Consider the following 113,087-nt stretch of genomic DNA (forward strand, 5'->3'; position numbering starts at 1 on the left):
AACCCAACGAGACGGTGGTCTACGAAGACGTGCGCCGCTACATGGCCAATCAGCGCCAGGGCACGGCCAAGACCAAGGAACGCAGCGAAGTTCGAGGCGGCGGCCGCAAGGCCCACCGCCAGAAGGGGACGGGCATGGCCCGACGCGGATCTATCCGCTCTCCGCTGCTGAAGGGAGGAGGGACGGTCTTCGGGCCAAGTCCCCGCAGCTACACCGTCAAGATGACCCGCAAGATGCGCCAGCTGGCACGCAAGTCGGCCCTGACCGTAAAGGCGGAGGCCGGCGAGATCCGCATCATCGAGGACTTCCAGCTGGACGAACCCAGAACCCGGAAGGTGGCCGACCTGCTGAAGGCCCTTGAGCTGGAAGGCAAAAAGGTGCTCCTTCTGAGCGGGTCCACCGACCAGATTCTTTACAAGTCGGCCCGCAACATCCCGAAGGTCAAGGTGCTGGAAGGCAACAAGCCCAGCACCTACCAGATCCTTCATGCCGACGTCATCCTGATGCAGCAGAGCGCTCTTGACGCCCTGCAGGAATCCGTTGAACCCACCGAGGAGGCTGCCTGATGAAAGCAACCAAGATTCTACAGAAACCGCTTATCACCGAAAAGCTCACACGGCTGCAGGAAGAAGGCAAGTACGCCTTTAAAGTGAAGCGTGACGCCACCAAACCCGAAATAAAGCGGGCCGTGGAAGAGCGCTATCCTCATGTCAAAGTGCGCAAGGTTAACACCATGGTGATGCCTTCCAAGCCCAAGGGACGCTATACCAGCAGCGGGTACGTCGTGGGCCGCGAGAAAGTCTGGAAGAAAGCAATTGTAACCCTGAAGGATGGCGAAATAGACTTCTTCAGCGAAATCTAGGAAAACCGGTATTCCATTATGCCAACAAAGAAAATAAAACCGACCACGCCCGGATCGCGCCACCGCGTAGCGCCGGTCTTTGACGATGTCACGGTTGAGAAGCCGACGGTCAAGCGCCTGGTAAAAGGCAAGGGCAACACCGGCGGACGCAACAAACAGGGGAGGATGACCTCCCGGCACCGGGGCGGGGGACACAAGCGCCGCTACCGGGAAATCGATTTCAAGCGTGACAAAAACGACGTTCCGGCCAAGGTACAGACCATCGAATATGACCCGAACCGCTCTGCGCGTATCGCCCTGCTGGCCTACGCCGACGGAGAGAAGCGCTACATTATCGCCCCCAACAAGCTGAAGGTGGGCGATACGGTCATCAGCGGAGAACGGATAGAGCCGGACAACGGCAATGCCATGCCCCTGCAAAACATGCCGCCGGGTACGATTATCCATAACATCGAGCTGCATCCCCGCCAGGGCGCGCAGCTCTGCCGCAGCGCGGGCACCACGGCGCAGCTGGTCGCCAAGACCGACCGCTACGTTACCGTGAAGCTTCCCAGCGGGGAGATTCGCATGATCCTGGGTACCTGCTACGCTACGGTGGGCAGTACCAGCAATCCGGACCATTTTAACACTACGCTGGGCAAGGCCGGACGCAGCCGTTGGAAAGGCAAGCGTCCTTTCTCCCGCGGCGTGGCCAAGAACCCCGTCGACCACCCCATGGGCGGCGGCGAAGGCAAGGCCTCCGGCGGGCACCCGCGTTCTCCCTGGGGACAGTCGGCCAAAGGCAAGAAGACCCGTAAACGCAAGAAGCTGTCGGACCGCTACATCGTCCGCAGCCGAAAAAAGTCTAAATAACTTCTGTTATGCCAAGATCGCTAAGAAAAGGACCTTACGTCTACTACAAGCTGCGGCGTAAGATCGAAAGGATGAACCAGAGCGGAAAGAAGAACGTGATCAAAACCTGGTCGCGCAGCTCCATGGTCACCCCTGAATTCGTGGGACTGACCCTGGCCGTGCACAACGGCAAGCAGTTTATTCCGGTCTACATTACCGAGAATATGGTGGGTCATAAACTGGGCGAATTTGCCCCGACCCGAACCTTCCGGGGACACCCGGTCAAGAAGGCCGCCGATAAGTCACCGACCAAACGACTCTAAACCGCAGTACCCTGAATTATGGCAGATCAACCGTTGGAAGCTAGAGCAATACAGAAGCACCTGCGCAAGGCGCCCCGCAAGGTTCGCCTGGTGGTGGATGCGGTGCGCGGTGACAACGTAGCCAAGGCCCTCCGCAAGCTGGAGTTCACCAACAAGTCCTCCGCGCGGGACGTGGCCAAGGTGGTCAAGTCCGCCGCCGCCAACATCCGCGACAAGTTCCAGGAGGAGCGCCTCGACAACGGCGTGCTCTACATAAAGGAGATCTACGTGGACGAGGGCGCCACGCTGAAGCGCATTCAGCCGGCGGCCATGGGACGCGCCCACCAGATACGCAAGCGTACCTGCCACATTACCGTAGTGGTAGCCCGCAAGGAAGAGGAATTAGTTAACGAATAAAACGACAGTACTTTGGGACAAAAATCACATCCGATAGGCTTACGACTCGGCATCATTCGCGGCTGGGATTCCAACTGGTATTCCGAAGAGAATGAGCCTGAAATCCTCTACGAAGACACCAAGCTGCGGGAATATCTGCACACCCGTCTCCACAACGGCGGACTGTCGCGGGTGATTATCGAACGCACCCCCAAGCGCATTCTGCTCACCCTGAAAACCAGCCGTCCCGGCGTGATTATCGGGAAGGGGGGCGAACAGATCGAACTGCTGCGTGAGGAGCTCAAGAAAATCACCAGCAAGGAGGTGCAGATCAACGTCAGCGAAATCAAGCGTCCGGAGACCGACGCCAGCCTGGTGGCGCAGAACATCGCCCAGCAGCTGGAAGCGCGGATATCCTTCCGGCGCGCCATGAAAACGGCCATCTCCTCCGCCATGCGGATGGGTGCCGAAGGCATCAAGATCCGCTGCGCCGGTCGACTGGGCGGTGCCGAAATGTCCCGCACCGAGCAGTACCGCGAGGGCCGCGTGCCCCTGCACACGCTTCGCGCGGACATCGACTATTTTAATACCACCTCCAACACCATCTACGGCTCTATTGGCGTGACCGTCTGGATTTTCAAGGGCGAGGTGCTCGGCGATGTGGAACTCTCCCCCGGACCCGCCCACAGCAACAAGCAGGACGAAGGACGGGGCCGACGCGGAGGAGGCGGACGCCGTTCAAGCCGTCGTCGCCGACGCAATAATTAGAATCAACGACACGAAAGCAGAAGACCATGCTAGAACCCAAACGCCTACGCCGTCGACGGCAGCACCGGCGCAGCCTCAAGGGCAACGCGCACCGGGGACACACCCTCGCCCACGGCGACTTCGGACTCAAGGCTCTTGAGCCCAAGTACATTACCGCAAGGCAGATCGAATCGTGCCGTGTGGCCATCGCCCGCCATCTGCAGCGTGACGGGCAGACCTGGATTCGGATCTTTCCGGATCTGCCCAAGACCGCCCAGCCGGCCGAAACCCGGATGGGTAAAGGCAAGGGCGCCATCGAAAAGTACGTGGCCGTAGTCAAACCCGGCCGCATCCTCTTCGAAATCTCCGGGGTCTCCGAGGGGCTGGCCCGTGAAGCCATGAAGCGCGCCGATCACAAGCTGCCGATCAAAACCAAATTTATTGTCCGTCGCGACTACGACGGACCCTGAACTACACACCGCGAGTGATATGAAAGCAGAAGACATGCGAAATCTCACCATTGAGGAGCTGCAGGCCCGCGTGAAGGACGAGCAGAAGGCCATGCAGGACATGAAATTCAACAGCGCGGTGGCGGGTCAGATTGAGAATCCCGCCCGCGTGAAGATGACCCGACGCGAAATCGCACGCCTGAAGACGGTCATCACAGAAAAACAACAAGAAGAAAGTGCGCAGTAACCGAACTATGGCACAACCCGAACGAGCTCAACGACGACAGAGAACCGGCCGCGTAGTCAGCGACCGAATGGACAAGACGATCACCGTTGCCGTGGATCGTCAGGTGAAACATCCCATTTACGGCAAGTTCATCACCAAGACCACCAAGTACATGGCGCATGACGAGAACAACGACGCCCATATCGGCGACACCGTTCAGATCATGTCCACCCGTCCGCTTTCCAAGCGGAAGACCTGGAGGCTGGTGGAAGTCCTCGAACGGGCCAAGTAGAGTGGCTGCCAAACTTTGACAACCTGACCAGTTTGACCCCGAACTTTCGGGTGAAGCGTAAAAACGATTAGGAAAACCGATGGTACAGATTCAAACGAAACTAAATGTTGCTGACAACAGCGGTGCACGTGAGCTCATGTGCATCAAGGTGCTGGGGGACTCCCGGCGGCGTTACGCCCGCATAGGCGACTTGATCTCCTGTTCGGTCAAAAACGCCATCCCGGGCGGCACCGTCAAGAAAGGCGAGGTCGTCAAGGCCGTGGTTGTCCGCACCAAAAAGGAGATCCGGCGCCGCGACGGCAGCTACATCCGATTTGACGAAAACGCCGCCGTCGTCATCAACAAGGAGAACGAGCCTGTCGGCACCCGAATTTTCGGTCCGGTGGCCCGCGAGTTGCGCGAACGCAACTTCATGCGCATCGTCTCCCTGGCGCCCGAAGTACTTTAACCTACAGATCTACCCGCATCATGCCACGCAAGAAAAACCAAAGAAAGAAACTGCACGTTAAGAAAGGCGACCAGGTCAAGCTCATTGCCGGCAACGACAAAGGCCGCGAAGGCCGCGTGCTGGCGGTGTTCCCCAAGCGGGACCGCGTCCTGGTGGAGGGTATTAACATGCGTGTGCACCACGACAAGCCCACCCAGGAGAATCCCCAGGGAGGGCGCATCGAGCGTGAAATGGCGGTGCACATTTCCAACGTGATGGTAATCGACCCCACCACCGGCGAGCCCTCCCGCATCGGCCGCAAGAAAATCGACGAGGGCGGCAAATCCCGATGGGTACGCTATGCCAAGAAGAGCGGCGAGATTATAGACCAATAATTGAATCACCCAATGGCTGAAGCAAGACTACATACACTTTACAAGGACGAAATCATCGCGAAGCTTACCGAGGACTTCGACTACGAGAATCAAATGGCCGTGCCCCGGCTGGAGAAGATCGTGATCAACACCGGGGTGGGCGAGGCTGTGGAGAGCGAAAAGGTGCTCGACACCGTCACCGACAACCTGGCCCGCATCACCGGCCAGCGTCCCATGATGACACGCTCCAAAAAGTCCATCTCCAATTTCAAACTCCGTGAGGGCATGCCCATCGGGGCCAAGGTGACGCTGCGCCAGCGCATCATGTTTGAATTCCTGGACCGCCTGATCAACCTGGCCCTGCCGCGGACCCGCGATTTCCAGGGCGTCCCCGACAGGAGCTTTGATGGAAGGGGCAACTACACGCTCGGCATCAAGGAACACACCATTTTTCCCGAAATCGACACGGACAACGTGGACAAGATCCACGGTCTGGACGTAACCTTCGTGACAAGCGCCGAAACCGATGAGGAGGCCTACGCCCTGCTCAAGTATTTCGGAATGCCTTTTGTCAAACGGAACTAACACACAAGCAACGCACTGTTATGGCTAAGAAAGCTTGGATCGCACGCAACGAGAAGCGCAAGAAAACGGTCAAGAAATACGCCGAGAAGCGCCGCAAGCTCAAGGAGGAAGGCAAGTGGGAAGAGCTGCAGAAGCTCCCTCGTGACGCCAGCCCCACGCGGGTGAACAACCGCTGCAGCCTCACAGGCCGTTCCCGCGGTTACATCCGCAAGTACGGCGTCTCGCGCATCAAGTTCCGCGAGCTCGCCCTGGACGGCAAGATTCCCGGCGTACGAAAAGCCAGCTGGTAACTACCCAATAAACGCATCATGTTTGATCCCATATCCGATTACCTGACCCGTATCCGCAACGCCCAGCAGGCCGGCCACCGACGTGTGGACATACCCGCTTCCAAACTGAAGCGGGCCATGACCAAGATCCTGCTGGACAAGGGGTACATCAACAAATACATCAACATAGACGACGGCAAGCAGGGTGTTCTCCGGCTCTTCCTGAAGTACGATTCCTACGGGAAGCCGGTGATCAAGGACCTGAAGCGCCGCTCCAAGCCGGGCCTGCGCGAGTACCGCAGTTCCAACGAGATACCCCGTGCCCTCAACGGGCTCGGTATCGTCATCATGTCGACCTCCAGGGGCGTCATGACCGACAAGGAGGCCCGCAAGCTGAGTGTGGGCGGCGAAGTACTGTGCACTGTCTACTAACCAAGCCTTTAGAATTATGTCTCGTATCGGAAAACAGCCGATTGAATTGAAGGATAACGTGAAGTTCAGCATTGATGGCGACAATGTGGTCACCATCAAGGGTGATAAGGGGACCGACACCATCAAGGTGCATCCCAGCATCACCGTCAAGCAGAACGACCACGAGATCCTGGTAACTCGGAACTCCGAGGAGAAGCTGGACCGCTCCCTTCACGGGCTGACACGCTCGCTCATCGACAACATGGTGACCGGCGTGACGGAAGGCTACAAGAAGGAACTGGAAATCATTGGCGTGGGCTACCGCGCTTCCCTCAGCGGCGACGTACTGGAGCTGACCCTGGGATATTCCCATCCCATCTACTTCGTACCGCCCGAGGACGTCGACATTGAGGTGGATACCAAAACGAAGAAGAACCCGATGCTCATCGTCTCCGGTATCAACAAGGAGCTGGTGGGACAGGTTGCGGCCAAGATCCGATCGTTGCGTCCCCCGGAGCCCTATAAAGGTAAGGGCATCCGCTACGTGGACGAATGGGTACGCCGCAAAGCCGGTAAATCCGCCGCCAAAGCCTAACAGATACGCATTATGAATAAGAACCAAGTTAAGAATCAACGCAGAGCCAGAATCAAGCGGCGCATCCGGTCGACCATCAAAGGTACGGCCGACCGCCCCCGGCTCACCGTGTACAAAAGCAGCAAGCACCTGTACGCCCAGCTGGTCAACGACCGCCTGGGACATACCCTGGCCTCCTCCTCCACGGTCTCCAACGACCTCTCGGGGGAGCTGACGGGTAAGACCAAATCCGAGGCCGCCAAACTGGTGGGCGACGATCTCGCCGCCAAGGCGAAGGAGAAAGGCATCGACAAGGTGGTTTTCGACCGCAGCGGCTACCGCTACCACGGGGTGGTCAAGGCGCTGGCCGAAGGCGCCCGTGAAGCTGGACTAGACTTTTAAAACAGACGCTATTATGCCTAAAGTAAGAAGACGACATAACATCAAACCCGGCAACCTCAACCTCGAGGAGAAGCTGGTGCACATCAACCGCGTCTCCAAGGTGGTAAAGGGAGGGCGCCGCTTCAGCTTTAATGCCATCGTGGTGGTCGGCAACAAGGACGGGGTCGTGGGACACGGCCTCGGCAAGGCCAACGAGGTCTCCGACGCCATCCAGAAGGGCTTTGACAATGCCAAGAAGAACCTGATCAAGGTGCCCATGACCCGTACCGGGAGCATCTATCACAGCATCACCGGCAAGGAGGGCGCCGGCGAGGTGCTGCTTCGCCCCGCCTCCGACGGTACCGGCGTGATCGCCGGCGGACCGGTGAAGGCGCTGCTGGATATCGCGGGCATTACCAACATTCTCACCAAGTCCACCGGCTCGTCCAACCCGCACAACATGGTGAAGGCCACCTACAACGCCCTCAAAAACCTGACCGACCCCGTGGAAGTGGCCGAACGACGCGGCATCCCGGTGGAGAAGGTTTTCGAAGGCTAGGAAATATTCAAGGAACAGACTAAAGCACGAAACCATGGCTATCGATTTAAGCAACCTCGACGCCCCCAAGCCCAACCAGAAGAACAAGAAACGCATCGGGCGCGGACAGGGCACCGGCAAGGGCGGCCACACGGTCGGCCGCGGCCACAACGGCCAGCGGGCCCGCAGCGGGTTCAAGGTGCGGTTCTGGTTCGAAGGGGGACAGATGCCCCTGCAGCGCCGCATTCCCAAATTCGGTTTCATCAACCGCTTTCGCACCGAGTATGTCCCCCTGAACGTGGACCGGCTCGCGGCACTTCTCGAGGAGGGACGCCTGGGCGAGACGGTCACCATCGAAAACCTTAGGGAATCCGGCTTCCTCGCCAAGGATGAGCTGGTCAAGCTCCTGGGAGACGGTGAGATCGACGCCAAAGTGGACATCGAGGTCCACGCCTGCAGCGATTCAGCCCGAAAAAAAGTAGAAGAAGCCGGCGGTAGCGTAACCGTTACGGAAGACTGAACGCCACGCAAAACCAACCACTGACCAGACGCTCAGATGAGTCTCGTACAGAATTTCAGGAACATATTTAAGATTGAGGAGCTCAAGAACCGCATCCTCTATGTGGTCGGCATCCTGATGATCTACCGCATCGGCAGCTACGTGACCCTGCCGGGCATCGACGCCTCCCAGCTGGTCCAGCAGACCGGCAACGCATCCAGTCTCCTGGGACTGTTTGACATGTTTGTGGGGGGCGCCTTCTCGCGGGCCGGCGTCTTCGCCCTGGGCATCATGCCCTACATTACCGCCGCCATTATCATCCAGCTCATGGGCGCGGTGGTACCCTATTTCCAGAAGCTTCAGCGCGAAGGGGAGGAGGGCAAGCGCAAGATCAACCGTCTGACCCGCTACGGAACCGTAGGTATTACGGCCGTGCAGGCAGTAGGCTTCGCCATCAACCTGATGGCCACCTCCCCCAACGCCGTGGTAGTAAGCACTTTTACCTTCGTGATGACCTCTGTGATTATTCTCACGGCGGGCACCACCTTCGTGATGTGGCTGGGCGAGCGCATCACCGAGCGGGGCATAGGCAACGGGATTTCCATCCTGATCATGATCGGGATCATCGCCGCACTGCCGGTCAACTTCTACAACGAGATCACCACCAAGGGCAACATGGTGATCGTGCTGATTGAGGTGGCCGCCCTGGTCATCGTGATCGCCGGTTGCGTGCTGTTGACGCAGGGCGTGCGCAAGATTCCCGTGCAGTACGCCAAGCGGGTGGTCGGCCGAAAGGTATACGGCGGCACCACCCAGTACCTGCCGCTGAAAGTGAACTCGGCCGGCGTGATGCCCATCATCTTCGCGCAATCCATCATGTTTATTCCCAGCACCGTCGCGACCTTTTTCCCCGACAATGAGACGGTGCAGTGGCTGACGGCCTGGTCGAGCGACTTCACGGGCATCACCTACTCGATTATCTTCTTTTTCATCTGCATGTTCTTCACCTATTTCTACACGGCCATCGCCATCAACCCGAAAGAGATGGCCGACACCATGAAACGCCAGGGCGGATTTATCCCCGGCGTACGGCCCGGCAAGCAGACCGTCGAGTTTATTGACAACATCCTGACCAAGGTCACCCTGCCCGGCGCCATCTTTCTGAGCTTCGTGGCCATCCTGCCCGCCTTCGCGGCGCGGCTGGGCGTCACACCCGGGTTTTCCATGTTCTACGGCGGGACCAGCCTGCTCATTATTGTGGGCGTCGCGCTGGACACGCTCCAGCAGATTGAAAGCCACCTCATGATGCGTCACTACGACGGCTTCATGAAGACGGGCAAAATGAAAGGACGGCGCCGTTCCTGATGATCTACCTCAAGAGCGAATCGGAAATAGAGAAGATGCGCGAGAGCGCGCTGATCGTCTCCCGCACCCTGGGCCTCGTGGCCAGGTATATTGAGCCGGGAGTGAGTACCGCGCGCCTGAACGGCATCGCCGAGGAGTTCATCGAAGGGGAGGGCGGAGAGCCCGTGTTCAAGGGCTACGGTCCGAAAGGCAATCCCTTCCCGGCCGCGCTCTGCATCTCCATTAACGAGGAGGTGGTGCACGGCATCCCCAGCGAGGACCGCGTGCTGGACGAAGGAGATATCGTTTCGGTTGACTGCGGCGTCGTCAAGAACGGCTACGTGGGCGATCACGCCTACACTTTCCCGGTAGGGGAGGTGGACGAGGAGAGTCGGCGGCTGCTTCAGGTTACCCGGGAGTCGCTGGAGAAAGCCATTGATCAGGCTGTTCACGGCAACCGGGTGGGAGACATCTCCCATGCGGTGCAGAGCCACTGCGAAGACGCCGGTTTCGGGGTGGTGCGCGACCTGGTGGGACACGGGCTGGGACGCTCGCTGCACGAGGATCCCTCCGTGCCCAACTTTGGGCGAAAGGGCCGCGGCGAACGCCTGCGAAGCGGCATGACCCTCGCCATTGAGCCCATGATTACTGCGGGCTCCTGGAAGGTGCGTACCCTGGAGGACGGATGGACGGTGGTGACTGCCGACGGAAGCCGTGCGGCGCACTTTGAGCACGACGTGGTCATACGCGATGGGGAGGCTGATATTTTGAGTACTTTTGATTATATTGACGGGATAGCCAAAAGACGAATTAACACCGAGATAGCCAATGGCTAAAGAAGAGCCAATTAAACAGGACGGCGAAATTGTAGAGGCTCTGCCCAACGCACAGTTTCGGGTGGAGCTGGACAACGGCCACAAGATCCTGGCCCATGTGTCCGGCAAAATGAGAATGCACTATATCAAAATACTCCCAGGCGACCGTGTCGCCGTGGAGATGTCTCCCTACGACCTGAGCAAAGGTCGCATTACATACCGCTATAAATAAATACCAAGTTAAAACAACTGCATGTTATGAAGACCAAGTCTTCCGTAAAGAAAAGAAGTCCCGACGACAAGATCGTACGTCGCCACGGACGCGTATATGTTATCAATAAGAAGAATCCTCGCCATAAGCAGCGGCAAGGATAAGAAAGCAAACAAAGCTCTATGGCAAGAATAGCTGGAATTGACTTACCTAAGGAGAAGCGCGGCGAAATCGGCCTGACCTATATTTTCGGCATAGGCCGCTCCACCGCCCAGGACATCCTTGACGACCTGGATATTGACCGGGGCACCAAGGTAAAGGACTGGACGGATGATCAGGTGTCCGCCCTGCGCAGTATAATTGACGCCGAATACAAAGTGGAAGGCTCCCTGCGCACGGAGGTCAACCAGAACATTCGCCGTCTTATTGAGATCGGTTCCTATCGCGGGAACCGTCACCGCAAGGGCCTGCCGGTGCGCGGACAGCGCACGCGGACCAACGCCCGGACACGGAAAGGCAAGCGCCGCACCGTTGCGGGCAAGAAGACAGCTCCTAAAAAATAACAGACCCGAGATTATAAATGGCTAAAAGAGAACGTAAAAGTGCAGATTCCTCCAAGAAGAAACGGAGGAAACAGCTCTCCGATCCCAACGGGATGGTCTTTATCAAGGCCACCTTCAACAATGTGCTGGTGACCATCACCGATGCGAACGGCAACGCCCTGTCATGGTCGTCCGCCGGCAAGGAGGGCTTCAAGGGATCGCGCAAGAACACCCCATACGCCGCACAAATGAGTGCGGGGACGGCGGCCACCGCCGCTTACGAAATGGGGCTTCGCCGCGTGGAGGTATTCGTCAAGGGACCCGGATCGGGCCGCGAGGCAGCCATCCGCGCCCTGGCATCCAGCGGTCTGGAGGTTACCACCATCAAGGACCGAACGCCGATACCCCACAACGGCTGCCGCCCGCCGAAACGCAGAAGAGTATAACCGAGTCAGCAGACACCAGACATGGCACGATACAGAGGACCCAAACAGAAGAAAGCCCGACGCTTCCGGGAGCCGATTTTCGGCCCCAGCAAGGCACTCGAGCGTAAACCCTACGGCCCCGGACAGCACGGCCGTTCGCGCTACTCCCGCAAGTCGGAGTACGCCATCCAACTCGAAGAGAAGCAGAAGGCCAAGTACACCTACGGGCTGCTGGAGAAGCAGTTTTCGAATCTTTTTGACAAAGCCAGCGCCAAGGACGGCGTGACCGGCGAAATTCTCCTGCAATACCTGGAAGGACGCCTGGACAATACGGTCTTTCGCCTGGGACTGGCCAGCACGCGCCGCCAGGCCCGCCAGCTTGTCAGCCACAAGCACATGGTGGTCAACGGTGAGGTTGTCAACATACCCAGTTACGCGCTGAAGCCGGGCGACGTCGTTTCGGTACGTCCCAAATCGCGCAATCTGGAAGTGATAGAGGACTCCCTTCAGCATGCGCCTACCAGCAAGTACAAGTGGCTGGAGATCGACAAGAAATCCAAGACGGGTAAGTTTCTCAATTACCCTTCCCTGGAGGAGATCCCCGAGAACATCAACGTACAGCTCATCGTCGAGCTTTACTCCAAGTAATTGTAACCAGCAAGCTACTACGCTTCTATTATGAGCAACTACAGCATACAAATGCCTGAAGCGCTTCAGGTGGAAGAATCCAGCGATAATTTCGGTACCTTCGTACTGCAGCCGCTGGAGCGTGGATTCGGCGTGACCATCGGCAACTCCTTCCGCCGCATCCTTCTCTCCTCTCTCCCCGGCATTGCCATCAACGCCATTAAGATTAACGGCGTGGAGCACGAGTATTCCAGCATCAAGGGGGTCAAGGAGGACGTCTACGAAATCATCCTGAACCTTAAGGAGATCCGCTTCAAACAGCTCGAGCAGAGCAGCGGCGTCGTCCACCTGACCAAGAAAGGGGAGGGCGTGCTGACCGCCGGTGACATTGCCGAAACGACGGCCGATTACGAGGTCCTGAACCCGGACCAGCTCATCGCGACCATGTCCGAGGACGCCGAGATCGAAATGGAACTTCGCGTGGGACGCGGGCGCGGCTACGTGCCCTCCGAGGAGCAGGACATCGATACCGAGGACGATGTGACCCTTATCCCCATCGACGCCATTTATACGCCGATCAAGCAGGTTAAATACGACGTGGACAATGTGCGCGTGGGACAGCGGACCGATTACGAGAAACTGACCGTGCATGTGACCACCGACGGTTCGGTGAACGCCAAGGAGGCGCTCACCATCGCGGGCAAAATCCTGAAGGAACACATCGAGAAATTCATTACCGAAAAGATCGACGAGCCCTTCACCCAGGAAGAGGAGGAGGTCGATGCGGAGAAACAGCGCATCGCCAACCTGCTGAAAACCAGCATAGAAGACCTCAATCTGAGCGTGCGGGCCTACAACTGCCTGAAATCCGCCAACATCAACACCATCGGGGAGCTGGTCTCCCGCGACGAGCAGGACCTGCTGAAGTTTCGCAACTTCGGCAAAAAGTCTCTGGCGGAGCTGGTGGAAGTCATCGAGGACAAGAACCTCCACTTCGGCATGGACGTCTCGAAATACCTGGATACGTAATATTCTAAAGATTTAGCCAAGCCATGCGTCATCTGATTAAAGGAAGAAAACTGGGCCGCACGCCCTCCCACAGGAAAGCTACACTGAGCGCCCTGTCGGTGGCCCTGATCAAGCAGCACCGTATCAAGACCACGGTGCCCAAGGCCAAGGAGCTTCGCACCTTTGTGGAGCCCCTCATCACCAAGGCCAAGGAGGACACCACCCACAACCGCCGCCAGGTCTTTTCCAAACTGAAAGACAAGCAGGCGGTCACCCATCTTTTCGATGAAGTGGCCCAGAAGGCCATGGACCGTCCCGGCGGATACACCCGGGTGATCAAGCTGGGCTACCGCTCCGGCGACAATGCGCATATGGCCGTCATCGAGCTGGTCGACTACAACGACATCAAGCCCGAGGACAGCAAGAAAACAAGTCGCACGCGTCGGGCAGGCAAGTCGAAAAAGACCACCTCAGCATCGCCTGACAGCGGCGGAGAGGAAGCTTCCGAGGGGTAGTTCAGGGTACCTTTTTCCCCGCCGCGCAGGAGCTTTTTCCCAGCGGCCGAATCCCTGCCATTTCTTAACGATTATTTTACGCTTTCTTTTGGATAAGGTAACATTATGCCTTATCATTGTGCCGCTCCTGAAGCAGGGAGCAACACCGTTCTTTGACATGCTGGAATACAGAGACGATCGCACGTCGAGCCCTTGTCATCCCGACAATAGTTGGGAGCGACATAGGAAAACGTTACGGGCTGGGTTCAACACTCTATATTAAGGTGTACTCTTACAATGGAGAGTTTGATCCTGGCTCAGGACGAACGCTGGCGGCGGGCTTAACACATGCAAGTCGCGGGAGAAGCGTCCCTTCGGGGACGTGGAGACCGGCGGATGGGTGAGTAACGCGTAGGCAATTTGCCTGAAGGACGGGGATAACATGCCGAAAGGCATGCTAATACCCGATGATGCAGCGGGGTCGCATGACCACAGTTGTTAAAGGCTTCGGCCACCTTCAGAGGAGCCTGCGTGCCATTAGCTAGTTGGTAGGGTAACGGCCTACCAAGGCGATGATGGCTAGGGGGTCTGAGAGGATGATCCCCCACACTGGGACTGAGACACGGCCCAGACTCCTACGGGAGGCAGCAGTGAGGAATCTTGCGCAATGGGGGCAACCCTGACGCAGCCACGCCGCGTGCCGGAAGACGGCCCTACGGGTTGTAAACGGCTTTTACTGGGGAAGAACCCGGGTCTTTCGAGACCCGCTGACGGTACCCAGAGAATAAGCACCGGCTAACTCCGTGCCAGCAGCCGCGGTAATACGGAGGGTGCAAGCGTTGTCCGGAATCATTGGGTGTAAAGGGTGCGCAGGCGGAAGCCTAAGTCGGAGGTGAAATCTTGCCGCTTAACGGTAAAATGGCCTTCGATACTGGGTTTCTTGAGTCCAGAAGAGGTCGGTGGAATTCGTGGTGTAGCGGTGAAATGCATAGAGATCACGAAGAACACCAGTGGCGAAGGCGGCCGACTGGTCTGGAACTGACGCTGAGGCACGAGAGCGTGGGGAGCGAACAGGATTAGATACCCTGGTAGTCCACGCCGTAAACGATGTATGCTAGTTGTTGGCCCTTCGGGGTCAGTGACGCAGTTAACGCAGTAAGCATACCACCTGGGGAGTACGTCCGCAAGGATGAAACTCAAAGGAATTGACGGGGGCCCGCACAAGCGGTGGAGCATGTGGCTTAATTCGATGCAACGCGAAGAACCTTACCCAGGCTAAATCTCGGGCGACCGGTCCTGAAAGGGACCTTCCCTTCGGGGCGGCCGAGAAGGTGCTGCATGGCTGTCGTCAGCTCGTGCCGTGAGGTGTTGGGTTAAGTCCCGCAACGAGCGCAACCCCTGTGGTTAGTTACCAGCACGTAATGGTGGGGACTCTAGCCAGACTGCCTACGCAAGTAGTGAGGAAGGTGGGGACGACGTCAAGTCATCATGGCCCTTACGTCTGGGGCTGCACACGTGCTACAATGGATGGTCCAGTGGGAAGCGACCGCGCGAGCGGCAGCAGATCCCCAAAACCATTCCCAGTTCGGATTGGAGTCTGCAACTCGACTCCATGAAGCCGGAATCGCTAGTAATCGCGTATCAGCAACGGCGCGGTGAATACGTTCCCGGGCCTTGTACACACCGCCCGTCAAGCGATGGAAGTCAGGAGTACCTGATGCGGCCGGGCCAATTCCCTTCGGGGAAAGGCAGGTCGTTAGGGTAAGCCTGGTGACTGGCGCTAAGTCGTAACAAGGTAGCCGTACCGGAAGGTGCGGCTGGATCACCTCCTTTTTGAGGGAGAACCGGCCCGTAGCGGCTCGTCGTGTGATCGTCTGTGTATTCCAGCCAGGCCGGCCTGCCGGCCCCAAACCGGTGGTTCCCCCACGTATTTGGGCTTGTAGCTCAGGCTGGTTAGAGCGCACGCCTGATAAGCGTGAGGTCGGAGGTTCAACTCCTCCCAAGCCCACTCGGCCGGCCGCCCCCCCGGGGGCGTCCGGCCAGCCGGGGCGCCCCTGGGGCTATAGCTCAGTTGGCTAGAGCACCTGCTTTGCAAGCAGGGGGTCGTCGGTTCGAATCCGACTAGCTCCACAGGTAGGCCGCCCGGGGGTGTTTGTTGGTTGTTGATGTGTTGCGCGCCGATGTTTAGGGCGGGATCTCCCTTGGGAGCTCCCGCCCGGAGCATCCGTGCTCCGGTGTTCTTTGACGTAGTGGAATAGCTGATAGGTTATAAGGTTAAGATCGAGCGTCGATCGAGCAAGGCGCTGGCGACTGCCGGCCCCGCCGAGGGGATGGCAAGTCATACAGCGTAAGCAACTCAAGGGCGCATGGTGGATGCCTTGGCATAACCAGGCGATGAAGGACGTGTAAAGCTGCGAAAAGCTGCGGGGAGCTGCATAAGAGCTGTGATCCGCAGGTGTCCGAATGGGGCAACCCCGCCGGTTTCGACCGGTGACTCCCTACGGGGAGGGCCAACGGGGGGAACTGAAACATCTCAGTACCCCTAGGAGAAGAGAACAAGTCAGTGATTCCCCAAGTAGCGGCGAGCGAACGGGGAGCAGCCCAAACCGGGTGCCTACGGGCATCCGGGGTTGTAGGGCCCGCATAGCGGGGCCCCTGAGCGAAGACGAAGCGGACTGGAAAGCCGCCCCACAGAAGGTGATAGGCCTGTAGACGTAAGCGAGGGAGCCCCCGCGGGATACCCTGAGTAAGGCGGGACCGGAGAAATCCTGTCTGAAGCTGCCGGCACCATCCGGCAAGGCTAAATACTGGTTATGACCGATAGTGAACAAGTACCGTGAGGGAAAGGTGAAAAGAACGCCGAGAAGGCGAGTGAAACAGTACCTGAAACCATGCGCTTACAAGCGGTCGGAGGTTTTGGCTTTCGAGCTGGAACTGACGGCGTGCCTTTTGCATAATGAGCCTACGAGTTGCGCCTGGTCTGCGAGGTTAATCCCCTACGGGGAGCAGCCGGAGCGAAAGCGAGTCCGAAACGGGCGTCAGTAGACCGGGGCAGACGCGAAACCGAGTGAGCTATCCATGGCCAGGATGAAGGTGCGGTAACACGCACTGGAGGTCCGAACCGTCTGGCGTTGAAAAGCCACCGGATGAGCTGTGGATAGGGGTGAAAGGCCAATCAAACTCGGAAATAGCTCGTTCTCCCCGAAATATATTTAGGTATAGCATCTGTCCAAGCCGCTCGGAGGTAGAGCACTGATTAGGCTAGGGGGCTTCACCGCCTACCAACCCTAGACAAACTCCGAATGCCGGGCGTGCGATGGCAGGTAGTCAGCAGGCGAGCGATAACGTCCGTCTGCGAGAGGGAAACAACCCAGACCACCGGCTAAGGCCCCTAAATCCAAACTAAGTTGCGAAAAGAAAGTTGGGTAGCCCAGACAACTAGGAGGTTGGCTTAGAAGCAGCCATTCCTTGAAAGAGTGCGTAATAGCTCACTAGTCGAGCGACCCGGCGTCGATAATTTGCGGGCATAAGTTTGGTGCCGAAGCCGTGGACTGTGTGCCTTCGGGCATGCAGTGGTAGGGGAGCATTCCAGCGGCGCTGAAGCCGGGCCGGGAGGCCCCGTGGAGCGGCTGGAAGCGAAACTGTAGGCATGAGTAACGATAAGACGGGTGCGAACCCCGTCCACCGAAAATCTAAGGGTTCCTGATCAACGTTAATCGGATCAGGGTTAGTCGAGACCTAAGGCGTAGCCGAGAGGCGAAGCCGATGGCGAACCGGTTAAATATTCCGGTACCACCGACTGGCGATACCCAGAGGCGTCACGCAGAAGTGACACCCGCGCGTCGCGACGGAATGCGGCGTTGAAGGCAGTAGGCCGGGGCGGCAGGCAAATCCGCCGCCCCTCAAGGCTGAGCGCCGACAGTACTGTGAGCCTACGGGCAAGCAGATAGCCGGGGTAATCATGCTGCCAAGAAAAGCGTCGCTGGGTGCCAGGCCGGTGCTCGTACCCAAACCGACACAGGTAGATGAGGAGAGGATCCTCAGGTGCTCGAGCGAATCGTGGCTAAGGAACTCGGCAAATTAGATCCGTAACTTCGGGAGAAGGATCCCCGCGGCTGCCCTTCGGGGTGGCCGGCGGGCGCAGTGACCAGGTCCAATCGACTGTTTAACAAAAACACATGCCTCTGCTAAGTCGCAAGACGATGTATAGGGGCTGACACCTGCCCGGTGCTGGAAGGTTAAGGAAGCTTGTTAATGTCCTTCGGGGCATGAAGCGGGCGACTGAAGCCCCAGTAAACGGCGGCCGTAACTATAACGGTCCTAAGGTAGCGAAATTCCTTGTCGGGTAAGTTCCGACCTGCACGAATGGTGCAACGAATTGGACGCTGTCTCGGCCACGAGCTCGGTGAAATTGTGGTATCGGTGATGACGCCGATTACCCGCAGCGGGACGGAAAGACCCCGTGAACCTTTACTACAACTTTACATTGGCTTTAGCTGCCCGATGTGCAGGATAGGTGGGAGGCTTTGAACCGCGCAGCGCCAGCGTGTGGGGAGCCGCCGGTGAAATACCACCCTCCGGGCCGCTGAATTCTAATGCCCCACCGCGGGCAGACAGTGTATGGTGGGTAGTTTGACTGGGGCGGTCGCCTCCTAAAGTGTAACGGAGGCTCCCAAAGGTACCCTCAGCACGGTCGGCAATCGTGCGTAGAGTGTAAAAGCATAAGGGTGCTTGACTGCGAGACACACAGGTCGAGCAGGGACGAAAGTCGGGTTTAGTGATCCGGCGGTTTCCGAATGGAAGGGCCGTCGCTCAAAGGATAAAAGGTACTCCGGGGATAACAGGCTTATCTCCCCCAAGAGTTCACATCGACGGGGAGGTTTGGCACCTCGATGTCGGCTCATCGCATCCTGGGGCTGGAGAAGGTCCCAAGGGTTGGGCTGTTCGCCCATTAAAGCGGTACGCGAGCTGGGTTCAGAACGTCGTGAGACAGTTCGGTCCCTATCTGCTGTGGGCGCAAGGAATCTTGCGGAGAGCTGCTCCTAGTACGAGAGGACCGGAGTGGACGCACCGCTAGTGGACCAGTTGTCCCGCCCGGGGCACCGCTGGGTAGCTATGTGCGGAAGTGATAAGCCGCTGAAAGCATCTAAGCGCGAAGCACGCTCCAAGATAAGGATTCCCTACAGAGCCTGGTGGAAGACGACCACCTCGATAGGCGGCAGGTGCACGGGAGGCAACTCCTTCAGCCGAGCCGTACTAATCAGGCCACCGGCTTGCCTGTATGACTTGCCAGGCCCTCGCCCGGCCGGCGACCGGTCTTAACCGGCAACCCCCTTCAGCTATTCCCCTGGGTCAAAGCACGCCTTGCGCGCGGCCCCGTTCCCTTCTTTGTACATACATACTGACAGTCCCTCCTTCCAAGGCTTTGGAGGAGGCGAGCCAAGCGCGGAGGTTCCACCCGTTCCCATCCCGAACACGGCCGTTAAGCTCCGCAGCGCCGATGGTACTGCCTACTGGCGGTAGAGTAGGTCCTCGCCTCCTCCAAAGCCTTCCTTTTGTTATGGTACGCAGCGGCTGCATCCGATTCGATTAATGACGTCTCTCTTTCTGATTAGAGCCGCTGGAAGTTCAGGGCCCTCCAGCCCAATAAGCGCGGAAGGTCTGCGTTTTAGGGTAGTACAGAAAATGATTATATTACTCAGGTTATATACAAACCCGTTTGCGAACCTGGAGCATGCCAAACGCCGGGCATCTTCCGGCCGGTAGATTCAATACAAGCAGGACATATGGAATTCTCCGATTTTATTAAGCGCTTTAAAGACAAGCTGCACAACCTCTTCAATGTAGAGGACGACCTCGACGAGCTCAGCCTTGAGCGCGGACTTCCCGACGATATTTTCAGCGAGGTAATGGACTGCCATCCCCTGAGCGTTTTTATCCCCGAAGAGTACGGGGGGCGCGGCGTAAAGACCCACGAGGCGCTTTCGATGCTGGAGACCAGCTCGTATGAATCTCTGGCGCTGGGGCTGATGATGGGCATTAACGGAGCGCTGTTCCTGCAGCCCGTGGCCAACTACGGACGCCCGGAAATCAAGGACGAGATCTTCCGCCGGTTTATGGAGGAGCAGAGCATGGGCGGGCTGATGATCACCGAGCCCGACTTCGGCTCCGACGCCCTGCGTATGGAGACTTCCTACCGCTACAACAAGGAGAAAAACCACTACAACGTGGAGGGCACCAAGCATTGGGCCGGGCTGACCGGCAGCGCAGACTACTGGCTGATCACTGCGCGCCAGCAAGGCAAGAACGGCAACCTGGGGCGTGACATCGGATTTTTTGTTCACGACAGCCGCCGCGGGGGCATCGAGGTGGAGGAGTACTACAAGAACCTGGGCCTCTACATGCTGCCCTACGGCCGAAACAAGATCAACATCAACGTCCCCGGCGAGTTCCGTCTCAAACCCAAATCCACCGGCATCAAAATGATGCTGGATGTGCTGCACCGCAGCCGCCTGCAGTTCCCCGGCATGGGCATCGGATTCCTGAAGCGCATGCTCGACGAAGCCATGGAGCACTGCCGGGAACGCATCGTGGGAGGTCAGAACCTGGTCAGTTACGACCAGGTGAAAGAACGCCTCAGCCGTCTCCAGGCCTATTTTACCATCTCTTCGGCCATGTGCGCGTATACCTCCGAGAAGATCAACATGGAGAAGGACGTTGCAACCATGGACCTGCCGGCCAACAGCATCAAGTCCCTCACCACCGACATGATGCAGAGCGCCGCCCAGTCGCTTATGCAGCTGATGGGCGCCAAGGGATACCGTCTCGATCACATCGCCGGGCGCTCGCTCATCGACAGCCGTCCCTTCCAGATATTTGAGGGATCCAACGACATCCTCTACCAGCAGATTTCGGAATCGGTGATCAAGATGATGCGCAGGCTGAAGACACGCAATCTCTACGAATTCCTGAACAACTACCGGCTCAGTGAGAACGCCGCGGGCTACCTGAAGGATCTGCTCAATTTCCGGCTGGACAGCAACCTGGCCCAGCACCGGCAGGTTGAACTGGGCAAAGTGCTCAGCCGCGTCGTATCCATGGAATTCACGCTCAGGCTGGCCGAAAAAGGCTTTAACCGCGAGCTCGTCTCGGGCGCCATGGACGTGCTTCGTTCGGACATTGAGCGGATCATGACCTCCTTCCATAACACCAGCAAACCCACCGTGGTGGAATACTACGAGGAGTCGAGCTCCTGGCTTAACACGGTGGCGCCCCAACCGGTGCACTCCTGATCCGAAGCTGACGAATTCCCCTTCCCACCTTATGAAGAAGGTCATCGTTCTCACCGGCGCCGGCATGAGCGCCGACAGCGGACTTGGCACCTTTCGCGATGCCGGCGGACTCTGGGAGGAACACGACATCTACGATGTGGCCACTCCGGAGGGCTTCCGGCGCGATCCCGAAATGGTGCTGCGCTTCTACAACGAGCGCCGCAAGCAGACCCACGAGGCCGAACCCCACGCCGGACACAAAGCGCTGGCACGCCTGGAAGAGCACTTCGACGTGACCATCGTCACCCAGAATATCGACAACCTGCACGAGCGGGCCGGCTCTTCCGATGTGCTTCATCTGCACGGGGAGATCACCAAGGTGCGCAGTGTGGAGGATCCCTCACTGGTTTACGACATCGGGGGCGATCCCATCGAGGTGGGCGATACCGCCGAGGACGGCGCCCAGCTGCGTCCCCACGTGGTCTGGTTCGGGGAAATGGTGCCCCACATGGAACAGGCTGCCGAGATCGTGCCGGAGGCCGACCTGCTGCTGGTCATCGGCACTTCGCTGGTGGTCTATCCCGCGGCGGGTCTCGTGGACCTGGTGCCGGGAACCATCCCGCGATTTGTGGTGGATCCCGCCCGCCCCGAAATAAACCTGGACGGATGGGAGCATATAGAAAAGCGAGCCGAGGAGGGCGCGCCCGAGCTGGTCGACCGCCTCATTGCCGAAAAGAGCTGAACATACCCTCATTTTATTTTAACCAAGCAAAACCGATTCATGTCCGACCGCGAAGCCAACGACGCAACGAATTCTCATCCCGATGAGCAGCCCGAAATCTCCGGTACCGGCCTGGCTGGGGCCTCCGAAGGGGAGAAGGAGGTGTTGGAAAAATATCTCCTGCAATTTCTGAACCTGGAAAAACGATTTCCGCTTCTACCCGGCATCGACAATACGGGCGCCATGGCCGGCCTTTTCGGACTGGAGGAGAGCGAGCTGGCCAAGCTGCGCGACCGCTACCGCCAGAACGCACGGGATGCCGCCGTGGAACTGCTGGAGGAGGGAGAAGTCAACGAGTGGCTGGACGATCTGCCCTTCGGCGCCTCCGATACCATCGTGGCGCTGGGCGACTCCATGACGGACGATCTGCAGGGCTGGTTCGAGATTTTCAAGAACGTACTCGAGATTACCGTGCCTGGAGCCGACTTTACGTTCGTGAACGGGGGGGTCTCCTACAACACCTCCACGGAGGCGGTGCAGCGGCTCAACCGCGACGTGCTGGACCAAGACCCGGACTGGGTATTGGTAGCCCTGGGCACCTTCGACATGCAGCGTCTGCACGTGGCGCCCAACCGCACGCTGGTGCCCCTGGCCGATTACTGGGAAAACCTGAACACCATCGAAACGGTGGTAGAGGAGGTCACCGACAACCCCATCATCTGGATCAGTCCCCCGCCGGTCATCACCGAAATGCTCCAGCAGATCCGGCTCTTCGATTTCGATCTCTTTGAGGAGGACCTGCAGCAGGCCCGCGAGGTGCTGAACGGCAAGAAGGGCTATATCGTGGATCCGGCCGGCCGGCGCATGGGCGAGGACACCGAGCCCGACGCCTGGAACTACCTGAGTGACGGACTGCATCCCTCTCTTTCGGGACACGTGGAGACCGTGCGTGAAGTGCTGAGACATCTCACCCAGGCCAAGGATCCCGAGGAGGGTTCCAGCCTGGAACCGCCCGAGGACTACGAAGGCTAGAGGTTCACGTTCAGGTTGAGCAGGCCCAGGGCCGGCTGCAGCTCGGTGCGCGGGCCCACGGCGTCCGGCGAAACCGTGCGTACCAGGCCGGGGCTGAGCAGTCCAAGACTCCAGCTTCCGTCGCCACGGTACTGCAGGAGTCCCGAGGCCGTGCGTTCTCCTCCGCCGGCGCTTGCCGTAAAATCACCTGGCCCCTCGGCCAGCACAAAGGTGTCCACCAGTCCGAATCCGAAGCCCGTCCACGCGCCGATGCCCGCCCCGTATCGAAGCGACTCCAGTAAATCCTTTTGGGCCAGCAGGGCTACCGAGGAGGCGAGCACGCAGCCTGCGGCGGTCCCGTAGACGGTGTCCAATAAAACCAGGATGGTGCTGTTGGTCCCGTCGTTGAAAATTCCCGACTTGTAGAAATAGTCGTCCCGGCCCATCCGAGTGATGTCATATATGCCCACCCCCAATCCGAACAGAATACCGCCGCCCAGTCCCACTCGCAGCGCCTCGTAGGAGGTGGTGTTCTGCATCGCCATGGTGGCGCCCCCCAGGGCCAGGCCGTTGACGGCCCCGTTAAGCACGTCGCCCCCCAATACCTCGAGGGTCTGGGCGCCTGCGGGTGCGCAGAGAGAAGAGACGAGCAGCACGACGGCGCAGAAGCGTTTCAGGGACGTGGCGGCAGGTTTCAGGAAATAGTTTTGCATAGGGACCATAACGCTGTTCGGCAGGTTTTGTTGGTTGTATACCGGCTGGGACCCCCGGCAGTTCCATGCGGTTCCAGGGCACCTCTCCAGCCTACCCCGGATCGCCCAGGGTGACCGGCAGGATCTGCCCGTTGTAGAAATTCGCCCCCTCCAGTCCGAATTCGGCCACGTACCTGCCCATCTGCCCGGCATCCACCGGGGCCTCGAAACCGGGAAAGGCTTCCTGCAGCATTTCTGTCTGTACGGCGCCCAGGCAGAGGGCGTTGCAGCGAATGCCGCGGCCGGAGAGTTCCGATGCCAGGCATTCCGAAAGGACGGCCAGGGCCCCCTTGGCTACGCTGTAGGCGGAGAGTCCGGGGAACTTGGCGCTGCCCTGGTAGCCTCCCATGCTGCTGATGTTCACGATATGGGACCCTTCCCCGAGATGGTCCAGCAGCTCGCGGGTCAGCCGCACCGCGGCAAAGAGGTTCACGTCCATGGCGTGGCGCCACTCCTTCATGGAGAGTTCGTCGAAGGGCTTGTTGGCGAGGGTGCCTGCGTTGTTGACGAGCAGGTCAAGGGTTCCCCTTTCGGCCACCTCCTCGCCCAGGACCTTCACGGCCTCGGGTACGGTGAGGTCGGCCGGGAAAGGGGTGATGTAATCGGGGAAATGCGAAGCCAGCTCCTTCAGGTCGGCTACCGTCCGAGCGACCGCAATGACCTCCACCTCCCGGCGGGCGAGTTCCAGACTGGTTTCGTATCCAATTCCCCTGCTGGCTCCGGTGACAACGGCGGTTTTGGGCATGGCGTCGGTGTTCTGAAATGATGGGTCTGCAGCTTTCTGAGTATAACCATCCTGCCCTCCATATAAAAAGTTTAATACCTATCTGCTTTGGTTTAAAGCACGAATTTGCCCATATTTGTGGCACCCTTACAACCGGAATACGGAAGCCGCGGGGCCTGACCGCTTCGCCCGAGGAACAGTACGAAAACCCCTGCAGATGTCCCATTCGAACAGCCGCCCGCTGGTCCCCGAAAACATCCGAAACCTGAGTCCCTACGTTGCCGGCAAGACCATCGCGGAGGTCCGGGAAGCCTACCAGCCCGCCCGCATTTCAAAGCTCGCCTCCAACGAAAACCGGCTGGGATGCAGCGACCGCGTGGAGCCCGCCGTGCGCGAGGCGATGGAGGAGATACAGGACTACCCCGATCCCGCCTCCCTAGAGCTGCGGGCCATGCTGGCCGAACGCAACGACGTGGACACCGACAACGTGGTGGTGGCGGCCGGCTCCGAGAGCATTATATCCATCCTCTGCCGCACTTTTTTCCTGGACCGCGAGGAGATTCTGACCGCCGAGGCCACCTTTGTAGGCATCTTCGTGCATGCGGGCATTCACGGCGTGAAGGTGCGCACGGTGCCCATGACCGACGACTACCGCTTCGACCTGCCTGCCCTTGCCGGGGCTGTGGGTTCCCCATACCAAGATGATCTACATCGCCAATCCCAACAACCCCACCGGCACCTATGTAAGCCGCGCGGAATTCCAGGCTTTCATGGAGCGGGTGCCCGAAGACGTGCTGGTGGTCATGGACGAGGCTTATTTCGAGTTCGCCCGCGAGGTGGAGGACTACCCCCACGCCCTTGACGCCGCCCATCCCAACGTACTGGTGCTGCGCACCTTCTCGAAGGCCTACGGGCTGGCGGGATTTCGCGTGGGCTACGCTATGGGACCCGATCGCATCGTCAGCCAGATGATGAAGACCAAGCTCACCTTCGAGCCCACGGCGCCGGCCCAGGCCGCCGCACGCGCGGCGCTGGGGGACGAGGAGTTCCTGGCGCGCAGCGTGGAGATGGCCCGGGAGAGCCGCGAGCGCCTCTACGCCTTTTTTGAGGAGGAGGGCGTACGCTACCTGCCCTCCATCTCCAACTCCGTGCAGATCCTGCTCGACGACGCCCGGCAGGCTGAGGCCCTGACGCAGGCCATGCTGGAGGAGGGTGTGATTTTACGCCGTACCGGCGCCTTCGGCCTGCCGGAGGGCATCCGCATCACTGTGGGCACCCCGGAAGAGATGGATCACCTGGAAAAGAGTTTCCGCAAGGTGTCGCAGTCCCTGGAGATACGCCCGTAACCCAACCCAACGCATCTACCGCCTGCCATGAGTGCAAACAACAGCCAGACCGAGACCGACATCCCCGCCGACATCGACTGGGAGCACCTAGTGCGCCTGTTCCTGATCTCCCGCGCCATGGACGACAAGGAGGAGAACGAGCTGGTGCCCGACAAGAAGGTGCTGTATCAGTTTTCGGCACGGGGACACGAGCTGGGTCAGATGCTGCTGGGCTCGAGGCTGAAACATCCCCATGACGGGGCCAGCGCCTACTACCGCTCGCGTCCCCTCATGCTCTCCCTGGGACTGTCGGTGGAAGACGCCCTGGCGGGTCCCATGGCCAGGTCGGGTGGCTACAGCGACGGCCGCGACATCGGCGTGGTTTGCAACATGCCCGGCGACGGGGGACCCACCGTGCTGCCCATGGCGGGGGACGTAGGCTCGCAGTACACGCCGGCCATCGGCTGGGCGCAGGGCATCCGTTACCGACGCGACGTGTTGGGCGAGGAGGAGTGCGAGGGCGCCATCTCGGTGGTACTGGGCGGGGAGGGCTCGGTGGCCACCAATGGATTCTGGTCGGCCCTCACCATGGCCACCACCCTCGACCTGCCGGTGCTTTTCTACATCGAGGACAACGGCTACGGCATTTCGGTGCCGGGCGAGTTTCAGACGCCGGGCGGCAACATCGCCAATAACCTCTACTCCTTTAAAAACCTGCGCATCTTCGACGGCGACGGTACCGATCCCGGGGAGGCGGCCTCGCTGCTGGACGAGTCGGTCAGCTACGTCCGCGGGGGACGCGGACCCGCCCTGGTTCACCTCACCATGCCGAGGCTCAACGGCCACTCCTACCAGGACAACCAGGCCTACAAGGAGGAGGAACTGATCGAACGGGAACAGGAAAACGATCCCCTGGACAAGCTGAAAGCCTTTGTGGCGGACCGCGGCATCTCCCCGCAGAAGTGGGGCAGCCTCAGGAAAAAGGCCGGCGAGGAGGTGGAACGCGCGGCGGAGGCGGCCTGGAACCGCCCCGATCCCGACGCCACCCAAACCCGGCGGTACGTTTTTACCGAATACAATGACAACGGTAAGCCCGAGGTGCAGCAGGTGGGAGGGCTGCTGGCTGGGGGACACGATTTCCCGGAGAGCGGCACGGATCCCCGCCCCGAGAAACAGCGCATCAATATTGTGGAGGCCATCCGCCGCACCCTGGCCTACGAACTGGAAACCAATCCCAGGGTGATGGTCTTCGGGGAGGACGTGGGCGCCAAGGGCGGCGTGCATGCGGCCACCATGGGACTGCAGACCGCCTACGGGCAGGAGCGCGTATTCGACACCAGCCTCTCGGAGGAGGGCATCATCGGCCGGGCGGTGGGACTGGCCTACCAGGGCCTGATGCCGGTGGCCGAAATACAGTTCCGCAAATACGCCGATCCGGCCACCGAGCAGCTCAACAACTGCGGCACCATCCGCTGGCGCACCGCCAACAAGTTCGCCGCTCCCATCGTGGTGCGTATGCCCGGGGGCTTCGCCAAATGCGGCGATCCCTGGCACAGCGTGACCAACGAGGCCTTCTTTACCCATGCGGTCGGATGGCAGGTGGCCTTTCCCTCCAATGCCCAGGACGCTGTGGGACTGCTCCGCAGCGCCATGCGAAGCAACGACCCCACGGTCTTTTTCGAGCACCGGAACCTGCTGGACGCCAAGTACGCGCGCCGACCCTATCCGGGCGATCACTTTGTGGTGCCCTTCGGCAAGGCGAATCGCCTGCGGGAGGGCGGGGACATGACCGTCGTAACCTGGGGCGCCATGTGCGAGCGCTGTGAGGAGGCCGTCGAGCAGACCGGCATAGATGCCGACGTGCTGGACCTGCGCACCCTCATGCCGTGGGACAAGGAGGCGGTGATGGCGTCGGTGGCACGTACCAACCGCTGCCTGATCGTACACGAAGACACCCGCACAGCCGGTTTCGGGGCCGAAATAGGGGCGGTCATCGCCCAGGAGGGCTTCAGGCTGCTGGACGCTCCCGTCGACCGCCTCACCATGCCCGACATCCCCGTTCCCCACAACGTGGATCTCATGAACTCGGTGCTCCCGGGCGTGGACGCCATCGCAGCGCGCATGCAGAGCCTGATGGCCTTTTGAGACGCTGGTTCTACTCGCAGACCGCCGCCATCGTTTCTATAGACTTGGCCATATCTTGGAGGATTGCCGATCACCGCGCGCCATCCATCCCCCTGAATTTCATGAAACTGAGCACCAAGCTTTTACTCAGCTTTGGCTTCGTTACCCTTCTGCTGCTCAGCCTGGGTCTGGCATCCAAATACCTGAACGACCGCGCCCGCCAGCAACTCGTGGTGGAGAGCCGCTCGGCCGTGCAGGAGCTGGAACTGGCCAGCGAGATCGGCATTGAGCTCTACCGCAGCATGGCCAACATTCAGTACTTCCTGGAGGAGCGCTACCGGCGCTCGCTCAGCGGGCAGGCCGGCGAAGATACGGTAACACTCGACCGCTCGCGCCTCAATATCCGGGAATCCCTGGAAAGCATCCGCTCCAAGCTGGCGAACTACCGCTCCGCCGCAGGCTCTCCGGGGGAGAGGGCCGATTCCGCCGCCGCGGCTTCCCTGCAGACCCTGCGGACCATCTCCGATAAGATGACCATCTACACCTCGCTGGTGGAGCAGCTTATGGAGCTTACCTCCGATTCCTACGAGGACGGCAAGGAGTTCTTCACCGTCACCATCGAGCCCTACTTCCGCAGCAACCTGCTGCCGCTCATCGTGGAGCTGCGCGCACAGACCAAAAACAGCATGGACCGGCGCATCAGCGGACTCAATGCGCGGCTCGACGCCTCCAGCCAGTGGCTGCTCTACGGCACCGTGGCGGCCCTGCTGGCGGCAATGGGACTGGCCTGGATGCTCTACCGGTCGATCGCCTCCCCCGTAGCCCGCCTGGCCGAAGCCGCGCGGGAAGTAGGCAGGGGCAACCTGGACCGCCGCATCGAGGTGGGGAGCAGCGACGAAATCGGGCAGCTGGGACACACTTTCAACCGCATGGCGGAGAACCTGAGCCGCACGACGGTCTCCCGCAACTACATGGACGACATCATCGAGTCGATGGGCGACGCCCTCGTGGTCGCCGACCGGAGCGGGACCATCCAGCGTGTGAACGGGGCTGCCCTCAAAATGCTGGGGTACCAAAGTGAGGGGGAACTCTCCGGCAGGGACATTGGCATCCTGCTACCCGAGGGCGACGACGGAGGGGAGCTCTTCAAGCCGGAGGAGGGCTGCACCTTTGAAGCCTACGAAACCCGCTTCCGGCGTACCGACGGGGGCACCCTTCCCGTTTCCGTTTCCAAGGGCTTCATGCACGACGCCGACGGGAAGATACAGGGCATGGTCTGCGTGGCGGGCGACATTACCGAACGCAAAAAGGCCAAGGACCAGATCGCGCGCTCGCTTCGGGAGAAGGAGGTGCTGCTGGCTGAAATCCACCACCGGGTCAAAAACAACCTGGCCGTCATCTCGGGCCTGCTGCAGATGCAGATGTGGGAAACCGAAAGCCATTCCGCCCGGCAGGTTCTGATCGACAGCCAGTTGCGGGTGCAGTCCATCGCGCTGGTCCACGAAAAGCTCTACCAGTCCGACAGCCTCTCGCATGTGGCCTTCGACACCTACGCCCGGGAACTCGTGGAGGCTATTGGACAGACTTACATGAACGGGGAACGCGAAATAGAACTTCGTACCGATCTGGAACCGTTGGAGATGTCTATCAACCAGGCCATTCCCTGCGCACTGCTGCTGAACGAGCTGACCGTCAACTCTTACAAACACGCCTTCGGCGACCGTCCGAAGGGGAAGATCGAGGTTAAGGTGTACAGGGAGGAGGACGATATAGTGGTAGTGGTCCGTGACGATGGAAGGGGTCTGCCCGAGGATTTCAGCCTGGACCAGGCACAGTCGCTGGGCATGTCCCTGATGGACACCCTGGTGCAGCAGCTGCGAGGCGAGCTGGACGTATTCAACGACGGCGGGGCGGTATTCCGGGTTCACTTTCCCGCCGATGAGGTGCCGGAAGAGGAATAGACGAGTCCGATTCCGGTGGATCTACCAGCCGCCGGGCTGGGTGCAGCTGCACTGCAGCGCCCCGTGGGGACGCGTCAGGGCATGCCAGTCGAATCCGGCCGCCGTACCGTACCGCTCCCACCAGAAAGGCAGGCGCTGGCGGGTGCGTGTGCCCGTCTCGTTCATGGTGGCGGCGTCGTAGAGCCGCCCGTTGACCATGGTGTGGGTGACCCGCTCTGTGCTGCGGATGTTTTCCAGGGGATTGCCGTCCAGCACCACCAGATCGGCCAGCTTGCCCGCTTCGAGCGATCCCAGGTCGGCTTCCATGCCCAGGTAGCGTGCCCCGTTGAGGGTGGCCACCTGCAGCGCCTCCATCTCCGTCATGCCGCCCTGGTGCATCATCCAGAGCTCCCAGTGGGCGCCCAGTCCCTGGAGCTGACCATGTGCGCCCAGGTTCACGTTTACGCCGCGGCGCAGCAGATCTTTGGCTGCCGAGGCGCTGGCCATATGCCCGGCCTCGTACTCCTCCTGCGGAATCATGGTGCGGTGGCGCGAGCGGGGATCCACCACCGAGCGCGGGGTGAAGGTGAGCAGGCGCTCCTTCTCCCATACGTTCGTATTCTGATACCAGTAGTACTCCCCGCTGACGCTGCCGTAGTTGACCACCAGCGTGGGCGTATAGCCGGTGCTGCTCTCTTCCCAGAGCGAGAGCACGTCCTCGTACAGCGGATAGACCGGCACGTTGTGTTCGATGCCGGTGTGCCCGTCCAGGATCATGCTCATGTTGTGGGTATAGGTGGAGCCGCCCTCGGGCATGACCATCATTTCCAGCTCGCGGGCCGCCTGGATCACCTGCTGGCGCTGGTTGCGTCGGGGCTGGTTGTAGCTCTTCACAGAAAAGGCACCGAAAGCTTTGGTGCGGCGAATGGCCGAGCGGGCGTCCTCCAGGCTGTTGATGACCGCTTTGAAGTCGCCGTCCGCCCCGTAGAGGATGGTTCCCGTGGAGAAGATGCGCGGGCCGGTCATCACCCCGGCGCGCACCATTTCGGAATGGGCGAAAACCATCTCGGTGTTGGCCGAGGGATCGTGCGCGGTGGTCACCCCGTAGGCCAGGTTGGCGAAGTACTCCCACTGCTGCTGCGGGCTCAGGCCCTCGCGGAAGCTGCCGATGTGGGCGTGCACGTCGATGATGCCCGGCATGACGGTGCGTCCGCCCACGTCTACGGTTTTCGTACCTGTGGGGATCTCCACCTGCCCGGCCGGTCCCACCGCCTCAATGCGGTTGCCGTTGACCAGCACGGTGCCGTTTTCGATGACCGAGCGCGCGGCGTCCATCGTAATGATGCGCGCGCCCGTCAGGGCGAGGCGTCCCGTAGGCTGGTCCGACGCCAGTTCAAGTCCGATGGCCGTGCCTTCGTTGGTGGCCAGCGGAAGGTCATCGGCTTGACGCTCGCCGTTCAGGAAATCGAAGGCCTCCTGCAGTCCCGCCGAGTAGTAGCGGTCGCCCAGCGTCCATCGGAGCTCCTGTCCGTCGGACGTCCAGTGCAGGTTGATGCCGGCGTCTCCGGCCACCTGGGCCACCGGAATGGCCTGTGTGCCGGCATTCAGGTTAATCTGTGTGCCCGCCTGCGGCATGGGCGCGATATAAACCTTGAAAAGCTCGTTGAAGGCGATCCACCGGTTGTCCGGGCTGGGAACAAAATGGTTGGCGTAGGTGGAGGTGAAGTGGGTGCGCTCGTCGTTTCCGCCAAGGTCCACCGACCGGTAGGCGTGGCTGAGACCGCCCCCCGCCTGGTAATAGATCCTGTCGCCTTCCGCGTTGAAGCGCGGATGGGAGCCGTTTTCGGTGACCAGGGTTTTCTCCCCGCCGCCGGCCGGCATGGTAAAGATTCCGGTCTCCACGGTGTGGGCGAAGCCCTGGTGGGTGTTGCCTCCCTCCAGGCGGAAGAGGATGGTCTGTCCGTCGGGCGCGTAGGAGGGATTGCGGTAGATGCCTTTGTCGGCGGTACGTTTTACGGGCGATGAGCCGGGACGGTCCAGGTCCATCTCCCAGATGGCGCCCATATCGGAGTCGCTCCAGCTTACAAAGAGCAGACGGCTGCCGTCGGGTGAAAAGGAGGGCTCAAACTCCAGCAGGTCGCTTTCGGTCAGAGGTTCCGGGGTGCCGTCCGGGAGCTGCTTGATCCAGAGGCGCCCGGCCGCATGAAACACCAGGGTATTTCCGTCGGGGGAGGTCACCGCGTGGCGGATGGCTTTGGCGGTGAACGATTCCGGTGCGGGATTCTGCGTGAAACGGACGGCTTCGGCCACCCGGTGGCTGGCGGAGGCTTCGAACGGAATCACTTCGGCGTTGCCGGTCTCCACGTCGAGGCGGTTGATTTTGCCCTGCGCCCAGAAGACCAGCGACTCCCCGCCGGGGGTCCAGGCAAGATTGGTATAGGGACCGAAAATGGCCCAGGCCTCCTGCTGGTCCTTGCTGAGCCGGTCGTATACAGGCGTCTCGATGCCGGTCTCCATGTCACGCAGGTAGAGCACTGACTTCGTTCGCACGCGGCGCACGAAGGCCAGCGTGCTGCCGTCCGGCGACAGCGTGGGACTGATGGCGCCGCCGGGTCCCCCGGTCACCCGCTCGGTCTCCCCGCGCTCACGGTCGTAGCGATTCACAGCGTAGATCTGGCTGTTGGGGTCCTTGTTGTACTGGAAGGTGCTGCCCGGCCAGACCGACTGGCTGTAGAAGACGTAGCGACCGTCTGCCGACACGAAAGGCTGTCCCAGGTCCTGCTGATCGTTGGGACGCTCGACCAGCTGTATGCCCGAACCGCCCGCCTCGGCATGATACATCCAGAGCTCGCCGGCCCCCAGCGAGCGGGTGGAGGTGAAGTGCTTGCGCGCGATCAGGTATTCCCCGTCGGGCGTCCACACGGCGTTGTTCAGCAGACGAAAGCTCTCGTCGGTGACCTGCCGGGCCCCGCTGCCGTCGGCGTTCATCACCCAGATATTGTCGCCTCCTCCCGCGTCGCTGGTGAAGGAGATGCGGCGCCCGTCGGGCGAGAAGCGCGGCTGGATTTCGTAGGCGTGTCCCCCGCGCAGCAGGGTGGCCTCCCCGCCCTCCATGGGCATCACGTAGATGTCGCCCAGCAGGTCGAAGACGATGCGGCTGCCGTCCGGACTTACGTCCAGGTTCATCCAGGTGCCCTCCTCCACCGTATAGGAGACCTCTTGGTAAGGTCCGGGCGGTTCGGTGACGTCCCAGTCCGGCGCATCGTCCTGGGCGGTGGCGAGGGGAGAGGTGAGCAGCAGGATGAGCAGTGTCAGGGGCAGAGCGGCGAATCGTGTCATGGAACAGGGATTGGTTGGCAGTTCCGTCCAATGTACAAAACTTTCCGATTGGATGGTCTCCTTGCGCTCTTGCCACTGATCGATCTTTTTGTAGCGAGGCTAAAGTAAGGATTTGAGGGCGCCGGGTTTCCCAATTGACAGGGTGCGTGCCTATGGAGCCGGTAATTCTCCCAAGAAGTAAATAAAATTGAATCAAATGTTCTGTCATTGTATATTAATGACAGAAAAAACGATTCAGCATGGAAGAGATCACGAAGTACATATCAGAAAATGGGGGATATGCCCGGCTGACGGAGCTGCGTGAAGAGGGCTTTCAAACCCGTGACATATCAAAGCTTAACGAAGATGGCGTTCTGTACAAAGTAAAACCCGGACTCTATAAACTGAAGGACAGCCAGATCACTTCCGGTTATGTGGATGTAAGTAAAGCCATGCCTATGGGAGTCATCGCCCTGGTTTCGGCTCTCTCATATTACGATCTGACCACCTTTAACCCATCCGGCATTCATGTCGCCATTCCTAATCATGAGAAGCCAAAGAAACTAAATTATCCGCCGGTTGAAGTCTATTATTTTCGTAAGAATCAGTATGAGTCTGGTATTGAAGAGATCTCCGTACAGGGGCATACCGTCCGCATGTATAGCATGGAAAAGACGGTATGCGATATGTTTCGATATCGTAATAAGCTGGGTGAGGACCTGGCGCTGGAGGGGCTTAGGGAGTACCTGGAGCTGCCGGGAGCCAATCTGAAAATTCTTATGGAATATATGAATTCGTGCAGGGTCAGGACCATCATGGAGCCTTATGTAAAAGCGATGGTATCCGGATGAAAAAAAATCTTGCCCGATCGGTAAAGGATCGACTTCAGATCGATATTGGCAATTGCATGATCAAATCGATACACTGGACCCGTGGAGCTGGAATATCCGACCATTCTGGATTTCTCCAGTCCCCAAATATTAGCCTATTCTTCCCGTCTTGCGTTCTATTTCTTCCTGAACTCCTCGATAAAGTCCCGCGTGTAGTCCGACAGTACCAGGCGCCCGCTGATCTCAGCGCGCTGCTCCAGCAGGGAGTCCCAGTGGTCGGTGCCCTTCCAGAACACCGTCTTCAGCTCCTTCATGGCCTCGGGACTGTATTCGGCCAGTCGCCCGGCCAGGTCCGCGGTCTCACGGTCCAGCTCCTCGTGGCTGTTGCACACCTTGTTGAAGAGGCCTTTTTCACGGGCCCATTCGGCCGTGTACCAGCTGCCGGCGTCCACCGACAAGGCGCTGAAGGCGGAGGGGCCCACCCTGCGCTGCACGGCCGGTCCCACCACGAAGGGACCGATGCCCAGGGCGAGCTCGCTCAGCTTGACCGAGGCGGACTCATGCGCCAGGGTGTAGTCGCCTGCCGAGGCCACGCCCACGCCGCCGCCTACCGTCTTGCCCTGTACACGGACGACAATGAGCTTGGGACACTTGCGCATGGCGTTGAGCACCAGGGCGAAGCCCATGAAAAAATGCTTGCCCTCCTCGTAGTCGGAGATGGCCATGAGCTCGTCGAAGGAAGCTCCCGCGCAGAAGGCCCCGTCACCCCTGCTGCGCAGCACGACTACGCGAACCTCGTTGTTGAGGCCGGCTTCGGTGATGTTGTCGGACAGTTCCCGCAGCATCTTCCCGGGCAGGGAGTTGCCTTTGGGATGGTGAAAAGTGATGGTGGCGATGTTGTCGGCGATCTCGGTGGCGATGCTTCCGTTTTCAGGCATTGCTGAAGGCGTTTGATTCGAGTGTTGCGGTTTGGGAGGAGGGAGGCGGCGCGGCCGGTGGCGAGCCTACTCCTCTTCGTCGGTGAAAATATCAATATCGAGGGTCTCCCTGCGTTTGACCAGCGTCAGGATGGTGTAATCGGCCACCATTTCCTCCTCCTGGTTGGTGACCTCCACGTCCCAGTAGACCACCCCGAAGGGGTACTTGTCCTGCTCGCGCTTCTGGCGCACCTTCTTGTGCTTGAGGATCAGCTTGGCCTGGATGGTGTCGCCGGGCTTGACCGGCGCCAGGAAACGCAGGTTCTCCAGCCCGTAGTTCAGCAGCACGGGTCCGGGCCTGGGATCCACGAACATGCCGGCCGCCGCCGAGAGCACAAAGTAGCCGTGGGCCACCCGCTCTTCGAAGAGGGAGTCTTTGGCGGCGATCTCGTCGAAATGCGCGTAGAAATGGTCTCCGCTCACCGCGCCGAAGTTCACAATATCGGCCTCGGTGACGGTGCGCCGGTGGGTGGTGAGCGACTCGCCGGTCTCCAGCTCCTCGAAGTATTTCCGGAAGGGGTGTTTGTCAGACTCCCGGGTTTCGGCCCCCTTGATGTACTGTCCGGTGACGTTCATCAGGGTGGTGGGCGAGCCCTGCAGGGCCACCCGCTGCATGTAGTGCAGCACGGCGCGCGAGCCCCCCAGCTCCTCCCCGCCGCCCGCGCGGCCGGGTCCCCCGTGCACCAGCGAGGCGATGGGCGAGCCGTGTCCGGTGGATTCCTCCGCGCTGTCGCGGTTGATCACCATGAAGCGGCCGTGGTAGGGGGCGCATCCCATGGTAACCTCACGGGCCACCTCGTCGTCGGCCGTAAAGAGCGAGCCCACCAGGGAGCCGTCTGCCTTGTTGGCCAGCGCGATGGCCTCCTCCGTGCTTTCGTAGGGCATCACGGTGGTCATGGGACCGAAGGCCTCCAGGGTGTGGATCTGGTCAACCTGCATGGGCTGGTGGCAGAGCAGTACGCGGGAACCGGCGAAGGCGCCTTCATGAGCACCGTTGCCGTAGACCGTATCGGTCACCTCGGTCAGCTTCTGCATCTGCTCCTCGAAGCGCTCGGCCTGGAGAGTGCTGGCCAGGGGACCCATTTTCGTCTCTTTATCGGTCGGGTCGCCTACGGTGGCCTGCTCGAGGCGCTCTTTCAGCGCTTCGACGACTTCCTCCACGCGCCCGGCCGGCACGATGGTGCGGCGGATGGCGGTGCACTTCTGTCCCGTCTTGACGGTCATCTCCTGGGCAACCTCGCGGATAAAGTAATCGAATTCGGGCATATCCGGCGTCACGTCCGGACCCAGGATGGAACAGTTCAGCGAATCGGCCTCCAGGTTGAAGCGCACGCTGTTGGCCACGATGTTGGGATGGGCTTTCAGCTTTTTCCCGGTTTCGGCAGAGCCGGTGAAGGCCACCACGTCCTGCGAGTTGAGGTGGTCGAGCAGGTCGCCCGGCTTGTCCGCCGCGATAAACTGCACGGCGCCCTCCGGCAGGTAGCCCGAGGCCAGGATGTCGCGGAAGACCTCGCAGGCCAGGTAGGATCCGACGGGGGAGGGTTTCACGATCACCGGCATTCCCGCGATAATGGCCGGCGCCATCTTCTCCAGCATGCCCCAGACGGGGAAGTTAAAGGCGTTGATGTGCACGGCCACCCCGCGGCGCGGCACGCAGACGTGCTGCCCGACGAAGGTTCCTTCACGCGAGAGGCGCTCCTGGGAGCCCTCCACGTGCCAGGGCTTGTCCGACAGTTCCCTGCGCGACTTGCTGGAGATGCCGAAGGCCGTCAGGATGCCCCCCTCGATGTCGATCCAGGAGTCGCGGCGCGTGGCCCCGGTGTGGGAGGAGACCTCGTAGTACTTCTCCTTGCGCTCCAGCAGGTACTTGGCCATGAACTTGATGCGGAAGGCGCGGTCGTGGATGGAGAGATTGCGCAGATTGGGTCCCCCGACCCCGCGGGCGTACTCGCACATCCCCTTGTAGTCCAGGTCCGCCTCCACGAGCGTGGCCACCGGATCGCCGGAGACGGCGCTGGCGAGATCCCGCTCGGTTCCCTTGTCTATCCACTGGCCTTGGGCGTAGCTTTGTACCTTCATAACGGATCTGCTAGAATGTGGTTTATTTCTTTCGATTTCCCCAGGTCTCGTAGTCGGCGGACCGATCGGGGCGTTCGTCCGGTTCCTCGCGCAGGGGCTTGCATTCGCGGAGGCTGCCGTGGAGCTGGCCGGGCAGTTTTCGGTAGAGGGCGGTACCATCCGACTTCCAGCGGATCATCTCGTCGCTCACCTCCCTGACAATCTCCGCCGGGTTGCCGACCAGCAGGCTGCGGGATGGAATATCCATGCCTTCCCTCACAAAAGAAAGGGCGCCCACGATCGATTCTGCGCCCAGCGTTACGCGGTCCATGACTACGGCGTTCATGCCCACCAGGCAGTTGCGTCCTATATGCGCCCCGTGTATGACCGCACCGTGTCCTATATGCGCATGCTCTTCCAACACGACGGTCACACCGGGGAACATGTGGATGGTGCAGTTCTCCTGCACGTTGCAGCCGTCGGCAATTTCTATCCTTCCCCAGTCGCCCCGGATGGCGGCGCCGGGGGCGATGTAAACGTCCCGGCCGATGACCACGTCGCCGGTGACGGCAGCCTGCGGATGCACGAAGGCGCTCTCGTGGACCACCGGGCGGTATCCCTCAAATTCATAAATGGCCATGAATGCTCACTTTTGGTTTGGCTTACCGCGCACGGCTTTCGGCTAGCAGGCCTCCAGGACGACGGCCATGCCCTGTCCCACGCCCACGCAGAGTGTGCAGAGCGCGTATTGGCTACCGGTTTCTTTCAGTTCCAGGGAGGCGGTCTGAAGCAGGCGAGCGCCCGACATGCCCAGGGGGTGTCCCAGGGCGATGGCGCCGCCGTTGGGATTCACCCGCTCGTCGTCATCGTTGATGTCCAGCTCCCTTAACACCGCCAAGCTCTGGGCGGCGAAAGCCTCGTTGAGCTCGATCACGTCCATGTCGTCCATCTCCAGCCCGGCGCGGTCGAGAGCTTTTCGGGATGCGCCCACGGGTCCCATACCCATGATGCGCGGCTCCACGCCCACCACAGCGGTGGCCACGATGCGGGTCATGGGCTCCAGCCCGAAGTCCTCCAGGGCCCGCTCGCCGGCCACCAGCATGGCGCAGGAACCGTCGTTCAGTCCGCTGGCGTTGCCTGCGGTCACCGTGCCGCCCTCACGGAAGGCCGGGCTGAGCTTGGACAGGATCTCGGCTGTGGTATTGGGACGCACGAACTCGTCGGTGTCGAAGGTCACGGGATCGCCCTTGCGCTGCGGGATCTCCACCGGCATGATCTCTTTGGCCATGCGGCCGCTCTCAATGGCGGCGCCGGCCTTCTGCTGGGACCACGCCGCGAAGCGGTCGGCGTCTTTGCGGCTGATGCCGAACTGCTCGACGATGTTCTCGGCCGTCTCGCCCATGGCTTCGCTGCCGTACTGCTCGTCCATTGTAGGATTGACAAATCGCCACCCAAATGACGTGTCGTGCATCTCGTTGGTGCCGGACCACGGCGCGGCGCCCTTGCCCAGCACCATGGGTCCGCGGGTCATATGCTCCATGCCGCCGGTGACAAAGAGGCGTCCCTCGCCCGCCTTGATGGCGCGGTAGGCGTGCACGGCGCTGCTCATGCCCGAGGCGCAGAGACGGTTCACCGTCTCCCCGGGCACCGAGGTGGGCAGGCCCGCCAGCAGGGCGGCCATGCGGGCCACGTTGCGGTTGTCCTCTCCGGCCTGGTTGGCGCAGCCGAAGATCACGTCCTCTACCGCCTTGGGATCAACAGATTGGTTGCGCTCCATTAGTTTGCGAATGGTCATGGCGGCCAGGTCATCCGCCCGGATGGGGGAGAGAGCGCCGCGAAATTTGGCGATGGGAGTTCGGATGGCGTCAACGATGTATGCTTCCATAAGTCTACTGACGTTTTAGAGTTCTATGACTACGTTAGACGTCTAGGACGTCTTGTAGTCTCGCGGATTCAATCATCTTGGGAAATGGTGGTCCTGCGTCCGGAAGACGGTGCCCCGGAAGAGGGCCACCTTGCGGTCCTCCTGGTTGGTCACCGTGATTTCGTAGACGGCTATGCGCCGGCCCAGGCTCAGCTCGGTGGCCTCGGCCGTCAGGCGGTCGCCTTCGTTAACCCGGCGCACGTAGGAGATGTTATTCTCCAGGGCCACGGCCACCCGTCCGTAGCTGTTGGAGGCGAAGGCGAGGGCACTGTCGGCCAGCGAAAAGGTGACGCCCCCGTGGGTGACCCCGAAGCCGTTGGTCATGGTTTCGGTAACCGTCATTTCCAGCACCGAGCGCCCGGGGGCTATTTCCGCCACCTCGATCTCCAGCCAGCGGCTGAAGGCGTCGTCGTCCATCATCTTGCGGACGACCTTTTCGGCGAGTTCCTGTGGATCCATAAGGGTGGTGTTTGGCGTCTCCGGCCTGCGGCGGGTCAGCCGTAAAAATTCTCTTCGTTGCGCACCTTGCGTTTGAGCAGGGGATTGGGGCGGTAGCGGTCCTCGCGGTACTCCACCTGCAGGGCGGTGAGGCGGTCGAGCACCTCCTTCAGGCCGATCTCGTCGGCCCACTTCAGCAGGCCCTTGGGATAGTTCACCCCCTTGGTCATGGCCAGGTCCACGTCTGCCACCGTGGCCACGTTCATGAACACCGCGTCGGCCGCCTCGTTGATGAGCATGGCCAGAATGCGGTCGACGATGGCCTGGCCCAGCTTCTCGTTCTTTTCCGGTTCCGGATTGTCGGCGTCCTCTCCGTACTCATAAAAACCCTTGCCTGACTTCTTGCCCAGGTAGCCGGCCTCCACCATGCGTTTCTGCGTGAAGGAGGGCTTGAAGCGGGGATCGTAGAAAAAGGCTTCGAAGACGGTCTCGGTTACCTTGTAGTTCACATCGTGGCCTATGAAGTCCATCAGCTCGAAGGGTCCCATGCGGAAGCCGCCGATCTCCTTCATGGCCCAGTCAATGGTGGGGGCGTCGGCCACGCCCTCCTCCAGCAGGCGCAGCGCCTCCCCGTAAAAGGGGCGGGCTACCCGGTTCACGATAAAGCCGGGAGTGTCTTTGGCGCGGACGGTGGTCTTTTCCCATCCGTCGATGAGCGCGCGGGCCTCCGTGACCGTTTCCTCATCGGTGGAGATGCCCGGTACGATCTCCACCAGCGGCATGAGCGGTGCGGGGTTGAAAAAGTGGATGCCCAGGAATCGATGCGGCTTCTTGAGGGCCGAGGAGATGGCGGCTATCGACAGGGAGGAGGTGTTGGTGGCCAGGATGGCGTCACGGGGGACGATCCCCTCCAGGCGGCGGAAGACATCCTTTTTGACTTCCAGGTCCTCCACCACCGCCTCAATGGCCAACCCGCAGTCGCCAAAGCCGGTCAGGTCTTCCGTAAAGGTGATGCGGTCCATGATGCCGTCCACTTCTTCCTGGCTCATGCGCTCCTTCTCTACCTGCCGCTGCAGGATGCTGCGCAGGGACTCCTCGGAGGACTCCAGCTGCTCGGTGTAGGCGTCGTAGAGCAGCACCCTGTGCCCGAAGGTGGAGGCCACCTGGGCGATGCCCGTTCCCATGGTTCCCGCTCCGACGACGCCGACCGTTCGTTTGCTCATGCCTGTAGGTATTGCGTTGGAAATTCAGCATCTGAAAATAACGATTTCAGATCTAAAGCCAATTAAAGGGCATGTGAACCTGTAACTTTGGCTTTGCCTGTGAGGGATTTTATGGCTATCATTATGATATCACAGAAACCAATTCCTTTGACCATGGCAAAAGACGTGCTGATTCGGAATATTGATGAAGAAATTCTCGAAAAGCTTAAGAAAATCGCAGATACCAACAACCGGTCCCTGCAACAGGAGTTGAAACTCTTGCTTGAACGGCATGCGGGTCCGGATATTGAAGAGGTGCGGCGAATGGCGCGCGAGTCTATTGAAAAGTATAAAGCAGAGGGGCGGAAATTTCCAGACAGCACGAAGGATATTCGTGAGGACCGGGAGCGATGAATGATGTCGTGATCGATGCCTCCGTGGCCTTGAAATGGTTTCTGAAGGAGGAGGGAACGGAGGAAGCGCTTCGCATTCTTGATGAGCTGACCTCATTCATAGCGCCTGACTTGATATTCCGGGAAATGCATGCGGTTCTCACCAAAAGGGTAAGAATGAATTACCTGGATCTCGATGAGGCGATTGCCATAAACGAAACGGATGCGGGCAGACTGCCGTGCAAGCATCCCTTACGTATACGGATTGATGCATTTGCATTCGAACTGGCAAGTACCATACCTATTACGTTGTATGATGCCTGCTATCTGGCGCTTGCCATCGAGTTCGGCACCCTCTTATATACCAGTGATCGTAAATTGGTAAATGGCTTGAAGAATACCCCTTTCGAATCGGTCTCCCGTCTTATACGGTGAGTTCTTACCGCCCCGTGTACTCCGGCTTCCGCTTCTCCAGGAAAGCCTGCACGCCCTCCTTGTAGTCGTGTGTCTCGCCCGCCTCGCTCTGCAGCTCGGCCTCCAGCTCCAGGTGCTCGTCCAGCGTCTGACCGAAGGAGCGGTTGACGGCGCGTTTGTAGAGCCCGAATCCGCGGGTGGGCAGGGAGGCTAGCTTGGCAGAGGTGGCCTTCGCCTCCTCCATCAGCTTGTCCGGCTCTACGGCCCGGTAGGCCAGTCCCATCTCCACGGCCCGGCCGGCGGAGATCTTTTCGTCCAGCATGTAGAGCATGTTGGCGCGCTGCAGGCCCACCAGCCGCGGCAGCAGGAAGGTCCCCCCGCTGTCGGGGATGAGCCCGATCTTGCTGAAGGACTGCACGAAGGAGGCTTCGGAGGAGGCGAATACGATGTCGCAGGCGAAGGCCATGTTGGCGCCCGCCCCGGCCGCCGTGCCGTTCACCGCGCAGACCACGGGCTTTTCCAGGTGGCGGATGCCCCGGATGACCGGGTTGTAGCTCTCCCGGACGGTCTGGGCCAGCTCGTAGTTAGGCTCCTCCTTTTCACGCTCTACCACCTCGGGCAGGTCCTGTCCGGCGCAGAAGGCGCGCCCGCTGCCCGTCAGAAGCATGCAGCGTATGTCATCCTCCTCGGCGGCGCGCTTCAGGGCCTCCTGCAGCTCGGCCGACATAGGTGCGATAAAGGCGTTTAACTTGTCGGGGCGGTCCAGCGTGACGGTGAGCACGCCGCCGCTGAGGTCGGTCCGGATGTATTGGGCCATGGCGGGGAAGTTTTGGTTAAATGCGAAGTTGGTTCAGCCTTCAGACTGACTGGAAAATAGTTGCTGGGCGGGAGGGGTACAAAGGGAAGGAGGCCGCTGTCAGATGCACTTGAAGTGCTCAAAGGGTTCATCGCAGTCGCGGCAGTAATACTGCGCCTTGCAGGCCGTGGAGCCGAATTCGCTCTGCAGCTCCGTCTCCAGGGAGTCGCAGTAGGGGCAGGGTACCACCTTGGAGTTTTTGAGGCTCTCCAGGAAATCGTCGTCAGGGGATGTCTTGCCCGGCGGGGCGATGCCGTACTCCTTGAGCTTGCGCTGAGCCTCCTCGGTCATCCAGTCGGTGGTCCAGGTCTCCTTGAAATCCTTGACCACCTCGAAATCATCCAGGCCTTCTCCGGCAAGTTTCTTCTGCACTTCCTGCTCGATGGCCACCATGGCGGGGCAGCCGGAGTAGGTGGGGGTGATGCGGATCGTGACGTGGCCGTCCTTGATCTCAACGCCCCGGGCGATGCCCATCTCCACAATGTTGAGCACGGGGATCTCGGGATCGTGAACCTCCCGCAGGAAGTCCCATATCTGCTCTCTGGAGTATGTGGCGGTCGTAGCGCTCATGGGTTTGTTTAAACGGATCTTGGGCTGAGATCGTGCCTGTCGGCATGCCGGCCCCGGCCGTTTCGTGCCGCAAAGTCCTTCAGTCCAGCCCGGCAGCCCGTTCAAAATAACAAATACCGGGGAGACCCCTACATGGAAGGTTTCCCGCAGTCTGTTATATTGTTGACGGAGTATAACAGGGGACGCAAACAAAATATGTGAGGGATACCATGATATCTTCCGGCAATTTCTGGCGTACGGTTATTTCAGGTCTCATCGCCACCTTTGTCATGACCATGATCGCCTTTCTGCAGGGCGGGGTGGGGCTGCCTGTAATTGACGTGGGACACTTTCTGACCCAGACCTTCAACCACGTGCACGAGGGCAATCCCTACTCGCTGCTAATGGGTAATACGGCCTACTATGGTTTCGGGATCATTCTGGCGCTGATATGGGTGGCCTTCCTGCAGCAGCGCACGCCCGGCGGTTGGGCCTTGCAGGGCGTGATATACGGGGTGCTCATCTCCCTGCTCTCCGCCCTGGTGGTATCGCCCCTGGTCTCCCTGGCGGGCGGCGACTCCTTCGGCATTCTCTACCTGGACACCTGGGTGCCCGGGCTGGTGCTCCTGGCGGGACTGCTCATGCACCTGGGTTACGGCCTTTCCCTGATGATCTGCCTGAAGGTGGCCGGGGTGGAGGGGGTGGATTCTGAAAGCCGCTCATAACAGAATATCGCAATGTTCCTTCAGTTGCAGTTTGATTCTCTTTTCACCCATGGTGTATAAATAGACGAGTATTCCTTCCCTGCGAGCGAATTTCATGGGTGATATGAAATCGCTGTCACCGGTCACCAGAACTATCTGATCTATTGTTCTATTGCTGGACATCCAAGCAATATCCAATCCAATTTTCATATCCACCGATTTCTGTTTGAAATCAGGTGCAGGAGGTTTGTCGGTTCCGAAGGGGGATAATTTCCAACCGTCAAAAGATAGGTCACCCAGTCTTAAAGCTAACCTGGGAAAGACTCTGAGATCATTGTGAAATTGAGTGACGGCTTTAAATAGGGGCGTATTCGAATAGTTTATCTTCTTTCCGGAAGGATCGGTTACCGTATGTCCATATGGCCTGCAGTCATAATAGAATGTTCGAAATAGAGTGCTTGAGGTGTGGCTGTTGGCTTCATGGATTCTCCGCATCAAATCCTCCAGGAATGGATGCATATCTTTGATGCCAGGAGGAGCTCCTTTGTTCAATACTTTAAAGCGGTGAACGAAAAAACCACCATCTATTAGGACGGCAATCTTACTCTTCATTTTCTCTCTTGATAAAAAAACCGCCGCAACCTGCATGGACAGATCACGGCGGCAATTTTTAATGCCGGCCTACCGGCTATGCGGATTAAATGTTACTAAATCTAGTCAATCCATTCCTATTATCAAAGGTCATGAGGTTTTTTTACTAACAAAATTAATCATATCAAGGTATTAGGGTGCTATAAAGATCGTGAGGCTCGAACCAACCTTCTTCGGAGACTACAGGTCAGGTCCTGCTATATCTCCCTACTCCCAGTCGGCGTCGGGATAGGAGCGGCGCAGGTGCTGCATTTCGGCCAGCAGGGGTCCCAGGTGTTCGGTGTGACGTCCCCGGCGTCCCCCTTCGGCCATGTACTGATCGGGGTCGGGATGTTCCAGGGTGGCCTCCTCCAGCACGCCTGAAACGATTTCCTCCCAGCGCTCCTTCAGCGCCGCGGGTTCTACTGCCAGGTTCTCCCCGGCCAGCAGCTCCTCTACCTCGTCCCCGGCAAAAAGCTCGCCCGTGTAGGTCCACAGCTCGTCGAAGGCCTCCTGCACGCGGCGGTGGCTCTCTTCGGTGCCGTCACCCAGCCGCAGCACCCATTCGCGGCTGTGCCGCAGGTGGTATTTAATCTCCTTGAAATGTTTGTCGGCCATCCCGGCGAACTGCTCGTCCTCCGCCTCCCGCAGCCCGTCATAGAGCAGGTAGCTCCAGGCGCTGAACAGAAACTGCCGCGCCATGGTGAATCCGAAATCTCCCCGAGGCAGCTCCACCATCTTGAGGTTAACGTAGTCCACGTCGTTGCGGAAATAGACGATGTCGTCTTTGCCACGCCCCTCGCCCTCCAGCTCCGCGGCGTACTCGTACAGGTGGGAGGCGTGTCCGATGCAGTCCAGGGCAATATTGGCCAGGGCGATGTCCTCCTCCAGGATGGGACCGTGCCCGCACCACTCCGATAACCGGTGGCCCAGGATCAGCCGGTCGTCCGCCAGCCGCAGCAGGTAGGTGAAGAGGGCTTCTTCCCGCGTCAGGGTTTCGGCAGTGCTCATGATCGTTTCTTTACGGCTCGGGGTACGTTGTAGAACTGCGGGTGGCGGTAGGGCTTGTCGTTGGCCGGGTCGAAGAAGGGGCCCTCGTCCTCCGGGCTTGAGGCGGTAATCTGCTCGGAGGGTACCACCCAGATGTTGACGCCCTCGTTGCGCCGCGCGTAGACGTCCCGCGCATTCTGCAGGGCCATTTCGGCGTCAGGGGCGTGCAGGCTCCCGGCATGCTCGTGCGGCTTGCCGTTGCCGGGCTGGGTAAATACTTCCCAGAGGGGCCATTGGGTGTCTTCGGGGGAGGTTCCGTTGTCTTCGCTCATGATGCTTTCTCCTTGCGCAGGCGCTGTTTTCGGGCGTATTCATCGGCGGCCTCGCGCACCCAGCGGCCGTTTTCGTTGGCCTGGCGGCGCGACTTCATTCGCTCGCGGTTCATGGGGCCGTTGCCGCGGACCACATTCCAGAACTCCTCCCAGTCAATCTCGCCGAACTCCCAGTGGCCGGTCTCCTCGTTGTATTCCAGGTCGGGATCGGGTATTTCAATTTCCACGGCGCGGGCCTCCGCGACGCTCCGGTCCACAAAACTCTGGCGCAGTTCGTCGTTGGTTTTGGACTTCACGCCCCATTTGATCAGTTCCGCGCTGTTGGGGGAGTCGTCGTCGTGGGGACCGAACATCATCAGCGTGGGCCACCACCAGCGGTTCACCGCATCCTGGATCATCTCCTGCTGTTCGGGCGTGCCGCCGGCCATGGTAGCCACCATCTCGTAGCCCTGCTTCTTGTGAAAACTTTCCTCCTTGCAGATGCGGATCATGGCGCGCGAGTAGGGTCCGTAGGAGCTGCGGGCCAGCATGGTCTGGTTGATGATGGCGGCGCCGTCCACCAGCCAGCCGATCACGGCGATGTCAGCCCAGGAGAGGGTGGGGTAGTTGAAAATGCTGGAATACTTGGCCTTGCCGGTGAGCAGCTGGTCCACCATCTCATCACGGCTGATGCCCAGCGTTTCGGTGGCGCTGTAAAGGTAGAGTCCGTGGCCCGCCTCGTCCTGCACCTTGGAGAGCAGCACCAGCTTGCGCTTGAGGGAGGGGGCGCGGGTAATCCAGTTGCCCTCGGGCAGCATGCCTACAATTTCCGAGTGCGCGTGCTGCGACATCATCCGGATCAGCTGCTGCCGGTAGCGGTCCGGCATGGCATCCTTGGGTTCGATTTTTTCGCCGTTGTCGATGCGCTCCTGGAACGCCTCGTTGAGCTTGTCTTGGTCCATGGCTGGGCGGTTGGTTTCAATTCCAGTCTCTTAACATAGAGAGGGCGGGCAAAATTCACAAGTCCGGACCTCGGCACGAGTAAACCCGGGCCTCAACTGCCTTCAGGCCAAATTGGAATTTGAAGCGTTAGGGGCAGGGCGCTATATTGCCAAAAAGAAGGTTTGAATTTACAAATTCGCGAGGGTTTCCCTATGAAAAAAGACGCCAACGAGACCGCCACCCTTGACCGCCCGGTGGAAGAGGAATTTGACGACCACCTGGGGCTGCAGGACGTAGATTACGTGGAGATGTGGGTAGGCAACGCCAAGCAGTCCGCCCATTTCTTCCAGTCGGTCTTCGGTTTCCAGCTCAGCGGGTACAGCGGACTGGAAACGGGGGTGCGGGACCGCGTCTCTTACTACCTCGAGCAGGGCAACATCCGCCTGGTGCTCACAGGGGCGCTCCGCTCCGATTCTCCCATCGCCTCCCACGTGGCGCGCCACGGCGACGGGGTACGCGACATCGCCATGCACGTGGAGGACGTGGACCGCGCCTACCGCGAGTCGGTGAAACGCGGGGCCGAAAGCGTGCAGGAGCCCCACGACATGGAGGACGAACACGGCACCCTCCGACGGGCCGCCATCGGCACCTACGGCGACACCATTCACTCCCTCATCAGCCGGCGGGATTACGACGGCGTCTTCATGCCCGGCTTCAAGGCCAAAGAGCCCCTGTATGACGTAGATCCCTGCGGGGTGCAGTTCGTCGACCACTGCGTGGGCAACGTGCAGCTGGGCAAGATGAACGAATGGGTGGACTTCTACCGCGACGTGATGGGCTTCACCCAGTATATACACTTCGACGACAAGGACATCTCCACGGAGTACTCCGCTCTCATGTCGAAGGTGATGGCAGGAGGACGGGGCATGATCAAGTTTCCCATCAATGAACCCGCCGAGGGCAAGAAAAAATCGCAGATCGAGGAGTACCTCGATTTCTACGAGGGACCCGGCGTGCAGCATATCGCCCTGCTGACCGGCGACATTATCGAGACGGTCTCCGTTCTGAAGGAGCGGGGTCTTGAGTTTCTCTCCATTCCCACCACCTACTACGAGGCTTTGGAGGAACGCGTCGGCAGCATCGAGGAGCCGGTGGACAAACTGGCCGAGCTGGGCATTCTGGTAGACCGCGACGACGAGGGCTACCTGCTGCAGATCTTCACCAAGCCCATCGTCGACCGCCCCACCCTCTTTTTCGAGATTATCCAGCGCAAGGGTGCCCGCGGCTTCGGCAAGGGCAACTTCAAGGCGCTCTTCGAGGCCATCGAGCGTGAGCAGGAATCGCGCGGAAACCTATAAACCACGAGGACACCCATGATTTACCATCAGCTCGGCGACATCCCGCACAAGCGCCACACGCAATTCCGACGCCCCGACGGCGAACTCTACCAGGAGCACCTCTTCGGCGCGGAGGGCTTCCACGGCTCCTCCTCGCTGATGTACCACCACAACCCGCCCACCCGCGTGAGCAAGGTGGAGAAGGGCAGGGAGGTCGGGATCAATAAGTGGGAGGAGGAGATGTTTCGCCACCACCACCTGCGCACCGCCGACGTGGAAGAGGGGGGCGACCCCGTCATGGGACGCAAGGTGCTGCTCTTCAACAACGACATCCAGATCGGCGTGGTGCGTCCCACCGAGCCCATGGACTACTTCTACAAGAACGGAGAGCACGACGAGCTGCTCTTCATCCACGAGGGCGAGGGCCACGTGCAGACCATGTTCGGCCGGCTGGAGTTCGGCTGGGGCGACTATATCTTTATTCCGCGGGGCACCATCTACCAGGTGCACTTCGAGACCGAGACAAACCGCATGCTGACGGTGGACTCCACCGGTCCCATCGAGATTCCCGACCGCTACCTGTCGGACCTGGGTCAGTTCATGGAGAACAGTCCCTTCTGCGAGCGTGATATCCGCCGGCCCGAGGGACCCGTGTTCATTAACGAGGAGGGGGACTTCGAGGTGCGCATCAAAAAGCAGGGGCGCTATACCTCCTACTGGTACGAGCACCACCCCTTCGACGTGGTGGGCTGGGACGGCTACCTCTACCCGTGGATCTTCAATATCCGGGACTTTGAGCCCATTACGGGACGCGTCCACCAGCCCCCGCCCGTGCACCAGACTTTCAAGGGCACCAACTATGTGGTCTGCTCCTTCTGCCCGCGCAAGTTCGACTACCATCCCAAAAGTATTCCGGCTCCCTACGCCCACTCGAATGTGGACTCCGACGAGGTGCTCTACTACGTGGAGGGCGATTTCATGAGCCGCAAGGGCGTGGAGGAGGCCAGCATCACCCACCACCCGGGCGGCATTCCCCACGGGCCGCACCCGGGCAAGTACGAGGGCAGCATCGGCAAGGAGGCCACCGACGAGTACGCTGTGATGATCGACACCTTCAAGCCGCTCTATCTTACCGACGAGGCCAAAAAGCTGGACGACGACAGCTATCCCTACAGCTGGCAGGAGGAGTAGGAGCCATTATCCGTTGCCGTCGCCGCGCACCTTTCCGGTCATGGGCACGAAGCGTACGGGGATGACGCTTTTCTCGTGTATTTCACCCTCTTCGGACTTGGACACCTTGATCAGCATCTGTATGCCGCCCTCCCTGCCCATAGGCATCACCAGGATGCCGCCCGGGCTCAATTGCTCCAGCAGGGGTTGCGGGATCTCGGGCGCCGCGGCGGTGATGATGATCTTGTCGAAGGGCGCGTGCTCCTCCCAGCCGGCGTAGCCGTCGCCGATGCGCGTCTCGATGGTGGTATAGCCCAGCCGGTCGAAGCGCTCGCGCGCCTGCCTCCCCAGCTCTTCCACAATTTCAATGCTGTAGACAAAGGGCGTAATCTCCGAGAGCACCGCGGCCTGGTAGCCGCTTCCGGTGCCGATTTCCAGCACCTTGTCGGATGCCTGCAGCTCCAGAAGCTGGGTCATATACGCCACAATGTAGGGCTGGGAGATGGTCTGGCCTTCTTCGATGGGCAGGGCGGTGTTGCGGTAGGCCAGGGGACGCTGTCCCTCGGCCATGAAAAGATGCCGCGGCACCTGGCGCATGGCCTCCAGCACCGTGGGATCGCTAATGCCCTCTCCTTCGATGCCGGTGCGCACCAGCTGCAGGCGCTCGTCGCTGCGCGCTGAAAAGCGCGGTTTGGTCCACCTCACCGTGTCCTGTCCGGCCACCGCTGTATCGATAACGGTGGAGTCGGCCGCGGCTTGCTGTGCACATACGGGCGCGGCCTGCCCGGCCATGAGCAGCAGGAGGGCGGCCAGTATGGGGGCAAGGATGTTCTTCATGGCTGTCTGTCAAAACACGCCTGCCTGCCCTGCCATTCGCCCCGTTTGCCTTTTCAACAGTGAAAAAGTAACATGGTTTTCAGCACCGAACCTTTCAAATCAAGACATTTTATGGAGCTGCATGAGCTGAAGGAGAAAATCGCCCACGCCCGCAGCCTGGACGAGGAGCTGTCCCCGCTGCCTTTCGACGACATCCCCGGTCTGCTGCAGGCCCGGCGCGACTCCGGCGATCCCTACCTGGTCTATATCGACGAGGAGGACAACCGCACCGAACTCAGCTACGCCGATTTCTGCGGGCTGGTCTTTGACACCGCCCGCTTCCTGCAGGGGAGGGGACTGGAAAAGGGCGACCGCATCGCCACGGTCTCCCACAATCACTGGCATACTGTGGTACATTATTTCGCCGCATGGCTTTTGGGCCTGGTGGTGGTGCCGGTGAATCTGGGTGAAGACAACGATCGCATCGCCTACATCCTGCGCAACGGCAAGGTGGAGCTGGCCTTCATCCGCATCGACTACCGCGACCGGCTCGCGGCCATTCTGCAAAACTACGATGGACTCAAGCACATCGAGACGGTAATCTGCGAGGACACCGTGGAGAACTTCACGCGGTCCGAAGGGGAGGGTGCGGAGCTGCGGCCGGCCGGCGAGCTCGGCGAGTCGGAGGCCCTCATCGTCTTTACCTCCGGCACCACGGGAGCGCCCAAGGGCGTGGTGCTCAGCCAGCGCAACCTGCTGGAGGACGCCCGCTCCATCGCCGGCTGGCACGGCATCGACGAAGGGGCGCGTATGATGTGCGTGCTGCCCATCCATCATGTGAACGGCACGGTGGTGACCATGATCACCCCTTTCTACGCGGGCGGCTCCACCGTGCTCAACCAGCGCTTCCGTGTGAGCCGGTTTTTCCCCATCGCAGAAGAGGAGGGGGTGCACGTTGCCAGCATGGTGCCTACCCTGCTGCAGTATCTCAACAGCTGGTATGAGGAACACGAACGCCCCGAATGTCCCGATTTCCGCCACGTCATCTGCGGAGCGGGTCCCCTCACCGTCAAGGTGGCCCGCACCTTCGAGGAGAGGCTGGACCTGCCCATCATCCACGGCTACGGCCTCTCGGAGACCACCTGCTATTCCTGTTTCGTGCCGGCCGGGCTGCCGGAGGAGGAGCACGCGCGCTGGATGCGCGACTACGGCTACCCCAGCATCGGGGTGCCCGTACCGGCCAACGAAATGGCCATCCACGACGAGGAGGGCAACGCCCTGGGCGAGGAGGAGCGCGGGGAGATTGTGATCCGCGGGGTGAATGTCATGATGGGCTACTACAACAACCGCGAAGCCAACGAGGAGACCTTCCGGCACGGCTGGTTCCGCAGCGGGGACGAGGGCTTCTATGTCCGCGACGATCAGGGCCGCCCCTATTTTTTCATCACGGGCCGCCTGAAGGAGCTTATCATCCGGGGCGGGGTGAACCTGGCGCCCCTGGAGATCGACGAGGTGATCAACCGCGTGCCCGGGGTGGATTCGGGTATTGCCGTGGGCTTCGAGAACGAGTGGTACGGGGAGGAGGTGGGCGCCTACGTGAAGAGGGAGGAGGATTCCGATATCACCGAAGAGGAGGTCATCGCCTTCTGCCGGGAGCGGCTGCCTTTTGCCAAGACCCCCAAGGCGGTGGTATTCGGCGAGCAGATCCCGGTCACCTCCACCGGAAAGTACCAGCGGCGCAAGGTCACCCACCATTTTGAGGCGTGGAAAGAGGTGCAGTTCCGGGAAGAATAGGCATTGCGCCGCCGTTGAACCGGACCTGGACCCGCCGGGCGGCGCCATCCCCGGTAAGGTCATTCTTCGCATACGCTCTTGCGCCCTTGTACGTTTTTAACTAAGCTACAGGAAAGAAAGCCCCACGAGCACATACGGAGGAGAGGCATGAACGGCACCCCTGCACTCAGCCTGGACCTCTTCACGCAGGTCCGGTCCGATTTCGAAAAGCGGCAGTATCGCGTACTGGCCGCCCTCAAGGAGATCGCCGAAGACTACCGGCGCAATCGTATCTATCCGCATCTGGCCCACCTGGCGGAGCTTCATGGCACGCTCGAGGACATCCGCACGCGCCTGGCCGACCTGCGCAGCAAGTTCCCCAAGCGCATCAAGAAGATCGACTTCGTGAACCGCGAGATCGAACATGAGATTGTTTTCGTGGACGGCTCGGACATCGCCAAGGTGGAGGAGCTGATCGCGTGGGCACTGCCCCTGATCAAGGCACGCATCGAAGAGGGCAAGACCATTTACGAGTACGTGGACGAGGAGATCCGCATCAGCGAGGTGGGGATCGTGCCCAGCTATCGCGACGAGGGCTATTTTTTCGTGCCCGATAACGAGGAGGCCAGGCTGGTGCTCTTCCAGTACGAAATCTCCATTTTCCACAGCGCGATGGATCGCTACCGCTCCCTAAAAACCCGTTTCCTGAAGGAGGTGGAGCAGGACCGCGTGCTGCATTCGCCCAATTCCATCAAGCTGGAACTGATCCGCGAGCGGCGCGAGCTGCCCAACCCGGCCACCTACGAATTCCAGACCGACCTGCAGTTTCCATTTCGGGAGACCATCTTTCCGGTGGTCAAGCGCAAGCTGCTCCGCCAGCTCAGCGCCTAGCCGTATGCGTATCCTCAACGCCCGGCATTTGCTGCAGGCCTTGCGGTTATTCCTCGCGCCGTTTTACCACCGCCAGGGTGCAGCGCGCGACGCAGACCAGCCGGTCCTCCCCGTCACGGATCTTGATTTCCCAGACCTGGGTCTGGCGTCCAATATGCAGGGGACGGGCCGTGCCCTCCACCTGCTGCCCACTGCGGGCCGGACGAAGGTGGTTGGCGTTGATCTCCACGCCCACGGCCGACTGGGTCTCCGGGTCAACCTGCAGCCAGGCGCCTACGGAGGCGAGAGTTTCCGCCAGTGCTACGGAGGCACCGCCGTGCAGCAGGCCGAAGGGTTGAACGGTGCGCCCGTCCACGGGCATGACGGCGCGGACTTCGTCTTTGGCGAAGGAGGTGAACCGGATGCCGATGGCCTCCCCCATGGTGTCGCCGGTACGCGCCAGCAGCAGCTTCACCTGCTCGCGAACTTCTTCATCGATATAAATATCCATTACGTCTACAAAGTCTCTTCAAGTCTATAAAGTCTAATAAGTCTATAAAGTCACAAAGTCTGATAAGTTTCAAAGTCAGCAAGTCACGCCATATATGCAACGACCTCCAACTTCAAGACTTTATGACTTATTAGACTTTACGACTTATAAGACTTTGATAAGTTTAACATTCGTTTAAATTAGTAGCAGAGGCGCCATTACCTGCAAATAACCTTCATTGCCATGGGATATGAACCGACGACTCTTACTGATCTGATTGCCGGAGGCATCGAAAACAATGTGGCCGGCGTGCTGGTAGCCACCAAGCGAAACGGGGAGTGGGTGGAGACCTCCCCGGAGGAATTTCGGCGCAAGGTGCGCCACCTGGCCCTGGGGCTCCACGAGCTGGGCGTGGGGCAGGGTGACCGTGTCAGCCTGCATGCGGAGAACTCGGCCGAATGGCTCATATGTGACCAGGCCATCCTCGCCCTGGGAGCTGCCAACGTACCTATCTACACCACACAGCCGGGCGACCAGATCAAGTACATCCTGGAAAATGCCGAGGCCAAGGTGCATATCGTCTCCAACGACGAGCTCTTTGCGGATACCAAGCCCCTCATGAAGAGTATAGGGACGGTGGAGGCGGTCATCTCCATCCAGGAATCCTCCCACCAGAAACTGCTCACCTTCGAGTCGGTGCTCGAGCGAGGGAAGCGGCGCGACCGCGAAGAGCCGGAACTCTATGACGAGATGATTGCCCGCATCAAGCCCGACGACCTGGCCACCCTCATCTACACCTCGGGCACGACGGGCGACCCCAAAGGCGTGATGCTCTCCCACAACAACATCGCCTCCAACCTGCAGGCTTCCATGGAGCGCATCCCCTTCGAGGCCAACCCCAAACCCCATGAGCGCATGCTCTCCTACCTGCCGCTCTCCCACGTCTTCGAGCGGCTTATCTCCTATATGTACCTCTACATGGGCTACCCGGTTTATTACATTGAGGATGTGAACGAGATTCGCGACGACCTGGCCCACGTACAGCCCAAGTTTGTGGCCACCGTGCCGCGGCTGCTGGAGAAGATCCACACCGGCGTCAAGGTGAAGGGACAGGAGTTCAGCGGGATCAAGAAGCAGCTCTACTACTGGGCGCTGAACCGCGCGGAGAACTACGATCCCGAAAATCCGCCCAGCGGACTGGACGGACTCAAGCATAAGCTGGCCGACAAGCTGGTCTACTCTCAGATCCGCGAGATGTTCGGCGAGAACATGCTGGGCTTCATCAGCGGGGGCGCCGCCCTCTCGCCCAGTATCTTCAGCTTTATCAATGCGCTGGGACTTTATTGCGGGCAGGGCTATGGACTGACGGAGTCGTCGCCGGTGATTTCGGTGACCGACGTGGACCACATGCGCATCGGAAGCTCCGGCACGCCCCTCTCCAACGTGGAGGTGAAGATCGCCGACGACGGGGAGATCCTGGCGCGCGGACCCAATATCATGCAGGGTTATTTCCGCAATCCTGAACGCACCGAGGAGACGGTCACCGACGACGGCTGGCTGATGACCGGCGACGTGGGCAAGCTGGAGGACGGATACCTCTATATCACCGACCGCAAGAAGTCGGTTTTCAAGCTCTCCACCGGCAAGTTCATCGCCCCGCAGACCGTGGAGAACAAGCTGGTGAACAGCGGCTTTATCGATCAGTCGGTGGTCATCGGCTATCAGCGTAAGTTCTGCTCGGCCCTTATCGTACCGAATTACGAGAACGTGGCGCGGCGCCTCGGGCAAAGGGGACACGAGCTGCAGCAGCCGCGCTCGAAGGACCCCAAGGTGCGCGAACTCATTCAGCAGGAGGTGGACAAGGTGAACCGCGAGCTCAGTCCCTGGGAAACCGTCAAGAAATTCGTACTGCTGGAGGAGCCGCTCACCATCGAGGACGGGGAGCTTACGCCCACCCTCAAGGTGAAGCGGCCCGTCATCAACGAACGTTATGCCACCGAGATCGATTCCATATACAAAGACGAGCAAGAGGAGGAATAAAAAAAACACGCGCTGCATGCCAGACAAGAGCAATTCCATTCAGAAGGTCGTAGTACTCGGATCGGGAACCATGGGCAGCCAGATTGCCGCCCACTGCGTCAACGCAGGCCTGCAGGTCACCTTATTGGACCTGAAGGAGGAGGGCGACCGGCCCAGCCGCCGCGCCGAGGAGAACATCGAAAAACTCACCGAAAGCAGCCCGGCTCCGCTGGCGCTGCCGGAGCTTGCAAGCCGCATTACCCCGGGCAATTTCGAGGATCATCTTGACGGGGCCCTGGCGGAGGCCGACTGGATCTGCGAGGCCATCATCGAGAAGATGGATGTGAAGCGGCAGATGATGGCGCGCATCCAGAAGCACCGGCGTCCCGGCAGCATCGTCAGTTCCAACACCTCCGGGCTGCCCATTGCGGAGATCGGCTCCGAATGCTCCGACGAGCTGCAGGCGCACTTTCTGGGCACCCATTTTTTCAATCCGCCGCGTTACATGAAGCTCCTGGAGCTCATCCCCACCGGGCAGACCGACCCGGAGGTGACGGCGCGCATGAAGCGCTTCTGCGAACGCACCCTGGGGAAAGGCGTGGTGGTGTGCCGCGATACGCCCAATTTTATCGCCAACCGCATCGGCATCTTCTCCATGGCCAGCGTGATGCCCCGGTTCTTTGACGGGGACTTCCGCGCCGAGGAGATCGACTATCTTCTGGGCACCCTCACCGGCTATTCCAAGGCGGCTATTTTCCGCACGGCCGACATGTCTGGACTGGACGTGATAAGCCACGTCTGCGAGAACCTCTACCCGGCCGTACCGGACGACGAACGACGGGAGGTCTTCAAGCTTCCCGAAGCCTTCGGGCGCATGGTTGAAGAGGGCCATATGGGCAACAAGGCCGGCAAGGGCTTCTACAAAAAAGTACGCACCGACGGCGGCAAGGAGTACCGGGTCGTCGATCCGGACACGCTGGACTACGAATCTCAGACCGATCCGCAATTTAAGGAAGCCGACCAGGCCCGCAAGAAGGCCTCCTCGGCGGCCGAGCGCCTGCGCCTGCTGGTAAGCGAAGAGGGCAGGGTGGGGGATTTCCTCTGGGAGACCCAGGCGGACCAGATGCTCTACGCCGCGCGGCGCATGCCGGAGATCGCCGATTCGCCCGCCGACATCGACCGCGCCATGAAGTGGGGCTTCAACTGGGAGCTGGGTCCCTTCGAAAGGTGGGACGCCATCGGGGTTCGCGAGGCCGCCGAACGCATGGAAAAGGATGGACGCGAGGTGCCCGATAGCATCACCCGCATGCTCGACATCGGACGCGAGACCTTCTACGACCGCAAGGAGGGCACCGTCTGGAACCTGGCCATCGGGGAGGCAGAACCGTTGCAGCCGCCTGCCGAAGGCTCCCTGCGCGTGGCCGACCTTCGACGGGAAGGCCGCGCGGTGTGGGAGGACGAGCACGCCGCACTCTATGACATGGGTGAGGGCATCGCCCTCTTCGAGTTCCGCACGCGCAAGCAGACGCTTGGATTTGGATTGATTCAGGCCCTGCAGAAGGCCTGCGATACGGTGCGGGAAGCTTTTGACGGGCTGGTCATTGGACACGACGGTGACAACTTCACCTACGGGGCCAACCTGATGGAGGCTGCACAGGCCTGGAAGTCGGGCGAGAAGGAGCGCGTCCGCGAGGCGGCCCGGCGCTTCCAGGAGACCGCTGTGGGACTGCGTTACCAACCCTTTCCGGTGGTGGCGGCGCCCTTCGGTCGCACCCTGGGCGGGGGTGTGGAGTTTATCCTTCATGCCGACCGCATCGTGGCCCACCACGAGCTCTACGCGGGCATGGTGGAGGCGGGCGTGGGACTGCTTCCCGCCGGGGGCGGCACCAAGGAGATGCTGCGCCGCACCATGGAGCGGGTTCTTGAGGACGAGCAGACCGACCCGCTGCCCTACATCCGCGAAATTTTCAAAACCCTGGGCATGGCCAAGGTCTCCGACAGCGCCGCCAAAGCGCGCGAGATGGGCTTCCTGCATGATGCCGATACGATGGTTATGAACCGCGACCTTCTGCTGATCCAGGCCCGCGCCGAAGCCCGTCGCCTGGCCGACCGCGGTTACCGTCCCCCGGCCCCGCCGAAGATCCCCGTGCAGGGGCGCAAGGGACTGGCAAGTCTCAAACTGATGCTCTACATGATGCATGAAGGGGGTTGGATCACCGACTATGACCGGGTGGTGGGTGAGAAGATTGCAGAGGTGCTGAGCGGGGGAGACCTGAGCGAACCGCAGGAGGTACCCGAGCAGTACCTGCTCCGCCTGGAGCGGGAGGCCTTCATGGAACTGCTGGAGGATGAACGTACCATGGCCCGCATTGAGCACATGCTGGAAACGGGCAAGCCCCTTCGAAACTAAGACTTTAAGATCTTCTGACTTTCTAGACTTTTAGACTTATTCCCATGAAAGAAGCTGTTATTGTTGCCGCCGCGCGAACGCCCACGGGAAAAGCCAACAAGGGATCGCTGCGTTTTGTGCACCCCGACAGGCTCGGGGCATTGGTAATAAAGTCCCTGCTGCAGCGGGTGCCTTCCCTCCAGCCCGAGGATGTGGACGATGTGCTCCTGGGTTGCGCCTTCCCGGAAGCCTCCCAGGGACTCAACATGGCCCGGCAGTGTGCCTTGTTTGGGGGACTTCCGCCCTCTGTGCCGGCTGCTACCGTAAACCGCTTCTGCTCATCAGGGCTGCAAACCATCGCCCAGGCCGCCGAGCGCATTCAGGCCGGCGCCGCCCATGTAATCATCGCCGGCGGGGTGGAATCCATGTCGAAGGTGCCCATGGGGGGACATGTGGTGGAGCCTGATCCCGATCTGGTGGAAAACTACCCGGAGATCTACATCAGCATGGGTCTTACGGCCGAAAATGTGGCTGAGAAGTACGGGGTGGGCAGGGAGGACCAGGACGCTTTCGCCTACCGCAGTCACCGTCGTGCCATCGAAGCGTGGGACGAGGGCCGTTTTGAGGAACAGATCGTACCGGTGAAGGTAAGCGAAAAAGGCGTCACCGCGGGCGGCGAGACAGAGGAGCACAGCTATACCTTTGATACCGACGAGGGGCCGCGCCGCGATACCTCTCCCGAGATCCTGGCCAAACTGAGCCCGGCCTTCAAGCAGGGTGGGACCGTAACCGCGGGCAACACCTCCCAGATGAACGACGCCGCTGCGGCCGTGGTGGTGATGAGCCGTGAAAAGGCCGAGGAGCTGGAACTGCAGCCCATGGCCCGCTACCGGGGATTTGCCGTGGCGGGCGTGCCCCCCGAGATCATGGGTATCGGTCCGGTGGAGGCTGTTCCGAAGGTATTGAAACAGGCCGGCATGGAGCTGGGCGACATCGACCTGGTCGAACTCAACGAGGCCTTCGCCTCGCAGTCGCTGGCCGTGATTCGCGAGCTGGGCATGGACGAGGATATCGTCAACGTCAACGGCGGTGCCATTGCGATGGGACACCCTCTCGGATGCACAGGCGCCAAGCTTACCACGCAGATTCTCTACGAGATGAAACGCCGCGGATCGGAGCTGGGCATGGTGACCATGTGCGTGGGAGGAGGCATGGGCGCCGCCGGCATCTTCGAAAACCTTGAAGGATTTTAATCTATATCCTACATGTATTCTGAACGTTTTTAATTAATCTCTCTTCCTGCTTAACATTTTGGACCAAAAAGCTATTTTAATTTGCGGTCAAGGCCATAATTCGCACTGTAGGTGCGCGGAGACCGTTAGAGCAGTCGGCAAAATAAATTTTATTTTGGTCATCAATATGTAGGGGAACTAGTCGAATACGATTATTATCATTATAAAATAGTATATCCAAATCATCGAGAGATAATGTCGATAGCAAATCTCCATTAGTTGAAAAAATGTCCAGATAGGTTTCAAATGCCCTGTTATTTACTCTTCTATAGAAATGAAGTAAGTATGTTTCGTTGCCAATAAGTCCTACACTACTGTATACATTTTATACATACTTACCCGCGAACCATTAATAGCTACCAAACCTGGAACGGCATTATCACTAGCTGAGATATTTTGATTTGGATTCAGGAATCGAATCGGCTCATGAAGCCATCTTCCAATGGTAAAAGTAGAGTCATTTGTTGAAGAAATATTTACAGATGCAATTTTTCCTGTGAAACTTCGTGTACAACAGCGATAATTATTGTTCCCATACTTTGTTGACCAGTAAGAAGGTGATGAAGCTAGTGTTAAGTTGGCCGACATGGTAACATCGGGGTGCATGATTGTCTTGATAGGATTGATATATCCACCAAGAATATTACTGAAAGTCGTATCAACTATACTGAGGAGCTTAATTTGATTATTGTCGTAATACTTGTCACTAGTATTGCAAAAAGGCCATTGGTTGACGCATGAATTGATAGTGGTAATGTAGATTCTCCTGTTCTAAACTTTGATTTCGCAGGAAGACTGTATGTCCTGATCTCATCCAGGTTTTGATTATATCTGGTTACTCTGTAACTAAGCCGATCTAGGACAAAAATGTTGTCATTATGATCTATGGTTAAGTGTGTTACATCAAGAACCCTGGACCTCGGCCCCTACGCCCGATTGATGTGATATAATCACCGTTTTGAGAGAAGACTTTAATCGAATTTTGGCTCCCGTCAGAAATATATATACGTAATCTACTATCTGTAGCAATAGCTTTAGGTCCCCCCAACAAATATTCAACTGAATCACTTTGATTTTCCGAATTGTTCCATAATCGAACAATTGAAAGTCTTGAGCACTTGAGACTGTCGGTAAACTAATGACCGTAATAAGAAATAATGTAGATATTTTAATAGTGCATTCATAGCAATTGTTATTGGCATCTCCCTCTTATTTCAATAAGAGGGAGATGCCATTTAAAAATTGTCAAGCAGATATCACTTCCAATTGGTGCATCCGAACCACATGGTGTTCCCCATCCTACACACCCTTGGGGTGTACCATAATATTCTGGATACAGTGTACATTCGGTCATGCCATATGGCTGTCCACCATCATTACATGCTTCTATAGACCCGCAATGCTTGCAATTCAGGGTCAAAAAACAGTCGCACTTACTTCGCTTACCGCGAAGAAGGCCCCACTACCTACAAAAAAACATAAGGCAGCTAATAATCTTATTTCTCAGAATGTGTTGATTTTATTACTTGTTCGTTATGGTTTAATGCGAAGGTAAAGCACCCGCTTTTTTTCTTCCACTCTGCGTTATTTCCCCAGAGGGGAGGAAGATTCTAAAAATCAAATCTCCATTTTTATTAAATAAAATGAGCTCATTTAAAGCTAGCTCAGAATTGAATGTCAAAAATTCATCAATAAACTCATTGTCAGGTGATATGCCAACTACTTTATCAAAAGGAAGGTCTGTAATCTTGGCAAGGTGGTCGGCAACGTATTTCTCTTCGTTGTGTAGTATCCCAATACTGGATATTTCAATTCCTCTAAAACTTTCTCCGTCATCCATCAATTCCAAATAGTCATTAACTTCAGCATAGCAATTGCCACAATTTTTTGTATAAATGAAAAAAACAGCTCGAAAGGATAGTTCAGTGTATTGATAATTCAGGTATTTGTTTTTAAGTGTTTCAAATGTATTAACTTGATAATCTGTGCTGTAATGAATTGTGTTGTCCTGAGCTGAGATTGCATAGTTCTTTATCCCTAAGATGATTACACTGTTCCCATAGGACCAGGAAAAGAATGGATAGATTTTTCATAGTACTTGGTAGTGTTAATAGAGAAATATGTATTTAGTAAAAAAATTGTATTCCACGAGCTTTTCAAGAAACCTACATAATTATACTACTTGGGCAATGTTCACAGACAACACACTGAAAGGGAAAGTCATCTTTATCACAGGAGGCGGCAGCGGACTGGGCCTGCAGATGGCCCACACCTTCGCCTCGCTGGGCGCCCACATCGCCATCTGCGGGCGCACCGAATCCAAGCTGGAAAAAGCCGCCGAGCAGATTGACGATGCCGGACCCGGGCAGGTGCGTTACTACACGGCCGACGTGCGCGATTACGAGCGCATAGGAGAGGTGACCCGGGGCATCGTGGAGGAATTCGGGCAGATGGATGGGCTGGTCAACAATGCGGCGGGCAATTTCCTGAGCGCCTCGGAAGACCTCACACCGGGCGGATTCAAGGCGGTGGTGGACATCGTGCTGCACGGTTCCTTCAACTGTACTCACCATTTTGGCAATTATTTGATCGAGGAGGAGCGGCCCGGCAATATTCTCAATATCGTGACCACCTATGCCGAGGGCACCGGTTCGGCTTTTGTGCTGCCCTCCGCCTGCGGCAAGGCGGGCGTGATGGCCATGACCCGGTCGCTGGCCTACGAATGGGCCACCTACGGCATACGGCTGAATGCCATCGCCCCGGGGCCTTTTCCCACCGAAGGGGCCTGGACAAGGCTGGTGCCGGATCCCGATTTTGAAAGCAAATTTCTGAGTCGCATCCCGGCCGGGCGGTATGGCGACCCGGAGGAGCTGGCCAACCTGGCCGCCTTCCTGATGTCGGACATGGCGGAGTATATCACGGGCGAGTGCGTGGTTATCGACGGGGGCGAACGCCTCGGGGCGGGCCAGTTCAATTTTATTGACGGGATGGCGCCCCGCGAGAAACTGAAGGAGTTCTTCCGTTCGATGAAGCCTGACCAGGAATAGAATGCGGGCGTACGGAGGGGGATGGGACTAGCCTATCAGCATGGCCAGACTCAGGATCACGAAGATGAGCGTCAGGTAGAATGCCTGCACCTGCGAAGAGGGACGCTTCAGGTGCATGAGCTGTTTGAAGACGAAGTGATTCAGTCCCAGCTTGTAGTACGGATCAAATAGATTGTCTTTCATGTCGATACCTCACTGCGGTTTTGCTTCCGGCAGTATGGGGGCCTGTTATTCTAATTTTGCGAGTTATTGACCGGGGGGCGCCCCTTCCTGGTCTTCTACTAATGCATGTTACGGCGTTAATATTGTATTTGTTAACAATTTCTTAACATCTAAGATCTCAGGTTCAAGAAATTCAGTTATTTAGGATATGCCTGACAAGACCTTTGCGGGACCCGTTATTCACATCCCATGTTAAGAAATTGTTAAGAAATTGTGCGCGCAGAGGGGTCAGCGCAGGCGCTTGCGTATGCGGTCGACCAGTTTGGCGAGCTTCATCAGGTCGTAGCCGTTGTAGATGGTGGGGCGGCGAAGCTGGATGGCTTTAAGGAAGTGAGATACGGAGAGTTCGGCCGCACGGGTGGCGTCGAAGGAGCGCTTGTCGAAGAAGAGGTGGCCTCCCTCGTTCTCCTTGCCCAGGCGCACCGACTGGTTGTCCACATCGCATTCTGCCAGGCAGGTAAAGTCGGAAGCAAAACGGGTGTGGCGCGGAAGGGAGGAGCAGGTGGTGATGAAGATGTTGGAGGTGGCCCCGCTGTCGAAACGAAGCGACAACTGTACGGCGTGCTGGGCCTCCCCGCCCAGGTTAACCTCGTTGATGTCTAGGTGGTGTACCGTTCCCCGAATCCATTTGAGGCAGAAGGCCAGCTCGTCAATCCATAAAAACTCCGGATCGGTCTCCGTTTCCATGAACTGCGTGTGGCCCATTTCCCTGATCACCTGGATGAACTTGGGACTTTCGATGGATTGCATCATCCACTGCGAAGCGGGCGCTATGCTGGGCCAGTGGGAGAACTGGAGCAGTACGTTGGCCTCCTCGGCTGCGTGGTAAACCTTTTCAACGGCTGCCGTGTCGGTGGGCAGCCTGGAGATGAGAAAGGTGTGGTAGCCTATCTTGATGGCTTCCAGGAGGCGCTCCATCTGCGACTCGCTCTCGTCCAGCAGCAGGCAGGCGTCCACCTCGCCTGCATTTTTTAGGAGGGGGGTGATTACCACTTCGCCGACCGACTTGTGGTGTCGAAGATGCTCTTCCCAGGCGGCGGCTCGCTCGGCGGGGCCGATAATTCCTACTTTCATGGACCGGGTCCCATAGGTTCAGTCTTGAAGTGGAATATATCAGATTCCCGATAGAATACAGAATGGGGGAGGGGGTCTTAGTCGGGCATGACCAGGGCGAGGATGAAATAGAGCAATACCGGGCTTCCCCAGCCCAGGAAGGTGAAGATCACAAAGATGATCCGTACGATGGTAGGATCCCATCCCAGGTACTCGGCGATGCCGCCGCAGACCCCGGCGATCATTCGGTCAGTTGTTGATTTTTTCAGTCTTGCTCCCATGGGAATGGTCCGTAAGGGTTCGGATGATACAGTTTGATGGTAATGGTACGCAGCTTGCAGGCCATTGTTTCACTCCCCTCTCGCGTTCAGATACAGGGAGAGGCCGAAGTAGTAAAAGGGAAACAGAAACGAGCTGTAAACCAGCCATACGGGCGCGCTGTCGAGCAGGATCACCAGGGCCAGAAGCTGGGCAAAGTAGATACCCCCCAGGGCCAGTGTGAGGGTCTGCAGATGGGGCGTGCGGGTGGGATAGACGAAACGCACCGGAAGGAGGGTGACTACAGCGAATATCAGCAGTACCCCCGCGCAGATCTCTGGGGGCAGTTCAAGCAGGTAGAGATAGAGTACCACGATGTTCCAATAGGAGGGAAATCCAGTGAAGAAATGGTCCTCCGATTTGGCATCGGCATGGGAGAACTGCAGGGCGCTGGTCAGCGTGCAGCCCAGTACCACCCAGGCGGGAACCTGCACCACGGCATAGGCCCAGAAAAGTGGCGCTAGGGTCCATGTCACGAAATCGACAATGTTCTCCAGCAGATCGCCGCGGATAAGGGGGGCGTGACGGGATACGTTTATCCGCCGGGCCATCGTGCCATCCACGGAGTCGATGAACACCGCCGCGGCGAGAACCCAGAGCGCCTCCTGGAAATAGCCGTCCAGGGTCAGGATGACGGCCCATAGTCCCAGTGCTGCGCCCGATGCGGTGAGCACGTGCACTCCATATGCTGCAAAACGTGATCCGATAGCTGGTCCGTTGATTAAATCGAGCGAAACACGAAGTCAATAAAATAAAAAAAGCGGAACCTGTGAAGGCCCGCTTCAGGTAAAAGATTGAAAAAGCCCGAGTCAGCGCTCAATTCGAATATCCCGCCGCAAAGTCCGGTAGCCTACCAGGTCGACACGAAGGGTATAGCTGCCGGGCTCCAGGTTGGAGATGTCAAACGTGCCGTCCTCCCCCGTAGCTGTGGCGCGGTCCAGATCGAGGATCATCACATTGGCCATGGGCACACGATTGCCCGTCCGCGCGTCTATCAGCATGCCGCTCACGCGTCCGCTATCCGTATCGAGTTCCTGAAGTTCCAGCTTGGGGGCGCCGGAATCGGCCATATTCTGTCGCTCTAGCCACCGTATGGAGGAGCGGCTGTCCCCGGCGCGGTCCAGGTTCAGGTCGGTTACGTCCGATAGGTCAATGACCCTTGAGTTCTGTTCCATGCCCTCCCCGTCGGGGCGTACGGGCGGAGGCGGTGGCTGTCGTCCGCTGCCGTCCTCCACCGGACCGGTTTGAAGCCGGAAGATAATGGGCAGGGAGAACTGCACGCGCACAGCTTCGCCGCGCTGCCGGCCTGGTCGGAAGCGCGCGTGCTCTTGTATGCCCTCTACGGCTGCTTCGTCAAGCAAGGGGTGGACGCTTCGAACGACCCGAGGTTCCTCCACGCGCCCCTGTCTGTTAACGATAAATTGAATGACCACCTGTCCTTCGATGCTAGCGCGGCGCGCCGTTTCGGGGTAGTCTACACTCGACTGAAGCTCCGCCAGGCCACCTATGAGCTGGGGCTCCTCTTCCACGGCCACAAAATATTCATTTTGCTGTGACGGGGCGCCCGGCGGGGGAGGGGAGACGGAAGATCCCCCCAGCCGGTTTAGGTTGGCCTCGCGGTAACGGCGGAAGGCTTCCCAGTTGGGATAGAAGCCCGAGTGCATGACGGGACGGCCGTTCGACTCGCCCGCTTTGAATTCGAGGTCGTGACGTACGTAGAGGGAGACTTCATCGCGGTCGGCGATAGGCCGCTGCGAGCGCACCACCACCTCCAGTCCGCTGCGGCTGATGGAGAGGGTATTGCCGCTGATGCGTCCCGCCTCCTCCGACTGCGGGAATTCGCGGCCGGAAAAGATGAAGGTGCCGTAGCGTCCCAACGTCAGCGCCCCCACGCCGTCGACCGGACCCGATATGCGGGGGGTGTCGGCGCTGTCGCCGGATGCAGAAATCACCGTAGCCCCGTTTACATCGATGGAGGGATTATCGAGGACGATTTCACCCTCCATCGGCTGTTCATTTGTAGAATTGGAACGCTGCAGGTCGGTGCAGGCCATGATGCCGGTCACGAAGAGGGCGGTGACCATAGTGAGCAGGAGGCTGGATCGCAGGGGCGCGTTGGAGCGATTGTAGGCTTGCATCACTTCGATGCGCCTCTTGAGGGTGTTGGGTTCCACCGACATGCTCACATTGGGCAGGTGCTGGAAAACCGGGCGGGGCGCCAGCTCCAGCAGCAGTTCTGCGTACTTGCGGCGAGAGATGGATGAGTAGGAGAGCACCTCACGGTCGCAGGAGATCTCGCGGTACTCGCGTACTTCCCGGTGCAGCCTGTGTACCATGGGATGAAACCAGAAGAGGGCTTCGGCCAGCAGCAATAGCACATTCAGCGCGTAATCACTGTGCTTGATGTGCGTGAGCTCATGCCGGATGGACATATTTCTCTTTTCCCGCTGGTGTCGCAGGTAGGAGGGAAGCACGATGACCGGTCGCAGGGATCCGAAGGTGAAGGGCACCTCGGTTTCCTCCGAATAGGCCAGGCGCACGCGCCGTACATCCCGGAGCTCGTCGATCTTGGGTGTAAACTGCGTGGAGAGGGGCCGGGAGTCCAGGGAACGGGCGAACTGCCGCAGCCCGAACAGGTTGAGTCCAAGCAGCACTACCTGCCGGATGGAGACGATCAGGATGCCGGCCATCACGAGGCCGATCCAGACCATGGGTTCGCCCCATTCTACCCCCAGGGATGGGGCGGAGGCAGCCGGTTCTACGGCTGGCAGGGAAATGGGGCTCTGAATGACAATGAACTTCGCACTCAGTTCGCTCTGTGCGGCCTGCATCACCTCCTGCATCCAGGAAGTGCCGAAGGATGCCGCCAGTCCGATGGGAAGGGCCAGCAGCAGGGCGGCCCTCCCGTGGTACTGGTAGGCGATGTTAGACTGGTTACGAAGCCTCAGGAGGGCATAGACGAGGAGGGCGAGGCCGCTCCACAACGCCACGGGAAGCCAGTAGGCACTCAGGCTGGTGGCCCCGAGGTCACTCAGAAAACCTGCAATTTCCCACATGGTCAGTCATCCATACTGTCGATCATTTTTTTGATCTCCTCGCGGTCTTTGTCTGTGAGGCTTTCGCCTTTCACCAGTGTCTGGACCAGTTCCTTGGGAGAACCCTTGAATACCTTGGTCATGATGTCATTGACCAGGCTGAAGCGGACCGACTCGGGCTCCACGGCGGGGCTGTACACGTAAGTGACCCCGTCCTTGCGGTATTTGAGATAGCCCTTGTCCGCCAGGTTCTTCATTACGGTCATGATGGTGGTGTAGGCGACTTCTCGGTCTTCCAGGACACGTTTCTGTACCTGTTTGACGGTCGCTTCCCCGAAATTCCACACATGATGTAAAACTTCCATTTCTGTTTCGCCGAAAGGTGTAAGTGATTTTTTCATAACTACTCCGTGATTTTTAGGTGTGCACCTTAATACTAAAATATTCGTACAGTATTAAAATGCAAGTATTATTTTTGATTGGGGTTATTCAGGTAATATCCCCGTCCAGCTCTTCGGCCAGGCGCAGATCGACTCCCGCGGTCCCGTCTCCGGGACCATGACACCGACATTGTATTTAGCTGCATGGAATGTCCTACCTTGGAACTTCAGCAGTACCAAAGCTATTTCACAAGTGACTCCCGGTTAAGCCGGAAGGGTGTTTGGGGACCTGTGCGTGATCAATTCATTACCTTGACAATAATATTAAGCTAACCGTTCCGATAAATGCCTGGGAGCGAAACTTTTATGCAGAAAAGACTCTTTACGCGCAACCAGAGGCCGGTGGATCGCGACGGAGATTTCGTGCTCTACTGGATGACCATCCAGCGGCGCATGCACTTCAATTATGCCCTGCAGCGGGCGGTGGAGGAGGCCAACCGGCTCGGCAAGCCCCTGCTGATCCTGGAGAGCCTGGTATGCGACTACCCCTGGGCCTGCGACCGCTTTCACGCCTTCCTGCTGGAGGGGATGGCCGAACACGAACGGTTCTGTGCCGAACGGGGCGTATCCTATTACCCGTGGACCGCACGGGAGCCGGGCGCCCAGGAGGGCATGGTGCAGGAGTTGGCCCGCAGTGCCTGCTGCGTAGTGGCCGATGAATTCCCGGTGTATATCATCCGCGATTTCAACGAATCCATCCCGCAGGAGCTGCCGGTGCGCTACGAGTCGGTGGACAGCAACGGTATCCTGCCTCTTTCGCTTACCGACAAGGCGCCCTACAACGCCTACCACTTCCGCAAGATCGTGCAGCGGGAGTTCCTTGATCACTATACGTCGCCTCCACTCCGCAACCCGCTCGATGCGTTGCGGGATCGGTCGGCCATTACGCTGCGGAGATCCTTCCGGGAGCGATGGCCCCGGGCGGGGGATAGCCTGCGCGACCGTGATGCCTTCATGGCTTCACTGCCCATCGACCACGATATTCCGCCCCTTGACATCAAGGGTACCCGTCAGGCGGCCCTGGGCAAGCTGGGGCAGTTCGTCTCCCACGGCCTGCTGCAGTACGACGAGAAGCACAACCAGCCTGATGCTCGCGCCAACAGCGGACTGAGTCCCTGGCTGCACTTTGGCAAGATATCCTCCCACGAAATCGTGGAGACAGTGCTGGAGTACCAGCCGGAGGGATGGGACCTCGACCGCCTCACCTACAACAAGGGATCCACGGGAGACTTCTGGAACGGGGACCCCAACATCGACGGTTTTCTGGACGAGCTGATCACCTGGCGGGAGGTGGGTTTCCACTACGCACACCACGAGCCGGATTACGACCAATACGAGACGCTGCCCGACTGGGCACTGAAAACCCTCGAAAAACACCGCAGCGACCCGCGCGAGTGGATCTACGGGCTGGAGGAGCTGGCGGCGGCGCAGACGCATGACGAGATATGGAACGCCGCGCAAACACAACTCCGCCGCGAGGGCGTCATCCACAACTACCTGCGCATGCTCTGGGGCAAAAAGGTGATCCAGTGGACGCCTGATCCCGAGGTGGCGCTGGCCTACCTCATCGATCTCAACAACCGCTACGCCATCGACGGGCGGGATCCCAACAGCTACTCAGGCATCTTCTGGTGCTTCGGGCGCTTCGACCGCGCCTGGCAGGAGCGGCCCATCTTCGGCAAGGTGCGTTACATGACCTCCGAGAGCACCCGGCGCAAACTGAAGCTGGACCGCTATCTGGAGCGGTATGGTCCCGGGCAGTCGCTGCTTTAAGGAAGGTTCTGGCCCGGAGGTAAAGGCTATCGGGCGTTCTGCTTAGAGATCCCGGATCAGCTGCGTCACCAACCGCGCGAAATCCTCGCGGCGCGCGCCTGCAGCTTCTTTCACCTCCTCGTGGTTCAGACGGGCGCCGCTGACTACCCCGCTGGCCATGTTGCTGATTAGGGAGACTGCCACGGCGGGCAGCCCCAGGCGGGCGGCCTCGGCCAGTTCGGGGGCGGTGGACATGCCCACGGCGTCGCCACCCATCTCCCGGAAGGCACGGATTTCGGCCTTGGTCTCGTAGTTGGGACCGGTCACGTAGAGGTAGGTGCCGAGGTGGACCGGCAGCTCCAGGTCCCGGGCCATCCCGTAGGCCTTTTCGGCGAATGGGTAGAGGTTGTAGCGGAAGGGGCGCGCGGAGGTGGGGTGCACGAGGTGATTGGGACGCAGGATATCCCCCACCACCATCAGGTCGCCCACCCGGTAGGAGGTGTTGATGGCCCCGGCGGCATTGGAGATGATCAGCTTCTGGCAGCCGAGGGCGGCGGCCAGGGCGACCGGCAGGACGGTGCGCGCGAAGGAGTGTCCCTCGTAACGGTGAAAGCGTCCCCCGAAGGCCAGCACGCGTTGCCCCTCCACCGTGCCGGAAAACAGCTCCCCGGCGTGGCCTGCCACCGAAGTGCGCGGGAAGCCGGGAAGCTCGCCGTAGGAGATGGCGGTGGCATTTTCCAGTCGACCGGCAAAGTCGCCCAGCCCAGAGCCCAGGATCACCGCCGCGCGGTAGGGTCCCCCAACGTCCCGGCGCTCCAGCGCCTTCACCGTCTCATTCAGGGATGGGGGCGGGGTGCGGTCGGCGCCGTTCCCGTCAGCGGCGCGAAGAATGTCAGTCGAGGGGCTCAATGGTGTATCCCTTTTGTTCGTCGTAGTCGGTCAGCCGGAAGAGGGGGTGGAAGCTGTCGTGATATCCCATAACGATGTATTCCTCTTCCCAGGCCCTGCGCACCAGCTCGGCGCGAACGGTGCTGCTGAGGTCGGGGTCGAAGTCGTACTTGGCGGCGTACTTTCGATTCACCGCTCCGCGGGTGGCCAGTACGTCACCGGCCATCATATACTTCTGGTCACCGGATTCCGGCTCGAAATAGAGCACCTGGGAAAATTCGGTGTGTCCCCCGCAATGCCTTGCGCGCACGCCCGGCAGGGGCTCCTCTTCCGTCTCCAGGAAATGCAGGTCTGCTTTGGCGTCCAGGAAATGCACGAACTCGGTCTTTTCGGGGTCGTAGTACTCCTCCAGTCCCATCACCTTTTCCCAGCCGCGGCGGCTCACCCAGATGCGCGCCTCGGGGAAGGTGAGCTGCCAGTATCCCTCCCCGCGCCCGGCCAGTCCCCCGATGTGGTCGTAGTGCAGGTGGGAGGCAAAGACGTCGGTGATGTCCAATTCGGTGAGGCCCGTTTTCTCCAGGTTGGCCTTGATGATGTCGGTGGAGGTCCCCTCCCCGAAGCCGCCGATGCCGGTGTCGAAAAGCAGGATGCGGTTCTCGTCGGGATGCGGCAGCAGGAAAGGGTTGAGAGAGATTTTCAGGGCGCCCTTTGCCGGATCCTCGTCGCGGGCAATGCGGTGGAACTTCTTGTCCAGTCCCACGGAAAAGGTGCCTTCGTAAAGGGGAGAGACGGTAGGTGCGTTGTACAAAAGTGGACGATCCTGGGGATTGCGGTTGGTGCGTGCGCGGCCGCACGGCCGGGAATGCTAAACGGCTGCGGCGGGGCGGCCGTTTCGGACCTACCGTTTTTTATCCTCGTCAAACTTCTCGTAGGCCGAGATGATCTGGCGCACCAGCTTGTGGCGCACCACGTCGTTCTGGTCGAGGTAGACAAAGGAGATGCCCTCGATCTCCTGCAGGATGTGCTGGATGGAGATCAGGCCAGACTGCTTCTTGCGCGGCAGGTCGGTCTGGGTGACGTCCCCGGTGATGATGGCCCGGCTGTTGAAGCCGATGCGCGTCAGGAACATCTTCATCTGCATGTTGGTGGCGTTCTGCGCCTCGTCGAGAATCACAAAGGCGTTGTTCAGGGTGCGTCCCCGCATGTAGGCCAGGGGAGCGATCTCGATGGTGCCCTTGGCCAGGTGCAGTTCCAGGCGGTCGTACTCGATGAAATCTTCCAGCGCATCGTAGAGGGGACGCAGGTAGGGGTCGATCTTCTCGCGCAGGTCGCCCGGCAGGAAGCCCAGGGTCTCGCCGGCCTCCACCGCGGGCCTGGCCAGCACAATTTTCTTCACCTTGCGCTCTTTCAGGGCGCGCACGGCCAGGGCGACGGAGGTGTAGGTCTTGCCGGTGCCCGCCGGACCGATGGCGAAAACGATGTCGTTGGATACTGTGGCGTCTACGATGCGTTTCTGGCCGGGCGTCTTGGCCTTGATCTCCTCCCCGTCGTAGGTATGGAGAATAAAATCGCCGTCCACATGCGCATCGCGCAGGGGATTAGGCTGGGGGCGGGTGGAGGGGGCGTCGCGCTCATCTTTATGGATGGCAAGTACGGTCTCCACGTCCTCTGCGGTCAGGTCGCCGTTGCGCCCGGCCATGCGGATAAGCTCCTCCACGATGGCGCGCAGCTCGCGGCGGTCCTTCATGGGACCGCTGAGCTTGATGCTGCTTCCGCGCGCGGTGATCCGGGTGTCGGGGTAGGCAGCGTCAAGGGCGGCGAGGTGCTCGTCCTGGAAACCCAGGATCAGCACCGGCTCGACATCTTCGATCTGTATGGTTTCTTCTCCGATGGTTTGCTGCTGTGCGATGGGCGTTCCTCCGCTTGTTTGGTGGCAATGAAGGGAAAGATAAGGAATTCAGGGCTTTTCCTACAGCCTACGGGTCTCCTCTTTGCGCTCCCGCGGAAGGTGCTCAGGCCCAGTTGGCCGTACCAGCGCGGGCCTTCTTGGTCAGTTCGGAGATGCGGGCAGGGATATTGTCGGCCTTGAAAACGCTGCTGCCGGCCACCAGCACATCGGCCCCGGCGCCGACTACCCGCTCGATGTTATCCAGTCCCACACCGCCGTCCACCTCGATCAGGAAGGAGTGGTTGCCCTCCCGGCGCAGCCTGTGCACCTGCTGTAGGCGACGGTAGGTGGCCTCGATGAAATTCTGTCCACCGAAACCAGGATTCACGCTCATTACCAGAACCAGGTCTACCTCCTCCAGCACCGGCTCGATCACGGAAACAGGCGTGGCGGGATTAAGGGCCACCCCCGCATGTACGCCGTACTGTTTGATCTTCTGCAGTGAGCGATGCAGATGGGGGCAGGTTTCCTGGTGCACGGTTATCTGGTCGGCCCCGGCCTCTACGAAAGCCTCGGTGTAGTCGTCGGGATTCTCGATCATGAGGTGCACGTCAAGGAAGGACGCATCTGCCGCATGTGCGTCGGCGGCCCGTCCAGCGGCCTCCACGATGTCGGGTCCGTAACTGATATTCGGCACGAAGTGCCCGTCCATGATGTCGCAGTGGATCCAGTGCACACCGGCCTCCATGCAGGTGCCGATCTCCTCACCCAGCCGGGTGTAGTCGGCAGCCAGGATGGAGGGGGCGAGAATGGGAAGGTCGAATTCCATGGATTGCGGTTTGTGGTTGGGGATCAGCTTTAGAGTCGCCTGCTGTCGCCGGTGCGCACGTCGCCGGTGCGGATACGGTCCGTGCCCGTGCTGTCGGGCGGGGGCACGTAGGTGGTGTCGATCACGCCGCCCTCCTGTTCCTCGATCATGTCAGGCTGCTCGGAGACGATGAGCACAAGCGTTTCACCTTCAACGATCTGTTCCTGACGAGGCGTGTAGTCGAGAATGGTATTGGGAGGCTGGGCGTCGGAGGGCTGGAAGCGAAGCTCGGCACGGAGGCCAACCTCCCGCAGCTTCTGCTGCGCCTCGGTGATCTTGAGTCCCACGATATCGGGGACGGTCACCATCTTCTGGCCCAGTCCGTCGCTGACGGTCAGGTCCACCACCATGCCCTTGGGCACGGTGTCACCGGGCGCCACCGACTGCCGTAGTACACTGCTCTTGAAGCGTGAGGACTCGAAACTGACCGCGCCCACCTGCAGTCCGTAGTTCTGGAGCTGGATGCGGGCGTTGCGCAGGGAGAGGTTGACCACCTCGGGGACCACCACGGTGGGCGTGGTGACGGTGTTCACGGTCAGGTAGATCTTGCGGCGGGGCTTGACGATTTCGGCGGCTGCGGGGGTCTGGTCGATAACGTAGTTGGCGGGAAAGGCGGTATTGGAGCGACGGTCCGACACCTCGTTGCGCAGCCCGTAGGAGGTAAGCAGCGCCTGCGCCTCCTCCAGGGCAAGATGGCTCACGTCGGGCACGGTGACCCCCTCGTCGTAGTTGGTCAGGGCCGGCATGATCCAGAAGTCGAGGACCACCAGAAGCACAGCGAGTCCCCCGAGGGCCGAGGCGGCCGTGATCCAAAGTTTTCGGCTTTTCAGCAGTGCGGTCAGACGCTCTTTCATGGAACAGATTATAAGGTTCTGCGGGATGAAAGTTCCCGGTAGTCACATTTTGCGAAAGAGATCCTTTCGCAAAGAGGATTGCATGATAGAGAATGGCGAAAGTCTGCCCATCGTCTGGACTACATGTTCAGCAGCAGGCTGAAGCGCATGGTGTTGGCCAGCGGGTGCTCTTCCTCGAGGGTGTGGATGTAGCTGAAGTCCACCCCGAAAAACTTGTAGCGCAGGCCTGCGCCCATGGTGAAGAACTGCCGGTCGCCGTTGTTGGGATCCTCGTAGTAGTAGCCGCCGCGCACGGCAAAGAGCTCGTTGTACCAGTACTCCAGTCCTGCCGCATACATGAATTGCTGGAAAGTGTTCAGCGTGGCTGTGCCCTGGCCGGTTTCGCGGGTGTAGGTACCCCAGGAGCTGACCAGCGCCTCGAACATGCCGTGGGCCTCGCCGTTGTCGTCCACGCGGGCCAGCACCTTGGAGATGTCGTTGGAAAAGGTAAGGGTGTTGATGCCCTCCTGGTCAAGCTCGGTGGTCAGCGCCCATCCTATACGGAAAGTGGTGGGCAGCGGGTCCTTCTCGGCATTTTCGGTGTAATTGAGGCCCGAGCCTAAATTGGAGATGTTCAGCCCGAGGTTTACGTTGGCCTGGTTCCCGAAGAAGGCGAAGGCCGGCGACCGGTACATGGTCGCAAGATCCACGCCGATGCTGGACCCGGGGTCCACCTGCTGGGAGTTGACGGTGGTGCCGCTGGCCAGGCTGCTGTAGATAAAACGCACGCCCGTGCCTACGGCCCAATTGGCGTTTAGCTGGGTGCCTATCGAGAGTCCGCCTGCAAATTCGTAGCTGTTGAAGCGGCCGAGATTGTTGCCCCCGGCGTCGGTGTTGATCTGCTCGCCCAGGTTAAGGTAGGTAATGTGCGCGCCCAGGGTGGTGGAGCCGCCCAGGTAGGTCTTGCCCACCAAGTAATCGTAAAAGAGGTCGGCATTGAACTTGGGCAGCCATTCTGAGTGGGTGATGCTCACCTGGCTTCCGCGCTGGAAGCCCAGTCCGGCGGGGTTCCAGAAGACCGCCGAGGCGTTGTCGGCGATGGCCACGCCGGTGTTGCCCATGCCTGCGGCCCGGGAATCAGGCTCGATCTGCAGAAAGGGGACGGAGGTAATTCCCACCTGGGCCGAGAGGCTGAGGGGGAGGGCAATAAGTACCAGTGAGAGCGTGAAAAGGAATTTCCGTATCATAATGAGCTAGTTATTCTCCTGTGTCACCTGCGCGCTGCTGCTGTCAAAAACGTGCTGTCCAGCATTTGGTAAAATGTCAACAATTAGTGCATGTAATGCAACTAATTTTAACATTCCTAATGCTGGGAATCAGCTGCAGAGCCCTCCCCTTGGGAGGAATAACGCAAGGAAAGGCTCTTACGTATATGATTCTAGAGCATTTCCACGACCATGGCCGAGGCGCCGCCCCCTCCGTTGCAGATGCCGGCGCAGCCCAGTCCGCGGCCGGTCCGTCGCAGCGCGTGCAGCAGGGTCACCACGATGCGCGCGCCCGAACATCCGATGGGGTGCCCGATGCTGACGGCGCCGCCGTGGATGTTCACCATTTCGGGGTCCAGCTCCAGGATGTCGTTGTTGGCCAGGGAGACCACCGAAAAGGCTTCGTTGACCTCGAAAAGACCTATGTCCTCCTTGGATACGCCGGCGCGCTTCAATGCGATGGGAATGGCGTCGGCCGGGGCAGTTGTGAACCACTCGGGGGCCTTGGCGGCGCTGGCGTGGCTGCGGATCCGGGCCAGGGGCTTTATGCCGAGTTCTTTGGCCCTTTCAGCGCTCATAAGCAGCACGGCCGCGGCCCCGTCGTTGATACTTGAGGCGTTGGCGGCGGTGACGGTGCCCTCCTTGTCGAAGACCGGGCGGAGCTGGGGAATCTTGTCGAAGTTGACCTTCTTGAGCTCCTCGTCCATGGTCACCTTGGTGACGTTGCCCTTGCGGTCGGTTACTTTCACCTCCACAATCTCGTCGTCAAACCAGCCCTCCTCGTGAGCCTTGATGGCCCGTTTGTAGGAGGTGACTGCAAACTCGTCCTGCCGCTCGCGGCTGATGCCGCATTCCCTGGCGCAGATTTCGGCGGCGTTGCCCATGTGGAAATCATTGTAGACGTCCCACAGCCCATCCTTGATGATGCCGTCCTGCACCGAACTGTGACCCAGTTTGGAGCCGAAGCGGTGCTTGGGCAGGTAATAGGGCACGTTGCTCATGCTCTCCATGCCGCCGGCCGCAATGATATCGGCCTGTCCCAGCTGAATCTGGTCGGCGGCTACCATAATGGCCTTCATGCCCGATGCGCACACCTTGTTGACGGTAGTGGCGGGGGTCTTTTCGGTGAGGCCGGCCTTCATGGCCACCTGGCGGGCCGGGGCCTGGCCTATACCCGCGGTAAGCACGTTGCCGAAGACCAGCTCCTGCACCTCCTTGGGGTCCAGGCCCGATTTCTTGAGGGTCTCCAGCACGGTCATGGAGCCCAGCTCGGGAGCGCTGAAAGAGGCCAGCGAGCCGTTAAAGGATCCGATAGGCGTACGCTTCGCTTCTACAATAACTACATTTTTCATAACAACCGACTTCTAGACTTTCTGACTTTCCGACTTATTAGACTCGAAAACTTTGATCCAAATCTTCAATTAGGTCATAAATGTCTTCAATACCCACCGAGAGGCGGATGAGCGAATCTTTCAGTCCGATCTTCTCGCGTACCTCCCTGGGGATGGAGGCGTGGGTCATGGAGGCCGGGTGGCAGACCAGCGACTCCACGCCGCCGAGCGATTCAGCCAGGGTGAAGATGCGGGTACGGCTCATGAAATCCTTGGCGGCCTGCGCCGAGTCGTCCTTCAGCGTGAAGGAGACCATGGCGCCGAAGTCGCTCATCTGTTTTTTGGCGATTTCGTGCTGGCCGTGGGATTCCAGCCCGGGATAGATCACGCCTCCCACCTTATCGTGCCCGTCCAGGAATTCGGCGATGGCCCGGGCGTTGGCCACCGAACGTTCAACACGAAGGGCCAGCGTTTTAATTCCCCGCAGGGTGAGGTAGCAGTCCATGGGTCCCGGCACCGCGCCGGTGGTCTTCACCTGGAAACGCAGCTTTTCGATGAGCTCCTCGTCGGAGGTGGCCACGGCGCCCCCGATGGCGTCGGAGTGTCCGCCGAGGTACTTGGTGGTGGAGTGCAGCACCATGTCGGCGCCCAGGTCCAGTGGCTGCTGCAGCACAGGGGAGGCGAAGGTGTTGTCGACCAGCGACACGATATCGTGCTCGCGGGCGAAGTCGGTCAGCGCCTCGATGTCCACCACCCTGAGCAGTGGATTGGTGGGCGTTTCGATCCAGATCATTTTGGTCTCAGGCCGGCGCGCCTTCCGCACCGCCTCCATGTCGGTCATGTTCACGAAGCTGAAATCCACGTCAAAGGGCTCGAATACCTGCGTGAACAGGCGGTAGCTTCCCCCGTAGAGATCGTCGGAGGCGATGACGTGGTCGCCGCTTCGAAGCATCTTGATCACGGCGTCCATGGAAGCGCACCCGCTGGCAAAGCAGGCGCAGTATTCGGCGTTCTCCAGTCCGGCGATGAGGCGTTCCAGGGCGCTCCGTGTGGGATTGCTCACCCGCGCGTACTCGTGGCCCTTGTGCACGCCCGGCGCCTCCTGGGCGTAGGTGGAGGTCTGAAAGATGGGAGGCATGACGGCGCCGCTGGTCTCCTCGGGATGTTGACCGGCGTGAATGGTCTTGGTGTTGAACTTCATAAAAAGATAGCCTTAGCGGTTGGAATTGTCGTCCCCGCGAAGCTCGCGGGCCTGCTCCTCCATGCCCAGCCAGGTATAGACGGAGATAAGCCTGCGCGTATATTCGTCCTCTCCCTCTTCCTCCCGTTCTGCCAGGAAGACCAGGTGGGGGAGGGAAGCCTTCAGGTACCGGGTGATCCATCCCTGAAGCATCTCGCGCGGTGCACCGGGGAGGCCGGCGTGGTCGCGGTAGAGCAGGGAGACGTTCTGGCAGAGGTGGGCGAACTGCCGGTGCAGGTTATCGTCCTCCGGCCGTTCCTCCAGAAGATTGTTATAGAGGCCCTCCGCGCGTCGGAAAAGCGAGTCAGCCGCTCGGTAATCGGCTTCCTCAAGGGGCGGCTCCCCGACCCCTTCAATGCGGGCGCGACCTGCAAACCATAATTCAGTGCCAAGGGAGAGGGCGTAGGAGAGGTTGCCGGGCCGGCTGTCGGCCAGCTCCTGCAGCAGGGGGATGGCCTCGTCGTGCCTGCCGGCCTGGATGTAGGCGTTGGCCAGACCGTGGATCATGTTGCGGCTGCCCGAGTCAGCGGCCCCGGCATCACGGTAGACCGCGATGGCCTCGTTGTAGTTTTCCTGCTCAAAATGCAGGAAGGCAAGCTGTTCCATGAGGTCTGCCGGCAACGGCGTGATGCGCCCGCGTGCCTCCTCCAGGGTAGCGATAGCCTCCGATGGCTGGTCGTTGCGGTAGTGAGTCTGTGCCTTCAGCCGGTAGGAGGAGAGGCTGTCGGGAATGATGGTGATGGCGTTTCGGAAATGGGCCACGGCCCGTTCGGGGTCGGCGGTCCCGCGGCTGGAGTCGGCCCCACTGTATTGAAGTCCGCTGTTGTGCTCGTTGCTCCAGGCAACCTTCAGCAATTCGTCCGAATGCTCAGCGGTCTGTCCGTCCTCCCCGTCGTCCGGCCGACGCCGGGCCTCCAACAGGGCTTGCCGCATCTGGCGATAGAGGGGCTGACGGGGCGCGGGCTCGCTGAGGTTGCGGGCCCGTTCCTGCAGGAGTTCTCCCTTGCGGTAGAAGGTGAGGGCGTCCGCCTCCCCGTTTTCAATCATTCGGTTGAGGTCGGCCAGCTCCCGGGCGGGGTCGTCCCTACGGGGTTCAGCGGTGGAGCTTTCCGAACCGCCGGTGAGATCCTGGAGGGTACTGCAGCCAATAAGAAGCCCGAATGCCAGCACGAGGCATGACATCCGGGCAAAGGGATAATTCATAGGGGATGAACGTGCGTGCTTCCGCTTGCGCGGGTGGTTCGTTTAGTTTCCGCCTCCGCCGTTACCGCCCAGTCCGGCCTTTTCGGCGGCCTGCTGGGCTTCCTCGTCCATACCCAGGTTGATATAGATGTTGTAGAGGGCTTTCCAGGCATCGATATTGTCGGGCTCGATCTGCACCACCTGTTCGTAGTTTTCCATGGCCTGGGTAAGCAGTTCATCAGCCCGCTTGTCCAACCGGGCGGCCTCCTCATTGTCTTCGGTCAGGTTGCGCTGGTCGAAGACCGTAAGTCCCCAGTTCTGGTAGATGATGCCAAGGTAGTCGTAGGCCTGGGCGTTCTGGGGCTGGTTGTTGGTGACCGTCTCCAGCTGCTCGATGGCCTGTTCGCTGCGGGTTACCAGTTCTTCACGCAGCTGGTCGTTCTCCTCCTTGATTTCGGCAATCTGCTGGTTGGCCTCCTCCTGGGGTATCTCGCCGGTGCGCGCCTGTTGCTCTATGTTGTAGATCTCCTCGACATTGGCGTCCAGGGAGTCGCTATAGGCAAGCGCGGCCTGGTAGATCTGTGCGCCCAGGGCTATGCGGTACTGCATGTTGTCAGGGTCATCCTCCACCAGGTCGCGGACCATGTTGATGGCCTGCTGCGACTGCCCGCTCTGCATATAGAGATCGGCCAGCACCTGGCGTATCTGTGTGGATTCGGGGAACTGCTGTTGGCCTCTTTCCAGGGCGGCGATGGCCCGTTCAGTCTCGTTGGCCTGATACAGGTACTGACCAAGCTGTGCATAATCGGTGGTGTCGGCCTCCCAGTACGAACTGTTAATTACTTTTTCCTGGATTTCCGCAGCTCGTGTGAAATTGCTCTGAGTAGCGTAAATCTGCGACATCACATCCCAGGAGAGCATGCTGTCCGGCCAGACCGTCGTGGCATTCTGCAGGTGGGAAATGGCCATTTCATAGGGATTCTCGGTCACATTCATCAGGCTGTCTTCGGTGACATATGCGATGGCCTGATTATGCTCGGTGCGCCATACGGCGTTTTTAACGAAATCGACACGACTCATCTCGTCAGGTACATCGTCGGGATTTTCGAGCTGGGAAGCCACTTCGCGTGCTTTCTCAAAGCTCTCGTTCATGCGTTCGTAGTAACTCTGACGTTCATCGGCCGGATATTCATCGGCCAGATTGCCGAGAGCCACGGCTTTGTAATAATACCCGAGTGGGTCCTGGGGATATTCTTCGATCGCTTGTTTCGCAGATTCCAGGGCGGCTTGGTAGTTTTGGCCTTCGATCGCAGACTGCGCGTCGTCTGCGAGAGGGTTGGAGCCGCCGCAACCGGCCACAAAACCGATAACAAAGGCGATCAGTAGAAGTGATACACTGTTCTTGAACATAGGTGCTATTCCTGTAGAATTCACGGTTACGTATCCATTTGGGAGACCTGAAAGTAACCATAAGATGGACTTTCCGCAATAGCGGGCGACTCCTTCGCCGAAGCTGCGCGGTCAGCCGGGCAGGGGAGGCGCGCACCCTTCCCGCGGGGCGGGGGAGGAGACAAAGGCTTCTGCATTCCGGCGGCGGGTTGCTTATATTGCATCACCGTATTACCGACGTGCAAACAGGGCATTATGTTCAGCAACACCCGCTTTCCCGTCCATGAGGACGACGGTTACACCTACCTGGATTTATTCCCCTCCGACGGGGAGCCCAGGCAGACTCTGCTGTTCCTCCACGGCATGTTCGGGGGACTCAGTAACTTTGACGCCCTGGCGGCCCATATGAGGGAATCGGACTGCCGCATCGTGGTGCCCCGCATTCCCCTTTACAGTCGCTCGCGCGCCGACCTGACCATTCCACAGCTGGCCGGCTGGGTGCTGGGATTCATGGACCACCTATCGCTGACAGCGCCCATGGTGCTGGGCAACTCTATGGGAGGCCACATCGCCCTGGAGCTGGCGCGCCGCTGCCCCGGCCGCGCGGAAGCCTTGGTGCTGACCGGCAGTTCCGGTCTGATGGAGGAGGAGTTCGGCACCACTTTTCCCAAGCGCAGTAACCGCGAATACATTCGGCGGCAGGCCTCCCTCACCTTTTACGAAGACCTGGTTGACGAGCGCATGATTGACGAAATCCAGGAAGTGGTGCTCGATGCCCGCAAGATGGTGCGCCTGCTTTCGCTGGCGCGGGAGACCCGCAACTACCATATGGAGAAGATGCTGCCCGACATTCCACACCGTACCCTGCTGGTCTGGGGGAGGCAGGACCGTATCACACCCCCCGAGGTGGGGGAGAGCTTCGCGCGTCTGATGCCTGCAGCCGAACTCCGCTGGATCAACCGCTGCGGGCACGCACCCATGATGGAGCGACCCGCAGAGTTCGCCCGTCACCTGGAAGACTTTCTAATCCAAACCGTACAAACCGAATCCACCCATGAAGAAGATTATTCACACATCTGAGGCACCGCAGGCTATTGGACCCTACAGCCAGGCGGTGGCGTATGACGGCATCCTTTATTGCTCCGGACAGATCGGCCTGGTGCCCGGCACCGGCGAGTTCGCCGGCGAAGACGTGGAAAGCCAGGCGCGGCAGGTCATGAAGAACCTGAAGGCCGTGCTGGAGGAGGCCGGTTCCGGTTTCGACCAGGTGATCAAGTGCAGTATCTTTCTGGCCGACATGGACGATTTTGCGACGGTCAACGAGATTTACGGCGGCTATTTCGGCGAGAATCCCCCCGCCCGCGAGACGGTGGCCGTGAAGACCCTCCCCAAAAACTGCCGGGTGGAAATCGGCTGCATCGCACATCTCTGATACCCTGCATGCCGGACGAAGCATGTCGGGTGACCGGTTTGCGGCCGACAGGGCCGTTTTGCGACCGACGGGGCCGTGTCATTCTGCCTTAGCGCGCCTCACCGCCAAGGCGAAACGTCTGTGTGGCGCTGTTGCCCACACGGTCCCACGCCTCTACGCGGACGGTCATCTCGGCGGAGGGCGTGAAGCGGGGCAGGTAGTAGACCAGCCGGTCGTCTTCGGGCTCATATTCGGCGATACCGCGCACCCCGTTGACCTCCATGACGGTGCGGCGGTGGTCGATGCCTGAAAGGGAGTCCTCCGCCTGTACGGTAACGATCCACTGCCCGTCCGGTCTGCGCGCCAGGTGCGGCGAATGGAGACGGGGTTCGGTGCGGTCCTCCAGCAGCAGAAAGGTGCCCGTCTGCTCCGCCTCCGAAACCAGGTAGCCCTTCTGCATCTCTCCCGGCAGGTAGTCCAGGCGGTCGCGCCCCTCTTCAAGACGGTAGAGCGCGTAACGGTCGCCCGGAACGCGCGAGGCCGGCAAATGCAGGGTGTAGCTCCCGTTCACGGGCATGCCCGCCGGCAGCACGTCCAGGCGCAGGGTGTCGCCCTCGCTGGATCCAGCGCGCAGGTAAAGCCCGGCCGAGAGGGTATCGTGGAAGGCGCCGGCGGGAAAGCGCGCAAAGATCTGTCGTTGCTCCCTGTTGCGCACTTCAGACTGCGCTACGGACTGCATATCGCCGCGGCTTCCGGTCTCGCCTGGACCCATCCTCTCCGCCGTTCGGGCGTCGATGCCCGGGGAGAGGGTCTCCACCTGCCAGCGCGCCGTGCGCAGGGGAGGGTGGCCTGCGCTCAGCAGGGCCGGCCGGGAGGGTACCACCCGCCGGAGCGTCCATCCCTCCTCCATATGTTCCCTCATATAGACGGACGCACCACTGCCGCGAAGGTCCAGCAGCACCTCGCCCGTGCCGGAAGGCAGAGTGCCCGGCGAGGCCAGGCCCACGGTCAGCCCCCTCCACTCCTCCCGGGGAATGGCCACCCAGTCGGCCTCCCAGCGCCACGCCGCCGGATCGGCTTTGGCCGCACTGGCCCCCTCTGCCTCCGCAATCCCGATCTCCTCCACTATGTCCAGGCTCAGCTGTGCCGTGCTGCGATTCCCATAGAAGTCCTCCGCCTCGATGCGTACCTCGTGGCGCCCGGGCTCCAGGCGGAGGCGTCCCCCGGCCGATCCCCGGCTGGTATAAAAGGGGAGGGTGTTGCCGTCGGCGATCCAGAGGCGCTGATAGCCCCGGCCGGTGGACTGCAGCAGGGGATAGACCCGGTCGATGAACATCTGTCCGGTCTGGTCGTAGGCGAAACTGTCCACTTTCGCATGAAAACGCAGTTCCCCGTCCACCCACATGCGCAGCTGGTGCACGGCGTAGGCGTTGTAGACGTCGTTGGATTGGTCGTAGACGTCCACCGCCAGGCCGATTTCCCCGGAGGCCCGCACCGTGCCCATGCGGAAGGTCCCGCTGTCCCGCCAGGCGCGCCGGGTGACGGTGCGGTGCGCGCCCTCCACGGTGGAGGCCATGGTGAGCGGCTCCACCGCAAGTCCCGAAAAGGCGGGCGCGATGGTATCCTCCACACGGAGGTTGGTCAGCAGCGGGTTGAAGGGGCGATCGGAGGGAGTGCGCAGCTCGAAGTGCAGGTGGGGAGGACCGATGCCCGATGCGCCGCTGAGTCCAACTGTCTCTCCCTGCTCGATGCGGATCTGCAGGGAGTCGAGGGTGCGATCCAGTTCAAAGGCGTAGTCGTCGGCGATGCGCAGCGAGTCGGCCAGCCGCTGGATGGGTTCGGCAAAGGCCATCAGGTGGGCGTAGAGGGAGAGGGAGCCGTCGTCGTGACGCAGGTAGACCACCTTGCCGTATCCCCTGGGACCGATGGCGATGCGGTGGAGGGTGCCCGACCGGGTGGCGTAGACTTCGAAGCCGCGCTGCCCCCAGGTCTTGATGTCCAGCGCCGCGTGAAAGTGGGCGGAGCGGGTCTCACCAAAGGTGGAGCTCAGCTTGCGGCTGGCCTCGGTGGGCCAGAGGTACTCCGCCCGCAGCCAGGAAGGGGCGAGGGAGTCGCTCTCGGTCGTGGCATGGGCGGGTTCATGTCCTGCAGCGCTTGCGGCGACGGAGTCCGCACGTTCGCCGCCGCTTGCGATGACGTCCTGGGCGCGGGCCTCCCCGGCGGGGAGCAGGAACTGTGCCGGCAGCAGGAGGCAGAAGGCCAGGACGGTGCCCGGTATCACCCGTGCCAGAAATCGAAAGGATCTTGACGTCCGGCCCGGGAGGCGCGTGAAACGGTATGGGCGATGCCGGCTCACGGGCTTTCCCGGCGGGCGGTCACGGCCACGCGGCTTCGTCCCCCTTCCAGTTCGGCCACGATACGGTCGCCCTCCTCCAGGGGTGAGACCCCCTTGGGCGTCCCCGTAAAGACCAGGTCGCCGGGCATCAGGGTGAAAATGGAGGAGAGGTAGGCGATCAGCCGGGCCACGGGGAAGAGCATGAGGGAGGTGGAGTCCTCCTGCCGGGTTTGCCCGTTCACGGTCAGGCTAAGCTGCAGTTTTTGGGGATCGGGGACCTCCTCCGAAGGCACGAAGCTGCCCAGGGGGGCAAAGGTGTCGTAGCCCTTGGCCACCGTCCACGGGTGACCCTTCTCCTTGGCCTGCTGCTGCAGGTCGCGCGCCGTGACATCGATGCCCACGGCATAGCCTGCCACCGCGCGCAGGGCCTCGTGCTCCGGCACGTTTTTCCAACCGGACGCGCCGGTATTCGCGCCGGCCTTCGGACTGGCAGCCCAACCGGCAGCCCCGCTCCCCTCCGCCTTAGCTATGGCCGCCACCAGCTCCACTTCGTGGTGGACCTCGCGGCTGGCTGCCGGCAACACGACTTCGCCCCCGTCGCCGATCAGGCTGCTGCGCGGCTTGAGAAAGACCAGGGGACGGTCGGGGACTTCATTCTGCAGTTCACGGGCGTGTTCGGCGTAGTTGCGGCCGATGCAGTAGATGGAGCCCGGGGCGAGGCCGTCGAGATTGGGGAGTTGCAGCATGCTCATGCGAAGCAATATAAAAAATAAAAAGCTGTCCGCCGGTGAGCGAACAGCTTTCTGATACTAATGCCGGAGTGTATTTCCTGCGGCCCGTCGCCGGGCTGCGGCGCGGTCAGCCCTGGGGCTCCACGCTTACGTACTTGCGTCCCCCGGAGCGTACACGGAACATGACCTGCCCGTCCGCCTTGGCGAAGAGCGTATCGTCCTTGCCGCGGCCTACATTTTCGCCGGGGTGAAACTTGGTGCCGCGCTGGCGCACGATGATGTTGCCGGCGCGAACTACTTCGCCGCCATACTTCTTGACGCCGAGGCGTTTTGAGATGGAGTCGCGTCCGTTCTTTGTAGAACCTTGACCTTTCTTATGTGCCATGGTGTAGAGGGGTTTAGAAAATTACTCTTCCTGCTTGCTTTCCCACGCCCGCTGCACGGTGACGCGGTCTTCGTCCCCGGGTACGAAACCTTCCAGTTCCTCCAGGGGAGTGTTTCGAATGTGGTCGATGGCCTCCTTGGCGTTCATATCGGTGGAAACCTTTGTGGGGGCCTCGCCGCCGGACTTGGCGTCAGCCTTCGGTTTCGACTTGGATTCAGACTTGGCTTCGGACTTCGCCTTGGCCTTCGATTCCGCGGCCTCCTTGCCGGAAGCGCTGTCCGTTTTGGCCTTCTCGTCCTTTTTCGTGGACTTGGCGCTCTTTTTGGCGCCGCCGGAGGAGGAGATGTCGGTGATTTCGAGGCGGGACATGGTCTGGCGGTGGCCCGTCCTCTTCTGGTAGCCCTTGCGGCGTTTTTTCTTGAAGACGATCAGCTTGTCGGCCTTTACGTTGTCCACCAGGTCCGCCGTCACGCTGGCGCCCTCGATCACAGGCTTGCCCACGATCACGCCGCCGTTGTCATCCTTGATCAGCATGACCCGGTCAAAGTTAAGGGTGATGCCGGCTTCGTCGCTCTGTTTGTCTACAAAAATGACATCGCCTTCGGAAACCCGGTACTGATGTCCTCCAATTTCAACTACTGCGTACATCTGAACTCTTTTTGCTTTTACGGGTGAAAATGCCTTGTTCGGTGTCGTTTCCTGCCTCCGTTCCCTATCGGCCGCCGGTATTCGGCCGGCCTGCGAAACGGCATTATTACAGACTCCGAATATAAGCGTTATCCGGCCTAAATGAAAGAGGAATTGCACCCCGCATGAAGTGAAGGGTATGGGAAATAGTAAAGTTGTATCGTGTTTGCACAGGAAGCTTTTGGCTACAATTTCAGGTTGATGTATATTTGATACATGGATTACTCCAAATACATAACTATTGAAGCCGACAAACGAGGTGGCAAACCCTGCATCAGGGGTATGCGAATCACTGTTTATGATATTTTGGATTATCTGGCTTCAGGTATGTCCGAGGAAGAAATTCTGGATGATTTTCCGGAATTAACGACAAACGATATTAAGGCCACATTGGCATTTGCTGCTGACCGGGAACGAAAGTTGACCGAGTATACTGATTGAAACTCTTGTTCGATCAAAATCTGTCTTACCGTTTGGTGAATTTGCTGGAAGATCTATTTCCAGATTCGTTACATGTTTATCAAGTTGATCTGCAGGAGGCTAGCGATTCTGCAATTTGGGAATATGCCAGGGAAAAAGGCTACACCATAATATCGAAAGATATCGATTTTCATCAACGGAGCTTTCTATATGGATCACCTCCTAAAGTGATTTGGGTAACCTCCGGAAATTCCAGTACCAGCGAAATACACCACCTTATTCGTTCCAATAGCGATAAGATACAGAAGTTCTCACGTGACAGCAGCGGCACGTTTCTGATCATCGGTAAATAGGCAACCGCTGAAGTTCTCCTCAACTAGAAACTGCCCGCTAAAGGCTCTATATTCCTGATTCCCCGTCAGGGGAGCCGGGTCGCAGCACTTCGGCCCTGCGAGCAATCTAACCCACATTCCACACCGCCCATGTCCCAGGAGAAGAAACTGCCCGACCTGCACACCCAGGCCTTCATGTTCAAGAACACCAAGCGTTTCCAGCACGACGGGGGACGCGCCTGGATCAAGGATTCCCAGCTTTATGAGGCGCGCAGGGATGCCAACGGCCGTCTCAACACCATCTCCTCGGAGAAGGATTCCGAGCGGGTGGAACAGGCCGAAGACCATAACCCCGGATTCTAGTCCATGAGAAATCTCAAAGTCCTTGCGACGCTGATGGTCATTGTGGTGGCCCTGCTGCTCGCCATCGAATTTTACACCACTACCCAGCCCGGCGTCAGCGCCTATCCCATTACCGACGAGCAGATCACCTCGGCCTATCCCGAACTCTACCGGGGAGTCTTCAACCGCGATGCATCGGCCCTGCAGGCCTTCCTGGCCCACGAAGACTCCACCGTACGCGCCCAGGCCTGGCGCGCCCTGGCCAATACGCCGGTGGATTCCACCGGATGGCTTGCCGATCGGGTGCTCCGCGAAGACAAACCGAACGCCTGGTTCGCGCTCAGCATGCACGAGCTTCCGGGACCCCGTCTGCGCGCTCTTGAGCAGGCCTGGGACCAGCGGCCCGGCAGCCGCGAGGGCATCAGCCTGGTGCTGGGCCGGCAGGGCGATGAGGCCTCTCTCGATTTCATGCTTGACCGCCTGGCCGAGTCCGACTCTTCGGCGTGGGAGGCGGGCTATGCGCTGGGACTCAGCCGACTCCTGACGCGCCATCCCGCCGGCGAGGCGCAGCAGATCAACGTGCTTCGACAGGCCCTGGACCGCAGCAACCCTGACGTGGTGCGGCGCTACCTCTACGGCTATTACCGGGGTGCCGCCGAACCGCTCACCGAGGTCGCCCGCGACAGCCTGCGGCAGTTCTGGGGCAGCTACGGTCTGGGCATGGAGCCGGTGGACCAGTACGCGGTGAAGCTGCTGGGCGAGGCCGCCTTTCACCAGGTGACGGTCTATTACAACGGCGAGAACGATCTGGAATACCAGGTGCAGCTGGCCTATGAGCTGGCCACGGCCCTGGCCGGCGTTCCACTCAACGAGCGACACATGCTGGACGCCAGCTTCCTGGTGCGCCACGCCAATCCCTCGGTGCGCGCCCGCGCCCTTCAGAGCCTGCAGGGACGCCTGGAGACCGGCGACAATCCCTACGGCTACATCTCAGGCGAGCTGCTCGCCACCGAAACCGAGCCCGGCGTCTGGCTGGAGGCCCTGGAACTGGTGCTCGGCGTGGAGCCCGACCGCCTCTCGGAGTTTCGTGACCGCTTTGACCGAATCCTGGAACGCGAGGCCTACTACCTCCCCAGCGCCCTAAACCTCTTCAGGGCGCACCACAACCGGGAGGCCTACCTTAACCGGATCGAGGGACTCATCCAGGGCGGGCCGCGCCTTCGCACCATGTACGCCGTGCAGTCGCTCACCTCCTTCCTGCAGGATCGCGAGGAACTGGAGCCCGAGCTGCGCGAGCGCCTGCGCAGCCTCACCTTCCGCGCCCTGGAGACGGGCGACCGGGGCACCGCCTACGCCCTGCCTGGGCTATTCGGGGACCAGCGTCTCTTCGGGACCGATGACTGGTCCCGTATAGGCGATGGACTTTCCGCTTTTCGCCTGCCGGAAGACATCGAGGTCTACCAGTCCTTTGCCGGACTGCTGCACGAGCGCTACCGCGAGCAGGCCCGGCCGCTGGTCGACTCCCTCGCCGCACGCGACTACGCCCCGCTGAACCGCTCCCTGGCGCAGGCGGGCTGGGACGTAAGCGTGCCTGCCGGCTCGGATGCCTCCTTTCGCACACCCGGCTGGGACCGGCTCTGGGAGATGGGACGCCATCCCGTTTGGACCCTGGAGACCGACAAGGGCACCATCGCCGTGCAGATGGACCTGCTCTCCGCCCCCGCCACCGTCTCGGCCATCGACAGCCTCACCATGTCGGGCGCCTACGACGGAGTGCCTTTCCACCGCGTGATCCCCAATTTTGTGATCCAGGGAGGTGACATCGAGCGGGCCGACGGTTTCGGGGGACCCGATTTTATCATTCCCACTGAGGGTAGCGAACAGGAGTTCAGCCGCGGGTCCGCCGGCATCGCCAGCGCGGGCACCGATACCGAGGGAAGCCAGTACTTCTTCATGCACCAGTGGAAGCCGCACCTGGACGGCGCCTATACCCGCTTCGGACGTGTAGTGGAGGGGATCAACGTGGTCGACCGCATCACGATGGGCGACACCGTGCGCACGGCGGGCTGGAGGTAGAGGAGGAGGGGGAGGGCGTCGCGCCTGCCTGGAAACTGTTCGTCTGCCTAGAATCGCAGGTGGAGCACCTTGGCTTTGTTATCCTCGGCCTCCGCGTCCAGCGTTACGATCAACAGATTCCCGTAGTCGGATTCCTCGTACTCCTCGAAGCGCTCCTCACCCAGCAGCCCGTTGGCCAGCATCGGAATGGTGTTGGAGTGGCCCACTACCAATACGGTGCCTCCCTCGGTACGGTCGATCAGCCACTCGGCCAGATTTTCCCTCCTTGGATCGTAGCTCCGTACTTCCAAGCCCAGCTCTTCCGCCAGGGGCCGGGCGGTCTCCTGGGTGCGGGTGAAGTCGGTGGACCAGATGGCGGTTACGCCGCTATGCGCCAGCATTTCAGCCAGGCGCTGGGAGCGCTGCACGCCGGCGGGCGCAAGGGCCGGGTCGTTGGCGGGTGCGGTGGCTTTTTCGGCGTGACGCACCAGGATGAAGGTGGTGATTTCGGTGGCCTGCTGGGTGGTGGCTGTTTGGGTGGTCGCCGGCAGGCTGGAGCCCGGCAGTGTTGTGGCCTGATGAACCAGGCCGAGGGAGGTGAGCGCCAGCAGCGCGGCCAACAGCAGGGGCAGGGTACGGATGCGGTGGATCTGGTTCATGGCGGGGGACAGGTTGGGTGTTGATGACAATGGGAGGTGTTTCAGCCCTTGGGCACGAAGGCCTGGATGTCGGTCAGCTCGCGACCCAGGATCAGCCCGTGGATGTCATAGGTGCCTTCGTAGGTGTTCACCGATTCCAGGTTCATTACATGGTGGATGACCCGGTAGTCGCCGGTAATGCCGTTGGCGCCGTGCATGTCGCGGCTGGTGCGCGCGATTTCCAGTGCGGTGCCGCAGTTGTTGCGCTTGGCCAGGGAGACCATGGAGGGATGCTCGCGTCCCTCGTCCTTGAGCTTGCCCAGCCGCCAGGCGAGCAGCTGCATCTGGGTAATTTCGGTAAGCATGTTGGCCAGCTTGGTCTGAATAAGCTGCGTGGCGGCCAGGGGCTTGCCGAACTGGGTGCGTTCCATCACATACTGCCGCGCCCGCTGGTAGCAGAACTCGGCGGCGCCCACGGCGCCCCACACGATGCCGTATCGTGCGCTGTTGAGGCAGGTGAAGGGACCTTTCAGTCCGGTAACGTCGGGGAAAACGTTTTCGTCAGGCACGAAGACGTCCTCGAAAACCATCTCCCCGGTTTCGGAGGCGCGCAGGGACATCTTGTACTTGGTGGCCGGGGCGCTGTAGCCCTCCATGTCTTTCTCTACCAGGAAGCCCCTGATTTCGCCCTCGTCCTCCTTGTTCTCCTTGGCTTTGGCCCAGACCAATCCCATATCGGCGATGGGGGAGTTGGTGATCCACATCTTGGCACCGTTCAGGATCCATCCCCTGTCGGTCTTTACCGCAGTGGTTTTCATGGAACCGGGGTCCGAACCGTGGTCCGGTTCGGTCAGCCCGAAACAACCGATGATTTCGCCGGAAGCCAGTCGGGGCAGGAAACGCTCCTTTTGCTCCTCGGTACCGAAGACCTCGATGGGATGCATGACCAGGGATGACTGCACCGACATGAAGGAGCGGTAGCCCGAATCTACGCGCTCCACCTCGCGGGCGATGAGCCCGTAGGCGGTATGGCTGGCGCCCCCGCCCCCGTACCGGGGATCGATGGCCGCGCCCAGCAGTCCCAGCTCGCCCATTTCGGTGGCGATCTCCGGGTCGAAATACTCCTCCTGGTTGCCTTTCAGGGCACGGGGCTCCAGTTTGCTCTGGGCGTAGTCCCGCGCGGTCTCCATGATGAGGCGGTCTTCCTCGCCGAGTTCGGATTCGAAAAGAAAGGCGTCGTCGGGATTGAAGCGGTTGCTTGCCATGGTGTTTGTCGGGTCGGGTCTTTCTGGGGCAGATTAGGCTCTTAAGCGGGAAGGTAAGTCACAAAGTCGGAAAGTCATAAAGTCGGAAAGTCTGGAAGTCGGGAAGTCGGAAAGTCATAAAGTCGGAAAGTCGGAAAGTCACGAAGTCGGGAAGTCGGGAAGTCGGCGGTGGGTGGGGGGTAGGCCTGTTGGGTCCCAATTTCGGTCCTCTATTTTTGTGATTTTTTCACAAAAACCAAAGTGCCCACCTCCCTCCGGAGGGCTTAGGAGACGCTGGTGCCCGGCGGTGTTGTGATAAATTCACAAATTTCGATCATGGAAATTTGGCTGTTTTGCCCCCACCCCTTACCTAGTCTTCTTCCACCACAAATAGTTCAAACCCATCAAAATCCCGGCACAGAGGTTTTGATGCCTGTAGACTACCCAAAGAGGCACTTCACAACGTGGGGTGCTTCAGTACAAACCGCGCCGGGTTCGGGTTGCACAGGAATTCCTATCAGTGGGGACAGGCAGTGAGCTACAGACAGTGAGCTACGGGTAGAGGTTACGGGCTGAAAGCCATCAGGCGGTAGCTGCTGGCAGAAAGGGACAGGCTATAAATAACTCAACTTCAGCAAAAAAAAGACCCCCCGACTTCCAGACTTCACGACTTCCAGACTTATGAGACTTTGAGACTAATCAACGCCAAACTCACGGCGCAGCTCCCGCGCAATGATAATGCGCTGCACCTCGCTGGTGCCCTCGCCGATGGTCATCAGCTTGGCGTCGCGCAGGAAGCGCTCCACGTGGTACTCCTTGATGTATCCGTAGCCCCCGTGGATCTGCACGGCCTCGTCGGCGGCCTCCACCGCAAGTTCGGAGGCGAAAAGCTTGCCCATGGAAGCCTCCTTGGTGAAGGACTTGCCCTGGTCTTTCAGCCAGGCGGCGCGGTGTACCAGGAATCGGGCGGCGTCGATGCGCGTGGCCATGTCGGCCAGCTTGTTTTCGATGGACTGGAAGCGGCCGATGGCTTTGCCGAACTGCTTGCGCTCGTGGGCGTATTTCATCGACTCCTCCAGGGCGCCGCGGGCGATGCCCACCGATAGGGCGCCTATGCCGATGCGTCCCCCGTCCAGCACCTGCATGGTGTCCAGAAAACCCTCGCCCTCCCCGCCCAGCAGATTCTCCGCCGGCACCCGGACGTTCTCAAAATGCACTTCGGTGGTGTCGGAGGAGTTCATGCCCAGTTTCTCCATCTTGCCGCCCGGCTGTACGCCCTCGCGTTCGCGCTCGACGATGAAGGCGCTGATGCCCTTGGAGCGCTTTTCGGGATCGGTCTTGGCCAGCACCACATAGAGGTCGCCCACCGAACCCTGGGTGATAAAAATCTTCGATCCGTTGATCACCCATTCGTCGCCCTCGCGCACCGCGGTGGTCTTCATGCCGGAGGCGTCGCTCCCGGAGCCCGGTTCGGTCAGGCACCAGCCCGCCAGCTTCTCGCCGCGCGCCAGGGGCGTCAGGAAGCGCTTCTTCTGTTCGGGCGTGCCGGCCAGGGCGATGTGCCCGGATCCCAGGGAGGTATGGGAGGCGAGCGTAAGGGCCAGAGAGGCGTCCCATCGGGCGATCTCCTCCAGGGCCAGGCAGAAGGTGACGGTGTCCACGCCGCCTCCCCCGTACTTCTCGGGGTGGGGCATGCCCATCAGGTTCTGTTCGGCCAGCATCGTCACGAGATCGTGGGGAAACTCCTTGGAAGCGTCGCGCTCCTTGACGCCAGGTGCGACGTGGCGCTCCACAAAATCGCGAACGCTGTCGCGTATAAGCTGCTGGTCTTCGGAAAGGGAGAAACTGAGGGCGGTACGGGAGGAAGTTGACGCTTGGTCCATGGAAAAAATTAAGGGATTTGAGAAGAGTAGAGGCCGGGTTTCAGCCGTAGTTCCAGGTGACGCCCCGGCCAATTTCGGGATCGGGGTAGTTCCAGCTCACCGCGCCCTGATCGCAGGCGTACATGCAGGTGCCGCACTCGATGCAGTCCTCCACCTGGAAATGGACCTGCCCCTCCTCGTCCATCGTGTAGCAGTTGGCCGGGCAGACGTAGGTGGTGCACTTGTGCGGGCAGACCGAGTTGCAGATGGAGGTGTCCACCTCGATGTGCGGCTTGATCTCGGACTTCGACTGGTTGCGGTAGCTTACCAGTCCCAGTTGTTCGGTGAGTTTAAGCAGTTTCATGGCGGTAAATTCTTAGAGTGACTTCGCTCCCCGGATCCCCAGCTTGAACAGGTCCCACCAGGAGGAATGTTCCCGCACGGCGTCGGCCATCATCTTCCGCGACTTGCGGGTGGGGGAGTTGTCGATGGTGAAAAAGCTGCGCCCGAAGTCGCAGACCAGGTTAGGCACGTCGCTGAACATCTCGGGGGCGTGCAGCATGTGTACGGCGTCCTGGAAACTGTTGATGTCTTTCATAACGTAGCTGTCGTCCAGGGCGCTGCGGTAGGCGCTCATGGCCTGCTCGCCGTAATCGTCCTTCTCCTTGGCCTTCACGATGGTCTCGGCGGCCAGGATGCCTGAGCGCATGGCAAAATCCATGCCCTGGATGGCCTTGCCGGCGTTCAGCAGCAGGTTGGCGGCCTCCCCGCAGACCAGCAGTCCCCCGGTGTAGAGCTTGCGGGGCATCACGCGCTTGTCGCCCGAGCTCACCACGTGGGCGGAGTACTCCACCACCTCGCCGCCGCGCAGCATGTCGGCGACGGCGGGATGGGATTTAAAATGGTTCAGTATGTCATAGGGTTTCTGCTCCTTCTCGCGCAGGTCCTTCAGACCCAGCACCAGTCCCACGCTCACCGTCTCGCGGTTGGTGTAGAGGAAGCCGCCCCCCTCCACGCCGTTGGTGGCGTAGCCCAGGAATTCGTTGGACATGCCGCTGCGTCCGTTCAGCTGGAAGCGGTCCTCCAGCACCGACTGCTCGAAGCGGATCACCTCCTTGATGCCCGTCAGCATATGGTCAGCCGGCACGTAGTCGTCCTGCAGGCCCACCTGGCGGGTGAGCAGGTTGTTGACCCCCTCGGCGATGATCACGCTGTCGGCATGGAACTCCTCCTCGCCGGTGCGGATGCCGGTGGCGCGGCCGCCTTCCATGAGCACCTCGTCCACCTTGATGTTGGTGGCGATGAAGGAGTCCATGGGATGCGCGCTGTCGGCGATGGCCTCCTCCACCTTGCCCGCCAGCCAGCGGTCGAACTTCGAGCGCAGCACCACCACCCCGGAGTAGGGGGGCTCGTTGAAGTGGGAGGACTTGAAATCCACCGAAAAGGCGGACTCCCCGTCCATAAACGTCAGGCGGCGGTGGTTGATGAAGCGCTCCCATCCGCCGTCCTCCTCCTTCCAGTACTCAGGCACCAGCCGGTCCAGGTCGTGTCCCCAGAGCACCCCGCCGGAGACGTTCTTGGAGCCGGCGAACTCGCCCTTCTCGATGAGAAGGAATTTCATGTCGCTGCGGGCCAGTTCCATGGCGGCGGCCAGTCCGGCCACCCCGGCTCCCACGATGATGCAGTCGAATTTTTCGTCCATGGTCGGATGTCTGGATTAGGCCGGGGCCATGCGCCCGCCGGCCGGAGTGCGGGGGAGGCCGCTCAGCCCCGGATTTTGCGGATCTTCTCGATGAAGGGGGGCAGCACCTCGTAGAGGTCGCCCACGATGCCGTAGTCGGCGATGTCGAAGATGGGGGCGTCGGGGTCCTTGTTGATGGCCACGATCACCTTGGAGTTGGCCATGCCGGCCACGTGCTGGATGGCGCCCGATATGCCCACAGCGATGTAGAGCTGCGGGGAGACCACCTTGCCGGTCTGCCCGATCTGCAGGCTGGGATCCATGACGCCCGCCTCGGTGAGGGCCCGGGAGGCCCCGATGCCGGCGTTCAGGGCGGAGGCCAGCTCCTCGATCAGCTTTTGGCCCTTCTCGTCCTTGGTGCCGCGTCCGGCGGCCACGATGGTTTCGGCCTCGGACAGGTCGACCTTGTCGCCGGAGGCGCCGATGATTTCGCGCAGCTCGGCGCGCAGCTCCGAGTCGTCGAAGGAGAAGTCCACCGAAACCGTTTCGGCCTCTGCCGGCGACTCCGCCAGATCGTAGGAGCCGGAGCGCACCGACACCAGGATGGTGTCGCCGGTGGCGACGGTATCGGAGAGGATCTTGGCGGCCATCACGGGACGGCGTGCGGTAACCTCCTCCCCGTCCAGTTCAAATTCGGAGACGTCGGGCAGCACGGAGGCGCCTGTGGCGGCGGCCAGGGCACCCAGGATGTCCTTGGTGCCTTCCGTGGAGGCGAAGCCGAAGAGACGGGGCTTGGCCTGTTCCACCACCTTGACCAGGGCCCGCAGGGCGGGCGCGTTAAGGTGCTTCTCGAAAATGGGGTCCTCCACCAGGTAGATTCTGGAGGCGCCGTATGTGCTTACCTGGTCAGTAAATTGGGAGGCATTCGGGTGAAAAATCACCGCCTCGTTGTCGTGTCCTCCGGCCTCGGCCAGCTCGTTCATGCGGGAGAGCACTTCCAGTGAGGCGCGCTTGACCTTGCCGTCGGCAATGGAGATGTGGGTCAGTAGGGAACTCATGAATGCGGGTGGTTCGGTTGTCAGATAATTTCTTGTGCAAGTCGTGGTGTCAGAGGACGTTCTCCTCCTCGTCCAGCAGTACGGCCACCTTGCGGGCCAGCTCGTCGGGCTCGCCCTCAAACTTCTGTCCGGGTTCGCGTCCCGGCTTCTCGCGGTAGCCGGTTACCCGGGTGCGCGGGGTGAGATCCTCCTCGTCCAGTCCAAGGGAAGAAAGCTCGACCGATTCCACCGGCTTGCGCTTGGACTGCATGATGCCCTTGAGGCTGGGGATGCGCGGCTCGTTCATGTCGTTGGAGCAGGTCACCAGGCAGGGGGCGGGGAGGGCGATGATCTCCTGTCCACTGTCGCCCTGGCGGGTGACCACCAGCTTGCCGTCCTCGCTGGCCAGTCCCACTGCGTTGGTGGCGTAGGGAAGGTCCAGCTTCTGGGCCAGCATGCCGCCCGTCAGTCCTGCGTCTGTGTCCTGGGACTGCTTGCCGCAGGCGATGACGTCGTACTGCTTGTCGGAGAAGTAAGCTGCCAGGATGTTGGCGTAGGTGGCCGAATCAAAGTCTTCCTCCCCCGTAGTCTCAATGTGAACGGCCTTGTCGGCGCCCATGGCCAGCGCCTTGCGAATGGTTTCGGAAGCCTTGGCGGGTCCCACGAGCACCACCTCCACTTCGCCGCCGTGCTCTTCGGTGAGCACGAGGGCTTCCTCCACGGCGGAGGCGTCGTAGGCGTTCAGGATCATGCGGTCGGTGTCCTGGATCAGCTCGCCCTCCTTGATCTGCAGGGGGGCGTCCACGTCGGGCACCATTTTAATGCATACGTAGTACTTCATGCGGAAGCTGCTTTATTCGTTGAAATTCTGCTGGCCTGAGGGCGGTCCAATATACAAAGCTCACGAATAAAATGAGAACCCATGGAGGGGCCGATCAGCTATGCCTCAGGCGGTAAATGCTCCCGTCGAACGCTCAGGACTTGCGTAAGGATTTCGTCACTCTGGAGACCTATGTATTACATGCGTTATAATAGTTAAGGAAAAATGAAGTTGCATGATTACCGTTAAAGTATTAAACTTATTGAAATGATCAGAACATTCGGTGACAAAACAACCGAAGACCTGATTTAAATGGATAGACTCGGACGCCTTCGAGGTATCACTCGTAGATTATCATAAATAATGACTTTCCCGCTATGTTACCCAAGAATAGGACAAGCACACATCCCGGTGTCGTTTTATTTGAAGAATTCCTAAATCCATTGGATATAACACAGCAAAAATTGTCAGATCACCTGGGCATCCCTATACAACGGATTAATGAAATAGTGAACGGTAAGCGCGGAATTTCCCCGGAAACTGCATGGCTTCTGGCCGGAGCATTCCAAACAACGCCCGAGTTCTGGATGAATCTCCAGGCCAATTACGACCTCACAAAACATCGTCCGGACAGGGAGATCCAACCATTGGAAAGTCTCGATAACTGACGTTCGTGAATTGAACAGTCCGCGGAGGGGCCGATCACCTATGCCTCAGGCGGTAAATGCTGCCGTCGAAGGCGCAGATGTAGAGCTCGTTGTCGGCGTCCACGCCGAAGGAGGATATGTTGAGGTCGGAATCGATGAGCAGGTGGTTCTCGGGGTTATCGGAATCAGACAGGTCCAGCGCCCAGATGCGCCCCGAAATAAAATCGGCGTAGATGTAGTATCCCTCCAGGGCCGGTAGATCCTCCCCGCGATAGACGTAGCCGCCGGTCACCGAGCCGTTGCCGCCGTTGTGGGCGTACTCCCAGATCGGCGGGGTCAGTCCCGCCTGATCGCAGTTTTGCGAGCCGTAGCAGTGGTTCCCCTCCATGATGTTCCAGCCGTAGTTCCCGCCGCTTTCGATGAGGTCGATCTCCTCGTAGCGGGACTGTCCCACATCTCCAGCGATGAGGCGCCCCGTCTCGGCATCAAAGGAAAAGCGCCAGGGATTGCGCAGCCCCCAGGCGTAGATTTCCTCCCGGTAGCCCTGCTCGTTGCCCACGAAGGGATTGCGGGAGGCGATGGCGTAGTTTCGTCCCTCTTCTGCGCCGTCGACGTCGATGCGCAGGATGCTGCCCAGAAGGGTGGTGCGGTCCTGGCCGTTGCCGCGCGGATCGCCCCCGGAGCCCCCGTCGCCCAGGGCGATGTAGAGCAAGCCGTCGGGTCCGAAGGTCAGCTGCCCCCCGTTGTGATTACTGAAGGGCTGGGCGTAGGAGAGGATTTCCAATTCGCTGGAGGGATTCGCGACGTCCGGGTCGGATGAAACCGTGAACCGGCTGTTGACGCTCCGGGCGGGAGAGGCGGCCGTGTAGTTGACGTAGAAGTATCCGTTGGAGGTGTAGTCGGGGTGGAAGGCCAGGCCCAGCAGTCCCTCCTCGCCTCCGGAATCGTCCACCTTCCCGCGGAGATCCAGGAACAGCCGGCTGGAGGAGGTTCCCGGATCGTTTTCAAAGACCCGGATGGTGCCCCTCTGCTCCACCACGAACAGCCTGCCGGAGCCGTCCCCGGCGTCGGTCAGCAAGACGGGCCGGTTGAAGGAGAGCCCGGGGAAAGCGTTCTCCAGTACGTAGGCATCCGGGTCGAATTCCCCGGGCGGCGGATTGCCGTTGCCGTTGTCGTCCATGGAGACGCTGTCGCTGCAAGCGGAAAGCAGGAGCAGAAGGCAGGAGAGTAAGGGCAGAGTGAGGCCGCGGAGGTGGTGGACTTGCTCCTTCATTATTCGGCCGGACATTTGGGTTACTTGACGGACCTTTCCGTGATCAATGGCTTATTCTTATAACCGGATCCGGTCTGCCAGCATTCGCCCCGCCCGATAGTTCCACCGGGTGTTGTTCCTATCTGAGCGCTGGAGACGTGACAGGCATGCCGTCACTGGTCGACCGTCACCTGGTCAATCTGGTTGCCGCTGTCGTCTATGACGCGCATGCGAATCTGGGAACCCTCCACCTCCACCAGGATGAAATGGTGCACCTGGGCGGTTTTGGCGAAATAGGAATAGGGCTCGCTGGGCTCAATGGCCACCCCCCAGGCGCCGTCTCCCATATAGGTAATGCCGTCCGAGCTCTGAACGCCTCCCTTAAGGGGCACCGTGCGCTTGTAGTTGTGATTGTGGTTCTCGAAGGCTACCCGTACCCCGTACTGCTCGAAAAGCGGCACCCAGTGCTGGCGCACCAGCTGATTGGTGATTTCGTCCTGGCGACGGGAGGGATAGGCGCCTACGTGGTAGAGGGGAAAGAGGTGCCGCCCGTCCTGACGGCTGGCCAGCGCATTCTCCAGCCATGCAGCCTGCTGGCCGTCCGGCGGATTGGTGTGGTTGGAATCGAGGAAGATCAGGCTCATATAGTCGCCGAAGTCGAGTACCCCGTAGCCCGGCTGCCCGGGAAAGGCCATAAGGGAGTAGAAGAAGGGCGCAAGGTCAGCACGGACTGCGTTGGTCTGCTCATACCCTGGATGTCGCCCCACAAAAGCACCTTTGACTTCGTGGTTGCCAATAGCGGCCAGGTGGGGTATGACGCGGTTCCCGGCGGTAATCATGTTCTCGCTCCACACCTCCAGGTAGTCGTACCATCGGCCAGCATAGAATGGATTGCCGTTGGCATAGGCCAGGTCGCCGCCCAGCATGACGAAGTCGAGATTGTACTGTGCTGCAACCTGGGCTGTCTGACTCATCCATTGGGTGGTGTGCATGACATCCCCTGCGGCCGCAAAACGTATGGTGCGGCTTTGCTGGGAGGGGAGGGTTCGAAAGGTGTAGACATCACGGCCGGTAAAGCGGAATTCATAGGTGGTGTTGGGAAGTAATCCCGTGATCTCATGTCTCCGAATGACCCGTTCCGAACCTGGGAAATCGCTTACCTTGCCCTGCACCGTATTCCACTGACTGTCGCCCTTCCGCCTGTACTGCATCCATTGTTCGGCGACGTCGTCCGTGTGCCAGTCGATGGTCATGGTGGTGGTGGGGTCACGTTGCCAGGATAACAGAAAGGAATAGGGATCGGAGGGGTTGTCGGTGGTAAAACTGAAATCGCTGCCATAAGCCGTAGCAACCTCGTTGGTGGCGTAGGCTCTAACGTAATAGGTGGATGCGGGATCCAGGTAGCTCATGGAAACCACGAAGGATCCTGTACCTAAACCACTCTGGGAACAGTTATCCGCGAGGGTGGGTCCCGGACTCTTGCTCCAGCATACCCCGCGTTCGGTTACCTCCGCTCCTCCGTCACTGACCACGTCGCCCCCGCTTTTCGCAATAAAAGACTGGATGTTGGAAACAAAGGAAGTTTTAACCGTCGGAGGTTTCTCGATGAAGGAAAAGACGGCCGTAACTGAAAGAGAGTCATCGATGACCAGCGAATCGGGATTGGCGTTGCCCTCCAGGTCGCCTTCCCAGCGGTTGAATTGCCATCCCTTTTCGGGAACTGCCGTAAGGGTGACGCTGTCAAAATGCTTGTAAATTAACTGGTCGGGCGATCGTTGTATAGTGCCCATTCCTTCAATGGTGGTCGAGAAGGGATACTCCTGCAATTCGAAGACGGCAGTGACCGATTGATTATTCACCACTGTCAGGGAAACAGGATTGGTATCACCTTGAAGATCGCCTTCCCAGTGGTCGAAACGCCATCCTTCATTCGGTGTAGCTGTAAGCTGCACGCGTGTGCCATGTTCGTATGTAGAGTCTCCAGCCACCACCTGCTCATCCACGGTTCCTTCCCCCTGCGTTGCGACCTTCAGGGAATAGGTTTTCAGGGCAAAGACTGCGCCTACCTCCATATTGCTGGAGATCTCCACCGCCTGCGGATTGCGAGTTCCCTCCAGATCGCCTTCCCAGTGATCGAATATGTAATCACCGGAAGGCCTTGCGTGAAACACCAGTTCAATGCCTTCGTCGTATCCGCCGGGCATCGGCTCTACGATGCCGCCCTCAGCCGGAGTGACGGAGGTATCCAGCGTGTAGACTTCCACCTTGGTACAGGTCAGGAGTCCTGTCAGGAACAATAATAGAAGGGTAATGAAAAGTAAGCGCTGTGCGTGCATGTGGCACCAGACTTGATTGAATGGAGTCGTCAGACTGCCATCAGAAGATGATTTCTCTCCCTCATAGTACGAGTGTCCAAAATGGATGGCGTACCCGGCAAGTCATCTTCATATACTCTCGCCTTCAAACGGCGGCGTATTTTACAGTGCAAAAATTCAAACTAATTTTAGAAAAATACGCGTAAAAGAAAAGAAAAGTATTGAAATTCTAATGAGCGACATAGTACAAGCCAATCCTGGCCCGGAAGAGTGCTGCCGGGTCTTAATACCTGTTGGAGGCGTTTGTAAACCTGATTTGTCTACCGGTTCAACCGCTCGTAGGTGCCCAGGTGCCCAGGGTCGAGTTCGGAAAGCAGCTGGTAGGCTTCCCGGCGCACCTGGGCGCTGCCGTCCTCGAAGACGGAGGCCAGTTCGCGGTATTTGGCGGTGAAAAAGAGATCGAAGAGCAGGTCGCCCGTGGTGGACGAGCTGTTCTCCTGCAAGGTGCGCAGGGCCTGCAGGACCGACCGGCGCGCCTCCTCCGGCTCATCCAGGAAGCGGTCGATTCCCAGCCTGTGATAGCGGTAGAGAGCCTCCCGGAAGCTTCGGTAGGAGGGATTGAGCAGGTTGGTCACGATCTGCGCGCGGTTGCGCTGCGAGCCACTTCGCTCCCAGCCCGGAGAATCGCCCGACTGGGCGAGTGAGACCAGGTTCTGGGCCTGCGAGTAGTGGTCGCTGCCGCCCAGCTCCTCAAAAGTATCGTAATCGAGTCCCAGCAACAGGTAGGCGTAGAAATCTAGCAGGGTGGTGAGGGGATCAAAGCGAAGCTCGTCGTGGATCAGTGTACGGTTGGGCATATAGCGGAAGGTCCAGTTCTGGTCGTTGAACAGCAGCACCGTGGTACTCTGCAGGGAGTTGTAGATGGGGCGCTGGGAGCGGACCACCAGGTTGGCGTCGAAGTTGTAGTCGTTGTCCACGCCCAGCAGGGTGATCTGCAGGGTGACTTCAATGCGTTCCCGCGGCTCGTAGTCGGCCGCGATCCAGTCAGTGTCGTTCAGGTATTGCTCAATTTCGGAGGGCAGGTTATCCAGGTAGTCGGTGGAGCCGCTGGTGATGCTGCTGTAATCCAGGTCTACCGATACCTCCAACTCCTGGCCGGAGGCCTGCTGCGCCGCCGTCAGGTACAGCAGCGGGAGGAAAAGAAGCAGGTATTTCAGCTTATTCCACTTCATGAACGAGGGCGGCTGGGTGGTTGATTTTTGTTGATGCTTCCAGAAACTCCATACCCACAATGTAGCCCCGGGTGTCATAGTCAAAAATGACACCGGGACGCTGCTCCTCACTTTCTGCGATTTCCTCACCCGAAAAGCGAAGGTAAAGTACGTCGTTATCAGAGTCGAAATTAACCTTCATACTTGTCAATTTTTGAAGTTTTGTACGCGGTAACGACCAAATTAGGGCTTTTGCAGATGTTAAAAAAACCAAGGTTGTAATGACGAGGCCCTGTGCGGGTCTACCGTTAACAAAAGAGACCTGAATCGTGCATGCCTTACATCCCCATATTTCCTTCCTGCGCATGGCCCTCATCTGGCTGCCGGTATTTCTGCTTGCGGTTCCGCTTTTCCCGGCGCGGGCCCAGGCCGTGATCGGCGCCCGGCAGGTTGCGCTGGGTGGCGCGGCGAGCGCCCTGCCCGGACAGCGCTGGTCTCCCTTCTCCAATCCCGCCCTCGCGCCCTCCGACCGTCCTTCCCTGGCCTTTTTTGCCATGCGTTACTACGGTTTTCACGAACTCACCGACGCGGCGGCGGTGGTGCACCTGCCCACAGGAGCCGGCACCTGGTCGGCCGGCGGGTGGCACTACGGATTTGAACTCTACCGGGAGCTGCAGCTGCGCTTATCCTGGAGCCTGCGTCTCGGCGCCCTGCACCTGGGGGTGGCGGCAGCCGGCCACCGGGTCTCCCTGGGAGGGGGCTACGGATCGCAGGATGCGTGGAGCCTCGATGCCGGCCTGGCTGCCGAGCTGGCACCCGGACTGATGCTGGGGGCGCGGGCCGCCAACCTCTCCCGCTCTGCCTGGCGCACCGGGGGAGGGAGCGGCGACCCCCTGCACCGCGACCTGGCGGCAGGCGTCTCCTGGCGTATGGCGCCCTCAACCCTGCTGATGATTGACCTGGTCAAGGAGACCCGCGACCCGCCCTTTCTGCGGGGCGGCCTGGAAGTAACCCTGCTGCCGGGGCTGTACCTCCGCTGCGGGGCCGACGCGCGTTCCGGGTCGCTGTCCGGGGGACTGGCCTACCAGACGCGCCGCTTCGGCGTCGACCTGGCCATGCAGCGTCACCCGGACCCGTTGCTGGGCCTGAGCCCGGGCATGGACCTTTACCTGCGCTTGTGAGGTGCCCGTGCGACCCGCTACCATCCTTTCACACCTTGCTTTGATGGCTCTATGGGCCCTGCTGCCTGCCCTGCCGTCGGCAGCCGCCGTCCCTGCCGTCGCGCCCCCGGTGCTCCTGCAGCATCCCCCTGATACGGTGCAAAGGATCCCGCCCGACCTGCAGGGGCACCTGGAGCAGGCGCTGGGCGAAGAGGAGACGGGGGAGGCGGGCGAGGTCCTCGCCGAGGCGCTGCAGCGCCTGGTCGAAAACCCCGTGAACCTGAACACGGCCGACCTGTGGACCCTCCTGCAGGTGCCGGGCATGAACCTGCGCCTGGCCCAGGCGGTGCTCGACCACCGCGCACGATCAAAGCCTTTCGAAACGGTGGATGAGCTTGACGAGGTGTCCGGCATCGGTCCGGTAACGCTTGAGCGCTTCCGACCTTTCATTACCGTGGGGGAGGGGCCCGATCTTCGCAGGCTGCTGCTGGGCAGTCCACGCTATTGGACCGCCGGCGGACGCCTGGAGATGATCTCCCGTTACCGGCAGGTGCTGGAACCCAGCGAGGGCTATCTTCGCGCGCCCGGCGAGGGGGGCTACGGAGGCGGACCTGTCCAGCTCTACCAGCGCCTGCGCTACGCGGGCGACCATCTGTCGGCCGGCCTGCTGCTGGAAAAGGACCCGGGCGAGCCCCTGCCCGGCGTCGCGGATTTCGACTACCGTTCCTGGCACCTGGGCGTGCACGATGCGGGCCGGCTCCGGGACCTGGTGGCCGGCGACTACGGACTCTCCTTCGGTCAGGGACTGGTGCTCTGGAACGGGGGACTCTCCCGCAAGGGCGCCGAGGTGGTGGGGGCGCCGGTGCGCACGGGCGGGGGCATTCGTCCCTACACCTCTTCGGGGGAGGGCGGCGCGATGCGGGGCGCGGCCCTCACCTGGGGAGGACGCCTGCAGGCCACCGCCTTCTATTCCAGCAGGCGCCATACCGCCTCCGCGCGGGACTCAACGACCGCCGGTCCGCCACAGTCCGCCGGCTACCACCGCACGTCCACCGAAAGGGCGAACCGCGGCCGTCTGGGACGGCAGGTCTACGGGGGACGATTGCAGTGGCACGTTCCCGGGGGTATCATGGGCGTTACCGTCTATGGACTGCGCTACGACCGGGCGGTAGACCCGGGGGATGCGCCCTGGCAGCGCGACCGTTTCCGGGGCCGTCGGCATGCGGTGGCCGGGCTGGACGCCTCCTTTTCTGTAGGACCCGCCCTGCTTTTCGGGGAGGCTGCCCGCAGCGCCAATGGAGGCTGGGGCCTGGCGGCCGGCGTGGAGGGCCGGTTGGACGCCGCCACGGAGCTCTCGGCCCTCTACCGCAACTACGACCCCGCCTTTCAGTCGCCCCTGGGCGGGGGCTTCGGGGAGGGATCGGCCTCCCGCAACGAGGAGGGACTCTACCTGGGACTCTCCCACCGCCCGGCGCGGGGCGTGGAGCTGAGGGGCTACCTCGACCTGTACCGCTTTCCGGCTCCCCGTTTTTCGGTACGTCGGCCGTCCGGGGGACGCGAGTGGCTGGCGCGCCTGCACTACCGATGGGGAAGCGAAGACGAGATCTATCTGCAGCTTCGCAGCAGCCGAAGCCTCCAGGAGTATACCGGCGAGGATGCCGCCGGCAGGGAGGTGCGGCTGCCGGGCACCGCCCACCGCGCCACGCTGCGCCTCCACCTGCAGGTGCGCGCCCACCCCGCCGTGCGCCTGCGCACCCGCTTGGAACTGTCCCATGGCCGCTCCCCGGGAGAAGGTCCCCCGCCCCGCGACCCCGACCTCGGACCCCCCTCCCCCGACTTATCGACTTCCAGACTTTCCGACTTCCCGACTTCTGGACTTTATGACTTTATAGACTTAAAAGCGGGCTTTTTGTTATATCAAGATGTGCGCGTGACGCCGGCGCCGTGGCTGACGCTAGACCTTCGTTATACCCTCTTCGAGGCGCCGGACTGGGAGAACCGCCTCTACCAGTTCGAGAACAACCTGCTCTACGTGCTTTCCAACCAGCTGCTGTACGGCAGCGGCACGCGCTGGTACCTGCTGGCGCACCTGCGTCCGGCCGCTTTCCTGGACCTCTGGGCGCGGGTGGGGCGCACCGTCTACGAAGACCGCCGCGAGGTGGGAAGCGGACTCGACCGCATCGCGGGGCCCCGCCGCACCGACCTCGGCGTGCAGCTCAGGCTGAAATTTTGAAATTAGCCAGAGGGCTGTAAATTATGTTTCCCTTCAAAACCGGCTTATTTCATGGGAATTGACCAACTGATCATATTCGGCGTGCTCTTCCTGGCCTTTGTTGCCATGGCGGCGGACCTGTGGAGTCCGGATGCGGTGTTGCTCACCGCCCTGGCCGTGGTGGTGGTGGCCGGGATCATCGAGCTGGAGGAGGCTTTCCTGGGCTTCGGCAACACCACGCTGCTCGCCCTGGGCTGTCTCTATGTGGTGGCTGCGGCCCTGAGAGACAGCGGCGCGCTCGACCTGGCCAGCGAGTTTATCCTGGGCCAGAAAACCCGCAACGTGCGCAACATACTGCTGCGTCTCTGTCCCAGCGTCTCCCTCTATTCGGCCTTCCTTAACAATACGCCGGTGGTGGCCATGGGCATTCCCGCCATCCGGAGCTGGTCGCTGAAGAACCGCGTGCCGGCCTCCAAGCTGCTCATCCCGCTCTCCTACGCGGCCATCCTGGGCGGGCTCTGCACCCTCATCGGCACCAGCACCAACCTGATCACCCACGGCCTGCTTCAGAGCCACGGCTACCCCGGATTCACCTTCTTCGAGCTGGCCTGGCTGGGTGTGCCCTGCGCCGTGGCGGGCCTGATCTACCTGGTACTGGTCTCTCCCAAACTGACGCCGGCCCGCAGGGACATCCGCTACGAGGAGGAGCGCATTCGCGAACTGCTGGTGGAGCTGGAAGTGACGCCTTCATCGCCCATCATCGGCAAAAAGGTACGGGAGGCGGGGCTGCAGGAGCTGCCCGGCTTCTACCTCTCCCGCATCAACCGCAACGGGCGGGAGATTGCCCCGGTGCCCGACGATGTGGCGCTGCGAAGCGGGGACCACCTGTTATACGCCGCCAAAGGGGGCATCGCGGCGCAGGTGCCGGACCTGGGCGGCTATCCGGGTCTTCGCCTGGCCCTGCAGCCGCCGCGGGACATCAACCGGGACGACAAGATCGACCGTGAGCTTCACCAGGTGGTGATCAAGGAGGGCTCCCGCCTGGCGGGATATACCATCGAGGAGGCCAAGCTGCTGGAACGCTTCGGTGCGGCCGTCACGGGCGTGCGTCGCAGGGGCAAACGGGTGGAGCAGCCCCTGGGCAAGTTTGAATTGCATCTCGGGGACGTGCTGCTGCTGGATACAGGACGCGGCTTCCGGGGCGCTTACGAGGATACGGAGGATTTCTTCCTGACGAGCGAGGCGGGCGGAGAGGCCCCGGGAGTGAGCGAAAGCAGGATGGAGCAGCGGCCGGGCGGGAAGGACCTCTACCTGTCGGCCGGAGTGCTGGCAGGCATCGTGCTGGTGGTCATCCTGGGATGGATGCACATTGCGCTGGCCGGCATTCTGGGCGTAGCCCTGTTGCTGGCCTTCAACGTCATCGAGGCGGGGGAGGCCAGAAAGTCGGTGGACTGGACCGTGCTTATTGTCATCGGGGCGGCGCTGGGACTCGGAAGGGCCATGGAGGTGAGCGGCGCGGCCGCCCTGGTCGGGGAGGGACTGGTGCAGCTCACCCTCGACTACGGTCCCTACACCGTCTTTGCCGGCGTGGTGCTTGCCACCGCCGTTACCACCGAAATCATCACCAACAACGGGGCCGTGGCGCTGATGTTTCCCGTGGTGCTCTCGCTGTCGGAAATGCAGGGGCTGGACCCGCGCGGGCTGATTATCGCCATGACCCTGGCGGCCTCCATGTCGCTGCTCACGCCCATCGGCTACCAGACCAACCTGATGGTCTACGGGCCGGGCAACTACCGCTTTACCGACTTTTTCAAGGTGGGCTTCCCCCTGCAGCTTATCCTCTGGACCGTAATAATTGTGCTCGGTCCCCTTCTCTGGCCCCTCTGAGGACCCGTCCCGAACGTATTTCCGGTTTGAATACCGGCGCCGGAGTCCTATTTTTGGTTCCGAAAATCCGGGTCGCCCGCCAGGGCCGACAGGCCGCGCCGGGAGACGCCGCCGTCTGTCGGTTAGCACGAAAATAAGGCGCACGGACCGGACGAACACTCACTTCCAGAATCCAACTCGATTTATGCTCGACAGCATCATCTCCGCAGCCCGGGAGGCCGGCGAGGCCATCCTTCAGTACTACCAGGGAGAGACCGAAGTGTATACCAAGGAGGACCAGACGCCCCTTACCCAGGCCGACCTGGCCGCCCAGCGCATCATTGTGAAGCGCCTGGAAACCGTCGACCCCGACACCCCTGTCATCGCCGAGGAGTCGGGCGTGCCCGACTTCGGCGAGCGCAAAGACTGGACCCGCTTCTGGCTGGTGGATCCCCTGGACGGCACCAAGGAGTTCATCAAAAAGAACGGGGAGTTCACCGTGAACATCGCCCTCATCGAGGAGGGCGTGCCCGTGCTGGGGGTGGTCTACCTGCCCGCCAAGGAGATTCTCTACTGCGCCACCCGGGAGGAGGGGGCCTGGAAGTCGGAGAAGGGAGGCAGGCGCTACCGCATTCATTCTCAAAAAGCCGATACGAGCAAGCCTCTCAAGGTGGTGGAGAGCCGCTCCCACCGCTCGGAGGAGCAGGACCACATGCTGGCCGAGCGCGGCATCACCGTGGGCGAATCGGTGGCCGCCGGAAGCTCCCTCAAGTTCTGCCTGGTAGCCGAGGGGGCGGCGGACATCTACCCGCGCATGGGTCCAACCATGGAATGGGATGTGGCCGCCGGCGACGCGGTCTGGCGCTGGTCCGCCGACAACGGCCCGCACGACTCCCCCTTCACCTACAACAAACCCGACCTCCGCAACGGACCCTTTATCATAGGCCTTTAGACCACCGACTTCCCGACTTCAAGACTCTTCGACTTATCAGACTTAACAGACTTTAAGACTTTATGACTTTTAAACCGACTGTGCTGTGGTTTACCGGCCTCTCCGGCTCCGGCAAGAGCACCATCTCCGAAGAGGTCTTCCGCATCCTCAAGGAAGAGGGGCACCGCGTGGAGCACCTGGACGGGGACGCCGTGCGGGACATCTTTCCCAAGACGGGCTTCAGCCGCTCCGAGCGCAACGAGCACATTCGCCGCGTGGGTTTTCTGGCCAGCCGGCTGCAGGCCCACGACGTGACGGTGGTCTGCTCCTTTATCTCACCCTACCGCGAGTCGAGGGACTTCGTGCGCGACCTCTGCGGGGATTTCACCGAAGTGTGGATCTCCACTCCCCTGGAGGTGTGCGAGGCGCGCGACGTGAAGGGCCTCTACGAGAAGGCCCGCAAAGGGGAGATAGATAACTTCACCGGAATCTCCGATCCCTACGAGCAGCCCGAAAATCCCGAGCTGGAGATCGACACCACCGACATCGACGTGGAGGAGGCCGTGCAGCGGGTGCTCGACTATCTGAAAAACCGATGAGCAGCAACCGATGAACGGCGGGTATGGCACCGCAATCCCGCGTGGTCATTGTCGGCAATAATGGTTAGTTTTGTCAGCTTTCTGATTAACACGCCCTAGACGCAATGAAGCAATACACCCTGAGCCATATACGGCAGCTGGAAGCCGAGGCCATCTACGTCATGAGAGAAGTGGCCGCGCAGTTCGAGAACCCTGTACTGATGTTCTCGGGCGGCAAGGACTCCATCACCATGGCGCGGCTGGCGCGCAAGGCCTTCTGGCCGGCCAAAATTCCTTTCCCCTTTCTGCATGTGGACACCGGACACAACTTCCCGGAAACCATTGAATTCCGCGACCGGCTCCTGGAGGAGCTGGATGTGGAGCTGATCGTGGCCAGCGTGCAGGAGTCCATCGACCAGGGACGCGTGCAGGAGGAGAACGGTCCCAATGCCTCCCGCAACAAGCTGCAGACCACCACGCTGCTGGACGCCCTCGAGGAGCACGGCTTCGACGCCGCCTTCGGCGGGGCCCGGCGCGACGAGGAGAAGGCCCGCGCCAAGGAGCGCTTCTTTTCCCACCGCGACGAATTCGGGCAGTGGGACCCCAAGAACCAGCGTCCCGAGCTGTGGCACCTCTACAACGGCCGCCGCAACGGGGGCGAGCACTTCCGCGTCTTCCCTCTGAGCAACTGGACCGAAATGGACGTGTGGCAGTATATCGCGGCCGAGGACCTCGACATTCCCCCCATCTACCTCTCCCACGAGCGCGAGGTGGTCGAACGCGAGGGCGTGCTGCTGGCCAAATCGCCCCATATCTCCCTGCTGGACGGGGAGTCCTATGAGACCCGCCAGGTTCGCTTCCGCACCATCGGCGACATGACCTGCACGGGCGCCTTCGAATCGGAGGCCTCCACCATCACCGAAATCATCGACGAAGTGGCCTCCGCCCGCATCACCGAGCGGGGCAACCGGGCGGACGACAAACGCTCGGAGGCGGCCATGGAAGAACGCAAGAAACTGGGATACTTCTGACATGAGCGCGAGCAGCACCAGCGATACTTACCTGGACATGGACCTGCTGCGGTTCACCACCGCCGGCAGCGTGGACGACGGCAAGAGCACCCTCATCGGCCGCCTCCTCTACGACTCCAAATCGATTTTCGACGACCAGATGGAGGCCATCGAGGAGTCCTCCCGCCGTAAAGGCGATGAGTACACCAACCTGGCGCTGCTTACCGACGGGCTGTCGGCCGAGCGCGAGCAGGGCATCACCATCGACGTGGCCTACCGCTACTTCTCCACGCCCCGCCGCAAGTTCATCATCGCCGACACGCCTGGACACGTGCAGTACACCCGCAACATGGTGACCGGCGCCTCCACGGCCAACCTGGCCATTATATTGGTGGACGCCCGCAACGGGGTGGTGGAGCAGACCTGCCGCCACGCCTTCATCGCCTCCCTGCTGCAGATCAAGCACATCGTCTTCTGCGTGAACAAGATGGACCTGGTGGACTTCAGCGAGGAGCGTTTCGAGGAGATCAAGGAGCAGTTCAGAACCTTCAGCTCCAAGCTGGACGTGCCCGACATCCACTACATCCCCATCAGCGCCCTCTACGGCGACAACGTGGTGGATAAGTCCGACAACACCCCCTGGTACGACGGCGCCACGCTGCTCTATACCCTGGAAAACGTGCAGGTGGACAGCGACTACAACCATGTGGACTGCCGCTTCCCCGTGCAGTGGGTGATCCGGCCGCAGTCCAACGAACACCCCGACTACCGCGGATACGCCGGCAAGGTGGCCGGCGGGGTCTTCAAGCCGGGCGACGAGGTGATGGCGCTGCCCTCCGGCTTCACCTCCCATATCCGGGCAGTGGAGACTTTTGAGCGGGAAGAGGAGGAGGTCTACCAGCCCATGTCGGTCTCCATGACCCTGGAGAACGACATCGACGTGAGCCGGGGCGACATGATCGTCAAGCCCGACAACCAGCCCGAAGTGGGACAGGACATCGATCTTATGGTCTGCTGGCTCAACAAGAAGCCCCTGCAGCCGGGCGGCAAGTACGCCATCAAGCACACCACGCGTGAGGCGCGCTGCATCATCAAAGAGGTCAAGTACAAGGTGGACATCAACACCCTCCACCGGGTGGAGGGCGACCGGGAGATCGGCCTCAACGACATCGGACGCATCCGCATCCGCAGCACGCAGCCCCTTTTCTACGACGCCTACAAGCGCAACCGCTCCACCGGCAGCCTGATCATTATGGACGAGTTCACCAACGAGACGGTGGGCGCAGGCATGATTCTGTAGGTCTTCCGAGGCCCCTGCCGCGGGGCGGGGAGAATTTGCCATTAAAAGTCACCCTAATTATCCTTATCATTTTGGCTGCCGCGGGTTGCCCTGCGTCATCCAGATACACGAACGGTAACCGCAATACCCACGAGCCTGAGCGAGCAGCAACCACATAACAATCCGGAGGCCGGTTCCGACGGGGGGGAGGAGACGCCCCGCATGCCGGAGTACCGGCTCATCCCCGTGGATGAGAAGGACGAGCAGGATGCCGTCAATATGATAGACCTGCTGCGCTCCTTCCGCGACCACAAAAGCCTGGTAAAACGCATTCTGAGCATCTCGCTTCTGCTGGGCGTTTTCTTTGCCCTGGTCAGCACCACCGAATTCCAGACCAACGCCGAGCTCATGCCCGAAATGCAGGAGAGTTCCGGCAGCGGGGCGGGCGCGCTGCTGCAACAGTACGGGGGGGCGCTGGGTCTGGGCGGCCTGCAGGGCATGGTGTCGCAGGAGGACGAGGGACAGATTCCCCCCGAGGTCTACCCGCGCATCGTGCAGAGTCTGACCTTCAGCCACAAGTTGCTGAACAGCCGGATCACCTTCGCCGAGCCCGACACCACGCTCCAGCTCTTTGACTATTTTGACCGGTACTATAAGCTCTCCCCCATGGAATGGATCCTCCGCAACACCGTGGGGGTGCCCGGGCGCATCATGCGGTCGCTCTCCGACCAGCAGCTCCCCAGCCATATACGCGAGCGGCTGGAGGAAGAGAACCTGGAGCATCTCACCTACGACCAGTACAAGGCGCTGCAGAAAATTCAGGGCCGCGTCTACGTCACCCTGAACCCGGAAACCGGCATTCTGGTGGTCTCGGCCGAGCTGCCGGATGCGGCGGCCTCCGCCCAGCTCTGCAAGATCGCCATCGAGATGCTTACGGATTATCTGAAGGATTACCGCACCCAGAAGGCGCGGCAGGACCTGCAGTTTCAAACCGAACAGGTGCGCCTGGCCGAGGAGCGCTTCGACTCCACACAGCAGGCCTGGACCAACTATCTGGACCAGAATCTGAATCCCGCTACCAACTCCGCCCAGGCGCGGCAGCAGCGCCTGAGGGCGGAATACGACCTGGCCTACGAGCTCTATACCACCGCCTCCCAGCAACAGGCTGAAGCCCGCAGGGAACTGCAGGAGCAGACGCCCGTTTTCAAGGTGATCCAGGAGGCCAGCGTGCCGATGGAGCCCAGCAAGCCGCGCAGGGTGCTGACCGTGATCACCTTCCTGGTAGTGGGCGCCGTCACCGCCTACCTCTACATCAGCATCCGCCGCATTTACGATGAGATCCGCTCCAAGATGTAGACCCCGGCCCCAGCCGACTGCCCCAGCGGACGTGCCGGGTCCGTACGCCCCCATGTTGAAACGACCGAAATCAAGGAATCCGCATTGAACAGGAAAGGGTTACTGGCGAAGAACTCGTTGATCAACCTGCTGGGGCAGGGCGTGCCGCTGGTTTTCATCTTCGCAGCCTATCCCTTTATCGTCGATGGACTGGGCGAAGACCGCACCGGTACCCTTCAGATCATCTGGATGATCATCGGCTATTTCGGGCTGCTGGATATGGGACTGGGCCGCGCCACCACCAAATTCGTGGCCGACATGCAGGCAAGGGACGAGCAGAATCTCTCTCCCTTTATTCTCACCTCCATCCTGATGCTCTTCGTCGTGGGACTGCTGGGATGCGGGCTCATCTACTGGCTTACGCCCTGGCTGGTCTACGAGGTGATGAACACGCCCGAAATGCTGCAGGCCGAGACCCAACGGGCTTTCTATACCCTCAGTTTCGCCATCCCCCTGGTGCTGGGCTCCGTCGGGGCCCGCGGGGCCCTGGAGGCCCAGCAGAGGTTCGGCTTGGTCAACATCATCAAGATACCCGCCGGCATCCTCAACTACCTGGCCCCCCTGCTGGTGCTGCCTTTCTCCACCGACCTGCAATATGTAGTGGTGGTGCTGGTGACGGGACGGGGACTCACCTTCCTCATCTACAGCTGGTTCTGCCTTTCGGGAGGGGAGTCCCTCTTTCAACTGGGCAGTTATCCGCTGATCGGCTGGATCAAAAACCTCTTCAGCTACGGGGCCTGGATCACCGTCAGCAACCTCATCAGTCCCATCATGGTGTACATGGACCGCTTCATCGTGGCCGCCGTGATCGGCACCACGGCGGTTCTCTACTACGCAACGCCCTACGACGTGGTGACCCGCCTGCTGATCATCCCGGGGAGCTTCATGGGGGTGATGTTTCCCGCCTTCAGCGTGGCCTCCCTGGAGGAGAACAGCCGTCCTATGGATCCCCTCTACCGCAAGTCCATCCGCTACCTGCTGCTGGCCCTGGTGCCGGCCGTGGTGGGACTGGTGCTGGCCGCCGAGCCGATCTTTTATTACTGGCTGGGCGGGGAGTTTCCGGCGCGCTCCACCCTGGTGATGCAGCTGCTGGCCGTGGGGGTGCTCATCAACGCCATCGCCATGGTGCCCTACACCGCCCTGCAGGGCATGGGACGCCCCGACGTCACCGCCAAACTTCATATGGTGGAGCTGCCGCTCTTTCTGGTCATGGTCTGGTTTTTTATCCACCGATGGGGTATCGAGGGCGTGGCCCTAGCCTGGGTGATACGGGTGGCCTTGGACGCCGGAGGACTGCTCTGGTTTTACCGGCGACTGACGCCCGAGCGCGAACCGGACGAGGTGAACTGGTCCGCCCGCCTGGCGACCTCCCTGGGCTGCGCGGCCGTCATGGGCGCGGGGTATTTTGCCATCAGCCACCGCCTTCTGCTGATGGCTTTCGCGGCGGCCTGTGCGGCGGGCGTCTTCTGGCTGATCTGGACGTATGTGTTGCATGACTACGAGAGGAATAAAATATTCCGGCTCTATATTGACGTTAAGCAGAGCCTGAAACGCCGGTGAACCGACCCGAAATACATATTATCCTGGTCAACTGGAACGGCTGGAGGGACACTCTTGAGTGCATCGCCTCCCTGGAGGAGCTCGACTACCCGAATGCGCGCATTGTGGTCGTGGACAACGGCTCGACCAACGACTCGGTGCGCCAGCTGCGGAGCCGCTGTCGGGACCATACCCTGCTGGAGAGCGGCCGCAACCTCGGCTTTGCGGGGGGCACCAACCTGGGCATCCGCCACGCCATGGAGGAAGGGGCCGACTACCTCTGGATCCTCAACAACGACACCGTGGTGGAGTCACAGGCCCTCGACAGGCTCCTGGAGCGCATGCAGGGGGAGCCCCGCATCGGCATCTGCGGCTCCCGGCTCATATACCTGGACCAGCCCGAGGTGCTGCAGGCCCTGGGCGGAGGCACCTACAACCGCTGGCTGGGCATCACCCGGTACGTGGGGGAGGGAGGACCGGCCCGCATGGAGGTGGAGCCGGCCGATATCGAGCGGCAGCTCGACTATATTTCAGGGGCCTCCATGCTGGTTTCCCGCCGATTCATCGAGGAGGTGGGACCCATGAACGAGGAGTATTTCCTGTACTACGAGGAGCTGGACTGGATGGAGCGTGCCGGCGGCCGCTTCGAGCTGGGTTTTGCCCCCCACAGCGTGGTCTACCACAAGGAGGGGGCCTCCATCAAGGCCAACACGCTGCAGCGCAACCGCAAGAGCAAGAGGGCGGACTACTACCAGCTGCGCAACCGGCTGCTG

110 protein-coding genes, 2 tRNA genes, 3 rRNA genes and 2 pseudogenes (2 of these 117 only partly in view) are annotated in these 113,087 nt (G+C 60.2%); 68 read left to right on the forward strand and 49 right to left on the reverse strand.

The features are described from left to right. The 35 genes and pseudogenes from rplD to U5K31_01900 form a co-directional block, all read left to right on the forward strand. Positions 1-566: the 3' portion of a 50S ribosomal protein L4 gene (rplD, locus tag U5K31_01730; GenBank protein ID MDZ7771453.1), read on the forward strand. It extends 79 nt beyond the left edge of the window; the window shows 566 of its 645 coding nt (coding positions 80-645); the start codon falls outside the window, past its left edge; its stop codon occupies positions 564-566. After that, positions 566-862 carry a 50S ribosomal protein L23 gene (gene rplW / locus U5K31_01735; protein ID MDZ7771454.1) on the forward strand — a complete coding sequence of 99 codons (297 nt, stop codon included), beginning with the start codon at positions 566-568 and terminating at the stop codon, positions 860-862. The genes rplD and rplW overlap by 1 nt, the downstream gene beginning before the upstream one ends. Positions 863-880: 18 nt before the next feature. Beyond that, the gene (gene rplB / locus U5K31_01740; GenBank protein MDZ7771455.1) at positions 881-1,714 is read left to right on the forward strand and encodes a 50S ribosomal protein L2; all 834 of its coding nucleotides are present in this window, start codon (positions 881-883) and stop codon (positions 1,712-1,714) included. 8 nt (positions 1,715-1,722) lie between these two features. Next, complete coding sequence (gene rpsS, locus U5K31_01745) at positions 1,723-2,016, forward strand: 30S ribosomal protein S19 (protein MDZ7771456.1); 294 nt, start codon at positions 1,723-1,725, stop codon at positions 2,014-2,016. A 33-nt stretch (positions 2,017-2,049) separates the two neighbouring features. Then, positions 2,050-2,412, forward strand: coding sequence for a 50S ribosomal protein L22 (rplV, locus tag U5K31_01750; GenBank protein MDZ7771457.1), 363 nt, complete (start codon positions 2,050-2,052; stop codon positions 2,410-2,412). A 12-nt stretch (positions 2,413-2,424) separates the two neighbouring features. Continuing rightward, on the forward strand, positions 2,425-3,159 hold the full coding sequence (gene rpsC, locus U5K31_01755; protein ID MDZ7771458.1) for a 30S ribosomal protein S3: 735 nt from the start codon (positions 2,425-2,427) through the stop codon (positions 3,157-3,159). A gap of 26 nt (positions 3,160-3,185) precedes the next feature. Beyond that, positions 3,186-3,608: a 50S ribosomal protein L16 gene (gene rplP / locus U5K31_01760; protein ID MDZ7771459.1), complete on the forward strand. Its 423-nt coding sequence runs from the start codon at positions 3,186-3,188 to the stop codon at positions 3,606-3,608. 19 nt (positions 3,609-3,627) lie between these two features. After that, positions 3,628-3,834 (forward strand): 50S ribosomal protein L29, encoded by a 207-nt coding sequence (gene rpmC / locus U5K31_01765; GenBank protein ID MDZ7771460.1) that lies wholly within the window; start codon positions 3,628-3,630, stop codon positions 3,832-3,834. Between the two features lie 7 nt (positions 3,835-3,841). Continuing rightward, on the forward strand, positions 3,842-4,105 hold the full coding sequence (rpsQ, locus tag U5K31_01770; GenBank protein ID MDZ7771461.1) for a 30S ribosomal protein S17: 264 nt from the start codon (positions 3,842-3,844) through the stop codon (positions 4,103-4,105). A 79-nt stretch (positions 4,106-4,184) separates the two neighbouring features. After that, entirely contained in the window at positions 4,185-4,553 is a 369-nt protein-coding gene (gene rplN, locus U5K31_01775) for a 50S ribosomal protein L14 (protein ID MDZ7771462.1), read from the forward strand. Between the two features lie 50 nt (positions 4,554-4,603). Then, positions 4,604-4,927 (forward strand): 50S ribosomal protein L24, encoded by a 324-nt coding sequence (rplX, locus tag U5K31_01780; GenBank protein ID MDZ7771463.1) that lies wholly within the window; start codon positions 4,604-4,606, stop codon positions 4,925-4,927. Positions 4,928-4,939: 12 nt separating this feature from the next. Next, positions 4,940-5,491, forward strand: coding sequence for a 50S ribosomal protein L5 (rplE, locus tag U5K31_01785; protein ID MDZ7771464.1), 552 nt, complete (start codon positions 4,940-4,942; stop codon positions 5,489-5,491). A 20-nt stretch (positions 5,492-5,511) separates the two neighbouring features. Further along, positions 5,512-5,781, forward strand: coding sequence for a 30S ribosomal protein S14 (gene rpsN / locus U5K31_01790; protein MDZ7771465.1), 270 nt, complete (start codon positions 5,512-5,514; stop codon positions 5,779-5,781). Positions 5,782-5,799: 18 nt separating this feature from the next. Further along, positions 5,800-6,192 carry a 30S ribosomal protein S8 gene (gene rpsH / locus U5K31_01795; GenBank protein ID MDZ7771466.1) on the forward strand — a complete coding sequence of 131 codons (393 nt, stop codon included), beginning with the start codon at positions 5,800-5,802 and terminating at the stop codon, positions 6,190-6,192. A gap of 16 nt (positions 6,193-6,208) precedes the next feature. Further along, positions 6,209-6,766, forward strand: coding sequence for a 50S ribosomal protein L6 (rplF, locus tag U5K31_01800; GenBank protein ID MDZ7771467.1), 558 nt, complete (start codon positions 6,209-6,211; stop codon positions 6,764-6,766). A 12-nt stretch (positions 6,767-6,778) separates the two neighbouring features. Continuing rightward, positions 6,779-7,147, forward strand: a complete 369-nt coding sequence (gene rplR, locus U5K31_01805) for a 50S ribosomal protein L18 (protein ID MDZ7771468.1) — start codon at positions 6,779-6,781, stop codon at positions 7,145-7,147. A 13-nt stretch (positions 7,148-7,160) separates the two neighbouring features. Then, positions 7,161-7,685: a 30S ribosomal protein S5 gene (gene rpsE / locus U5K31_01810; GenBank protein MDZ7771469.1), complete on the forward strand. Its 525-nt coding sequence runs from the start codon at positions 7,161-7,163 to the stop codon at positions 7,683-7,685. A gap of 34 nt (positions 7,686-7,719) precedes the next feature. Further along, the gene (rplO, locus tag U5K31_01815) at positions 7,720-8,184 is read left to right on the forward strand and encodes a 50S ribosomal protein L15 (GenBank protein MDZ7771470.1); all 465 of its coding nucleotides are present in this window, start codon (positions 7,720-7,722) and stop codon (positions 8,182-8,184) included. 36 nt (positions 8,185-8,220) lie between these two features. Then, complete coding sequence (gene secY, locus U5K31_01820; protein ID MDZ7771471.1) at positions 8,221-9,528, forward strand: preprotein translocase subunit SecY; 1,308 nt, start codon at positions 8,221-8,223, stop codon at positions 9,526-9,528. After that, a complete protein-coding gene (gene map, locus U5K31_01825) occupies positions 9,528-10,343 on the forward strand; it encodes a type I methionyl aminopeptidase (GenBank protein MDZ7771472.1) in 816 nt (271 codons plus the stop codon). The genes secY and map overlap by 1 nt, the downstream gene beginning before the upstream one ends. Beyond that, positions 10,336-10,554 carry a translation initiation factor IF-1 gene (infA, locus tag U5K31_01830; protein MDZ7771473.1) on the forward strand — a complete coding sequence of 73 codons (219 nt, stop codon included), beginning with the start codon at positions 10,336-10,338 and terminating at the stop codon, positions 10,552-10,554. Before map ends, infA begins: the two co-directional genes overlap by 8 nt. Before the next feature lie 26 nt (positions 10,555-10,580). Continuing rightward, positions 10,581-10,697, forward strand: a complete 117-nt coding sequence (gene rpmJ / locus U5K31_01835) for a 50S ribosomal protein L36 (GenBank protein ID MDZ7771474.1) — start codon at positions 10,581-10,583, stop codon at positions 10,695-10,697. 18 nt (positions 10,698-10,715) lie between these two features. Further along, entirely contained in the window at positions 10,716-11,096 is a 381-nt protein-coding gene (rpsM, locus tag U5K31_01840; protein ID MDZ7771475.1) for a 30S ribosomal protein S13, read from the forward strand. A 17-nt stretch (positions 11,097-11,113) separates the two neighbouring features. Next, positions 11,114-11,521 (forward strand): 30S ribosomal protein S11, encoded by a 408-nt coding sequence (gene rpsK, locus U5K31_01845; protein ID MDZ7771476.1) that lies wholly within the window; start codon positions 11,114-11,116, stop codon positions 11,519-11,521. Between the two features lie 21 nt (positions 11,522-11,542). After that, the gene (gene rpsD / locus U5K31_01850) at positions 11,543-12,148 is read left to right on the forward strand and encodes a 30S ribosomal protein S4 (GenBank protein MDZ7771477.1); all 606 of its coding nucleotides are present in this window, start codon (positions 11,543-11,545) and stop codon (positions 12,146-12,148) included. A gap of 30 nt (positions 12,149-12,178) precedes the next feature. Next, on the forward strand, positions 12,179-13,156 hold the full coding sequence (locus U5K31_01855) for a DNA-directed RNA polymerase subunit alpha (GenBank protein ID MDZ7771478.1): 978 nt from the start codon (positions 12,179-12,181) through the stop codon (positions 13,154-13,156). A 23-nt stretch (positions 13,157-13,179) separates the two neighbouring features. Further along, positions 13,180-13,527 (forward strand): annotated as a pseudogene (gene rplQ / locus U5K31_01860) (50S ribosomal protein L17). A 396-nt stretch (positions 13,528-13,923) separates the two neighbouring features. After that, positions 13,924-15,462, forward strand: a 16S ribosomal RNA gene (locus tag U5K31_01865). Between the two features lie 100 nt (positions 15,463-15,562). Further along, a tRNA-Ile gene (locus U5K31_01870) sits at positions 15,563-15,637 on the forward strand. A 48-nt stretch (positions 15,638-15,685) separates the two neighbouring features. Next, positions 15,686-15,759, forward strand: a tRNA-Ala gene (locus U5K31_01875). A gap of 215 nt (positions 15,760-15,974) precedes the next feature. After that, positions 15,975-18,910: ribosomal RNA gene (locus U5K31_01880) — 23S ribosomal RNA — on the forward strand. 149 nt (positions 18,911-19,059) lie between these two features. Next, positions 19,060-19,170 (forward strand): 5S ribosomal RNA (gene rrf, locus U5K31_01885). The 16S, 23S and 5S rRNA genes sit together here with 2 tRNA genes alongside, the layout of an rRNA operon. Before the next feature lie 245 nt (positions 19,171-19,415). Then, positions 19,416-20,921 (forward strand): acyl-CoA dehydrogenase family protein, encoded by a 1,506-nt coding sequence (locus U5K31_01890; protein ID MDZ7771479.1) that lies wholly within the window; start codon positions 19,416-19,418, stop codon positions 20,919-20,921. 31 nt (positions 20,922-20,952) lie between these two features. Continuing rightward, the gene (locus U5K31_01895) at positions 20,953-21,642 is read left to right on the forward strand and encodes an NAD-dependent deacylase (GenBank protein MDZ7771480.1); all 690 of its coding nucleotides are present in this window, start codon (positions 20,953-20,955) and stop codon (positions 21,640-21,642) included. A 39-nt stretch (positions 21,643-21,681) separates the two neighbouring features. Then, entirely contained in the window at positions 21,682-22,653 is a 972-nt protein-coding gene (locus U5K31_01900; protein MDZ7771481.1) for an SGNH/GDSL hydrolase family protein, read from the forward strand. Here the strand turns inward: U5K31_01900 and U5K31_01905 are convergent. Both U5K31_01905 and U5K31_01910 read right to left on the reverse strand, forming a co-directional pair. Beyond that, the gene (locus U5K31_01905; GenBank protein MDZ7771482.1) at positions 22,650-23,345 is read right to left on the reverse strand and encodes a hypothetical protein; all 696 of its coding nucleotides are present in this window, start codon (positions 23,343-23,345) and stop codon (positions 22,650-22,652) included. The genes U5K31_01900 and U5K31_01905 overlap by 4 nt on opposite strands. 91 nt (positions 23,346-23,436) lie before the next feature. Continuing rightward, a complete protein-coding gene (locus tag U5K31_01910; protein MDZ7771483.1) occupies positions 23,437-24,129 on the reverse strand; it encodes an SDR family oxidoreductase in 693 nt (230 codons plus the stop codon). Between the two features lie 196 nt (positions 24,130-24,325). Here U5K31_01910 and U5K31_01915 point away from each other — a divergent pair. The 4 genes and pseudogenes from U5K31_01915 to U5K31_01930 all read left to right on the forward strand — a co-directional run bounded on the left by U5K31_01915 (position 24,326) and on the right by U5K31_01930 (position 29,518). Continuing rightward, positions 24,326-24,739, forward strand: a pseudogene (locus tag U5K31_01915) (aminotransferase class I/II-fold pyridoxal phosphate-dependent enzyme). Between the two features lie 40 nt (positions 24,740-24,779). After that, complete coding sequence (locus tag U5K31_01920; GenBank protein ID MDZ7771484.1) at positions 24,780-25,454, forward strand: aminotransferase class I/II-fold pyridoxal phosphate-dependent enzyme; 675 nt, start codon at positions 24,780-24,782, stop codon at positions 25,452-25,454. A gap of 27 nt (positions 25,455-25,481) precedes the next feature. Further along, positions 25,482-27,578: a transketolase C-terminal domain-containing protein gene (locus tag U5K31_01925; protein MDZ7771485.1), complete on the forward strand. Its 2,097-nt coding sequence runs from the start codon at positions 25,482-25,484 to the stop codon at positions 27,576-27,578. A 101-nt stretch (positions 27,579-27,679) separates the two neighbouring features. After that, the gene (locus tag U5K31_01930) at positions 27,680-29,518 is read left to right on the forward strand and encodes a histidine kinase dimerization/phosphoacceptor domain -containing protein (protein MDZ7771486.1); all 1,839 of its coding nucleotides are present in this window, start codon (positions 27,680-27,682) and stop codon (positions 29,516-29,518) included. A 21-nt stretch (positions 29,519-29,539) separates the two neighbouring features. On the opposite strand, the gene U5K31_01935 is transcribed toward U5K31_01930, so the two are convergent. Further along, positions 29,540-32,836, reverse strand: coding sequence for an amidohydrolase family protein (locus U5K31_01935; GenBank protein ID MDZ7771487.1), 3,297 nt, complete (start codon positions 32,834-32,836; stop codon positions 29,540-29,542). Between the two features lie 239 nt (positions 32,837-33,075). On the opposite strand from U5K31_01935, the gene U5K31_01940 reads away from it, so the two are divergent. Continuing rightward, a complete protein-coding gene (locus tag U5K31_01940; protein ID MDZ7771488.1) occupies positions 33,076-33,666 on the forward strand; it encodes a hypothetical protein in 591 nt (196 codons plus the stop codon). A 155-nt stretch (positions 33,667-33,821) separates the two neighbouring features. On the opposite strand, the gene U5K31_01945 is transcribed toward U5K31_01940, so the two are convergent. The 6 genes from U5K31_01945 to U5K31_01970 form a co-directional block, all read right to left on the reverse strand. After that, positions 33,822-34,583 (reverse strand): enoyl-CoA hydratase/isomerase family protein, encoded by a 762-nt coding sequence (locus U5K31_01945; protein MDZ7771489.1) that lies wholly within the window; start codon positions 34,581-34,583, stop codon positions 33,822-33,824. Positions 34,584-34,649: 66 nt separating this feature from the next. Continuing rightward, entirely contained in the window at positions 34,650-36,701 is a 2,052-nt protein-coding gene (gene paaZ, locus U5K31_01950) for a phenylacetic acid degradation bifunctional protein PaaZ (GenBank protein ID MDZ7771490.1), read from the reverse strand. A gap of 22 nt (positions 36,702-36,723) precedes the next feature. Then, positions 36,724-37,320: a transferase hexapeptide repeat family protein gene (locus tag U5K31_01955; protein ID MDZ7771491.1), complete on the reverse strand. Its 597-nt coding sequence runs from the start codon at positions 37,318-37,320 to the stop codon at positions 36,724-36,726. Positions 37,321-37,362: 42 nt separating this feature from the next. Next, entirely contained in the window at positions 37,363-38,565 is a 1,203-nt protein-coding gene (gene pcaF / locus U5K31_01960) for a 3-oxoadipyl-CoA thiolase (protein ID MDZ7771492.1), read from the reverse strand. A gap of 72 nt (positions 38,566-38,637) precedes the next feature. After that, positions 38,638-39,063: a hydroxyphenylacetyl-CoA thioesterase PaaI gene (gene paaI, locus U5K31_01965; protein ID MDZ7771493.1), complete on the reverse strand. Its 426-nt coding sequence runs from the start codon at positions 39,061-39,063 to the stop codon at positions 38,638-38,640. Between the two features lie 35 nt (positions 39,064-39,098). Continuing rightward, positions 39,099-40,265, reverse strand: a complete 1,167-nt coding sequence (locus U5K31_01970) for a 3-hydroxyacyl-CoA dehydrogenase NAD-binding domain-containing protein (protein MDZ7771494.1) — start codon at positions 40,263-40,265, stop codon at positions 39,099-39,101. Positions 40,266-40,418: 153 nt separating this feature from the next. Here U5K31_01970 and U5K31_01975 point away from each other — a divergent pair, with 153 nt between their 5' ends. Next, positions 40,419-40,658: a hypothetical protein gene (locus U5K31_01975; GenBank protein ID MDZ7771495.1), complete on the forward strand. Its 240-nt coding sequence runs from the start codon at positions 40,419-40,421 to the stop codon at positions 40,656-40,658. Between the two features lie 8 nt (positions 40,659-40,666). Then, positions 40,667-41,071, forward strand: coding sequence for a type II toxin-antitoxin system VapC family toxin (locus tag U5K31_01980; protein ID MDZ7771496.1), 405 nt, complete (start codon positions 40,667-40,669; stop codon positions 41,069-41,071). A 4-nt stretch (positions 41,072-41,075) separates the two neighbouring features. Here the strand turns inward: U5K31_01980 and U5K31_01985 are convergent, their stop codons facing one another. Beyond that, positions 41,076-41,867 (reverse strand): enoyl-CoA hydratase-related protein, encoded by a 792-nt coding sequence (locus tag U5K31_01985; GenBank protein MDZ7771497.1) that lies wholly within the window; start codon positions 41,865-41,867, stop codon positions 41,076-41,078. A gap of 99 nt (positions 41,868-41,966) precedes the next feature. Then, on the reverse strand, positions 41,967-42,476 hold the full coding sequence (paaD, locus tag U5K31_01990) for a 1,2-phenylacetyl-CoA epoxidase subunit PaaD (protein ID MDZ7771498.1): 510 nt from the start codon (positions 42,474-42,476) through the stop codon (positions 41,967-41,969). Positions 42,477-42,685: 209 nt separating this feature from the next. Between paaD and U5K31_01995 the strand changes: the two genes are divergently transcribed. Beyond that, the gene (locus tag U5K31_01995) at positions 42,686-43,180 is read left to right on the forward strand and encodes a hypothetical protein (GenBank protein MDZ7771499.1); all 495 of its coding nucleotides are present in this window, start codon (positions 42,686-42,688) and stop codon (positions 43,178-43,180) included. On the opposite strand, the gene U5K31_02000 is transcribed toward U5K31_01995, so the two are convergent. From U5K31_02000 to paaA, 4 genes are all read right to left on the reverse strand, one after another. Next, on the reverse strand, positions 43,175-43,807 hold the full coding sequence (locus tag U5K31_02000; GenBank protein ID MDZ7771500.1) for an NYN domain-containing protein: 633 nt from the start codon (positions 43,805-43,807) through the stop codon (positions 43,175-43,177). The two genes, U5K31_01995 and U5K31_02000, sit on opposite strands and share 6 nt — an antisense overlap. Positions 43,808-44,017: 210 nt before the next feature. Next, the gene (gene paaC / locus U5K31_02005; GenBank protein ID MDZ7771501.1) at positions 44,018-44,800 is read right to left on the reverse strand and encodes a 1,2-phenylacetyl-CoA epoxidase subunit PaaC; all 783 of its coding nucleotides are present in this window, start codon (positions 44,798-44,800) and stop codon (positions 44,018-44,020) included. Continuing rightward, complete coding sequence (gene paaB / locus U5K31_02010) at positions 44,797-45,111, reverse strand: 1,2-phenylacetyl-CoA epoxidase subunit PaaB (protein MDZ7771502.1); 315 nt, start codon at positions 45,109-45,111, stop codon at positions 44,797-44,799. Before paaB ends, paaC begins: the two co-directional genes overlap by 4 nt. Then, positions 45,108-46,052 (reverse strand): 1,2-phenylacetyl-CoA epoxidase subunit PaaA, encoded by a 945-nt coding sequence (gene paaA / locus U5K31_02015; protein MDZ7771503.1) that lies wholly within the window; start codon positions 46,050-46,052, stop codon positions 45,108-45,110. The genes paaB and paaA overlap by 4 nt, the downstream gene beginning before the upstream one ends. Positions 46,053-46,244: 192 nt before the next feature. On the opposite strand from paaA, the gene hppD reads away from it, so the two are divergent. Together hppD and U5K31_02025 are read left to right on the forward strand one after the other, a co-directional pair. Further along, complete coding sequence (gene hppD, locus U5K31_02020; protein MDZ7771504.1) at positions 46,245-47,390, forward strand: 4-hydroxyphenylpyruvate dioxygenase; 1,146 nt, start codon at positions 46,245-46,247, stop codon at positions 47,388-47,390. 15 nt (positions 47,391-47,405) lie between these two features. Continuing rightward, positions 47,406-48,560, forward strand: a complete 1,155-nt coding sequence (locus U5K31_02025) for a homogentisate 1,2-dioxygenase (protein MDZ7771505.1) — start codon at positions 47,406-47,408, stop codon at positions 48,558-48,560. A gap of 6 nt (positions 48,561-48,566) precedes the next feature. On the opposite strand, the gene U5K31_02030 is transcribed toward U5K31_02025, so the two are convergent. Further along, the gene (locus U5K31_02030) at positions 48,567-49,376 is read right to left on the reverse strand and encodes a protein-L-isoaspartate(D-aspartate) O-methyltransferase (GenBank protein ID MDZ7771506.1); all 810 of its coding nucleotides are present in this window, start codon (positions 49,374-49,376) and stop codon (positions 48,567-48,569) included. Between the two features lie 111 nt (positions 49,377-49,487). Here U5K31_02030 and U5K31_02035 point away from each other — a divergent pair, with 111 nt between their 5' ends. Then, the gene (locus U5K31_02035; protein MDZ7771507.1) at positions 49,488-51,149 is read left to right on the forward strand and encodes a class I adenylate-forming enzyme family protein; all 1,662 of its coding nucleotides are present in this window, start codon (positions 49,488-49,490) and stop codon (positions 51,147-51,149) included. Positions 51,150-51,296: 147 nt separating this feature from the next. Further along, the gene (locus U5K31_02040) at positions 51,297-52,019 is read left to right on the forward strand and encodes a hypothetical protein (GenBank protein MDZ7771508.1); all 723 of its coding nucleotides are present in this window, start codon (positions 51,297-51,299) and stop codon (positions 52,017-52,019) included. Positions 52,020-52,065: 46 nt separating this feature from the next. Here the strand turns inward: U5K31_02040 and U5K31_02045 are convergent, their stop codons facing one another. Beyond that, entirely contained in the window at positions 52,066-52,509 is a 444-nt protein-coding gene (locus U5K31_02045) for a hotdog fold thioesterase (GenBank protein MDZ7771509.1), read from the reverse strand. Between the two features lie 222 nt (positions 52,510-52,731). On the opposite strand from U5K31_02045, the gene U5K31_02050 reads away from it, so the two are divergent. The 3 genes from U5K31_02050 to U5K31_02060 are packed head-to-tail and all read left to right on the forward strand — an operon-like array spanning position 52,732 to position 58,149. Then, positions 52,732-54,528 (forward strand): long-chain fatty acid--CoA ligase, encoded by a 1,797-nt coding sequence (locus U5K31_02050; GenBank protein MDZ7771510.1) that lies wholly within the window; start codon positions 52,732-52,734, stop codon positions 54,526-54,528. Between the two features lie 16 nt (positions 54,529-54,544). Next, positions 54,545-56,917 carry a 3-hydroxyacyl-CoA dehydrogenase/enoyl-CoA hydratase family protein gene (locus tag U5K31_02055; protein MDZ7771511.1) on the forward strand — a complete coding sequence of 791 codons (2,373 nt, stop codon included), beginning with the start codon at positions 54,545-54,547 and terminating at the stop codon, positions 56,915-56,917. 44 nt (positions 56,918-56,961) lie between these two features. Next, complete coding sequence (locus U5K31_02060; GenBank protein ID MDZ7771512.1) at positions 56,962-58,149, forward strand: acetyl-CoA C-acyltransferase; 1,188 nt, start codon at positions 56,962-56,964, stop codon at positions 58,147-58,149. A gap of 1,579 nt (positions 58,150-59,728) precedes the next feature. On the opposite strand, the gene U5K31_02065 is transcribed toward U5K31_02060, so the two are convergent. After that, positions 59,729-60,028, reverse strand: a complete 300-nt coding sequence (locus U5K31_02065; GenBank protein ID MDZ7771513.1) for a hypothetical protein — start codon at positions 60,026-60,028, stop codon at positions 59,729-59,731. 349 nt (positions 60,029-60,377) lie between these two features. Between U5K31_02065 and U5K31_02070 the strand changes: the two genes are divergently transcribed. Next, complete coding sequence (locus U5K31_02070; protein ID MDZ7771514.1) at positions 60,378-61,235, forward strand: SDR family oxidoreductase; 858 nt, start codon at positions 60,378-60,380, stop codon at positions 61,233-61,235. Between the two features lie 27 nt (positions 61,236-61,262). On the opposite strand, the gene U5K31_02075 is transcribed toward U5K31_02070, so the two are convergent. The 6 genes from U5K31_02075 to U5K31_02100 form a co-directional block, all read right to left on the reverse strand. Next, positions 61,263-61,418, reverse strand: coding sequence for a hypothetical protein (locus tag U5K31_02075; GenBank protein ID MDZ7771515.1), 156 nt, complete (start codon positions 61,416-61,418; stop codon positions 61,263-61,265). Positions 61,419-61,685: 267 nt separating this feature from the next. Then, a complete protein-coding gene (locus U5K31_02080) occupies positions 61,686-62,531 on the reverse strand; it encodes a hypothetical protein (protein MDZ7771516.1) in 846 nt (281 codons plus the stop codon). A gap of 77 nt (positions 62,532-62,608) precedes the next feature. Further along, positions 62,609-62,791: a PspC domain-containing protein gene (locus U5K31_02085; protein ID MDZ7771517.1), complete on the reverse strand. Its 183-nt coding sequence runs from the start codon at positions 62,789-62,791 to the stop codon at positions 62,609-62,611. A 69-nt stretch (positions 62,792-62,860) separates the two neighbouring features. Further along, the gene (locus U5K31_02090) at positions 62,861-63,502 is read right to left on the reverse strand and encodes a CDP-alcohol phosphatidyltransferase family protein (GenBank protein MDZ7771518.1); all 642 of its coding nucleotides are present in this window, start codon (positions 63,500-63,502) and stop codon (positions 62,861-62,863) included. A 135-nt stretch (positions 63,503-63,637) separates the two neighbouring features. Beyond that, on the reverse strand, positions 63,638-65,884 hold the full coding sequence (locus U5K31_02095; GenBank protein ID MDZ7771519.1) for a TonB family protein: 2,247 nt from the start codon (positions 65,882-65,884) through the stop codon (positions 63,638-63,640). A 2-nt stretch (positions 65,885-65,886) separates the two neighbouring features. Continuing rightward, entirely contained in the window at positions 65,887-66,264 is a 378-nt protein-coding gene (locus tag U5K31_02100) for a BlaI/MecI/CopY family transcriptional regulator (GenBank protein MDZ7771520.1), read from the reverse strand. 345 nt (positions 66,265-66,609) lie between these two features. Between U5K31_02100 and U5K31_02105 the strand changes: the two genes are divergently transcribed. Further along, positions 66,610-68,076, forward strand: a complete 1,467-nt coding sequence (locus U5K31_02105; protein ID MDZ7771521.1) for a hypothetical protein — start codon at positions 66,610-66,612, stop codon at positions 68,074-68,076. A gap of 42 nt (positions 68,077-68,118) precedes the next feature. On the opposite strand, the gene U5K31_02110 is transcribed toward U5K31_02105, so the two are convergent. From U5K31_02110 to U5K31_02155, 10 genes are all read right to left on the reverse strand, one after another. Beyond that, the gene (locus U5K31_02110; GenBank protein ID MDZ7771522.1) at positions 68,119-68,964 is read right to left on the reverse strand and encodes a purine-nucleoside phosphorylase; all 846 of its coding nucleotides are present in this window, start codon (positions 68,962-68,964) and stop codon (positions 68,119-68,121) included. After that, positions 68,948-69,751, reverse strand: coding sequence for an MBL fold metallo-hydrolase (locus tag U5K31_02115; GenBank protein ID MDZ7771523.1), 804 nt, complete (start codon positions 69,749-69,751; stop codon positions 68,948-68,950). The genes U5K31_02110 and U5K31_02115 overlap by 17 nt, the downstream gene beginning before the upstream one ends. A 90-nt stretch (positions 69,752-69,841) precedes the next feature. Beyond that, a complete protein-coding gene (locus tag U5K31_02120) occupies positions 69,842-70,795 on the reverse strand; it encodes a PhoH family protein (protein MDZ7771524.1) in 954 nt (317 codons plus the stop codon). A 160-nt stretch (positions 70,796-70,955) separates the two neighbouring features. After that, complete coding sequence (rpe, locus tag U5K31_02125; protein ID MDZ7771525.1) at positions 70,956-71,660, reverse strand: ribulose-phosphate 3-epimerase; 705 nt, start codon at positions 71,658-71,660, stop codon at positions 70,956-70,958. 29 nt (positions 71,661-71,689) lie between these two features. Further along, positions 71,690-72,553 carry a PASTA domain-containing protein gene (locus U5K31_02130; GenBank protein MDZ7771526.1) on the reverse strand — a complete coding sequence of 288 codons (864 nt, stop codon included), beginning with the start codon at positions 72,551-72,553 and terminating at the stop codon, positions 71,690-71,692. Positions 72,554-72,672: 119 nt separating this feature from the next. After that, entirely contained in the window at positions 72,673-73,779 is a 1,107-nt protein-coding gene (gene porV / locus U5K31_02135) for a type IX secretion system outer membrane channel protein PorV (protein ID MDZ7771527.1), read from the reverse strand. Positions 73,780-73,970: 191 nt separating this feature from the next. Next, positions 73,971-75,149 (reverse strand): acetyl-CoA C-acyltransferase, encoded by a 1,179-nt coding sequence (locus U5K31_02140; protein ID MDZ7771528.1) that lies wholly within the window; start codon positions 75,147-75,149, stop codon positions 73,971-73,973. Between the two features lie 37 nt (positions 75,150-75,186). Next, the gene (locus U5K31_02145; protein ID MDZ7771529.1) at positions 75,187-76,329 is read right to left on the reverse strand and encodes a cystathionine gamma-synthase; all 1,143 of its coding nucleotides are present in this window, start codon (positions 76,327-76,329) and stop codon (positions 75,187-75,189) included. A 12-nt stretch (positions 76,330-76,341) separates the two neighbouring features. After that, positions 76,342-77,571 (reverse strand): tetratricopeptide repeat protein, encoded by a 1,230-nt coding sequence (locus tag U5K31_02150; protein ID MDZ7771530.1) that lies wholly within the window; start codon positions 77,569-77,571, stop codon positions 76,342-76,344. Positions 77,572-77,613: 42 nt separating this feature from the next. Further along, positions 77,614-78,960 carry a tetratricopeptide repeat protein gene (locus U5K31_02155; GenBank protein MDZ7771531.1) on the reverse strand — a complete coding sequence of 449 codons (1,347 nt, stop codon included), beginning with the start codon at positions 78,958-78,960 and terminating at the stop codon, positions 77,614-77,616. Positions 78,961-79,194: 234 nt separating this feature from the next. Here U5K31_02155 and U5K31_02160 point away from each other — a divergent pair, with 234 nt between their 5' ends. Both U5K31_02160 and U5K31_02165 read left to right on the forward strand, forming a co-directional pair. Beyond that, positions 79,195-80,019 (forward strand): alpha/beta fold hydrolase, encoded by an 825-nt coding sequence (locus U5K31_02160; protein MDZ7771532.1) that lies wholly within the window; start codon positions 79,195-79,197, stop codon positions 80,017-80,019. Beyond that, entirely contained in the window at positions 79,994-80,371 is a 378-nt protein-coding gene (locus U5K31_02165; protein ID MDZ7771533.1) for a RidA family protein, read from the forward strand. The genes U5K31_02160 and U5K31_02165 overlap by 26 nt, the downstream gene beginning before the upstream one ends. An 88-nt stretch (positions 80,372-80,459) precedes the next feature. On the opposite strand, the gene U5K31_02170 is transcribed toward U5K31_02165, so the two are convergent. The 4 genes from U5K31_02170 to rplU all read right to left on the reverse strand — a co-directional run bounded on the left by U5K31_02170 (position 80,460) and on the right by rplU (position 84,449). Then, entirely contained in the window at positions 80,460-82,706 is a 2,247-nt protein-coding gene (locus U5K31_02170) for a M23 family metallopeptidase (protein ID MDZ7771534.1), read from the reverse strand. After that, a complete protein-coding gene (locus tag U5K31_02175) occupies positions 82,703-83,437 on the reverse strand; it encodes a fumarylacetoacetate hydrolase family protein (GenBank protein MDZ7771535.1) in 735 nt (244 codons plus the stop codon). The genes U5K31_02170 and U5K31_02175 overlap by 4 nt, the downstream gene beginning before the upstream one ends. Before the next feature lie 106 nt (positions 83,438-83,543). Further along, complete coding sequence (rpmA, locus tag U5K31_02180) at positions 83,544-83,801, reverse strand: 50S ribosomal protein L27 (GenBank protein MDZ7771536.1); 258 nt, start codon at positions 83,799-83,801, stop codon at positions 83,544-83,546. Between the two features lie 21 nt (positions 83,802-83,822). Beyond that, the gene (gene rplU / locus U5K31_02185) at positions 83,823-84,449 is read right to left on the reverse strand and encodes a 50S ribosomal protein L21 (GenBank protein MDZ7771537.1); all 627 of its coding nucleotides are present in this window, start codon (positions 84,447-84,449) and stop codon (positions 83,823-83,825) included. A 255-nt stretch (positions 84,450-84,704) separates the two neighbouring features. Between rplU and U5K31_02190 the strand changes: the two genes are divergently transcribed. From U5K31_02190 to U5K31_02200, 3 genes are all read left to right on the forward strand, one after another. Next, entirely contained in the window at positions 84,705-84,929 is a 225-nt protein-coding gene (locus U5K31_02190) for a DUF433 domain-containing protein (protein ID MDZ7771538.1), read from the forward strand. A gap of 461 nt (positions 84,930-85,390) precedes the next feature. Beyond that, complete coding sequence (locus U5K31_02195) at positions 85,391-85,603, forward strand: hypothetical protein (protein MDZ7771539.1); 213 nt, start codon at positions 85,391-85,393, stop codon at positions 85,601-85,603. A 3-nt stretch (positions 85,604-85,606) separates the two neighbouring features. Then, positions 85,607-87,658: a peptidylprolyl isomerase gene (locus U5K31_02200; protein ID MDZ7771540.1), complete on the forward strand. Its 2,052-nt coding sequence runs from the start codon at positions 85,607-85,609 to the stop codon at positions 87,656-87,658. A 47-nt stretch (positions 87,659-87,705) separates the two neighbouring features. Here U5K31_02200 and U5K31_02205 read toward each other — a convergent pair whose 3' ends face one another. The 7 genes from U5K31_02205 to U5K31_02235 all read right to left on the reverse strand — a co-directional run bounded on the left by U5K31_02205 (position 87,706) and on the right by U5K31_02235 (position 94,940). Next, entirely contained in the window at positions 87,706-88,296 is a 591-nt protein-coding gene (locus U5K31_02205) for a phosphoglycerate mutase family protein (GenBank protein ID MDZ7771541.1), read from the reverse strand. A 41-nt stretch (positions 88,297-88,337) separates the two neighbouring features. Next, positions 88,338-89,540 (reverse strand): acyl-CoA dehydrogenase, encoded by a 1,203-nt coding sequence (locus U5K31_02210; GenBank protein ID MDZ7771542.1) that lies wholly within the window; start codon positions 89,538-89,540, stop codon positions 88,338-88,340. Positions 89,541-90,214: 674 nt separating this feature from the next. Continuing rightward, positions 90,215-91,402, reverse strand: a complete 1,188-nt coding sequence (locus U5K31_02215) for an acyl-CoA dehydrogenase family protein (GenBank protein ID MDZ7771543.1) — start codon at positions 91,400-91,402, stop codon at positions 90,215-90,217. Between the two features lie 40 nt (positions 91,403-91,442). Further along, on the reverse strand, positions 91,443-91,745 hold the full coding sequence (locus U5K31_02220) for a 4Fe-4S binding protein (protein MDZ7771544.1): 303 nt from the start codon (positions 91,743-91,745) through the stop codon (positions 91,443-91,445). A gap of 12 nt (positions 91,746-91,757) precedes the next feature. Beyond that, positions 91,758-93,083, reverse strand: a complete 1,326-nt coding sequence (locus U5K31_02225) for an FAD-dependent oxidoreductase (protein MDZ7771545.1) — start codon at positions 93,081-93,083, stop codon at positions 91,758-91,760. Between the two features lie 62 nt (positions 93,084-93,145). Then, positions 93,146-94,120, reverse strand: coding sequence for an electron transfer flavoprotein subunit alpha/FixB family protein (locus U5K31_02230; protein ID MDZ7771546.1), 975 nt, complete (start codon positions 94,118-94,120; stop codon positions 93,146-93,148). Between the two features lie 49 nt (positions 94,121-94,169). Then, complete coding sequence (locus U5K31_02235) at positions 94,170-94,940, reverse strand: electron transfer flavoprotein subunit beta/FixA family protein (protein ID MDZ7771547.1); 771 nt, start codon at positions 94,938-94,940, stop codon at positions 94,170-94,172. A 356-nt stretch (positions 94,941-95,296) separates the two neighbouring features. On the opposite strand from U5K31_02235, the gene U5K31_02240 reads away from it, so the two are divergent. Continuing rightward, complete coding sequence (locus U5K31_02240; protein ID MDZ7771548.1) at positions 95,297-95,587, forward strand: HigA family addiction module antitoxin; 291 nt, start codon at positions 95,297-95,299, stop codon at positions 95,585-95,587. A gap of 34 nt (positions 95,588-95,621) precedes the next feature. Here U5K31_02240 and U5K31_02245 read toward each other — a convergent pair whose 3' ends face one another. From U5K31_02245 to U5K31_02260, 4 genes are all read right to left on the reverse strand, one after another. After that, the gene (locus U5K31_02245) at positions 95,622-96,839 is read right to left on the reverse strand and encodes a PQQ-dependent sugar dehydrogenase (protein ID MDZ7771549.1); all 1,218 of its coding nucleotides are present in this window, start codon (positions 96,837-96,839) and stop codon (positions 95,622-95,624) included. Positions 96,840-96,991: 152 nt separating this feature from the next. After that, positions 96,992-99,154 (reverse strand): fibronectin type III domain-containing protein, encoded by a 2,163-nt coding sequence (locus tag U5K31_02250; protein MDZ7771550.1) that lies wholly within the window; start codon positions 99,152-99,154, stop codon positions 96,992-96,994. A gap of 299 nt (positions 99,155-99,453) precedes the next feature. Then, positions 99,454-100,365, reverse strand: coding sequence for a DUF4835 family protein (locus U5K31_02255; protein MDZ7771551.1), 912 nt, complete (start codon positions 100,363-100,365; stop codon positions 99,454-99,456). Next, positions 100,352-100,546 carry a DUF2283 domain-containing protein gene (locus U5K31_02260; protein MDZ7771552.1) on the reverse strand — a complete coding sequence of 65 codons (195 nt, stop codon included), beginning with the start codon at positions 100,544-100,546 and terminating at the stop codon, positions 100,352-100,354. Before U5K31_02260 ends, U5K31_02255 begins: the two co-directional genes overlap by 14 nt. Positions 100,547-100,673: 127 nt before the next feature. Between U5K31_02260 and U5K31_02265 the strand changes: the two genes are divergently transcribed. The 10 genes from U5K31_02265 to U5K31_02310 all read left to right on the forward strand — a co-directional run. Next, complete coding sequence (locus tag U5K31_02265) at positions 100,674-101,525, forward strand: hypothetical protein (protein ID MDZ7771553.1); 852 nt, start codon at positions 100,674-100,676, stop codon at positions 101,523-101,525. A 43-nt stretch (positions 101,526-101,568) separates the two neighbouring features. Continuing rightward, positions 101,569-103,737 carry a helix-hairpin-helix domain-containing protein gene (locus tag U5K31_02270; protein MDZ7771554.1) on the forward strand — a complete coding sequence of 723 codons (2,169 nt, stop codon included), beginning with the start codon at positions 101,569-101,571 and terminating at the stop codon, positions 103,735-103,737. Positions 103,738-103,788: 51 nt separating this feature from the next. Then, the gene (locus tag U5K31_02275; protein MDZ7771555.1) at positions 103,789-105,603 is read left to right on the forward strand and encodes an SLC13 family permease; all 1,815 of its coding nucleotides are present in this window, start codon (positions 103,789-103,791) and stop codon (positions 105,601-105,603) included. 184 nt (positions 105,604-105,787) lie between these two features. Continuing rightward, entirely contained in the window at positions 105,788-106,534 is a 747-nt protein-coding gene (cysQ, locus tag U5K31_02280) for a 3'(2'),5'-bisphosphate nucleotidase CysQ (protein ID MDZ7771556.1), read from the forward strand. Positions 106,535-106,596: 62 nt separating this feature from the next. Next, a complete protein-coding gene (gene cysC, locus U5K31_02285) occupies positions 106,597-107,112 on the forward strand; it encodes an adenylyl-sulfate kinase (GenBank protein MDZ7771557.1) in 516 nt (171 codons plus the stop codon). A 104-nt stretch (positions 107,113-107,216) separates the two neighbouring features. Then, entirely contained in the window at positions 107,217-108,122 is a 906-nt protein-coding gene (cysD, locus tag U5K31_02290; protein MDZ7771558.1) for a sulfate adenylyltransferase subunit CysD, read from the forward strand. Position 108,123: 1 nt separating this feature from the next. Beyond that, positions 108,124-109,401, forward strand: coding sequence for a sulfate adenylyltransferase subunit CysN (gene cysN, locus U5K31_02295; protein MDZ7771559.1), 1,278 nt, complete (start codon positions 108,124-108,126; stop codon positions 109,399-109,401). 201 nt (positions 109,402-109,602) lie between these two features. Then, positions 109,603-110,736: a hypothetical protein gene (locus U5K31_02300; GenBank protein ID MDZ7771560.1), complete on the forward strand. Its 1,134-nt coding sequence runs from the start codon at positions 109,603-109,605 to the stop codon at positions 110,734-110,736. A gap of 84 nt (positions 110,737-110,820) precedes the next feature. After that, positions 110,821-112,335 carry a flippase gene (locus U5K31_02305; protein MDZ7771561.1) on the forward strand — a complete coding sequence of 505 codons (1,515 nt, stop codon included), beginning with the start codon at positions 110,821-110,823 and terminating at the stop codon, positions 112,333-112,335. Next, a protein-coding gene (locus U5K31_02310; protein MDZ7771562.1) for a glycosyltransferase family 2 protein crosses the window boundary here: on the forward strand, positions 112,332-113,087 show its 5' portion. The gene runs 159 nt beyond the window's last position; the window shows 756 of its 915 coding nt (coding positions 1-756); the start codon lies at positions 112,332-112,334; the stop codon falls past the right edge of the window. The genes U5K31_02305 and U5K31_02310 overlap by 4 nt, the downstream gene beginning before the upstream one ends.

The sequence above is a fragment of the Balneolaceae bacterium genome (assembly GCA_034521445.1).
In the GTDB taxonomy this organism is placed as follows: Bacteria; Bacteroidota; Rhodothermia; order Balneolales; family Balneolaceae; genus JAXHMM01.

Excerpts from the sequence above, each read along its gene's own strand:
- rplW (MDZ7771454.1), top strand. The coding sequence starts at position 566 with ATGAAAGCAACCAAGATTCTACAGAAACCGCTTATCACCGAAAAGCTC.
- rplB (MDZ7771455.1), top strand. The coding sequence starts at position 881 with ATGCCAACAAAGAAAATAAAACCGACCACGCCCGGATCGCGCCACCGC.
- rpsS (MDZ7771456.1), top strand. The coding sequence starts at position 1,723 with ATGCCAAGATCGCTAAGAAAAGGACCTTACGTCTACTACAAGCTGCGG.
- rplP (MDZ7771459.1), top strand. The coding sequence starts at position 3,186 with ATGCTAGAACCCAAACGCCTACGCCGTCGACGGCAGCACCGGCGCAGC.
- rpmC (MDZ7771460.1), top strand. The coding sequence starts at position 3,628 with ATGAAAGCAGAAGACATGCGAAATCTCACCATTGAGGAGCTGCAGGCC.
- rpsQ (MDZ7771461.1), top strand. The coding sequence starts at position 3,842 with ATGGCACAACCCGAACGAGCTCAACGACGACAGAGAACCGGCCGCGTA.
- rplN (MDZ7771462.1), top strand. The coding sequence starts at position 4,185 with ATGGTACAGATTCAAACGAAACTAAATGTTGCTGACAACAGCGGTGCA.
- rplE (MDZ7771464.1), top strand. The coding sequence starts at position 4,940 with ATGGCTGAAGCAAGACTACATACACTTTACAAGGACGAAATCATCGCG.
- rpsN (MDZ7771465.1), top strand. The coding sequence starts at position 5,512 with ATGGCTAAGAAAGCTTGGATCGCACGCAACGAGAAGCGCAAGAAAACG.
- rpsH (MDZ7771466.1), top strand. The coding sequence starts at position 5,800 with ATGTTTGATCCCATATCCGATTACCTGACCCGTATCCGCAACGCCCAG.
- rplF (MDZ7771467.1), top strand. The coding sequence starts at position 6,209 with ATGTCTCGTATCGGAAAACAGCCGATTGAATTGAAGGATAACGTGAAG.
- rplR (MDZ7771468.1), top strand. The coding sequence starts at position 6,779 with ATGAATAAGAACCAAGTTAAGAATCAACGCAGAGCCAGAATCAAGCGG.
- rpsE (MDZ7771469.1), top strand. The coding sequence starts at position 7,161 with ATGCCTAAAGTAAGAAGACGACATAACATCAAACCCGGCAACCTCAAC.
- rplO (MDZ7771470.1), top strand. The coding sequence starts at position 7,720 with ATGGCTATCGATTTAAGCAACCTCGACGCCCCCAAGCCCAACCAGAAG.
- secY (MDZ7771471.1), top strand. The coding sequence starts at position 8,221 with ATGAGTCTCGTACAGAATTTCAGGAACATATTTAAGATTGAGGAGCTC.
- map (MDZ7771472.1), top strand. The coding sequence starts at position 9,528 with ATGATCTACCTCAAGAGCGAATCGGAAATAGAGAAGATGCGCGAGAGC.
- infA (MDZ7771473.1), top strand. The coding sequence starts at position 10,336 with ATGGCTAAAGAAGAGCCAATTAAACAGGACGGCGAAATTGTAGAGGCT.
- rpmJ (MDZ7771474.1), top strand. The coding sequence starts at position 10,581 with ATGAAGACCAAGTCTTCCGTAAAGAAAAGAAGTCCCGACGACAAGATC.
- rpsM (MDZ7771475.1), top strand. The coding sequence starts at position 10,716 with ATGGCAAGAATAGCTGGAATTGACTTACCTAAGGAGAAGCGCGGCGAA.
- rpsK (MDZ7771476.1), top strand. The coding sequence starts at position 11,114 with ATGGCTAAAAGAGAACGTAAAAGTGCAGATTCCTCCAAGAAGAAACGG.
- rpsD (MDZ7771477.1), top strand. The coding sequence starts at position 11,543 with ATGGCACGATACAGAGGACCCAAACAGAAGAAAGCCCGACGCTTCCGG.
- U5K31_01855 (MDZ7771478.1), top strand. The coding sequence starts at position 12,179 with ATGAGCAACTACAGCATACAAATGCCTGAAGCGCTTCAGGTGGAAGAA.
- U5K31_01890 (MDZ7771479.1), top strand. The coding sequence starts at position 19,416 with ATGGAATTCTCCGATTTTATTAAGCGCTTTAAAGACAAGCTGCACAAC.
- U5K31_01895 (MDZ7771480.1), top strand. The coding sequence starts at position 20,953 with ATGAAGAAGGTCATCGTTCTCACCGGCGCCGGCATGAGCGCCGACAGC.
- U5K31_01900 (MDZ7771481.1), top strand. The coding sequence starts at position 21,682 with ATGTCCGACCGCGAAGCCAACGACGCAACGAATTCTCATCCCGATGAG.
- U5K31_01905 (MDZ7771482.1), bottom strand. The coding sequence starts at position 23,345 with ATGCAAAACTATTTCCTGAAACCTGCCGCCACGTCCCTGAAACGCTTC.
- U5K31_01910 (MDZ7771483.1), bottom strand. The coding sequence starts at position 24,129 with ATGCCCAAAACCGCCGTTGTCACCGGAGCCAGCAGGGGAATTGGATAC.
- U5K31_01925 (MDZ7771485.1), top strand. The coding sequence starts at position 25,482 with ATGAGTGCAAACAACAGCCAGACCGAGACCGACATCCCCGCCGACATC.
- U5K31_01930 (MDZ7771486.1), top strand. The coding sequence starts at position 27,680 with ATGAAACTGAGCACCAAGCTTTTACTCAGCTTTGGCTTCGTTACCCTT.
- U5K31_01935 (MDZ7771487.1), bottom strand. The coding sequence starts at position 32,836 with ATGACACGATTCGCCGCTCTGCCCCTGACACTGCTCATCCTGCTGCTC.
- U5K31_01940 (MDZ7771488.1), top strand. The coding sequence starts at position 33,076 with ATGGAAGAGATCACGAAGTACATATCAGAAAATGGGGGATATGCCCGG.
- U5K31_01945 (MDZ7771489.1), bottom strand. The coding sequence starts at position 34,583 with ATGCCTGAAAACGGAAGCATCGCCACCGAGATCGCCGACAACATCGCC.
- paaZ (MDZ7771490.1), bottom strand. The coding sequence starts at position 36,701 with ATGAAGGTACAAAGCTACGCCCAAGGCCAGTGGATAGACAAGGGAACC.
- U5K31_01955 (MDZ7771491.1), bottom strand. The coding sequence starts at position 37,320 with ATGGCCATTTATGAATTTGAGGGATACCGCCCGGTGGTCCACGAGAGC.
- pcaF (MDZ7771492.1), bottom strand. The coding sequence starts at position 38,565 with ATGGAAGCATACATCGTTGACGCCATCCGAACTCCCATCGCCAAATTT.
- paaI (MDZ7771493.1), bottom strand. The coding sequence starts at position 39,063 with ATGGATCCACAGGAACTCGCCGAAAAGGTCGTCCGCAAGATGATGGAC.
- U5K31_01970 (MDZ7771494.1), bottom strand. The coding sequence starts at position 40,265 with ATGAGCAAACGAACGGTCGGCGTCGTCGGAGCGGGAACCATGGGAACG.
- U5K31_01975 (MDZ7771495.1), top strand. The coding sequence starts at position 40,419 with ATGGCAAAAGACGTGCTGATTCGGAATATTGATGAAGAAATTCTCGAA.
- U5K31_01985 (MDZ7771497.1), bottom strand. The coding sequence starts at position 41,867 with ATGGCCCAATACATCCGGACCGACCTCAGCGGCGGCGTGCTCACCGTC.
- paaD (MDZ7771498.1), bottom strand. The coding sequence starts at position 42,476 with ATGAGCGCTACGACCGCCACATACTCCAGAGAGCAGATATGGGACTTC.
- U5K31_01995 (MDZ7771499.1), top strand. The coding sequence starts at position 42,686 with ATGATATCTTCCGGCAATTTCTGGCGTACGGTTATTTCAGGTCTCATC.
- U5K31_02000 (MDZ7771500.1), bottom strand. The coding sequence starts at position 43,807 with ATGCAGGTTGCGGCGGTTTTTTTATCAAGAGAGAAAATGAAGAGTAAG.
- paaC (MDZ7771501.1), bottom strand. The coding sequence starts at position 44,800 with ATGAGCACTGCCGAAACCCTGACGCGGGAAGAAGCCCTCTTCACCTAC.
- paaB (MDZ7771502.1), bottom strand. The coding sequence starts at position 45,111 with ATGAGCGAAGACAACGGAACCTCCCCCGAAGACACCCAATGGCCCCTC.
- paaA (MDZ7771503.1), bottom strand. The coding sequence starts at position 46,052 with ATGGACCAAGACAAGCTCAACGAGGCGTTCCAGGAGCGCATCGACAAC.
- hppD (MDZ7771504.1), top strand. The coding sequence starts at position 46,245 with ATGAAAAAAGACGCCAACGAGACCGCCACCCTTGACCGCCCGGTGGAA.
- U5K31_02025 (MDZ7771505.1), top strand. The coding sequence starts at position 47,406 with ATGATTTACCATCAGCTCGGCGACATCCCGCACAAGCGCCACACGCAA.
- U5K31_02030 (MDZ7771506.1), bottom strand. The coding sequence starts at position 49,376 with ATGAAGAACATCCTTGCCCCCATACTGGCCGCCCTCCTGCTGCTCATG.
- U5K31_02035 (MDZ7771507.1), top strand. The coding sequence starts at position 49,488 with ATGGAGCTGCATGAGCTGAAGGAGAAAATCGCCCACGCCCGCAGCCTG.
- U5K31_02040 (MDZ7771508.1), top strand. The coding sequence starts at position 51,297 with ATGAACGGCACCCCTGCACTCAGCCTGGACCTCTTCACGCAGGTCCGG.
- U5K31_02045 (MDZ7771509.1), bottom strand. The coding sequence starts at position 52,509 with ATGGATATTTATATCGATGAAGAAGTTCGCGAGCAGGTGAAGCTGCTG.
- U5K31_02050 (MDZ7771510.1), top strand. The coding sequence starts at position 52,732 with ATGGGATATGAACCGACGACTCTTACTGATCTGATTGCCGGAGGCATC.
- U5K31_02055 (MDZ7771511.1), top strand. The coding sequence starts at position 54,545 with ATGCCAGACAAGAGCAATTCCATTCAGAAGGTCGTAGTACTCGGATCG.
- U5K31_02060 (MDZ7771512.1), top strand. The coding sequence starts at position 56,962 with ATGAAAGAAGCTGTTATTGTTGCCGCCGCGCGAACGCCCACGGGAAAA.
- U5K31_02065 (MDZ7771513.1), bottom strand. The coding sequence starts at position 60,028 with ATGGATGACGGAGAAAGTTTTAGAGGAATTGAAATATCCAGTATTGGG.
- U5K31_02070 (MDZ7771514.1), top strand. The coding sequence starts at position 60,378 with ATGTTCACAGACAACACACTGAAAGGGAAAGTCATCTTTATCACAGGA.
- U5K31_02075 (MDZ7771515.1), bottom strand. The coding sequence starts at position 61,418 with ATGAAAGACAATCTATTTGATCCGTACTACAAGCTGGGACTGAATCAC.
- U5K31_02080 (MDZ7771516.1), bottom strand. The coding sequence starts at position 62,531 with ATGAAAGTAGGAATTATCGGCCCCGCCGAGCGAGCCGCCGCCTGGGAA.
- U5K31_02085 (MDZ7771517.1), bottom strand. The coding sequence starts at position 62,791 with ATGGGAGCAAGACTGAAAAAATCAACAACTGACCGAATGATCGCCGGG.
- U5K31_02095 (MDZ7771519.1), bottom strand. The coding sequence starts at position 65,884 with ATGTGGGAAATTGCAGGTTTTCTGAGTGACCTCGGGGCCACCAGCCTG.
- U5K31_02100 (MDZ7771520.1), bottom strand. The coding sequence starts at position 66,264 with ATGAAAAAATCACTTACACCTTTCGGCGAAACAGAAATGGAAGTTTTA.
- U5K31_02105 (MDZ7771521.1), top strand. The coding sequence starts at position 66,610 with ATGCAGAAAAGACTCTTTACGCGCAACCAGAGGCCGGTGGATCGCGAC.
- rpe (MDZ7771525.1), bottom strand. The coding sequence starts at position 71,660 with ATGGAATTCGACCTTCCCATTCTCGCCCCCTCCATCCTGGCTGCCGAC.
- U5K31_02130 (MDZ7771526.1), bottom strand. The coding sequence starts at position 72,553 with ATGAAAGAGCGTCTGACCGCACTGCTGAAAAGCCGAAAACTTTGGATC.
- porV (MDZ7771527.1), bottom strand. The coding sequence starts at position 73,779 with ATGATACGGAAATTCCTTTTCACGCTCTCACTGGTACTTATTGCCCTC.
- U5K31_02140 (MDZ7771528.1), bottom strand. The coding sequence starts at position 75,149 with ATGAAAAATGTAGTTATTGTAGAAGCGAAGCGTACGCCTATCGGATCC.
- U5K31_02145 (MDZ7771529.1), bottom strand. The coding sequence starts at position 76,329 with ATGAAGTTCAACACCAAGACCATTCACGCCGGTCAACATCCCGAGGAG.
- U5K31_02150 (MDZ7771530.1), bottom strand. The coding sequence starts at position 77,571 with ATGAATTATCCCTTTGCCCGGATGTCATGCCTCGTGCTGGCATTCGGG.
- U5K31_02155 (MDZ7771531.1), bottom strand. The coding sequence starts at position 78,960 with ATGTTCAAGAACAGTGTATCACTTCTACTGATCGCCTTTGTTATCGGT.
- U5K31_02160 (MDZ7771532.1), top strand. The coding sequence starts at position 79,195 with ATGTTCAGCAACACCCGCTTTCCCGTCCATGAGGACGACGGTTACACC.
- U5K31_02165 (MDZ7771533.1), top strand. The coding sequence starts at position 79,994 with ATGAAGAAGATTATTCACACATCTGAGGCACCGCAGGCTATTGGACCC.
- U5K31_02175 (MDZ7771535.1), bottom strand. The coding sequence starts at position 83,437 with ATGAGCATGCTGCAACTCCCCAATCTCGACGGCCTCGCCCCGGGCTCC.
- rpmA (MDZ7771536.1), bottom strand. The coding sequence starts at position 83,801 with ATGGCACATAAGAAAGGTCAAGGTTCTACAAAGAACGGACGCGACTCC.
- rplU (MDZ7771537.1), bottom strand. The coding sequence starts at position 84,449 with ATGTACGCAGTAGTTGAAATTGGAGGACATCAGTACCGGGTTTCCGAA.
- U5K31_02190 (MDZ7771538.1), top strand. The coding sequence starts at position 84,705 with ATGGATTACTCCAAATACATAACTATTGAAGCCGACAAACGAGGTGGC.
- U5K31_02195 (MDZ7771539.1), top strand. The coding sequence starts at position 85,391 with ATGTCCCAGGAGAAGAAACTGCCCGACCTGCACACCCAGGCCTTCATG.
- U5K31_02200 (MDZ7771540.1), top strand. The coding sequence starts at position 85,607 with ATGAGAAATCTCAAAGTCCTTGCGACGCTGATGGTCATTGTGGTGGCC.
- U5K31_02205 (MDZ7771541.1), bottom strand. The coding sequence starts at position 88,296 with ATGAACCAGATCCACCGCATCCGTACCCTGCCCCTGCTGTTGGCCGCG.
- U5K31_02210 (MDZ7771542.1), bottom strand. The coding sequence starts at position 89,540 with ATGGCAAGCAACCGCTTCAATCCCGACGACGCCTTTCTTTTCGAATCC.
- U5K31_02215 (MDZ7771543.1), bottom strand. The coding sequence starts at position 91,402 with ATGGACCAAGCGTCAACTTCCTCCCGTACCGCCCTCAGTTTCTCCCTT.
- U5K31_02220 (MDZ7771544.1), bottom strand. The coding sequence starts at position 91,745 with ATGAAACTGCTTAAACTCACCGAACAACTGGGACTGGTAAGCTACCGC.
- U5K31_02225 (MDZ7771545.1), bottom strand. The coding sequence starts at position 93,083 with ATGGACGAAAAATTCGACTGCATCATCGTGGGAGCCGGGGTGGCCGGA.
- U5K31_02230 (MDZ7771546.1), bottom strand. The coding sequence starts at position 94,120 with ATGAGTTCCCTACTGACCCACATCTCCATTGCCGACGGCAAGGTCAAG.
- U5K31_02235 (MDZ7771547.1), bottom strand. The coding sequence starts at position 94,940 with ATGAAGTACTACGTATGCATTAAAATGGTGCCCGACGTGGACGCCCCC.
- U5K31_02240 (MDZ7771548.1), top strand. The coding sequence starts at position 95,297 with ATGTTACCCAAGAATAGGACAAGCACACATCCCGGTGTCGTTTTATTT.
- U5K31_02245 (MDZ7771549.1), bottom strand. The coding sequence starts at position 96,839 with ATGAAGGAGCAAGTCCACCACCTCCGCGGCCTCACTCTGCCCTTACTC.
- U5K31_02250 (MDZ7771550.1), bottom strand. The coding sequence starts at position 99,154 with ATGCACGCACAGCGCTTACTTTTCATTACCCTTCTATTATTGTTCCTG.
- U5K31_02255 (MDZ7771551.1), bottom strand. The coding sequence starts at position 100,365 with ATGAAGTGGAATAAGCTGAAATACCTGCTTCTTTTCCTCCCGCTGCTG.
- U5K31_02260 (MDZ7771552.1), bottom strand. The coding sequence starts at position 100,546 with ATGAAGGTTAATTTCGACTCTGATAACGACGTACTTTACCTTCGCTTT.
- U5K31_02270 (MDZ7771554.1), top strand. The coding sequence starts at position 101,569 with ATGGCTCTATGGGCCCTGCTGCCTGCCCTGCCGTCGGCAGCCGCCGTC.
- U5K31_02275 (MDZ7771555.1), top strand. The coding sequence starts at position 103,789 with ATGGGAATTGACCAACTGATCATATTCGGCGTGCTCTTCCTGGCCTTT.
- cysQ (MDZ7771556.1), top strand. The coding sequence starts at position 105,788 with ATGCTCGACAGCATCATCTCCGCAGCCCGGGAGGCCGGCGAGGCCATC.
- cysC (MDZ7771557.1), top strand. The coding sequence starts at position 106,597 with ATGACTTTTAAACCGACTGTGCTGTGGTTTACCGGCCTCTCCGGCTCC.
- cysD (MDZ7771558.1), top strand. The coding sequence starts at position 107,217 with ATGAAGCAATACACCCTGAGCCATATACGGCAGCTGGAAGCCGAGGCC.
- cysN (MDZ7771559.1), top strand. The coding sequence starts at position 108,124 with ATGAGCGCGAGCAGCACCAGCGATACTTACCTGGACATGGACCTGCTG.
- U5K31_02300 (MDZ7771560.1), top strand. The coding sequence starts at position 109,603 with ATGCCGGAGTACCGGCTCATCCCCGTGGATGAGAAGGACGAGCAGGAT.